Raw genomic sequence first — 115343 nt, 5'->3', positions numbered from 1 at the left:
TGACCGCGCGGCAGCAGCCAGGCGGTACGGCGCAGCGGCCCGTCGAGGCTCTGCCCGACGGTCAGCACGGCCAGCAGCAGTGAGCCCCCGCCGACCAGGGCGACCGCGCCTCGCCGGCTGACCGTGGGCGGTCCGGGCCGCACCGGCACCAGCCCGTCCGGGTCGGGCGGCTCGGGTCGGGTCGCGGCCCGGGGCGTCCGCAGCGCGTCGCGGCCGGGGCGCGGGCGCAGCGCGGTCACCATGCGGGGCAGCTTGAGCGCCACGTGCGCGACGAGGGCGGCCGTGAAGACCCAGGCCCCGAAGTAGTGGGCCGTGTAGAAGTCGAAACCGAAGACGTACGCGTACTGGATGTTCAGCAGGCCGGTGGCGATCTGGAAGAGGATCCCGCCGACGAGCAGCAGCAGGGAGAGCCGTTCGAGCACCTGCGCCACCGAGCGGGCCGGCGGCCAGTCGAACAGCTTCGGGATCACCGACCAGAGCTTGGCCAGCACCACCGGGACGATCACGATCCCGAGGCCCACGTGCAGTCCCTGGGTGAGGCGGAACAGCCACGACGGCCGGGTCGGCCAGTCGAAGTACGGCAGCCGCAGCCAGCTCACGTCGGTCGGGAACGCCTGCCCGAACCGGGGGGCGTACGCGGCGTAGTCCAGCAGCCCCGTGATGATGACCAGCGGCAGCGTGGCGAGCAGGACCGCGCCGAACACGGAGGTCAACCAGGGCCCCCGCAGCGGGCTGCGCCAGCCCCGGGTGACGGCGTCGGCGCCGGGCGGGCGGTGCCGGTCCAGGCCCTGCCACAGCCGCCGGGGAGTGCCGTAGCCGTCGGCCGCGCCGGCCCGGTCCTCGGCCGGCGGTGCGGGATCGCTCGCGGGCACCGTACCTCCTTCGCGCCGCTCGGGTGGCCGGCTCTCCTGGTCATGGTCGCCGACGACGGTGGCCCACGGCCCGCTTTGCGGCATTACCGAACGCTTACCGCGCCGTCCCCTCCGGCGGTCGCCGTCCGGGGGAGGGGGAACCTGTTGCGAACTCCTTACGGGTGCGGCGTACCGGCCCGCCGGCGGGTGCCGCTGACCTACGGTCACCGGATATGCGGGTACTGGTCACCGGCGCGGCCGGGTTCATCGGATCGCAGGTCGCGGACCTGCTCGCCGACGAGGGGCACGAGGTGGTGGCGCTGGACGCGCTGCTGCCGCAGGCGCACGGCGCGCAGCCGCCGGAGTGGGCGCACCGGCACGAGCTGATCCGGGGGGACGTACGCGACGACGACCTGCTGGACCGGCTCCTGCCCGGCGTCGACGCCGTCTGCCACCAGGCGGCCATGGTGGGGCACGGCCTCGACCCGTCCGACGCGCCGGCGTACGCGGGCCACAACGACCTGGGCACCGCCGTGCTGCTCGCCGCCATGTACCGCGCCGGGGTGACCCGCCTCGTGCTGGCCAGCTCCATGGTGGTCTACGGCGAGGGCCGCTACGTGTGCGCCGCGCACGGCACGGTGCGCCCGTCGCCGCGGCGGGCCGAGGACCTGGCCGCCGGCCGGTACGAGCCGACGTGCGCCCGCTGCGGTGAACCGCTGGGCTGGGCGTTCGTGCCCGAGGACGCGCCGCTGGAGCCGCAGAGCACGTACGCGGCCAGCAAACTCGCCCAGGAACACCTCGCCGCGGCGTGGGCCCGGCAGACCGGCGGCGGTGTGTGGGCGCTGCGGTACCACAACGTCTACGGCCCCCGGATGCCCCGTGACACCCCGTACGCCGGGGTGGCCTCGATCTTCCGCTCGGCGCTCGCCGCCGGGCGCCCGCCGCGCGTGCTGGAGGACGGCCGGCAGCACCGCGACTTCGTGCACGTCACCGACGTGGCCCGGGCCAACCTGCTCGCCCTCACCGCGCCGCCGCCCGTGGTGGGCCTCGTGCCGGTGAACGTCTGCTCCGGCGAGCCGCACACCGTCGGCGAGCTGGCCCGAACGCTCGCCGACGCGATGGGCGGGCCGTCGCCGCTGGTGGTCGGCGGCGCCCGGGCGGCCGACGTCCGGCACGTGGTGGCCGACCCGCGTCGCGCCACCGAGCTGCTCGGCTACACCGCCCGGATGGGCTTCGCCGAGGGTGTGGCCGGCTTCGCGACCGACCCGCTGCGGGAGCCGGCCGCGCTCCCGGCCTGACGGCCGGCGCCCAAGAGACCGGCGGCCTGACGGCCCGCGCTCAGCAGGCCGGCGGTCAGGAGACCGTCCAGAGCAGGTGGTTGACGGCCAGGGCGGTGACCGCCTGCCCGACCAGCCACCACCGGTGCGTCTCCGCCGGCAGTCGCACGGCCGCCACGAGCAGCCACACCGCGAACGGCAACCAGATCCGCTCCACCTCGGCCTTGCTCAGCCCCGACAGGTCCGCGCCGGCGACGGCCAGCGCGGCGGCCAGCGGCAGCAGGACGGTGGGGCCGGCCCCGCGTACCGCGCTGGTCAGCTCCGCCCGCCGCCACCCGGCGCGCGTCGCGGCGACGGCCGCCGCGACGGCCCGGCGAAGCGCCGGCCCGAGCGCCGGGCCGGCGCACAGCAGCAGCGCCGCCAGGTTGGCCCAGACCCAGTAGCCGTACGGGCGCTCGGCCGCCCAGCCCTGGTAGTAGCGCTCGACGACCAGCCGGTAGCCCTCCCACCACGGGAAGCCGGCCAGGGTGAACGCCAGGACCACGGCCCCGACACCGGCGCCGGCGGCGATCAGCGCGCGCAGCCGGGACGCCGGACGCAACGCCAGCACCACCAGCGCCAGCGCGCCGACCAGCACGAAGCCGTACGAGAGGTAGAGCGCGAAGCCGAGCAGCACCCCGCCGGCCGCCGCGACGCCCGGGCCGCGCACCGCGAGCAGCGCGAGCCCGGCGGCGACCACGGCGGCGAAGATCGCGTCGCCGGACGCGCCCACCCAGACCGCGCCGGGCAGCAGCACCAGGAACGGCACCACGGCCCGGGCCGCGTCGGGGGCGCCGAGCGCCCGCAGCGCCACCGGCACCGACACCGCCACCGTGGCCCCCACGAGCACGCAGGCCAGCCCCGCGACGGCGCCGCCGCCGAGGCCCACCCGGTCCAGCCAGACGAACAGCAGCAGCGCGCCGGGCGGGTGACCCGCCGTGTGGGTGGACCAGGAGTCCGGCTGGAAGTCGAGGATGCGGTCGGTGAACCCGGCCAGCGCCGCCGGGATGTCGGTGATCCCCGGCACCTCGTGCAGGTACTCCGCCTGCACCGTGAGCCGCCCGGCGAGCCCCGCCGACCAGCCGTCCACCAAGGCCAGCGACAGCGTCCAGGCGACCGACGCGAGCCAGCCGGCGGCCAGCAGCACACCCCACCGTGCGGTGCGGGCGAGGCGTACCCCCCACCACACGACCGCCACCGCCACCAGCAGCGCGGCCGGGGTGCCCCAGCCCACGTGGGGGCTCCAGGTGGCGTAGAGGGGGGCGGCGTCCGCGTACAACCCCGCGCCGCGGGCGTTGAGCGCGTACCCCACACCGGCCGCGGCGGCGACCAGCGCCGCCTCGACCGCGAGTACCACCAGGTCGGCCCGGCGCCGGCGGGCCGGGGGCCGTTCCGGTGCGGTGACGATCGCGGATGCGGAGGCCATGACCCCCGGACGGTACGGCGAACGGGCGGCGCGTGGTGGCGGAACGGCCGACCCGTCACCGTCCGGTAAGAATCGGCCGTGCGGTAAGCGTTCGGTAAGGAGGTTCCGGCCCCGGACGCGCTGGCAGCGTCCTAGCGTCGGCCGTATGCCGACCAGGACCGACCCCGTCCCCGCCATCGACGTGGTGCTGCCCTGCCTGGACGAGGCCGCCGCGCTGCCCGGCGTGTTGACCGCCCTGCCGCCCGGTTACCGGGCCATCGTGGTCGACAACGGCTCCCGCGACGGTTCGCCGGAGATCGCCGCCCGGCACGGCGCCCGGGTCGTCCACGAGCCGCGCCGGGGTTACGGCGCCGCCGTGCACACCGGACTGGAGGCCGCCGCCACCGAGCTGGTCTGCGTGCTCGACGCCGACGGCTCATTCGACCCGGGCGAGCTGCCCGCCCTCGTCGCCCCGGTGGCGGCCGGGACGGCGGACCTCGCGGTCGGGCGCCGCCGGCCGGTCGGCGCGGGCGCCTGGCCGTGGCACGCCCGCGCCGGCACGGCTCTGGTCGCCGCGCTGCTGCGCCGCCGGGGCGTACCGTTGCGCGATCTGAGCCCCATCCGCGTGGCGCGCCGGGAGGCGCTGCTCGCCCTCGGCGTCGCCGACCGTGCCTTCGGCTATCCCCTCGAACTGCTGATCCGGGCGGCCGCCGCCGGCTGGCGCATCCACGAACTCGACGTGCGGTATGCGCCCCGCGCCGCCGGCACCCGGTCGAAGGTCTCCGGGTCGGTGCGCGGCACGCTGCGGGCGACCCGCGACTTCGCCGGCGTGCTGCGCACCGTGGGCGGTGACCGGTGACCATCCTGCTCGTGATGGCGAAGGCGCCCGTGCCGGGTGCGGTCAAGACCCGCCTCTGCCCACCGGCCAGCCCGGTGCAGGCGGCCCGGATCGCCGCAGCGGCGCTGCGGGACACGCTGGACGCGGTCCGCGCCACCCCGGGAGTGACGCCGGTGCTCGCCTGCGCCGGACGGCTGACGGACGCGGAGGACGCCGCCGGGCTCGTCACCGGCCTGCACGGCTGGACCGTGCTGGCGCAGCGCGGCACCGGTCTCGGCGACCGGCTCGCCCACGCGCACGCCGAGGTGGCGGCCTCCTGGCCGGGCCGGCCGGTGCTCCAGATCGGCATGGACACGCCGCAGCTCACGCCGGCCGGGCTCGCCGCGGCGGCGCGGCGGCTCGCCGTCGCCGACGCGGTGCTCGGCGCGGCCGTCGACGGTGGCTGGTGGGCGCTGGGGCTACGCGATCCACGGCACGCGGCGCTTCTGCGTACGGTGCCGATGTCCACCGCGCGGACCGGCCGCCACACCTGGTCCGCCCTCGTGGAGCGGGGCCTGCGCTGCGCGCTGCTGCCCCTGCTGCGCGACGTCGACGAGTGGCCGGACGCCCTCGCGGTGGCCGCCGAGGCCCCGGACGGGCGGTTCGCCCGGCAGGTCGCCGCGGTCCGCCGGGCCCTGGTGCCCGGAGGCCGGGGGTGAGCGCCGACGCGTTCGCCACGGCCCTGCGCGACCGGGCGGCCGGCGGCGGCCACTGGTTGGTGCACGGCGACGGTGCGCGGCACCGGCTGCCGGTGCGCCGCTGGCAGGGCGGGGCCGAGCCGGCCACCACCGGGGTGGTGACCCGCTGCCCCGGGCCGACACTGGACCTGGGCTGCGGCCCGGGCCGGCTCACCGTGGCGCTGGCCCGGGCCGGGACCACGGCGGTCGGTGTGGACATCTGCGCGTACGCCGTCGCCGCCGCCCGCGCCCGCGGGGCCGTGGCGCTGCATCGCGACCTGTTCGACCCGCTGCCCGCCGAGGGCCGCTGGGCGCACGCCGTCCTGCTCGACGGGAACATCGGCATCGGCGGCGACCCGGTCGCCCTGCTGGCCCGCTGCCGATCGCTGCTCGACCCCGGCGGCACCGTCCTGGTCGAGCTGGAGCCGCCCGGCGCCGGGCTCTGGCAGGGGCACGCCCGGGTCGCCTCGCCACGCCGGTCGGGCCGGCCCGTCCTCGGGCCGGCGTTCCGCTGGGCGAGGCTGGACATCCGGGCGGTGCACCAGGTGGCGGCCCGCGCCGGGCTCGTGGTGCGGGACCTGTTCCGCGGCGGCGGGCGCTGGTTCGGCGAGCTGGGGGCGTCCGGCCGCTAGGCTGGCCGGGTGGATCAAGAGGACCGTATCGCCCTTTTCCTCGACTACGAGAACCTCGCGCTGGGGTTCCGCGACCACCACGGCGGGTCGCCCTTCGACTTCCGGCCGATCGCGGACGCCCTCGCCGAGCGGGGACGGGTGGTGGTGCGCCGGGCGTACGCGGACTGGTCGTACTTCGACGAGGACCGGCGGATGCTCACCCGCAACCACGTCGAACTCATCGAGATACCGCAGCGGATGGGCGCGTCCCGCAAGAACGCGGCCGACATCAAGATGGCCGTCGACGCCGTCGAGCTGGCCTTCGAGCGGGACTACATCTCGACGTTCGTGATCTGCACGGGCGACAGCGACTTCACCCCACTGGTCCACAAGCTGCGGGAACTGAACAAGCGCGTCATCGGCGTGGGCGTGGAGAAATCCACGTCGGCGCTGCTGCCGCCGGCCTGCGACGAGTTCCTCTACTACGACCGGCTGGAAGGCGTCGACGTGCCGCCGCCGCGGGCGCGCGGGGGTCGGCCGGCCCGGCCGGCGGAGCAGGTGGAGCGGGAACCCGAGCCGCGTCCGGAGGCCGAGGAGCCGGTACGGGACGTGGACGCCCTGGCCGCCGTCGTGGCGCAGACCGTGGCGGGCCTGCAGGGCAGCTCCGGCGGTGAGGTGACCGCCTCGCGGCTGAAGCGGACGCTGCTGCGCAAGGACCCGACGTTCAGCGAGTCCGACTACGGCTTCCGCACCTTCGGCGAGCTGCTGCGGCACCTCGCCGGGCACACCGTGATCGAGTTGGCCGAGGGGCCGGCGAAGGGCGACCCGGAGGTGTCCCTGCCGGAGCACGGTGACCGGGAGGTGGCGTTCGGGCTGCTCCGGTCGGTGGTGCTCGACCTGGGCGGCGGCGGAGCCGTGGCGCTGTCCGGCCTCAAGGACCAGCTCCGCCGGGCGCGGCCGGACTTCAGCGAGAAGAAACTGGGCTACCGCGGCTTCCTCCAGTTCTGCCGGGCCGCGGCCACCGCCGGTGCCGTCGACCTGCGTTGGAGCCCGGACGCCGAGGACTACCTGCTCACCCCGCAGGGGGCGTGACGCCCGTGCCGGCGGGGCCGGGTGCGGCGGCGGGGCCGGGTGCTGCGCCGGCGGTGTCGGGTGTGGCGCCGGCGGTGTCGGGTGTGGCGCCGGCCCGGCGGCTCAGCGACCTGGCAGGCCTCGTTCGACCAGGTCGGTGGGGATCAGCAGGCTGCGGGGCTCGGAGGGGTCGCCCGCGATCCGGCGGAACAGCAGCTCCGCGGCGGCACGCGCGAGCGCGCGGGTGTCGTACGCGACCACGGTGAACGGGTACGGCAGCAGGCGGGCCAGGTCGAAGTCGTCGAACCCGAGCAGGGCCGCGGTGCTGCCCCGGCGGTGCAGCTCCTCCACCGCGCCCAGCGAGATCCGGTTGTTGAGGCTGAAGAAGGCAGTGGGCGGGTCGGGCTGGTCGAGCAGCTCCCCGACGACCCGGGCCGCGGTGCCGGGGTCCCGGATACCGTCGCGGACGAGCCGGTCGTCGATCGCCGCGCCGGCCGCGGCGAGGGCCTCCCGGGCGCCGGCCAGCCGCTCGCGCATCGTGTAGACGCTGGTCGAGTCGAGGAGGATGCCGACCCGGCGGTGCCCGGCCTCGACGAGGGTCCGGACGCCGGCCCGGGCGCCGCCCCGGTTGTCGAGCAGGACGGTGTCGGCGCGCAGCTCGCCCGCCGGCCGGTCGAGGAACACCGCGGGGGTGCCGAGATCCACCTCGCTCTGCAGGAACGAGTGGTCCTCGCCGGCCGGCACGACGAGCAGGCCGTCGACCCGGCGGGCGCACAGGTCGCGCAGGAGCTGCTGCTCCCGTGCCGGGTCCTCCTCGGAGCTGGCGATGAGCAGCATCGTGTCGTGGTCCGAGGCGACCTCGGCCACCGCGCCCGCGATGGTGGCGTAGAACGGGTTGGCGATCTCCTCGATGAGCAGCCCGATCGTGGCGGTGGCCTGGCCGGACCGCAGCGAGCTGGCCAGGTGGTTGCGACGGAAGCCCAACTCGGCGACGGCGGCGAGGACGCGCTGCGCCAGCTCCGGTTGCACGTAGGGCGCGTTGTTGACCACGCGCGAGACAGTCTTCACGCTCACGCCGGCCCGCGCGGCGACATCCACCATGGTGGGTCGCCGCGTGCGGCTGGGCGTGCTGGTCACGCCGAAACCCTACCGGCACCGGATGACAGGTGGATCACGACGGAAACGGAGCCTTGACATCGCTTGTCCCCGATCGCGAGGATCTGACAACGTTGTCAGGCCCTGGGAGGCACGCATGTCCGAGCCGTCGCTGTCACGGCGATCCTTCCTGTCCACCGGCGCCACGCTGCTCGCCTCGGTCGGCGTGACCGCGCTCCTGCCGGACGCCGCGCACGCCGAACCCACCGCCCCGGCCGGACCCGCGACCACGCCCCCGGGCACCGACCTGGCCCGACACCGGCCGGTCACCGTCTCGTCGACCGACTACGCGCCGACGCCGGGCTCGTTCACCGTCGACGGGCTGCCACAGGTCGGGGTGCGTGGCAGCGGCTGGCGCGCCGCACCCGGCGACCCACAGTGGATCTGCGTCGACCTGCAGGCCCCGTGCCGCGTCGAGGCGGTCACGCTGGTCTTCGAGGCCACGCTCGCCGACGGCCCGTTCGACGGCAACTACACCGACACCGACGGCGACGAGATCCTCTCCAGCGTCGCCGTCGCGTACCGCATCGAGGTCTCCTCCGACGGGCGGACCTGGCGGACCGCGTACGAGACCACCGAAGGCCAGGGCGGCGTCCAAGCGCTCCGCCTGCCCGAGCCGGTGACCGCCCGGTGGGTCCGGATGACCGCCACCCGGCGCTCGAACAGCAACCCGGTGGGCCTCAACGGCTTCCAGGTCTACGGCAGCGCCCTGGCGGCGCAGCCCCGCGCCACCGGCTGGACGAGCTGGGAGGGCGGCAACACCCGCCCGGTGCCCGCGCTCACGGTGGCCGCCGACGGCACCGTGCCGCTGGAGTCCGGCTGGGCGCTCACGATGGACGACCTCGCCGGCGGGGCCGACGGCGCCGCGCTCTCGGCCCCGGGCGTCGACGTGCGGGACTGGCTGCCCGCCACCGTGCCGGGCACCGTGCTCGGCAGCCTCGTCGAGCGTGGCCACCTGCCCGATCCGGTCTCCGGATTCCACAACCTGCGCATCCCCGAGGCCCTGTCCCGCCACTCCTGGTGGTACCGGAGGGCGCTGCGGCTGCCGCGCGGCTTGGACACGTCACCCGGCCGGCGGATCTGGCTCGAGTTCGACGGCGTCAACCACGAGGCCACCACCTGGGTCAACGGCGTACAGGTCGGCAGCGTCAAGCACCCGTTCGCCCGGGCCGCCTTCGACGTCACCGCCGCCCTGGCCGGCCACACCGAGCACACGGTGGCCGTCCGCGTCACCCCGATGCCGCACCCCGGCACCCCCGGTGACAAGGGCCCCGACGGGCGGACGTTCCTCCAGTCCGCCCACCACTACCTCGACGCGCCCACCTACCTCGCCGTGTCGGGGTGGGACTGGATGCCCGCCGTCCGCGACCGTGCCGCCGGTATCTGGGACCACGTGCGGCTGCGCAGCACCGGCGCCGCCGTCCTCGGCGACCCGCACGTCACGACCACCCTGCCCGACCTGCCGGACACCGGCACCGCCGAGGTCACCATCGCCGTACCCGTGCGCAACGCCGCCGACACGGCCACCACGGTGACCGTCCGCGCCGAGTTCGACCGCGTCCGAGTCGAGACGACGGTGACCGTGCCCGCCGGCGGGAACACCACCGTCACGTTCACGCCGGAGCGCTTCCGCGCGCTGCGCCTGCGCGCCCCCCGGCTCTGGTGGCCCAACGGGTACGGCGAGCCCCACCTGTACGACCTCACGCTCACCGCCACCGTCGCCCGCAGGACCAGCGACCGGCGCGGCGTCCGGTTCGGCGTCCGGCAGTTCGGCTACGAGTGGCACCAGCCGATCCAGATCTCGCCCCCCGGCACGCCGCCGCTGGAGTTCGTGGGCGGCGCCGCCACCCAGACGGTCACCTTCGCCCGCCAGCACGCCCGGCACGTACGCATCCAGACCGGCCAGCGGGCGACCGGCTGGGGCGTCTCGATGTGGTCGCTGTCGGTGGCGGACGGCGACGGCGCCGACCTGGCCCGCGGCCGGCCCGCCACCGCCTCCTCGGTGGAGAACGACACGAACGTGGCCGCCAACGCGGTCGACGGCGACCCCGGCACGCGCTGGGCCTCGGCGTACGAGGACAACCAGTCGATCGAGGTCGACCTCGGCGCGGCCGTCGACTTCGACCGGGTGACGATCGTCTGGGAGCAGGCGTACGCCCTCGACTACCGCGTCCAGGTCTCCCAGGACGGCGACACGTGGACCGACGTCACGTCGGTGAGCAACGAGACCCCGCTCGGCAACCGCGCCACCCAGGTCGAGACCTTCCCCGCGCAGACCGCCCAGCACCTGCGCATCCAGGCCGGCGCCCGGGCCACCTCCTGGGGCGTGTCGATGTGGACGCTCGCCGTGCAGCGGCAGGCCGAACCGGACGTCGACCTGGCCCTGCACGCCCACGCCACCGCGTCGTCCTCCGACGGTGACTCGAACGGCCCCGAACGTGCCGTCGACGGCAATCCGCGTACCCGCTGGGCCTCGCAGTACTCCGATGGCCAGTGGATCCAGGTCGACCTGGGACAACCGGTCACCTTCGACCAGGTCACGATCGTCTGGGAGCAGGCGTACGCCCGCGACTTCGCCATCCAGGTCTCCGACGACGGGCAGCGGTGGACCGACGTGAAGGCGGTCAGCAACGCGGTGACCCAGCTCAAGATCACCGTCAACGGGGTGCCGGTGTTCGTCCGTGGCGGCAACTGGGGCTGGGACGAGCTGCTGCGCCGGGTGCTGCCCGACCGGCTGGCCGACACGGTCGAGATGCACCGCGACATGAACTTCACGATGATCCGCAACTGGCTGGGCAGCAGCAACCGGGAGGAGCTGTACCGGGCCTGCGACGAGCAGGGCATCCTGGTCTGGAACGACTTCTGGCAGGCCGGGCAGTTCCTGCCCAACCCACCCGGGTACGTCGACATCGCCGCCGACACGATCCGGCGGTACCGCCACCACCCGAGCATCGTGGTCTGGTGCGGCGCCAACGAGGGCGACCCGCCGCCGATCGTGGACGCCGGGCTCAAGCAGGCGGTCGCCACCGAGCACCCGGAGATCCTCTACATCCCCAACTCCGCCGGCGGCATCGTGAGCGGCCACGGGCCGTACCACTGGGTGGACCCCGCCACGTACAACAACCGCGACACGTACGACACGGGCGCCTTCGGCTTCCACACCGAGATCGGCATGCCGGTGATCCCGGTCGTCGAGAGCATGCGCAACCTCGTGGGCGACGAGCCGGAGTGGCCGCCGGGCGCGGTGTGGAACCACCACGACTGGTCGACCCTCGGCAACCAGCACGTCGACACCTACCAGGCCGCGATCGACGCGCGGCTCGGCGAGTCACGCTCCCTCGACGAGTTCGCCACCCGCGCGCAGTTCGTCAACTACGAGAACCACCGCGCGATGTTCGAGGCATGGAACGCGAACCTGTGGAAGGACGCCACCGGCCTGCTGCTGTGGATGTCGCATCCGGCGTGGCACAGCACCGTCTGGCAGACGTACGACTACGACCTGGACGTCAACGGCGCCTACTTCGGCGCCCGCAAGGGCTGCGAGCCGCTGCACGTCCAGGCCGACCCCGGCACCTGGCGGGTCCGGGCGGTCAACCACACCACGGCAGCGCTCGCCGGCGCCACCGTCACCGCACGCCGGTACGACCTGCGCGGCCGGGCGCTCGGCGCGCCGCAGAGCCAGCGGGTGGACGTCGCGCCCTCGTCCACGGCGGCCGCGTTCACGCTGGACGCCCCGGACGGCGCCGGGCTGCACCTCGTCCGCCTGGAACTGCGCGACGACCGTGGCCGGCTGCTGTCGGAGAACACCTACTGGCGGTACGGGCAGGCCGAGCAGATGCGGCCGCTCAACGACCTGCCGCCCGCCACGCTGTCGACGACCACCACCGGCGTCCGCACCGCGGGCGGCCGGTCGACGGTCACCGCGACGGTACGCAACCGCGGTGACGCGGTCGCCGTGCTCGTCCGGCTGGCCGCGCGCGACGCGCACGGCAACCGCGTCCTGCCCGCGAGGTACGGCGACAACTACCTGTGGCTGCTGCCGGGGGAGAGCCGAGAGGTGCCGGTGTCCTGGCCGGCGCGGCTCGACGTCCAGGGCCACGTACGGGTGTCCGCCACCGCGTACAACTCGGACGAGTAGGCGGTGCGCGTGGATCCCGGCGCGACCCGCGCCGGGATCCACGCGTCGCTCACCCGTCGGCCTCCACCGTGGCGGGCCGTGACACGGACGCCAGCGCCGACCAGCCCAGCACCACGGCCAGCAGGCCGGTCGCGGCCAGGGCGACCGCCGTGGCGGGGCCCCCCACCGCGCGGTCCTGCACGACGTCGACCGCCGCCGCGTGCGTGACCATCGGCACGGCGGCGACCAGGAGGCGGCTGTGGCTCACGAAGGCCGCGAGGAAGAACGTGCTCGCGTGGTACGCGACCCCGAGGGCCGCGGTGAGCGCGATCCGGCGGACCAGCACGCCGACGCCCACCCCGACCACGGCCCAGAGCGGGAAGCCGGCCAGCCCGACCAGCACGGCACGCCGGACACCGGCGTGCACCTCCGCCGGCGGCAGCGCGTACGGATAGCGCTCGGGGTGGGCCAGGACCGCGGCCTCCAGCGGCGCCGTGTCGATCGGCTCACCGGCCATGAGCACGGCGGTGACCGTCACGGCGGTCGCCGCGAGAGCGACCGAGACGAGCACCGCGGCGAGCATCCGCGCGACCAGGACCGTCCGCGGGGACGCGACCGTCCGGCCGCGGTCGCCACGCCGCCGGAACGCCTCGACGGCCAGGCCGGCGCCCACCACCAGCGCGAGGAGCTGACCGAGCGCGTGCCCGGACGTCCAGCGCTGCCCGGCGAGCACGCCCATCTGTTCCAGCACCTGGTCGTCGCCCTGCGCGTCGTAGTTGCCGAACACGTCGGCGGCCACCTCGTTCCACCGGAACGCGGCCACCGTCCACACGGCCAGCAGCGGCAGCGTCAGCCACCAGCGCCAGGCGCCGAGCGCCCGACGCACCTCGACCGCCACCGTCCCCGTCACGCCGACTCCCCACCGACCGGTCCACCGCTCACCCTGTCAGGAACCGCGCCGCCGGCCAACCCCCGGCGAGGACGGCTCAGGCGTTCGCGGCCGGCAGACGGACGAGGAACCGGCAGCCGCCGCCGACGTTCTGCACCTCCACCCGCCCGCCGTGCGCCTCGACCAGCCCCCGCACGATGGCCAGGCCCAGCCCGCCGGAACCGTGCCCGCTGCCGCCGGAGCGGGGCGTACGCGCCGGCTCGCCCCGGAACGCCACGTCGAACAGTCGCGGCAGGTCCCGCTCCGGGATGCCGCCGCAGGTGTCCGCCACGGCCAGCCACGCGTCGTCGCGGTCGCGGCCGCCGTCGACCTGCACCGTGCCGTCGTCGGGGGTGTAGCGCACCGCGTTGAGCAGCAGGTTGCCGACCACCCGGGCCAACTCGGGCTCGCTGGCCAGCACCGTGGGCCAGCCCGACTCGGCGGCCACGAGGCGGATCCGCCGCGCGGCGGCCAGCGGGGCGGCGCCGGCCAGGGCGTCGGACACCACCTCGCCGAGCGGCACCGCGGCGAGCGACAGCCGTAGCGCGCCCGCGTTGATCCGGGACAGCTCGAACAGGTCGTCCACCAGCCGGGTCATCTGGTCGGTCTGGATCCGGATCCGCTGGTGGTACTCGGCGATCGTCGCCGGGTCGTCCACCACCCGGTCCTCCAGCGCCTCCGCCATCGCCCGCAGTCCCGCGAGCGGCGTACGCAGGTCGTGGGAGACCCAGGCGACCAGGTCACGGCGGCCCTTCTCGATCCGGCGTTCCCGCTCGCGCGCCTGGTCGGCCCAGACGGCGGCGACCGCGAGGCGGCGGCCGAAGTACCAACCGACGGCGAGGCTGACGGCCGCCGCCGCTGCCACGGTGAGCAGCACCACCTGGAGGTCGTGCCGGGACAGGAACATCGCCCGGGCGACCACCACCACGCCGGCCACCACGGCCGCCACGGTGACCGCGAGCAGCACACAGACGTGCACGGTGATCGACCGGTGCCGCAGCAGCCGCAGCGCGACCGCGCCGGCCAGCCCGACGCAGACCGCCGCCGCGAGCGCCAGGGCGGCGATCAGCGCCAGGTCACGCATCGGCGGGCTGGTAGCGGTAGCCGACGCCCCAGACGGTCACGATGCGTCGCGGAGCGGCCGGGTCCGCCTCGATCTTCTCCCGCAACCGCCGGACGTGCACGGTCACCGTGGACTCGTCGCCGAAGCTCCAGCCCCACACCCGCTCCAGCAACTCGGCGCGACGGAACGCGCGCGCGGGATGGCGCATGAGATGGGCCAGCAGGTCGAACTCGCGCAGCGTCAGGGTCAGCTCCCGCCCATGCAGCCGGGCCACCCGGGGGCCCGTCGCCACCTCGAGGCCGGCGTCGACGAACACCTCCGCGGCCGGCGCCGGCGGCTCGCCGGCACGGCGCAGGACCGACGCGACCCGCAGCACCAGCTCACGCGGTGAGAACGGCTTGCCCAGGTAGTCGTCCGCGCCCAGTTGCAGGCCGAGCACCCGGTCCGCCTCGTCGCCGCGGGCGGTGAGCATGATGATGGGTACGCCGTCCGGCCGTTCCCGCAGCCGCCGGCACACCTGTAGCCCGTCCAGGCCGGGCAGCATGAGATCCAGCACCACCAGGTGCGGTGTTTGCTCCCGCACCGCGTCGAGGGCCGCGAGGCCGTCGCCGACGTGGTCGACCTCGTAGCCGGCGTGCTCCAGGTAGCGGCAGACCACGTCGCTGACCGTCCGGTCGTCGTCCACGACCAGCACCCGCTGCGCCACACGTACCTCCCGCGAGCCAGCCTAACCAGGCCGTCCGCCGGCCGACCGGATCGAGATGTTGCGAGATCCTTACGGCCCGGTCACCGGTGCGGTTTTGCTGGCGTCAAGGGCGGCCTGCTCCACTCGCTGGCGGTAGTCCAGCCACCACGGCTCGTCGGCGGCGGGCAGGTTGTCGTGCCTGGGCAGCAGCCCGGCCGCGCCGTCGATGAGTTCCCGCACGATGTCGGCGTGGCCGGCGTGCCGTTGTGTTTCCGCGATGACGTGGACCAAAACGTGGTGCAACGTGACCGTTGCGTCGCCCCACCATGGCACACGGCCGACCTCGTCCAGTGCAAGGGCTTCGATGGTGGTGTCGGCGTGGGCGATCGCGCGACGGTACAGTGCGAGGATCTCGTCGCGGGTCTCGTCCGCGGTCGCCCACATGTCGGCATTGGCCTCCGCCCCGTCGCCGACGTACGGCAGATCCTGCTCGAACGGCCGGCCGAACACGACGCCGAAGTAGAGCGCCTCGCAGACCGCCGAGTGTTTCACCAGACCGAGCAGGTTGGTGGCGGTCCGGGTCAGCGGGCGGCGAATGTCGTACTCGCCGAGCCCGTCGAGCTTCCACAGCAGCGCGTCGCGGCCGCCCTTCAGGTAGCTGTACAGGTCTGCCTTCATGGCGGGACTATGGCATCCGGTCGGGTTTCACGCTGCCCCGGACGACGCACAGAGCTCACGATCGGCAGGACACGCCCCAGGCAGGGCGACGGTGGCTGCGTACGATGCGGGGTCGGGCATCGTCGCGGCGGAGGTATCGGTAGATGGCAGGCCAGCACGAGGGCTTCGCCCTCGGCGTCGACCTCGGTACGTCCAACACGGTCGCCGTGTTGCGCTGGCCGGACGGGCGCACCCGACCGTTGCTCGTGGACGGTCAGCCGATCATGCCCTCCGGCGTGTACGTGGACGCCGACGGCGGTCTGCACGCCGGCCTCGACGCCCGGCGGCTCGCGCACGCCGATCCCGCCCGGTACGAGCCGAACCCGAAGCGCCGCGTCGACGAACCGGTCGTACGCCTCGGCGGCCGTGACCTCCTTCCCGCGGACCTGCTCGGCGCGGTGCTGCACGCGGTGGGGCGCGCCGCGGTCGAGTCCGTCGGCTTCCTGCCCCCGGCGGTGCTCACCTGCCCGGCGGCCTGGGACGACGCCCGGCGGCACGTGCTCGGTGACGCGTTGATGCGGGCCGGCTGGCCGCAGGCGGCCGAGCACACCCTGTCCGGCCCGACGCCGCCCGGCACCCGGCTGCTGCGCGAGCCGGTGGCCGCCGCCCGCTACTACACCGAGGTGCTGCGCCGCCCGGTGCCCGTCGGCGGGGCGATCGCGGTCTTCGACTTCGGCGGCGGCACTCTCGACGTGGCGGTGGTGCGCAACGAGGGCGCCGACCCGTGGGGCGACTCCGGCTTCGCCGTGATCTCCTGCGGTGGCCTGCCCGACCTCGGCGGTCTGGACGTCGACGCCGCCCTCGTCGGGCGGGTCGGCGAGCTGGTCGCCGGCCCGCACGCGCGGCGGTGGGCGCGGCTCACCGCGCCGGACGACACCATCGCCCGCCGCGAGAGCGTCCAGCTCTGGGAGGCCGTACGCGGTGCCAAGGAGCTGCTGTCGCGGGGCACGGTGGCGCCGGTCGCGGTGCCCGGGGTGGCCGATCCGGTGTCGTTGACCCGCGACGACGTGGAGCGGGCGGCCCGGCCCCTGCTGGAGCGGGCGGTCGCCGCCGCGCGCGAGGTGATCGGGGAGGCGGGCCTCACCCCGGACCAGCTCGGCGGGCTGTTCCTGGTCGGTGGTTCGTCGCGCATCCCGCTCGTGGCGCGGATGCTCCACGCCGACCTGGGTGTCGCGCCGACCGTCCTGGAGCAACCCGAGCTGCCGGTGGCCGAGGGCGCCCTCACCGACCTGCCGCTGCGGCGTGGCACGTCCCCGCCCCGGTACGCCGGCCCGCCCGCGCCCGCCGCCGCGGCCCCTGTTCCGCCGGCCGCGGCAGTGGCCGCCACGCGACCCGAGGATCCCGCCGCCGGCGCGCCGACGGCTGCGGCGCCCACGGTCCCCGACCAGCGTCCGAGTGTGACGGTGCCGGACGTGGACCAGCGCGTGACCGTGCCGGACGCGGGCGCGGGGGCGACCGTGCCGAACCCCGGCAGCCCGGTGCCCGCCCAGACCCTGGTGGCCACGCCGCCGGCCGGCGTCGCGCCCACCCTGCCGGACGCGCCCGGCTCCCCGGCCGCGCCACCGTTCGGCGGTTCGGTGTCCGCGCCGCCGTTCGGCCCCGGGGCGCGGCCACCCTCGGGCGGCCCGGCCGCGCCGCCCGGTACGGCACGGGGTGGCTGGCGGCGGGCGCGGTGGGTCGTCCTCGGTGCCGTGGTGGCCCTGGCCGGGGTGACCACGGCCGCGGTGCTCTACCTGACCCGGGACCGCTACCCGGGGCTGGACTTCCATCCTCTCGAAATGGTGGCGCAGCCGAAGGCCGGCGACGAGCGGCCGCCGGGCATGTGGACCACCGTGCTGGGGGACCGGGCCTACCTCGCGTACCGGCGGGCGGACCGCCAGCTGGAGGTGGTCGCGATCGACACCGGCAGCGGCGACGAGCTGTGGCGGAGCCAGACCGGGACGGCCGCCGACGCCTGGGAGCGCCTGCTCGCCGTACCGGGCGCGGTCGTGGCGTACGCCGACGCGCCCGGCACGAGCACCCCGCGCGAGATGGTGGTCCTCGACGCCGCCTCGGGGCAGCCGCGTTGGACCCGGTCGATCCGCGGCGACGACGACGTCTTCTTCACCGACCGGACGGCGGTGCTCGTCGACCGGACAGCGAACCAGCTCGTCGGCCTGGCCATGGGCGACGGGAAACCGCAGTGGGCGCGGGACAACCCCGTCTCCGAGTACCGCAATGCGCGGACCGTCGTGCTGCCCGTCGACACCGGCGAGGCGGCCGGTGGACCGGCGTACCTCGACGGCGGGCCGCGCGATCCGTGGCACGACGGCGGGCGCCGTCTCGTGCAGGTGGGGGCGGACCGGTCGGTGCGGGTGCTCGACATGGACAGCGGCTCGGTCGTGGCGGGCCGGGGCAACGTCGCCGACCTCGACGACCTGCTCGTCGCGCACGGTGACCGGCTCTACGTGGCCGCCGACGAGGGCGGTTACCAGCTGCTCGGCTACGACCTGGAGTCGCTGTCGGCGGAACCGGTCGTGCTCTACCGCGCCCCGGACGACCGGCGCCGGCCCAAGGCGCTGGTGGCCTGCGGCGAGCATCGGGCCTGCCTGCTGGAGGTGCCGGACGGCGAGGTGGCCCGCGCCGAGGTGGTGGCGGCAACCGAGGGGAAGAGCCCGGTGCACTGGGCGGCGCCGGGTGCCACCGCGCTGCTGCCCCTCGGCGAGCGCCTGCTGGTCCGCACCGGCGACTCGTCGCCGACGAGCACGCTGTTCGACGCCGCCGGCAAGCCACTGCTGCGGGACCGTCCCGGTGTGGGTGTCCGGCTCGACGCCGGCAACCTGCTGGTGTTCGCGAAGACCCCGAGCACGATCGAGGACGACCGCGGCCTCAGCGGGGTGCGGGCGGCCACCGGCGAGGTCGCGGAACTCGGCCAGCTCACCGGCGTACGCAGCGCCACCTGCTCCTGGAACACCCGGGTCATCGCCTGCGGTGCCGAGAAGGACTTCGTGGTCTACCGCTTCGCCCGCTGATCATGAAGTTGTTGCCCCGACACGCCGGTGTGCGGGGCAACAACTTCATGATCGACGCGGTGGGTGGGTGGGGCTCACTCCCGGTCCAGGACGATCAGGTCGGCGTCGTGGGTCGGGGTCCACCGCACCGGCAGCCCGACGGCCGTCAGGTGGCTGCCGGAGTAGCGCTGGTCGCCGTGCCGGTACGCCGCCTCCGGGGTGAGACCGCGCAGCGGCAGCCGTACGGGGCGCGACGGCAGCAGACCGGCGCCGTCCGACCGGCCGGTGTGCCAGGCCAGGACGACCACCCGCCGCCCGTCGGGGGAGGTGTACTGCACCGCGCAGCGCGCCTGGTCCGGCCCGCCGATCAGGTGCACCTCGCCCTGCGTGACGACCTCCCGGATCTCCTTGTAGCGGGCGATCCAGCCGGCCGCCTCGGCGCGCTCGGCCGGCGTCCATTGCCGGATGTCCGCGCCGACGCCCAGCACGCCGGCCATCGCCAGCACGAACCGGAACGCCAGCGAGCGCGGGCGCGGGTCGAAGATGCCGGGCGCGTCGGTCACCCAGGAGCTGAGCAGGTGCGGGGCGTTGGCGTGCAGGAAGCCGTACTGGATGGCGAGCCGGTCCAGCGGGCCCGTGTTGTCGCTGGGCCAGAAGATGTCCGCCCGCGCGGCCATCGCCAGGTCGGTCCGGGCCCCACCACCCGCGCAGGACTCGACGAGCACGCCCGGGTGGTCCCGGCGCAGCCGCTCGTAGATCCGGTGCAGGTTGGTCACGTGCGCGCCGTCGAGGTCGAGCGGCCCGTCCGCGCCGGCCCGGCCCGGTTCGGTCCGTGGCCGGTTGAAGTCCCACTTGAGGTACGAGATGTCGTACCGGCGCAGCAGGCCGTCCAGCGTGGAGTGGACGAACTCGGCCACCTCCGGCCGGCCCACGTCGAGCAGGTACTGGTTGCGGATCGGGGTGAGCGGCCGGCCGTCGAGGCGGTACACCCAGTCGGGGTGCTCGGCGTAGAGCCGCGAGCGGGGATTCACACACTCCGGCTCCACCCAGAGCCCGAACCGCAGGCCCAGCGCGCGCACGTCGGCGATGAACGCCTCGAAGCCGTCCGGGAAGGCGGCCGGGTCGGGCGTCCAGTCGCCGAGGCCGGCCGTGTCGTCGTCGCGGCCCACGAACCAGCCGTCGTCCACGACGAACGTCTCCACACCGACCTCGGCGGCGATCCGGGCCAGGTCGAGCTGGCTCTTCGCGTCGACGGCGAAGTACGTGGCCTCCCACGAGTTGTAGAGCACCGGCCGCGGGGCGAGCCGGTCGCCGGCCAGGTGCCGCTGGTAGCGGTGCCAGACCCGGGCCAGCCCGGTCAACCCCTCGACGCTGTACGCCCCGACCACCTCGGGCAACGTCAGCTCGCCGCCGGCCGGCAGCTCCAGCGGCCCGTCCGGCAGCCGGCGCCCGGCCCGGATCCGGGTCAGCCCGCCGGTGTCCCGTTCCGCGCTGATCTCCCACGAGCCGGTCCAGGCGACCGCCACGGCCCAGGCCGCCCCGTCCGGTTCGGCCCGGTCCCGTACGGCCAGCCACGGCACGTGCAGGTGCCCGGGTACGCCCTGACTGCTGCCGATCGTGAACGCCCCGTGGTCGAGGTCGACGTGCGCGAGCTGGAACTCCTGGGCCCACTGGCCCCACTGGTGACTGACCAGCGCGCCGTGCGGCGTCGGCACGCAGAACCCGGCCGACCCGGCGCGAGCCAGCACCAGCGGCTCGGCGCCGGTGTTGGTCAGCTCCACCCAGCGGCGTACGACGTCGGTGCCGGCGGGCACCGCGTAGCGCAGCACCGCGCGCAGCCCGGTGACCGGGTCGGCGAACGTGACGGCGAGCGTCCCGCCCGCCGGGTCGTGCGCGGCCTCGACGAAGCCGAAGCCCACCCGCCGGTGCCCGGTGGCCGTCTCGACCACCAGGTCGGCTCCGGTGAACGGCCGGTCGGCGTCGGTGGCGAACTCGACGGGCGCGGCGTCGCCGGCCGTGAGGAACGGCACCGGGCCGTCGTACGCCACGGGGGAGGGGCCGTCGCCGACCCCGTGCGGTCCCCACGCCGCCAGTTCCAGCCAACGCCCGTGCGCCGGCACCGTCACCGTGTACTCGGTGTGCGCGCCGCGCAGCGTCCAGCGCCGCGGCTCGGTGTCGCTCACTTGACCGCCCCGATCGCCAGTCCGGAGATGAAGTGCCGCTGGAAGCGCAGGAAGACCGCCACGGTCGGGACGGCGGCGATCACCGTGCCGGCGGCGATCACGCTCCACGAGGAGACGAACTGGCCCTGCAACGCGAGCAGTGCCGGGGTGACCGGCATCCGGTCGTCGGTGCGCAGCACGGTGATCGCCCACAGCAGGTCGTTGAAGATCCAGGTGAACGAGAGCGCTCCGAGTGCGGCCAGCGCCGGCCGCGTGAGCGGCAGCATCACCCGGGCGAAGATCTGCGCGGGACCGGCCCCGTCGATGGTGGCCGCCTCCTGGATCTCGCCGGGCAGGTCGCGCATGAACCCGTGCAGCACGAAGGTGTAGAACCCGAGCCCGAAGCCGACCTGCACGGCGATCAGCGCCAGCAGCGTGTCGTACAGGCCGGTCAGCTCGCTGAACTTCTGCACCGGGATGAGCAGGATCTGCGGCGGCAGCAGGTTGCCGGCGAGCATCAGCAGCAGGATGGTCCGCCGGCCGGGAATCCGGTAGCGGCTCAACGCGAACGCGGCGATCGCGGCGAGTCCCAGGCTCAGCAGCACCGACGGGACGGTGACCAGCAGGCTGTTGACCAGCGCCTGCAATTCGCCGCCGTCGGTCCACGCCTGCCGGTACGTGTCGAGCGTGAACGAGTGCGGCAGGCTGCCCACGCCGTTGGCCGCGATGTCGTCGAAGCTGCGGACGGACATCAGGATCACCCAGAGCACCGGGCCGAGCCAGAGCAGGGAGAGCAGGACCATTCCGGTGTGGAAGGTCCCGGTGCGGAGCTTGCGGATCACGCTTCCTCCCGGAACGCGCGGACGAGGTAGCCGAGGATGACGGCGAGGGCGAGCACGAAGATCACCACGGCGATCGCCGAGGCGTACCCCAGGCGCAGGCTCTGGAAGGCGGCCGAGTACATGTACGTGCTGAGCAGCTCGGACGAGTGGTACGGCCCGCCCCGGGTCAGCGACCACACGATGTCGAACGAGCGCAGCGAGTCGATCACGATGACCGACAGCACGACCGCGTTGACGCCCTTGAGCTGGGGGATGACCACGTACCACAGCCGCTGCCAGGCGTTCGCCCCGTCCATCCGGGCGGCCTCGTGCAGCGCCGGGTCGATCGCCTTGAGCCCGGCCAGGAAGAGCACCATCACGTAGCCGATCTGCCGCCACAGCGCCGGCAGGATCACCGCGTACAACGCGGTCTGCGGATCGGCGAGCCAGGGGCGGATCAGCTGCTCCAGACCGACCGCGCGCAGGATCGTGTCGGCCAGCCCGTCGGGCTGGTAGAACACCCGCCAGACCAGCGCGGTCACCACGAGGGAGAAGACCACCGGGGTGAACAGCGCGGCCCGGTAGAAGCCGACGCCACGCCGGTCCCGTTGCAGTAGCAGCGCCATCCCGAAGCCGCCCACGACGGAGAGCCCGCCGAAGAGGACCAGCCAGATGACCGTGTTGACCAGGGCGCCGCGGAAGGTGGCGTCACCGGCCAACTCGACGTAGTTGTCGACGCCGATGAACTCCGGTGGCGTCTGGCCGTCCCAGCGGGTCAGCGAGAACCAGAAGCCCTGCAGCGCGGGCCAGAACACCCAGATGCTCTCGATGGCGAACGGTACGAGCACGAACGCCGCGAGCAGCGGCGACAGTCGAGCCGACCGTCGCCGCCGTCGCGGTGTGCCGGCCACCGTGGACTTCGCCGTCCGGGGTGTCTCGGCAATGGTGGACACGTCTGTCACGTCAGCCCTTGAAGACCTTCTCGGCGGAGGCCTGCCACTCGCGCAGGATCGCGTCGATCTGGTCGGGCTTGTCGATGAACTTGGTGAGCGCGGTGTCCGCGGTGGGCTGGAGCGCGTCGGTGGAGTCGCGGTTGAAGAACTGGGTCAGCTCCGCCGCGCTGTCCAGCATGGCCTTGCCCTTGGCCACCAGCGGCGAGTCGGCCGCCTTGGCCTTCGGGTGCACCGGCAGCACGATGCCGGAGCTGGACTTCACGTACTCCTCCTGCGCCTCGACCGAGGCGAAGTAGCGCAGCAGATCCTTGGTGCCGGTGGCGTTGCGGGTCTTGGCGCTGGCGAAGAAGCCGTCGGTGGGGGCCTCCTCGGCCACCGGGACGGCCGGGTCGATGATCGGGAACCGGAAGAAGTCCAGGTCGCCGAGGGCGTCCTTCGGCGCCGCGTCGGCGAAGAAGGTGCCGATCAGGAACATGCCCGTCTTGCCGGCGAGCAGCGCGGTGGTGGCCTCCTGGAACGGGTAGGCCTTGCCCTTCGGGTCGAAGTACGGCAGCACCTCACGCCAGCGGGTGAAGACGGCCTTGACCTTCGGGTCGTCGAAGCGCTGCTTGCCGGCGAGCAGCTCGCGGTGGAACGGGGCGCCGTTGACGCGGATGTTGAGGTAGTCGAACCAGGCGGAGGCGACCCAGGGGGTGTCGCCGAGGCCGATGCCGATCGGCGGGACGCCCTTGCCCTTGAGGGTCTCGCAGAGCGCCAGGAACTCGGTCCAGGTCTTGGGCTCCTGCACGCCCCACTTGGCGAAGTTGCTCTTGCGGTAGAAGAAGCCCCACCAGTAGTTGGTCATGGGCACGAAGACCTGCTTGCCGCTGGCGTCGGTGGAGAGGGTCTTCACCGACTGCGGGTACTCGGTGAGCCCCTGCCAGACGTCCGAGACGTCGAGCAGCAGGCCCTTGCTGGCGTAGTCGTTGGCCACCGAGCCCGCGTACCAGGTGTAGAGGTCCGGCGGGTTGGCCGACGTCAGATAGGTGGGCAGCTGGGTACGGAAGGTCTCCGAGGCGATCGTGTTGACCGACGCGGTGCCCTTGCCCTGCTTGTTGAAGCTCTCGACGAGCTTCTCGATCGCCGTCTTGGCCTGCGGCGAGGACAGGTTGGACTGGATGGTGACGGCGCCGGAGGCGTCGCCCGTGGACGGCCCGCTCGCGGAGCTGGCGCAGGCGCTCAGCAACGAACCGGCGCCGATCGCGCCCAGGCCGGCGAGCCCGAGGTGGCCGAGGAATCGGCGGCGACCGGGATCGAAGTCGGTCACGAAGGGTCCCTTCCTCATCGACACGCTGCGTCACGTCGCTCGGTGTCGGTCTCGTTAACGGTGTGACCAGAAGGTTGCATCCGGGCCGCTCGGGCTGTCAAGATGTATTCGTAATTAATGGTTAAACGGCTTGCGCTGGGGTGGTCGATGGGTCCGGGAACGCGCCGGTTGGACGGTAGAACAGCAGTGGTCACCGGCGCGCACGGGGGGATCGGTGCGGCCACGGCACGCCGCCTCGCGGCCGAGGGCGCCCGCGTCGCCCTGCTCGACGTCCGCGACTGCGCCCCTCTCGCCGAGGAACTGACCGCCGCGGGCGCGCAGGCACTCTCCGTGAAGACCGACGTCTCCGAGGAGGCCGACTGGGCCACCGCGATCGAGACGGTGCGGGCCGGGCTCGGCCCCGTCGACATCCTGGTGAGCAACGCGTACGCGGTGGAGGTGGCACCCGCGCACCGCACCAGCCGCGCCTCCTGGGACCACCAGCTCGGCGTCAGCCTCACCGGCGCCTTCCTCGGCGTCCGGGCCTGCCTGGACGACCTGGTCGAGCGCGCCGGCGCCGTGGTGCTGGTCTCCTCGGTGCACGCGCTGGTCGGGCTGCCCGGCCGGCCGGCGTACGCCGCCGCCAAGGGTGCGCTGGTCGCGCTCGGCCGGCAGCTGGCCGTCGAGTACGGGCCACGCGTGCGGGTCAACAGCGTGCTGCCCGGCCCGATCCTCACCGGGGCCTGGGACGGCATCGGGGAGGAGGACCGCCGCCGCAGCGTCGCGGAGACGGTCGCCAAGCGGTTCGGCACACCGGACGAGGTGGCGGCCGCCGTGGCCTTCCTCGCCTCGCCCGACGCCGCGTACGTCACCGGCACGAGCCTGGTGGTGGACGGCGGCTGGACCGCGGTGAAAGCCTCGGCCTGAGAGATCGAGACCGACGAGCGAAGAAGGCGCGAAGAGCATTGGCACAGTACGCAGGCCGTGGCGTCCACGGGCAGACCGTCGAGGCGATCGCCCGGCGGATCCTCACCGGAGAGATCGCCGAGGGCGACACCCTCAACATCGCCGCCCTCCAGGAGGAACTGGACGTCAGCCTCACCGCGCTGCGTGAGGCGCTCAAGGTCCTCTCGGCCAAGGGCATCGTGGACGCCCGGCAGAAGCGCGGCACCTTCGTCCGCCCCCGCGACGACTGGAACCTGCTCGACGGCGACGTGATCCGCTGGCAGTTCGCCGACGGGGCCGATCCGCTCCTGCTCGACAAGTTGCAGGAGGTCCGCGCCATCATCGAGCCGGCCGCCGCGCGGCTGGCCGCGGCCCGTGCCACGGCGGAGGACCTGACCGCCCTCGACATCGCGCTGTCCGGCATGGCCGACGCGCACGGCGACCCGGCGGCCGCCGTCGAGGCCGACCTCGCGTTCCACCGCGCGCTGCTCGCCGCCACCCACAACGAGCTGTTGGTCCGGATGGAAGTGGTGATGAAGACCGGGCTGGCCGAGCGCGATCGGCTGGTGCACGGCCGCGACGCCGACGACGACCCGGTGCCCAGCCACCGCGCCGTGGTCGACGCGATCCGCGCGGGCGACGAGGGCGCGGCCGAGGCGGCGATGCGCGAGCTGCTCGCCAAGGCAATCCGGGACGTGGAGAAGGTCCGGAAGGTCAACCGGTGAAGATCGAGCGTATCGAGACCTTCCTCGTCCCGCCGCGGTGGCTGTTCTGCCGGGTGGAGACCGACGCCGGCCTGGTCGGGTGGGGCGAGCCGGTGGTGGAGGGGCGCGCCGAGGTGGTGCGGGCCGCGGTCGAGGTGCTCGCCGAGTACCTCGTGGGCGAGGACCCGCTCCGCGTCGAGCAGCACTGGCAGGTGCTCACCAAGGGCGGCTTCTACCGCGGCGGGCCCGTGCTGTCCAGCGCGGTGGCCGGCCTCGACCAGGCGCTCTGGGACATCACCGGGCAGGCGTACGGGGTTCCCGTGCACGCGCTGCTCGGCGGCCCGGTACGCGACCGGGTGCGGGTCTACTCCTGGATCGGCGGTGACGAGCCCGGCGAGATCGCCGACGCGGCGGCGGCGCAGGTCGCCGCCGGCTTCACCGGGTTGAAGATGAACGCCTGCGGCCAGCTCTCGCCGATCCCCACCTCGGCCGAGGTCGACGAGGTGCTCGCCCGGGTCGCCGCCGCCCGGGCGGTGCTCGGCGACGAGCGGGACATCGCGCTGGACTTCCACGGTCGCGCCGGGCTGGCCGCGGTGCGCCGCATCCTGCCCGAGCTGGCCCCGCTGCGGCCGTTCTTCGTCGAGGAGCCGCTGCTGCCGGACCAGGCTCACCACCTGCGCGACGTGGTCGCCTGTTCGCCCGTGCCGGTCGCCACCGGGGAGCGGCTCTACAGCCGTACGGAGTTCCTGGCGCCGCTGCAGGCCGGGGTCTCCGTGGTGCAGCCCGACCTCTCGCACGCCGGGGGGATCTCGGAGGTGCGCCGCATCGCCGCGCTCGCCGAGACGTACGGCGCCCTGCTCGCCCCGCACTGCCCGCTCGGCCCGATCGCGCTGGCGGCCAGCCTCCAGGTGGCCTTCGCGACACCGAACTTCCTGATCCAGGAGCAGAGCGTCGGCATCCACTACCACCAGGGCTCCGAGCTGCTGGACTACGTGCTCGACCCGGAGCCGTTCCGGTTCGTGGACGGGCACGTCCAGCGCTTCGAGGGCCCCGGTCTCGGCATCACCGTCGACGAGGCGGCGGTCCGCCGGGCCGCCCAGAGCCCGCACGGCTGGCGCAATCCCGTCTGGCGGCACCCCGACGGCTCGTTCGCCGAATGGTGAGCGCGGACGCGCCGCCACCCCATCGGCCGGTGCCGCTGCGGGTCGACGTCGACCTCGTCCTCGGCGGGCGCTGGACGAGCCTGCGCGGCGGCGGCCGGGAGTGGCTGTGGCGGGGCCCCGAGCCGGGCCGCGCGTCGGTCGGCCCGGGTGCGGCGTTCGTGGACGCCGGCGGGCTGGAGGAGTGCCTGCCCACCGTGCGGGGCCGTCCCGACCACGGTGACGTCTGGTCCCGCCCGTGGCGGGCCGCCGGCGCCGGGGCGGCCGTCGTCGAGTGCCCGGAGTTCACGCTCACCCGGTCGCTCGCCGACCGCTCCGGCGTCCTCGTGGCCGACTACCGGCTCGCGGCCGATCCCGGGTACCGCTTCCTGTGGGCCGCGCACGCCCTGCTCGACCTGTCCCCGGCGGCCCGGCTGGAGGTCCCCACCGGCACCGCGACCCGGCTGCACCCGGAGGCCGCCGCGCTGCTGCCGCCCGGGGCCTGGCCGGCCGGGCGGCCGTGGCTGACCGGCGACTGGCCGGCGCCCGCCGGCCTGGCCCTGGACGCGCTCGGCCCCGACGACGGCAGCGCGGTGGGCGCGGTGCTGGTGGAATGCCCGCGGGCCCGCGTCGTCGACGGCGCCGACCTGCTGGAGTTCGCGCTGGAGTGCGACGGCCAGCCGCGCGGCGTCGGGCTCTGGCGTAACCTGCGCGGCTGGCCGGAGACCGGTCCGTACCGCAGCATCGGCGTGGAGCCGATGCTCGGCGCCGCCTTCGACCTGGCCGACGCGGGGCCGGGCGACGCGGCGGTCGTCCCGCCCGCCGGGGAGGTCACCTGGCGGCTGACCGTCTCCGCCCACCGCCGCGACGCAACCCGATGAACGCCCACATCCGCCGACGCGAGGAGAAGACATGCCGCTGACCGAGCCGACCGCGTGGAGCGCCGATCGGCTGGAGCTGGGCGAGGGCGCCCGCTGGGTGGACGGCCGGCTGGTCCTGGTCGACCTGCTCGCCGGGCGACTGCTCACCACGGGCGGCGACGCGCCCGGCCCGCTCGACGAGCTGCGCCGGCTGGACGTGCCGCTCGGCGCGGTGGCGCCAGTGGCCGGGCGGCCGGGGGAGTGGCTGGCCGCGGCCGGCACGGGCGTCGTCCACCTTCCGGCCGCCGGCGCACCGCGACCGGTGGCCGACCTGGAGGGCGGCCGCCCCGAGCCGGCCCGGATGAACGACGCCGTGGCCGACCCGCACGGCCGGTTCTGGGCCGGCAGCATGACGTACGCGGGGGTGCCCGGCGGTGGGTCCCTCTACCGGATGGATCCGGGCGGCGCGCCGGTGCCGGTGGTGACCGGGCTGACCATCGCGAATGGCCCGGCCTTCGACGGCGCCGGCACCACGATGTACCTGGCCGACACCCCGCGCGGGCACGTCGACCGGTTCTCCGTGGACGCGGCCACCGGAGCGCTCGGCGCCCGGGAGCCGTTCCTGCGGCTCGACCCCGGCGAGGGCGCCCCGGACGGGATGACCGTGGACGCCGACGACCACCTCTGGGTGGCGCTGTGGGGCGGCTCGGCCGTACGCCGCTACCGCCCGGACGGCACGCTCGACCGGGAGGTCCGCGTGCCTGCGGCGCAGCCGACCAGCGTGTGCTTCGGCGGGCCGGGGCTGCGCCGGCTCTTCGTGACCACGGCCCGCTACGGTCTGGCCGACCCGGGGCCGTTCGACGGCGCGCTGCTCGCCGTGGACCTGCCGATCGCCGGGCGCCCGGCCGCGCCGGCCACGGCCGGCTGAGGAGGCCGCGCCCGCAAGCGCGGACGAGACACACAGGACGGTCGTGGGCCCTGCGACACCGCCGGGCCCACGACCGTTTCCGGCGAAGGGTTGCCATTACGTGATCTTCGACGGGTCGACAGCCGGCCGGCGATCCATGAGCATGGTCATCCGGGCGTCAGTTTCCACACTCACAGTGCGAAAACATGCCCGGACTCTACTCGGACACGGCGTGCCGCCGGCCCTGTGACCCAACCGGTGGCACGCCCTGTCGCCATGCAAAGGAGCACGCATGCGACATCGCCGTTCCACCCCGTACGGCGCGCTCGCCCTCGTCACCGCCGTCGCGCTGCTGGTCGGCGCAGGCGACCCGGCGTCGGCCGGCCCCACGCCGCCGGCGCCGGCCGCGCCACCGGCCGCGGCGCCGGCGCTGGTCGAGCCGGGCGGGCAGCCGACCCGCACCCTGACCCTGATCACCGGTGACCGCGTCGAATCCTCGGCCGGCCGGATCGCCGTCACCCCGCGGCACGGGGTCCAGTTCCTCCGCTACCGGCACGGCGACGACCAGTACGTCGTACCGTCCGACGCGCTGGCACTGCTGCGGGAGGACCGGCTCGACGAGCGGCTCTTCAACGTGAGCCAGCTTCTCGCCGACGGGTTCGACCGCCGCGCGGAACTGCCGCTCATCGCGTCCGACCTGACCGGCATGCGTGGGCTGAGCGCACAGCGGCACCTGGCGTCCGTCGACGGATTCGCCGCCGCGATCCCCGTCGCCGAGCTGCCAGGGCGCTGGCCGACGCTGCGGGACTCGCTGCGCGGCGGCAAGCTCTGGCTGGACGGCATCCGCAGGCCGGCCCTCGACGTCAGCGTGCCGGCCAGCGGCGCCCCGGCCGTCTGGGCGGCCGGTTACGACGGCTCCGGGGTGAAGGTGGCCGTGCTCGACAGCGGGGTCGACACCACCCACCCCGACTTCGCCGGCCGGGTGGCCGCCCGGCGTAACTTCGTCACCGACTATGAGACGACCGACGACGACCTCGCCGGACACGGCACGCACGTCGCCTCCATCCTCGCCGGCAGCGGAGCGGCCTCCGACGGGAGGTACCGCGGCATGGCTCCCGGGGCGAGCCTGCTGGTCGGCAAGGTCTGCTTCAGCTACCAGGGGCTCGGCGCCGCCTGCCCTGACTCGGCCATCCTCGAAGGGCTGCACTGGGCCGCCGAGTCCGGTGCCCGGGTGGTCAACCTGAGCCTCGGCGCGGACGACCAGCCCGGCGTCGACCCGATCGAGGCCGCCGTCAACGACCTCACCGCCCGGTACGGCACCCTCTTCGTGGCGGCCGCCGGCAACAGCGGCTGGGTGCCGCAGTCGGTCGGCTCCCCGGCGTCGGCCGACGCCGCCCTCGCGGTCGGCAACGTCGACAAGTACGGCGCCCGCAGCTGGGATTCCGGCCAGGGCCCCCGGCTCGGGGACTACGCCGTCAAGCCGGAGATCACCGCCCCCGGTACGGCCATCACCGCCGCCCGCTCGGCGACCGCCGACGTCGCCCCGCCCGGTGAGCGGTACGTCTCGTTCAGCGGTACGTCGATGGCGAGCCCGCACGTCGCGGGCGCGGCGGCACTGCTCGCCCAGGCGCACCCCGACTGGCGTTCCGACCAGCTCAAGTCGGCGCTGATGGGGGCCGCCCGGCCGAACCCCACGATCGACCTGTTCGGCCAGGGCGCCGGCCAGCTCGACGCGGCCCGGGCACTAGCCCAGCCGGTCACCGCCAACCCGCCGACGGTCACCTTCGGCTTTCGGGCGTACCCGCACGACGCGGAGGACGTGGTGACCCGTACGGTCACCTACCGCAACGACGGCCCCGCCCCGATCACCCTGCGGCTCGCCCTGAGCGGCACCGCGCCGGCCGGTGTGGTCACGTTGGACAGCGACACGGTCTCCGTACCGGCACACGGAACGGCGCCGGTCCGGATCACCGCCGACACCCGGGCCGGCGGCGACGCGTACGGGACCTTCGGCGGCCGGCTGGTCGCCACCGCCGACGGCGTGAGTGTGCAGACGCCGTTCAGCGTCTTCCGGGAACAGCCGTCGGCCGACGTCCACGTCCAGGTCACCGCCCGGACCGACGCGCCGCAGGAGGTGGTCACCCAGCTCGGCAACGTCGCCACCGGCGAGTTCGTTGTGAGCTACGACAGCGCGGACACGTTCCGGGTGCCGATGGGCGACTACGTCGTGCTCAGCATGGGCATCAGCGAGGACGGCACGGGCACCGTCCTGGCCAACGGCCGGCTGACCATCGACCGGGCGACGACCGTCGTGCTCGACGGTCGCCGGGCCCGGCCGGTGGACATCCGCCTGCCCGACCGGGACGCCAGGCCGATCGTCGGCGAGGTGGAGGTCCTGCACACCGGTGGGCCGCAACTGTTCGGCATGAGCCTCACCGGCGACCCGGCCTCCATCTACACCGCCGACCTGGGCCCGAGGAATGTCGCGGGTCTCGTCACCTCCGTGACGGCGGTCTTCGCCCGCCCCGACCAGACCGGTGACTTCACCGCCAGCCCGTACACCTACCAGACCGGCTGGTACCAGACGGGCTCGTTCATCACGGGCTTCACACGTCATCTCGGCCGGCGTGACGTCGCCCGGGTTCGGGTCAGCTACGCGTCGGCGGCGGTCGGCGGTGTGGGGACCCGGGTCGCCTTCCCGGTGATCCCCGGGGTCGACTACCCGGACGGCCTCGTCCTTCCCCGGACCCCGCTGCCGGCGGAGCGCACCGAGTACCACGCCGGCAACATCGGGTGGACGTCGACCTTCGAGGAGGGCGTCGGCGCGGGAGCGGACTACCGACGGCTCGCGCAGTTCGAGGCGCCGCGGTCGGACTACCGGGCCGGAAGGGACTACACCGAGGAGTGGAACGGGGCGGTCTTCAGCACGCCGATGACGCCGGCCTTCCCCGAGTACCCGGCGATCGAGCGGCGGGGCAACGAGTTCCTCCTGCGGCTCGACGGCTACGCCGACGCCGCCGGCCATCGCGGTTTCGCCGAGGCCGCGGGGCTGACCGGTGCGCTCGCCCTGTACCGCGACGGCACGTTGGTCGAGGAGCGGGCCGGGGCGTTCGCCGGGATCGACGTGGGTGCGCCGGAGCGGTCCCGCTACCGGCTGTCGTACGGCTTCACCCAGCCGGCGCCGGCACGGCTCTCCACCCGCGTCCAGACCGTCTGGGAGTTCGACTCGGCGTACACCGCCACCGGCACCGCGCTGCCGCTGACGGCCGTCGGCTTCGCGCCCCGGCTCGATGCCTCCAACGCGGCGAAGCGCCACGGCGTCACGGTGGTGCCGCTGACGTTCACGCGTCAGGCCGGCGCCCGCCCGGTCGCCCGGGTCGAGATGGAGGTCTCGTCCGACGACGGCGCGCACTGGAGCAGGGTGCCGGTGCTGCCGCTGCCGGGCGGTCACACCGCGCTCCTGCGGAACCCGGGCAGGGCCGGGTTCGTGTCGCTGCGCGCCCGCGTCGTCGACACGGCCGGCGCGGTCGTCACCACGACCGTGATCCGGGCGTACGAGATCCGCTGACGCGGTCACCGGTGGAGCCGTCCGAGGTCGGGCGGCTTCACCGGCGCGTCCGGCCGGTGACCGCGGTTACCGCGCGCCGGTCCGTCGGCCGGGCCCGCCCGGGCGGCCCGTACGATTCCGCGCGTGACTCTACGGGGCGAGATCCGGTCCGACGCGCCGCTGCTGGTGCTGGCCGTGCAGGAGGAGGCAGCGCACCTCGGCGGCGACCTGCCGGTGCTGCTCACCGGAATGGGCAAGGTCAACGCCGCGACCGCCGTGGCGGCGGCCCTGGCCACCGGGCCGAAGCCGAGCCTGGTGCTCAACCTCGGCACCGCCGGGGCGCTGCGCCCGGGTTGGGCCGGCGTCCACGAGATCGGCACGGTGCTCCAGCACGACCTCGACACCGAGCTGCTGCGCACCCTCACCGGGCAGATCTACGGCGCGCCGCTGACCCTCGGCACCCGGACCGCGGTGCTGGCCACCGGCGACACGTTCGTGGCCGAGGAGGCCGCGCGCGCCCGGCTGGCGCGCCAGGCGGACCTCGTCGACATGGAGGGCTACGCGGTGGCCTGGGCCGCGGCGCGGGCCGGCGTGCCGTGCCGGCTCGTGAAGCGGGTCAGCGACGAGGCGGGCGAGGGTGCCGACCGGGCCTGGCGGGACGCGGTCGACGACTGCGCCCGCGACCTCGCCGACTGGGTCCGGCGCGAGTTCGCCTGATCCGGCCCGGGTTACCCTACGGCGGACCGTCGCCCGGCCGGGGACGGGGAAGCGGGGGTGGGCCGTGCGGGCACGGAGGTCCGGCGGGCTCGCCGCACCGAGGCCCGGTGGGCGCCGGTGAGCGGCGGCCGGCTGCTCGCGGTCAGCGACCTGCACGTCCGGTACGCCGAGAACCGCGCGGTGGTCGACGGTCTGCGGCCCGGCTCCGACGACGACTGGCTGATCGTCGCCGGTGACGTGGCCGAGTACGCGGCCGACGTCCGGGCCACCCTGGCCCTGCTGCGCGACCGGTTCGCCACCGTGATCTGGGCGCCGGGCAACCACGAGCTGTGGACGCTGCGCGACGACCCGGTCCAGCTGCGCGGGGAGCCGCGCTACCGGGCGCTGGTCGAGATGTGCCGCGACCTGGGCGTGCTTACGCCCGAGGACGACTATCCGATGTGGTCCGGTCCCGGCGGCCCGGTGACCGTGGCGCCGCTGTTCCTGCTGTACGACTACTCGTTCCACGCTCCCGGGACGTCCACGATGGAGGAGTCGCTGCGCCGGGCGTACGAGGCCGGGGTGGTGTGCACCGACGAGATGCTGTTGCACCCGGACCCGTACCCGGGTCGGGACGCCTGGTGCGCGGCGCGGGTCGCGGAGACCGAACGGCGGTTGGCGGCCGTCGACCCGGGCCTGCCGACGGTGCTGGTCAACCACTTTCCGCTGGTCCGCGAGCCCACCCGGGTGCTGCGCCACCCCGAGTTCGCCCAGTGGTGCGGCACGACCCGCACCGCCGACTGGCACCTGCGGTTCCGGGCGGCGGCGGTGGTCTACGGCCACCTGCACATCCCGCGCACCACCTGGTACGACGGGGTGCGGTTCGAGGAGGTGTCGCTGGGCTACCCCCGGGAGTGGCGCCCGCGCGGCGTGCCCGCGCTGCCCCGGGTGGTGCTGCCGGCCCCGCATGCGGCCGGACCGGGCACCGGTGGGGCTTGAATGCCGGACGGTGCCGGCGGATGCTGGAGACGCATCGACAAAAGCCGATAGATTCGGAGGTCCGGATGCGCCGTCTCCCGCTCGTCGCCCTCGTCCTGGCCGCACTGCTGCTCGGTACCCCGGGCGCCGCTCACGCCCGCTCGGCCCCGACCGCCGAGACCCGCCCCGACGCCGCGGTCGCCGTGCTCGCGCAGGTGCGCACCGCCGGCACCGCCTGGGGCCTCGACCCGGCCACCGGCCGGATGGTCCTCACCGTCGACGACACCGTCACCGGGCGCGAGCTGGCCGCGCTGCGGGAGACCACGGCGCGCGCCGGTGCCCTGCTGCGTCACGAGCCCGGCCGGTTGCGCCCCCTGATCGCGGGCGGTCAGTCGATCTACGGCGGGGGTGGTCGCTGCTCGCTGGGCGCCAACGTCCGCAGCGGCACCACCTCGTACTTCGTCACCGCCGGGCACTGCACCAGCCTCGCCGGCACCTGGTACGCCGACAGCGGGCAGACCACCGTCCTGGGCACCCGCACCGGCAGTAGCTTCCCCGGCAACGACTACGGCGTGGTGCGCTACACGGGGACGATCGCCCACCCCAGCGCCGTGTACACCTACCCGGGCCTGCTCACGATCAACGGCACCGCCACCGCGTCCATCGGCCTCGCGGTCTGTCGCAGCGGCTCCACGACGGGCGTCCGCTGCGGGGTCGTCACGGGCCTCAACCAGACCGTGAACTACGCGACCGGCGTCGTGTACGGGCTGATCCGCACCAACATCTGCGCCGAGCCCGGCGACAGCGGCGGCCCGCTCTACGTCGCCGCCACGGGCCGGATCGTCGGCATCCTCTCCGGCGGCAGCGGCAACTGCACCAGCGGCGGCACCACCTACTACCAGCCGATCCAGGAGATCCTGGCCGCCTACGGGCTCACCATTCCCTGACCGCGGGCCACCGGCCGGCGGACCGCGGTCAGCGGCCGGCGGGCCGCTCGCCGTCGCTGGGCCGCTCTTCCTCGGCCGGCCGGTCGAGGAAGAGCAGCCGCGCCCGCTTCTCCGGCAGCTGGATCAGCGGCCCGAGCCGGAAGCCGGTACGCCGCAGCCGGGCTATGGCCCGCTCGTTGCGCGCGTCCGGCTCAGCCACGAGCCGTCGCCGGCCCGGATCGGCCCACAGGAAGTCGAGAAGAGCGCCGAGCAGGGCCCCCGTGAACCCCGGCTCGCTGCCCGCCGGCGGGCCGACGAGCAGGTGCAGGCCGAAGTCGCCGGGCTGGACGGGATAGCACTCGCCGACCGGGTCGGCGCCCGGCTCGTACGTCTGGAGCAGCGCCACCGGCCGCCCGTCCCGATGCACGAGGTACGCGTGGTGCGTGGCCAGCGCGTCCAGGTACGCGTAGATCTCCCGCACCCGCTCGCGGCTGGCGTCCCGCATGCCCCAGAACCGGGCCCGATCCTGGGTGACCCAGCCGTGCAGCAGCTCGGCGTCCCGGTCCGGGTCGACCGGCCGGACGACGACCCGGCCGAACCCGGGTACCGCCCGGTCGTACCGGTGCGGGTCGGTGTGGTGGCGCGTCGGGGTGCTCTGGTCAGTGGCCATCTCGCTCCTCCGTGAGCTGGTCCCAGTCGGTGGTCACGGGCAGGAGGTCCCCGGCCAGCCACACTGGCGTCTGGTCGTGGTGGTGCCGGTCGCCGGGCACCCCGGAGGCGCCGAACGGCACCACCCAGCTGCTGCGCGCCCGGTCGGCGAGGTCCCACACGTAGCGGGCCGCCGGCCCCCGGGCGCAGTCGTGGGTGACGCCGGGGACGCTGGACGTGGCGAGTACGCAGTCGTGGTCACCGGCGAGCCCCGGCACCGGGCCGGCGTCGGCCTCCGGTACGGCCCGCCACGGCGTGAGCCGGTGCAGCTCACCCCAGTGCGGGACCGCCGCGGCCGTGGCCACCTCCTCGACAGCGGCGCGCAGCAGCGCCTCGGGCCCGCCGTCACCCAGCAGCCCGCTGCCCAGCACCGCCTCCAGCGCGTACGCGATCCGCGGCGTGAGGGCCAGCCACGGATGGAACACCTCCGGGTAGGGCGGCGGGTCGGCGAGCGGGGCCAGCGCCGGGTGGACCGCGAGCCGCCGCACCAGCGCGGCCCGGACCAGCGCGTACGCCGACGCGTCGCGGCTGTCGGCGGCCATCCGGCGGTCCCAGCGCAGCAACCGGTCGCGCAGCGCGGCCGCGGCCGGAGCGAGCGGGCCGAGCCCGGCCAGCCGGGCCAGCAGGGGCTCCGCCGAGCCCAGGTGGGTGTCGGAGTGCACGGCGGCCATGGCACCGGCCGTCCAGTCCGCGCGGGCGGCGAGCAGCGCGTGGATCCGGTCGGCGCGGTACGGCGGAGCGAACTCGACGCCGAGCGGCGTGGCGACGCCGCGGGCGTTGGCCATCACCGCGCAACCGTCCACGCCGGCGCGCGGCATCGGCGCGTACCAGCCCCGCCAGGCGTGCGTCGCGTCCCAGGCGGGGACCACCCGCAGCCGGTTCGCCGGATGCCGCACGGGCACCGCCCCGGCCACCCGGTGCAGCAGCCCACCGCGCGTGTCGGCGGCCTGGAGCACGTTGACCGGCTCGATCCAGCGGTCGGACGCCGCGTCGACGTCGGCCACGGTGCGGGCGCGCAGCAGCGCCGGCAGCGCCGCGAAGCCGAGGTCCGCCCGCACCCGGGGCGGGTAGCGGAGGCTGACGGCCCGCCGCGCGTCCGGGCCGCCCACGACGACGGGCCCCCGGTCGGTCTCGACGACCTCCACCTCGACCGGGTCGTCGCCCGCCACCTCGATCGTCTCGGTGTGCGCGGCCGCGGGACGCCAGCCGTCCGGCCCGTACGCCTCGACCGCGCCGCCACGGCGTCGCAGCCGCTCCGCGTAGAGGTCCTGGTAGTCGGCCATCGCGTTGGTGATCGCCCAGGCCACCCCGCCGGTGTGGCCGAAGTGGGCGATGCCGGGGACGCCCGGCACGGCCAGGCCCACGACGTCGTACTCCGGGCAGGCCAACCGGATCTGCTGGTACACGCCGGGGTCCTCGATGAAGCGGTGCGGGTCGCCGGCCAGCAGGGCGGCGCCGCTCGCCGTGCGGTTACCGGCCACCAGCCAGCCGTTGCTGCCGGCGGTGGCCGGGGCGTCGGCGGCGAACAGGGTCATGGCCGGCTCGCCGAGGCGGTCGGCGACGTGCTCGCGCCACAGCTTCGTCGGGACGTTGGCGAAGAGGATGTGGTGGGACAGCCACACCGCGAGCGGCGTCCACGGCTCCCACCGGCCGGGCGTCAGCCCGACGGCGGCGAACTCGGGCGCCCGCGCGGCCCCCGCGGCCAGCCCGGCGTTGACCCCGTCGACGTAGCCACCCACCCAGGCGGCGGTGGCCGGGTCGAGGGCGGCGTGGCAGCGGCGGGCGGTGTCGGCCAGCCGGGCCTGCCGGGCGAACCGGTCCCAGCCCACCGCCTCGACGCCCAGGAAGGACGCACTGGTGCCCACGGCCCGGTGCCGCTCCACCTCCAGCTGCCAGGCCCGGTCGTACGCGGTCACCCGCCCCTGCGCCACCACGAGCGCGTGCGGGTCGTCGGCGCGCAGGTGGGGGACGCCCCACCGGTCGCGGTAGACCCGCGTCACGCCGGCTCCGGGGCGAGCCGACCGGCCCGGCGGCGGGCGGCCGGGACGACCAGCGGCGTGCCGCTCTCCGGGTCCTCGATCACCCGGCAGGGCAGCCCGAAGACCTCCGCCACCAGGTCGGCGGTGACCACCTGCCCGGGCTCGCCCGCGGCGACGACCCGCCCGTCGCGCATCGCGATCAGGTGCGTGGCGTACCGGGCCGCGTGGTTCAGGTCGTGCAGCACCGCGACCAGGGTGCGGCCCTGTTCCTCGTGCAGCCGGGCACACAGGTCCAGGATCTCGATCTGGTGGGCGATGTCCAGGTACGTGGTCGGTTCGTCGAGCAGCAGCAGCGGCGTCTGCTGGGCCAGCGCCATGGCGATCCACACCCGTTGGCGCTGCCCGCCGGACAGTTCGTCGACCGCCCGGTCGGCGAGGTCGGCCACGCCGGTGGCCGCCATGGACTCCTCCACCACCCGCTCGTCCTCGCGCGACCACTGCCGCAGGAGACCCTGGTGCGGGTACCGGCCGCGGGCCACCAGCTCCGCCACGCTGATGCCGTCCGGCGCGATCGAGGACTGGGGCAGCAGCCCGAGCGTACGGGCCACCTGACGCGCCGGCCGGCGGTGGATGTCCTCGCCGTCGAGCAGCACCGCGCCGGCGGCCGGCTTCAGCATCCGGGACAGCGCCCGCAGCAACGTCGACTTGCCGCACGCGTTGGGCCCGATGACGACCGTGAACGACCGGTCCGGCACGGCGACGCTCAACCCCTCGGCGATGGTGCGCCGGTCGTAGGCGAGGGTCATGTCGGTGCCGCTGAGCCGTGGGCTGCCGGCCTGCATCAGGTGGTGCTCCGTTCTCGTCGGGGTGGTGCCGTCCTCGGGGCTCCGCCGCCCGGTCCGCCCGCTCACAGCCGACCCGCCCTGCGTTCCATCGCGAGCAGCCACACCAGGTACGCGCCGCCGATCGCGCCGGTGACCGCGCCGGCCGGCAGTTGCTGCTCGGCGAACGCCCGTTGCGCCAGCAGGTCGGCGCCTACCAGCAGTGTCGCGCCCACACACATCGCGGGCAGCAGGTTCGGGCCGGGGGAGCGGGTCAGGCGACGGGCGAGGTGCGGCGCGGTCAGCGCCACGAACGACACCGGCCCGGCGGCCGCCGCCGCGAACGCGACCAGCAGCACCGCCGCGCCGAGCAGCACGAGGCGCAGCCCGCGCACCGGCACGCCCAGCGCGGCCGCCGTGTCGTCGCCCATCTCCAGCATCCGCAGCGCCGGCCCGCAGCCGAGCAGCACGAGCGGGGCGAGGACGCCCAGCACGCCCAGTAGCGGCAACGCCTCGGACCAGCCGCGCCCGTCGAGGCTGCCGGTGAGCCAGAGCACCGCCCGTGCGGCGTCCATGAGCGGCGCCCGGGTGAGCAGGTAGCCGTTGACGCCGGTGAGGATGGCCGTGACACCGATGCCGACGAGCACCAGCCGGTAGCCGTGGACGCCGTTGCGCCAGGTGAGGGCGTACACGAGCAGCCCGGTCGCGAGACCGCTGGCGACCGCCGCGCCGGAGAGCGCGAGGCTGCTGCCGCCGAGCACGACCACCACGAGCGCGCCGGTCGAGGCGCCCTGGGTGAAGCCCAGCAGGTCCGGGCTGCCGAGCGGGTTGCGCACCAGCGCCTGGAACACCGCGCCGGCCAGCCCCAGCGCGGCGCCGACCAGCAGGGCCGTGACGAGGCGGGGGAGTCGCAGCTCGTGGATGATGAAGGTCTCGGCAGGGGTGCCGCCGCCGGTGAGGGTGCGCAGCACGTCGGCCGGGGACATGGGGTAGTCGCCGCCCGCGACGGCCAGGACGCCGAGGCCCGCGGCGAGCAGGGCGCACGCCACGCCGACCAGCAGCGCGCGGGGGCGGAAACGCAGCGAGAGCCCGCCGGGGGTACGCAGCACGGTCACGGTCGGGCCACCCGCCCGCGCAGCACCAGCCAGAGGAAGAGCGGCCCGCCGAGCACCGCCGTCACCATGCCGACCTGGAGCTCACCGGGCCGGCCGAGCACCCGGCCGAGCACGTCGGCGCCGAGCAGCAGCACCGGCGACAGCATCGCGCAGTACGGCAGCAGCCACCGCAGGTCGGGCCCGGTGAGGGCGCGCACCAGGTGCGGCACGAGCAGCCCGACGAAGACGATCGGCCCGCACGCCGCGGTGGCCGCGCCGCAGAGCAGCGTGACCGCCACGATGACGGCGGCCCGGATCAGCGCGGGACGTGCGCCGAGCGCCCGGGCCGCGTCGTCGCCGAGGGCGAGCGCGTTGAGCGGGCGTGCGGTGGCCAGCGCCACGACCAGCCCGGCCGCGAGGAACGGCAGCACCCGGGTCACCGTCGCCGAGTCGGCGCTCGCCAGCGAACCGACGGTCCAGAACCGCAGGCGGTCCAGCGACGCGGCGGAGAGCAGCATCGCGGCGCTGACGTACGAGTAGAGGGTGGCGTTCAGCGCGGCGCCGGCGAGGGCGAGCCGGGCCGGGGTGGCACCACGCCCGCCGCCGACGGCGTACACGAGCGCGGTGACCGCCGCTGCGCCGAGCAGCGCGAACCAGACGTAGCCGTTCAGCGCGGTGACGCCGAGCAGGGCCGCGGTCGCCACCGCGGCGGACGCGCCGGCGTTGATGCCGAGGAGGCCCGGGTCGGCGAGCGGGTTTCGGGTGAGCGCCTGCATGACCGCGCCCGCCACGCCGAGCGCCGCGCCGGCGAGCAGGCCGAGCAGCGTACGCGGCAGCCGCATCCGGTGCACCACGGCGTACTCCGCCGAGTCGGGGTGGAGCAGGCCGGACCAGACGTCGGCGAGCGGGAGCTGTTTCGCGCCCACCGCGATGCTGAGCACGACCACGGCGGTGAGCAGCAGCGCGGCGGCGGCCAGGCCGGCGGCCCGGACGGTGCTGCGGCTGCGCCGGCTCGCGGGTGGGGACGTCGCCGCGAGGTCACCGTGCGGTGGGGAGTGGGTGACGGACAGTGTGAACTCCGGTGTGGGAAACGCCGTACATGACTTGACAGCGGATTAGGTTAGGTTAACCTAACCGCGCTGTCCATGGTCATCCCCGACCCTGATCGAAAGACAACACCATGCGTGATCCCGTCTCCGTCCGTCGTGTCACCCGCCGTGGTCTGCTGGCCGGCGGCGCCGCCACCTTCGCCCTTCTGATGACCGGTTGCGGCGCGGACGGTGACGCCGCCGAACCGGCCGCGAGCGGCAGCGGTGGCCCGTGGTCGTTCACCGACGACCGCAACGAGAAGCTGAGCGCCGACAGCCGGCCGACCAGGGTCGTGGCCTTCACCGGCGCCGCGGCGGCCCTGGTCGATTTCGGACTCGACAAGCAGGTCGTCGGCGTGTTCGGCGAGACGAAGCGTGCCGACGGCACGGCCGATCCGCAGGCCGGCGACCTGAACGTGGAGAGCGTGGAGATCCTCGGCAACGTGTGGGGCGAGTTCAGCGTCGAGAAATACGCGGCCCTGCGCCCCGAACTGCTCGTCACCCACATGTACGACCCGGGCGCCCTCTGGTACGTGCCGGACGAGAGCAAGAACAAGATCCTCCCGCTCGCGCCCAGTGTCGCGGTCACCACGGCGCGGGTGCCCATGACCAAGCCGATCGAGCGGTACGCCCAGCTCGCCGAGTCCCTCGGCGCGGACCTGTCGGCGAAGAAGGTCACCGACGCCAAGGCCCGCTTCGAGGCGGCCGCCGAGTCGGTCCGCCAGGCGGTGAAGGCGAACCCGGGCATCAAGGTGATGGCCGCGTCCGGCAGCCCGGACCTGTTCTACGTCTCCAACCCGAAGGTCAGCACCGACCTCATGTACTTCGCCGAACTCGGCGTCGACATCGTGGTGCCCACCAAGCTGGAGGCCGGCGACTACTTCGAGGCGCTCAGCTGGGAGAACACCGGGAAGTTCCCGGCCGACCTGATCCTGCTCGACAACCGCAGCACCGCCCTCCAGCCCAAGGACCTCGCCGCCAAGCCCACCTGGACCCAGCTGCCGGCCGTCAAGGCCAACCAGGTCACCCCGTGGGACGCGGTCCCGCGCTTCTCGTACGCCGGCGCGGCGCCGCTGCTGGAGAACCTGGCGACGGCGATCCGGAACGCGAAGAAGGTCAGTTGATGGGCACCGCCCTCGCCCTCCGGTACCGCTTCTACGCCGCGCAGGTCGCCGGAGTCCGGCGCGTCGGCGCCAGCACGATCCGGGTCACCTTCGGCGGGCAGGACCTGGCCGGGTTCGCGGGCGGCGGCCGGGACCAGAGCGTCTCCCTCTTCCTGCCGCACCCGGGGCAGCCCGCCCCGGTGCTCCCGGCCGCCGGGACCGACGACTGGTTCGGCGCGTACCGGGCGCTCGACCCGGCGGTCCGGGCGGTGATGCGCTCGTACACCATCCGGGAGCAGCGACCGGAACGCGCCGAGGTGGACATCGACTTCGTGAGCCACGGCGACGGCGGCCCGGCCTCCCGCTGGGCCAACCGGGCCGGCCCCGGCGACCGGGTGGTGCTGCTCGGCCCGGCGCTCCCCGAGAACCCCAGCGTCTGCTTCCGGCCGCCGGACGACACCGCGCTGATCCTGCTCGTCGCCGACGAGACCGCGCTGCCGGCGGTCGGCGGGATCCTCGACTGGCTCCCCGCCGGGGCCCACGTCCGGGCCTGGATCGAGGTGCCCGACCCCACCGACATCCAGCCGCTGCCCACCGAGGCCCACGCCGAGGTGACCTGGCTCGTCCGCGGCGCCACACCGCCCGGCAGCAGCCTGCTGGTCGACGCGGTCCGCGCGGCCCGCCTGCCCTCGGTCACCCCGTACGCGTGGGTCGCCGGCGAGTCCTCGATGGTGCGGGGCGTACGCCGGCACCTGGTCGGCGAGCGTGGCATCGACAAGGCGCGCGTCACCTTCACCGGATACTGGCGCCGCGGCGCCTCCGAGGACACGTTCCGCGCCGAGCGGTAGCGCCTCACCCCGTCGCGGCGCGCCGCCCGGTCGCCGTCCCACCCCGCCTCCCACCCCGCCGTCCTGCCGCCGTACCCCACGGCGGCGGGTTCCGGCTGCCCGAAACCCGTCCGCAACCGAGCGTGGAGGACCTGCCATGAGCCTGCCGGGACACACCGTCGAGACCCCCGCGGCCCCGCCCGACGCACGGACACACCTTCTCAACGGCGGATCGGTCGCGCGGTACCGTGCGACGCTCGCCGACGGCGTCGACCGAATCGCCAAGCGGGTCGCCGACGCCGACCGCCCGTTCACCGGCGTGACCCCCGCCGAGCTGGCTCCGCGGATCACCGGCGTCGACCTGGACCGGCCGCTCGGCGACGCCGGCGCCGCCCTCGACGAACTGGAGCAGGTCTACCTCCGCGACGCCGTCTGGTTCCACCACCCCCGCTACCTCGCCCACCTGAACTGTCCCGTCGTCATCCCGGCGCTGCTCGGCGAGGCGGTGCTCACCGCTGTCAACTCCTCACTGGACACCTGGGACCAGAGCGCCGGAGCCACCCTCGTCGAACGGCGGCTGATCGACTGGACGGCGGCACGCATCGGCCTCGGCCCGGCCGCCGACGGCGTCTTCACCAGCGGCGGCAGCCAGTCCAACCTCCAGGCGCTGCTGCTGGCCCGGGAGGAGGCGTGCCGGGACGCGACCGGTCCCGAGGCCCGTCGGGACCTGCTGCCCCGGCTGCGCGTCATCACCTCCGCGGCCGGCCACTTCAGCGTGCAGAAGTCGGCGAAGCTGCTCGGCCTCGCCCCGGACGCCGTGCTGACCGTGCCCACCGACGCGCAGCGGCGGATGATCCCGGCGGCGGTACGGCGGCAGATCGAGCGGTGCCGCCGCGAGGGGCTGGTCGTGATGGCCGTGGTGGCCACCGCGGGCACCACCGACTTCGGGTCGATCGACCCGCTCGCCGACATCGCCGCGCTCTGCGCCGCCGCCGGCGTGTGGCTGCACGTCGACGCCGCGTACGGCTGCGGTCTGCTCGTGTCGCCGACCCGCCGCCACCTGCTCGACGGCATCGAGCGGGCCGACTCGGTGACCGTCGACTACCACAAGTCGTTCTTCCAACCGGTCAGCTCCAGCGCCGTGCTGGTCCGCGACCGGCGGACGCTGCGGCACGCCACCTACCACGCCGACTACCTCAACCCCGCCCGGATGGTGGAGCAGCGCATCCCCAACCAGGTCGACAAGAGCCTCCAGACCACCCGCCGCTTCGACGCCCTCAAGCTCTGGCTCACCCTGCGGGTGATGGGCCCCGACGGGGTCGGCGCCCTCTTCGACGAGGTGATCGAGCGTGCCGCCGGCGCCTGGGAGCTGATCAGCGAGGACCCGCGGTTCGAGGTGGTCACCCGCTCGCCGTTGAGCACCGTGGTGTTCCGGTACCTGCCCACCGGGCCGAACCGGCACCACGCCGACGGAGCGAACCTGCACGCGCGGGAGGCGCTGGCCGCCTCCGGTGCCGCGCTGGTCGCCAGCACCACCGTGGACGGCCGCCACTTCCTGAAGTTCACCCTGCTCAACCCCGAGACCACCCTCGACGACGTCGGGCACGTGCTGGAACTCGTCGCGCAGTACGCGGGCCGGTACGTGCACGAGCGGACCACCGCCGACCTGGCCTGCCAGGTCAGCTGACCACCGTAGGTTTGCCGAACGCGCCCCGGGAGGGCCGGATGACCACGCACGACTTCATCGCCATCGGGCTCGGCCCGTACAACCTGGGCCTGGCCTGCCTGACCGCACCGATCCCCGACCTGGACGGGGTGTTCCTCGAGGCCCGGCCGGGTGTCGACTGGCACCCGGGCATGTTGCTGGAATCGGCGCGGTTGCAGACGCCGTTCCTGGCCGACCTGGTGACCCTCGCCGACCCGACCTCGCCGTTCTCCTTCCTCAGCTACCTCAAGGAGACCGGCCGCCTCTACCCGTTCTACATCCGGGAGAACGTCTACCCGCTGCGCAGCGAGTACAGCGCCTACTGCCGCTGGGCCGCCGCGAAGCTGCCGAACCTGCGCTTCGGGCACGAGGTCACCACTGTCGAGTACGACCCGGCCGCCGAGGAGTACGTGGTGCGGGCCCGGGTCGCCGACGGTGACACGGTCACCTACCGCGGCCGGCACCTCGTGCTCGGCACCGGCACCCCGCCGTACGTGCCGGACGCCTGCGCCGGGTTGGGCGGCGACGCCGTCCACACCTCCCGCTACCTGGAGCACCGTACGGCGCTGCGGGCCAAGCGGAGCATCACCGTGCTCGGCAGCGGGCAGAGCGCGGCCGAGATCTACCACGACCTGCTCACCGACATCGACGCGTACGGCTACCAGCTGAACTGGGTCACCCGCTCGCCCCGGTTCTTCCCGCTGGAGTACACGAAGCTCACGCTGGAGATGACCTCACCGGACTACGTGGACTACTTCCACGCGCTGCCCGAGCGGACCCGCTACCGGCTGGAGTCCGAGCAGGAGGGGCTGTTCAAGGGGATCAGCGCCGACCTGATCGACGGCATCTTCGACCTGCTCTACGAACGAAGCGTGCCCGGCCCCGTGAACACGCGGCTGCTCACCAACACCGAACTGGTCAGCGCCGCGTACGACGCGACCGCCGGGGCGTACACCCTGGGGCTGCGCCACGTCGAGCAGGAGCGCGACGTCACGCTCCGCACCGAGGGCCTGGTGCTCGCCACCGGCTACCGCTACCGGACCCCGGCGTTCCTGGAACCGGTGCGCGACCGGATCCGCTGGGACTCCCACGGCCGCTTCGACGTGGCCCGCAACTACAGCATCGACCACACCGGGCGGGGCATCTTCCTCCAGAACGCCGGCACCCACACCCACAGCATCACCTCGCCCGACCTCGGCATGGGCCCGTACCGCAACTCCTGGATCATCCGCGAGCTGCTCGGCCGGGAGCACTACCCGATCGAGAAGAGCATCACCTTCCAGGAGTTCGGGGCACCCGCGGGGATGACGTCGTGACCGCGTTCACGAGGACCGACCCGCGCCTCGGCGAGTTCACCCTGCGGCCGGTCGACCCGGACGCCGACGCCGCGCTGCTGCACCGCTGGGTGACCCACCCCAAGGCGGCGTTCTGGCTCATGCAGGACGCGGACGTGGTTCGCGTCGCCGAGGAGTACCGGCGCATCGCCGCCCACGCGCACCACGACGCCTACCTCGGGCACTGGCGGGGCCGTCCCGCCTTCCTGGCCGAACGCTACGACCCCGCGCACGTCGAGTTGGTGGGGCTGCACGACGCGCGCCCCGGCGACGTGGGCATGCACTTCCTGTGCGCGCCCACCGACACCCCCGTGCACGGATTCACCCGTGCCGTGATCACGACGGTCATGGCCTGGCTCTTCGCCGACCCGGTCACGCGCCGGGTGGTGGTCGAGCCCGACGTCCGCAACACCGCGGTCCACGCCCTCAACGCCGCCGTCGGCTTCGAGGTCGTCGGCACCGTCACCAAACCCGAGAAGGACGCCCTGTTGAGCATCTGCACCCGCGCCCGCTTCCACGCCGTCACCGGCGTGTCCGACCCGGACGGAGTTCCGGCGTGACCGCGTTCGACTTCGTGGCCCACCTCACCCCGGCGCACTGGGCCCGCGCCAACCGGCTGCTGGTCCGCAAGGCGCTCGCCGAGTTCGCCCACGAACGGCTGCTCGACCCGGTGCCGGCGGACGCGCCCGCCGGCGCCGACGCGCCCGCCGACGGCCTGTCCTGGTACGCCGTCACCAGCGACGACGCGGCGGTCACGTACCGGTTCGCGGCCCGGGTACGCACGCTGGCGCACTGGCAGATCGACGCCCGGAGCATCGTCCGGCACCGCGGCGACGACGAACTGCCCCTCGACGCCGTCGACCTGATCGTCGAGCTGCGCGACACGCTCGGGCTCTCCGACCGCGTCCTGCCCGTCTACCTGGAGGAGATCACCTCCACCCTGGCCGGCACCGCGTACAAGCTCGACCGGCCGCCTGTCACCGCCAAGGAACTGGCCGGCGCCGACTTCCAGACCATCGAGACCTCGATGACCGAGGGCCACCCATGCTTCGTGGCCAACAACGGCCGGCTCGGCTTCGGCATCGACGAATACCACCGGTACGCCCCGGAGGCCGCCCGCCCGGTCCGGCTGGTCTGGCTGGCCGCGCACCGCGACCACGCCGCGTTCAGCAGCGCCGCCGACATCGACTACGAGACCCTGGTCCACGGAGAACTCGGCGCGGAGACGCTGTCCCGCTTCGCGGACGTCATGGCCGGCCTCGGCCTCGACCTCGCCGACTACCTGCTGATCCCCGTCCATCCCTGGCAGTGGCGGCACAAGATCTCCGTCACCTTCGCCGGCGAGGTCGCCCAACGCCGGCTCGTCCACCTCGGCCCCGGCCCGGACGAGCACCTCGCCCAGCAGTCCATCCGGACGTTCTTCAACCTCACCGAGCCGGGCCGCCACTACGTCAAGACCGCGCTCTCGGTGCTCAACATGGGCTTCATGCGGGGCCTGTCGGCCGCGTACATGGCCGGCACCCCGGCCATCAACGACTGGCTCGCCGACCTGATCGCCGGGGACGAGGTCCTCGCCGCGACCGGGGTCACCGTCATCCGGGAACGGGCCGCGGTCGGCTACCGGCACCGGCAGTACGAGGCGGCCACCGACCGGTACTCCCCGTACCGGAAGATGCTCGCCGCGCTGTGGCGGGAGAGCCCGGTGCCGGGCCTGGCGCCCGGCCGCCGGCTGGCCACCATGGCCGCGCTGCTGCACGTCGACCGCGACGGCGGCTCCCTCGCGGCCGCGCTCGTCGACCGTTCCGGGCTGGCGCCGGAAGCGTGGCTGCGCCGCTACCTCGACGCCTACCTGACCCCGCTGCTGCACGCCTTCTACGCCCACGACCTGGCCTTCATGCCGCACGGCGAGAACGTGATCCTCGTGCTCGACGAGCGGGACACCGTCGAGCGGGTGATCCTCAAGGACATCGCCGAGGAGATCGTGGTGATGAGCGCCGACCGGCCGCTGCCACCGGAGGTCGAGCGGATCCGCGCCGACGTCCCCGAGGAGATGAAGTTGCTCTCCATCTTCACCGACGTGGTGGACTGCTTCCTGCGCCACCTCGGCGCCGTGCTCGCCGAGGCCGGCACCCTTCCCGAGGACGCCTTCTGGCGTACGGTGGCCGCCTGCGTCGCCGACTACCTGGCCGGCGTCCCGCACCTGGCCGAGCGGGCCCGGCGCTACGACCTGTTCGCCCCGGAGTTCGCCCTGTCCTGCCTCAACCGCCTCCAGCTGCGGGACAACCAGCAGATGGTCGACCTCGCCGACCCGTCGGCCGCGCTGCAACTCGTCGGCACGCTGCCCAACCCGCTCGCCCCGTACGCCCCGGGCCGGTGAGACGGACGCGTATGTGAGCGATGCGGCGGCGCATGGCCGGCCCGGCGCGTGCCCCGTTGAATGGGGCCATGAACGCACTGCGCACCCTGAGCCTGCTCGCCGCGACGGTGACCATGGGCCTGATGGCCGGCCTCTTCGCGGCCTTCGCCTACTCCGTCATGCCCGGCCTGTCCCGGGCCGACGACCGGACGCTCGTCGTGGCGATGCAGCGCATCAACGAGTCCATCCTGAACGGTTGGTTCTTCGTCTGCTTCTTCGGCGCGCTGCTCCTCACCGCGGTGGCGGCGGGCCTGCACCTGGGCGCCGGGTGGCGTGGCGCCCTGCCGTGGATCGTGGCGGCGCTGGTGCTCTACCTGGTCGTCCTCGTGGTGACGATGGCGGCCAACGTCCCGCTCAACGACGCGCTCGCGCGCGCCGGCGACCCGGACCGGCTCACCGAAATCGCGGCCGTCCGGGACCGGTTCGCGCCGGCCTGGATCCGGTGGAACCTGCTGCGCGCGGCCGCCTCGACGGCCGGGTTCGGGCTGCTCACCTGGGCCCTGGTGCTGCACGGCCGGGTCTCCGGCTGACCGGCCGCCCCGCCGCCGCCAGCCGCCGGCGGCGGGGTGCGGGTGGTCAGAACTCCTGGTACATGACGTGCAGGCCGACCCGGCCGAGGGCCGGGTGCCGGAACGCGCCGGGCACCGTACCGACCACGGCGAAGCCCTCCCGCCGGTACAGCTCGACGGCCGCCCGGTTCGTCTCGACCACCGCGTTGAACTGCATACCGGCGTAGCCGCGCCGGCGTGCCCAGCCCAGCGCATCCCGGCACAGGGCGGTGCCCACACCCCGGCCGCGCGCGTCCGCCGCCACCATGAAGCTCGCCGTGGCGACGTGCGATCCGGGCCCCGGCCGGTTGGTGCCCATCTTCGCCGTGCCCAGCACGCGGTCACCGTCGACGGCCACGACCGTCCGGCCGGGTGGCGCCTCCACCCACATGCCGTACGCGTCGTCGGCGCTCAGCGCCGGGTCGTACGGGAACGTCTCCTGCGCCCGGACCACGGCCTCGATGATCGGCCACACCTGCGCCCAGTCCTGCGACGCGAACTCGCGAATCTGCACGGCGAGGCACCCTAGGCGTCGCCGGGCGAGGTCGGCAACGCGTTTCCCGCCGGCCCGGGTCGGTGCGGTGACGGTGCCGCCTCAGTCCCGCGCGAGGTCGGCCAGTTCCCGCCGCAGCAGGTCGGCCAGCGCCGTGTGCCGTTGCGGGTGGCTGTCCGGCGTCATGCCCCGGCTGGGCCCCTCCACGTTCATGACCAGGTACAGGTGCATCCGGTAGAGGCCGAGCCGGCGGCGGGCCCCGTCGTCCAGGTCGAGCGGCCCGGCGACGTCGCGGTAGCCGCGCACCGTCGGGTGGTCCGGCTCGTCCTCGACCCGGCGGAACAGCAACGGGGAGGTCAGATCCAGCAGCGGGTCGCCGTAGAGGAACCGTTCCCCGTCGACCAGGCCCGCGAGCCGTAGCCGGCCGTCGGGGCCGGGCGCGGCGAGGACGTTGCCGTCCCAGCAGTCGAAGTGCAGCAGCGCGGGGTGGCGCACCACGCCCAGCGCCGGCGCGTGCCGCCGGACCAACGCGCGGATCCGCCCCGGCTCGGCCGGCAACTCCACCTCCCAGTCGGCGGCGTCGGCGAGCAGGTCGTCCACCATGGCGGCGAACGCCTCCGGCCACGTCGCCGCGCACGGCCGCTCGCCGTCGTCGTAGCCGAAGCACGGGCCGGTGATCCGGTGCAAGGTGGCGAGCGCACGCCCGGTCGCGAACCGGACCGGGCCGTCGTCGGCGTCCCCGTCGGCCGCCAGGTCGGCCAGCGACCGGCCGGGCAGCAGGCCGGTGACCAGCCACTCCCCGTACGCCGGGTCGCGGCCGTGGTGTAGCACGGGCGGCACGGGCACGTCCGGGGCGCGCGCGGCCACCAGCCGGAAGTAGCGGGCCTCCGCCGCGCAGAGACCCCGTTCGTAGCGCAGCAGCCGCGCGCCCTCCGGCGGCGCGACCTTCAGCACCACCTCGCGGCCGTCGTCGAGGCGTACCCACCAGACGGCGGCGAAGCCGCCACCGTGCAGCGGCCCGCAGTCGGCGACGCCGGCCCGCGGCCCGAACGAGGCGTGGACCAACCGGGAGACGTCGGTCTGCGTGAGCGGGCGCTGGGTCGGGCTGGGCGCGCTCACCCGACGCCGCCCGGCCGCGCCCGTACCGGTCCCGTCGAGATCCGCGACACGCCGGCCAGGCTAACCCGCCGACCGCCCGCCCGCGGCCCCGGTCGCGCTCCGCACGGCGCGCGCGGTCAGACCAGCGGCGCCTGCGCGGGCGGCTCCGTCGCGGCCCGGACGCCGTCGCGTGCCCCGGTCGCGCCCCGGATGGTCCGGCTCGGCATGATCGGCGCGTCCCGGCCCGTCCCCTGGCCAGGCCGCGCGGTCCGGCTCTGCTCGTGGTAGTCCTCCTCGACGTTCACCGACCACACGTCGTGGGCGGTTCCGTCGACGATGTTCTCGACCGTCAGCATGGCCGTCAGCATCGAGTGGTCCTGGTTGTTGTAGCGGTGCATGCCGTTGCGCCCCACGGGGTGCACGTTCGGCACCTCGCGGGCCAGCCAGCGACGGACCACCTCGACGTTGTGCTGGTACCGCTCGTCGTACACCGGGTAGGCCTTGGGCATCCGTACCACGTATCCCGCCTCGACCGCGCCAGGCCTTGCCAGGCCGAGCCGCTCCAGTTCGGCGGTCGCCAGCGACACCAGGTCGTCGTCCGTCCGGCGCCACATCTCGTCGCCCTCGAACACGAAGTACTCCAACCCGAGGCAGGTCCGCCCGTCCTTCACGAGGTACGGCGACCACGAGCCGAAGTTCTGGATCCGGCCCACCCGGACCGCCGGGTCGTGGATGTAGATCCAGTTGTCCGGGAAGGAGAACCGGGCCGGGAGCACGAGCGCCACCGTGAGGAAGTCGCGGTGGCGCAGGTCGGCGGCGCACTCCCGCACCTCGGGCGGGGCGACCGGACGCAGGGCGGCCACCAGCTCCGGCAGCGGCATGGAGGAGATCACGTGATCGGCGGGCACGGACCGCTCGCCGCTCACACCGTTGACCGTCACCGCCACGGCCCGCCGCCGCGCCGGGTCGCGGTGCACCGTCGTCACCCAGGTGCCCGTGTCGAGCTGACCGCCGCGGGCGCGCACCTCGTCCGCGCAGCGCTCCCACATCATCCCCGGGCCGTACTTCGGATACTGGAACTCCTCGATGAGACTCGTCACGTCGATGCGGTGGCGGCGGGGCAGCAACGCGTTGCGCACCGCCGTGGCCAGCGACAGGTTCTTGATCCGCTGCGCGGCCCAGTCGGCCCGGAGCTGGTCGGCGGGCATCCCCCAGACCTTCTCGGTGTACGTCTTGAAGAACATCGAGTACAGGCGCCAGCCGAACCGGGCCGACACCCAACCCTCGAAGTGCGACTGGTCCCTCGGCGGCCGCAGTCGGGCGCGGGCGTACGAGCCCACGCAGCGGGCCGCCTCCCACACGCCCAGGTTGCGCAGGGCGTTGCCCGCGCTGAGCGGGTAGCGGTACAGCGCACCCCGGTAGAAGATCCGGCTCATCCGGGGCCGCAGCAGGAAGTCCTCGGCCGGCAGGATCTCGTGCCAGAACGCCTCCACCCGGCGCACCTTCGTGAAGAACCGGTGCCCGCCGATGTCGAAGCGCCAACCGTCGCGCTCCACCGTCCGGCTGATCCCGCCGACCACCTCGTCGGCCTCGAACACCCGTACCGGCTCGCCCCGGCGCAGCAACTCGTACGCGGCCGTCAGCCCCGCCGGCCCCGCCCCGATGACCACCGTCCCGTGCTGCTCGCCCATCCGCCGCGCTCCCTGTCCGGGGCTGCCGTTGAGCGCGCCGCGTACCCCTTATCCGGCCGAACTCACCCGCTCACCCGGCGGATCCCGGGAACGCCGCCGCGAATCACCGGGTCGAGTGAGGTTCGGCGGTGCGGTGGCGGGCACACGCCACGCGTTCGCGGCCTCGGGGGTCGGCCGCGGGCCGCGGGAGCATCCGAGATGATCGACCAGTGGGGGAGCACCACCGGCGTACGGCGCCGCGTGGCGCGCCCGCGCACCCGGCTCGCGGCGGCCGGCGCGTGGATCGCCCGGCTCGGTCGGCGGGTGCCGGCGCCCTGGCCGTACGTCCTCGCGCTCTTCGTCGGATCGAAGCTGCTGCTCACCCTCGTCGCGTTGGTGGTGCTGCACGCCTGGGACGGCGTCCCCGGCATCCCGCCGGCCGAGGACGCGCTCATGTGGCAGCAGCAGCAGGACATCTCCGGGCACCGGTGGTACTCGTTCTGGTTCGCCTGGGACTCGATCATCTACCTGCGGCTCAGCGAACTGCCGTTGACGGGGCCGTGGCACGACTTCGGGTTCCCCTTGCTCTACCCGTTCCTGGCCCGCGCGCTCGGCGCCGTGCTCGGCGGGAACAACGCTCTCGCCCTGTTGCTGATCAGCAACGTCGCGTTCCTGCTGCTGCTGCGGTACGCGTACGGGCTGGGTCAGCGGCTGCTCGGCGACGACGCGGCCGCCCGGCGGTTCGTCCGGTACCTGGTGCTCATGCCGGCGGCCTTCCTGTTCCAGGCCGCGCTGACCGAGTCGCTCTTCCTCTGCCTGGTGCTCGCCGCCTTCCACTACGCCGAGCGGCGGCGGTGGCTGGTCGTCGGCGTCCTCGGGTTCCTCCTCGCGCTCAGCCGGTCCGTCGGCATGTTCGTGGCCATACCGCTCGCCGTGCTGCTCGTGCAGCAGCACGGCTGGCGGCTGCGCCCGCGCGCGTGGCCGCACTACGTGCGGACCGGGTGGCCGTTGCTGCTGCTTCCCGCCGGCTGGTTCACCTTCATGGCGTTCTGCCGCTGGCGGGGCGGCGACTGGTTCGCCTACCAGCACGCGCAGGAGACCGGCTGGGGAATCCGGGTGCAGAACCCGTTCGGGGTGCTGGTCGGCGGCCTGTTCGGGCCGGCCCTGGACGCCGCCCGGGCGTGGTTCACGCTCGCGGTGCTGGTGGTCCTCGTGGTGGGGCTGCGCCGCCGGAATCCGGCGTACCTCGTCTACGGCCTGCTCGTGGTGCTGGTGCCGCTGTCGATGGGCCCGCCGGTCTTCAAGAGCCTGCTGCGGTACCTCCTCGCCGCGTTCCCGGTGGGCCTCGTCCTGGCCCGGTGGACCCGCAACGCCACCGTCGACGTGTGGCTGACGGCCGTCCTCGCCCTGCTCCAGGGAGCCCTGTTCGTGCTCTGGCTGAGCTACTGGACGCACGTGGTGATCTGATCCCGCCGCGCGCCGCCCGCCCACCGCCGGTGATCAAGAGGTTTGCGTCAGGATCCGGCGCGCGGGCGACGCAAACCTCTTGATCACCGGGGCGGGGTGGGCCGGGGTGGGGTCAGGGTAGTGACCGGAGGAAGGGGCCGTGGTTGAGGCGGAACTCCCAGTTGTAGTACCGGTCCCAGTTGATCGACCAGGTCATGAGACCGCGGAACGCGGGGTTGGTCCCGCTGCGGGGAGTGTAGCTGCCGCAGCTCTGACCGCGGACGAGGCAGGTCACCGCCGCCTGCACACCGGCCGGGGCGAGGTAGCCGTTGCCGGCGCTGACCGAGGAGGGGGCGCCGAAGGCCACCTGGTCCTCGCGCAGCGGCGGGAAGACCGCGGACGCGTTGCCGGCCACGGGGAACCCGGCCAGGAGCATGTCGGTCATCGCGACGTGGAAGTCGGCGCCGCCCATCGTGTGGTACTGGTTGTCGAGCCCCATGATCGGTCCGGAGTTGTAGTCCTGCACGTGCAGCACCGTGAGGTCGTCCCGCAGCGCGTGGATCACCGGCAGGTACGACCCGGCGCGCGGGTCCTGCCCGCCCCACGGGCCGGACCCGTAGAACTGGTAGCCGAGCTGCACGAAGAATGTCTCGGGCGCCATGGTCAGGACGAAGCCCGCGCCGTAGCGCTGCTTGAGCGCACGGATCGCCGAGATCAGGTTCACGATGACCGGTGTGGTCGGGTTGCGGAAGTCGGTGTCGCCGGGGTTCAGGTAGAGCGAGTGCCCCTCGAAGTCGATGTCGAGCCCGTTCAGCCCGTACCGGTCGATGATCGCCGAGACCGAGCGGACGAACGTGTCGCGGGCGGCGGTCGTGGTGAGCTGCACCTGGCCGTTCTGCCCGCCGATGGAGAGCAGCACCTTCTTGCCCTGCTGCTGCTTGGCCCGGATCGCGGCGACGAACTCGGCCTCGGTCTCGACGCCGGGGCACTCGCTGGCCGGGCAGAGCTGGAAGCGGATGTCGCCGGACGTCACCGAGGTGGGTTCGCCGAACGCGAGGTTGACGATGTCCCAGTCGGCCGGCACGTCGGCCATCCGCAGGTAGCCCGAGCCGTTGGCGAAGCTCGCGTGCAGGTAGCCGATGAGAGCGTGCCGCGGGATCCCGCCGGCCGGCGGGGTGGTCGGCGGCGGAGTGGTGGGCGGGGGAGTGGTCGGCGGCGGCGTCGTGGGTGGGGGAGTCGTGGTGGGCGGCGTGGTGGGTGTGCCTCCGCCGCACGGCGCGCCGTTCAGGGTGCAGTCGGTGGGTGTGCCGGAACCCGTGGCCAGGAAGCCGAACGAGACCGACGCCCCGGGGGCGATGGTGCCGTTCCAGGACCGGTTCGTGAAGGTGTGCCGCTGCGCGGAACTGGTGAGTGTGGCGTCCCAGTAGGAGCCGAGGGTGGTGCCGGCCGGCAGGGTGAAGGCGACCTGCCACCCGGTGATCGTGCCCGCGCCGCCGTTGGTGATGGTGTACCTCCCCTCCCATCCGGTGCCCCAGTCGGAGGTCTTGGCGAAGGTGGCGGTCGGGCCGGCGGCCCGCGCCGGGACGGCGAGGACGAGGGTCGCGCCGGCGACGGTGGCGAGCGCGGCCAGGACGGCGAGCAGCGGGAAACGGGCATGACGACGCATCCGGACCTCCCGGTACGAGGGCCGTCGGATCGACGGATGCACAATTATTAGGATTGTTAACTGTAGATGTCCAGAGCCGTTTCTGTCGTACCCGGACGGCAGCATGCATCCATGGCTGTCCCCGCGCTGACCCCTCACCCCGAGCAGCCGCGCTCCCTGCCGCTGCGCGAGGTGCGCACCCGGCTCACGCAGCTCGTCGCCCTCGCCGAGCTGACCGACACCGTCACGGTGGTGACCCGCGACGGCGACCCGCGCCCGATCGCCGCGATCGTGCCGGCCGGCGCCGCCCGCACCCTCGCGCAGACCCGGGCCGACGCCGACCGGCTCGCCGCGGTCGCCACCGGATGGGCCCGCCGGCTCGACGAGCTGCGCGAGCAGAGCGGCCGACGGCATGCCGCCGAGCTGCGTGCCGTCCGCGTCGCCCTGGCCCAGGCGTGGGCCGAGCTCGACCGGCGGGCCGCACCGGGTGGCGATCCCACCCTGGCCCGGCTCCGCGCCGCCCACGCCGACCTCCTGGCCGACTGACCGGTGCGGTGACGGTCTCCGTCAGCAGTTGCGCAGCTCGGGCGATTGGTTCAGCAGCTGCCCGCGCGGCGAGACGAACTCGCGGTACGCGGCCGATTCGACCGCCGCCGGCCGGAACGCCGCGACCCGATGGCAGTTCTGGAAGGCCAGCCGCACCCCGAAGTGGCGCTCCAGCCCCGCGCGGATCGCGTCGCTGGCCAGTGCCCGCAGCAACTGGCCGCGTTCGGTCTCGGTCGGCGGCGGTACGAGGTTGTCGGCCCGCTCGGCGCCGCTGGCGTCGAGGTCGTCGACGACCCGGCTCACGGTCTCCCAGGCGTACGGCAGGGATTCGCGGACGCAGGCCAGGAACTCGGCGTCGGTGACGGGGCCCCGTTCGGCCGCCTCGAGCAGGGTCGGTGGGACGGTGAGGGACATGCTGATCCTCCTTTGATAACGACAATCGTTGTCATCAACGATCGTGGAGGGAGCAGATCACGGCCTCGTCGGCCGGTCAACAGTGAGCCGGCGCGCCACTACCGGACACGCCGTTTCCCCTCCGTCTGGCAGGGCCGGCCGAGGAGCCGCCCGGAAGCCGCCGGCCGACGGTGCGTCAGCCGCGCCGGGGGTGGCCCTTGAGGTGGCGGCCCATCTCGCGGGCGATCTCCCGGTTCGCGTCCCGCTCGGCGAGGGCCTGCCGCTTGTCGTAGGACCGACGGCCCCGGGCCAGCGCCAGCTCGACCTTGGCCCAGCCGTTCTCGAAGTACATCGACAGCGGCACGAGCGTGATGCCGCCCTCCCGGGTCCTGGCGAGGATCCGCTCGATCTCCACGCGGTGCAGCAGCAGCTTGCGGGTGCGCCGGGGCTGGTGGTTCGTCCAGCTGCCGAAGCCGTACTCGGCGATGTGCAGCCCGTACAGCATGATCTCGCCGTCGCGCTCCTGGGCGAACGCGTCCACCAGCGACGCCCGCCCCTCCCGCAGGGACTTGACCTCCGTGCCGACGAGCACGATCCCGGCCTCGTACGTCTTGAGCACGGTGTAGTCGTGCCGCGCCTTCTTGTTCGAGGCGATCAGAGTGCGGTCCGGCCGTCGGGAGGCGTTCACCGGCCGAGGATATCCGCGACCCGCCTTTCCCCCGCGATCTTGCACTTTCGGCCCCCGTTTTGCACCTTTCCACCCGGAACGCCGGGGCAGAAACTGCAAGATCGCGGGGAGGGTGGGGGCCCGGAGTCCGCGGCTAGAGGGTTTTGGCGATCGTCGTCAGGATGGGGAGGAGCTCGGTCACCGCGGGGGTGTGGTGGCGGTGGGCGACGGTCGCGGCGTACACCCGCCGGGCCGGCGCGTCGTCGGGGTGCAGCCGGAGCAGGGCGAGGTCGGCCGGGGTGGCGCGGACGGCCAGCGCGGGCACCAGGGCCACGCCGAGGCCGGCGGCCACGCAGCCCAGCTTGCCCGTCCAGTCCGCCGCCACGATGTCGACCCTAGGCCGGAACCCCGGCGGCATGGCGGCGCGCATGAACGGGTCCGCCCCGCCGGCAGACCCGGCGATGAAGCAGTCGCCGGCCAGCTCGGCCAGGCGTACGGTGCGGCGCCGGGCCAGCGGATGCCGCCGGGGCACGGCGACCAGGAGCCGCTCGTCGAGCAGGTGCCGCAGGGTGAAGCGCTCGGCGTCGAGGGGCTGGTCGGGTGGGGCGCTCACGACCGCGAGGTCGGCGTCGCCGGCCAGCAGCCGCTCCAGCAGGGCCGGCGTGCGCCCCTCGACCAGGGAAAGGGCCACCTCGGGGTGTGCGTCGCGGAACCCGGCCAGGGCGCGGGGCACCAACGCGGCCACCGCGGTGGGGAACGCGCCCACCCGCAGCCTGCCCCCACCCAGACCGCGCAGCGCGTCCAGCTCGCGGCGTGCGGTGGTGAGCCGGTCCAGCACCGCCTCGGCGTGGGGCAGCAGTCGGCGTCCCTCGTCGGTCAGCGCCACCCCGCGTGGCAGCCGGTCGAACAGCACCACGCCGAACTCCGCCTCGAGCGCGGCGATCTGCCGCGACACGGCCGACTGGGTGTAGCGCAGCTCCCGCGCCGCCGCCGTGATCGACCCGTGCCGGACGACCGTCCGCAGCACGTCCAGGGCCTCGATCTGCATCCGGGAACGGTAGCCGACACATGCGCCGTACGCATGGCAGCCATGAGAACCATTCGTTTGTCGCATCCCCAGCCGGCGCCTACGGTTGCCGACATGACCAAGATCGCCGTACTCGGCACCGGGCGAATGGGCGGGGCCATCGCCCAGCGCCTGCTCGCCGCCGGCCACCCCGTGACCGTCTGGAACCGCACCGTCTCCCGCACCGACCCGCTGCGCCGCGCCGGCGCCCGGGTGGCCGGGTCGCCCGCCGACGCGGTCACCGGAGCCGAGATCGTCGTGACCATGCTCGCCGACCCGGCGGCCGTCGACGACGTCCTGTTCGGGCCGGGGGGCGCCGCGGCGGCGCTCGTGCCGGGCGTCTGCCTCGTCGAGATGTCGACCATCGGGCCGGCCGCCGTGCGGTCGGTGGCGGATCGGCTGCCGGACGGCGTACACCTCGTGGACGCGCCGGTCGGTGGAAGCGTGCCCGCCGCGGTGGCCGGACAACTCCGGGTGCTCGTGGGCGGCGCGGACGCCGCCGTCGAACGGGTCGCTCCGGTGCTGGCGGCGCTCGGCACCGTACGCCATCTGGGCGGCACCGGCAGCGGAGCCGCCGCCAAACTCGTCCTCAACGCGGCCCTGCTCATCGGCGTCGGCGGTGTGGCCGACGCGCTCACCGTGGCCCGCGCCGTCGGCGTCGACCGGGACACCGCCCTCGACCTGCTCGGGGCCGGTCCGCTCGGCGCGGCCGTCGCGCGGGCCACCGCCACCGACGCGGACTTCCCGGTGGCGCTGGCTCACAAGGACCTCGGCCTCGTCCTCGACGGGCTGGCCGGCGCGGACGCCCCACTGGTCCGGGCCGTTCACGCAGCACTGGCCGCCGCCACCGACCCGACCGCCGACATCGCCACCCTCACCACCCGGGAGAAGCCGTGAAACTCACCCTCGACAACCCGTACGACGTCGCCGCGCCGTTCGGCGACCGGTTCGCGCACGTCGCCCGCCTCGACCTGGCCGGCGGCGCCCTGCTGATCCTCGCCGGGCAGGTCGGCGTCGACGACGACGGCCGTGTGGTCGCCCCGGGCGACATCGCGGCGCAGTCCGAGCGGATCTTCGAGATCGTCGCCGGGGTGCTCGCCGCGCACGGCGCCGGGCTGGCCGACGTGCTGCACATCCGCAGCTTCCTCACCGACCTGGACGACCTGCCCGGCTACGCGGCGGTGCGCCGGCGGCTCTTCACCGGCACCCCGCCTCCGGCCAGCACGACGGTCGAGGTGAGCCGCCTGTTCCTGCCCGGAGCGGTCATCGAGGTCGAGGTGACCGCGGCCGTGCCGGCCGGGCAGGGCGGCGGTCGCGCCTGACCGACTCCGTCCCGCCGGTGTGGCGGGGTGCCGACGAGGGGATCCGCCACCCCGGCGGACCGGTCAGGCCCTCCCCGTGCCAGCTGCGGCGGACCGATCAGCCGCGGCTGGCGCGGAGCCGGCCGACCAGCTCGCGCACGACGTCGGCGAAACGGTCGTCCGACTCGCACGGCAGGTGGCCGACGATCGGCGGCGGCACGCTGTCGCTCGGCGGAGGGAGCAGCCCGCGCGGGTCCAGCTGCCGCCGGTCCACCCCCATCGCCGGGTCGTCGGCGGGCACCGGCTCACCGGGCCGGTGCGGCGAGAAGATCCAGCCACCGATCTGGTCGGTGTCCCGCCAGATGTTGATCCACCGCCAGCCCACCCGCCGGCCCACCTCCCGGAGCGCCTCCTCGTTCACGTACGCCGGAAAGAGCCGGCCGTAGAGCCGGCGCAGCGGCGTGCCGGAGGTGAGCAGGGCGATCCGCCCGCACACCACGTCCGGCAGTTGGAGCAGGGTCGCCGCGAGCAGCACCGAACCGTGGCTGTGCCCGGACAGCAGCACCAGATCGCCTCGCTGGACGAGGTAGGTGATCCGGCGGGTCAGCTCCGGCACCGCCCGCTCGGCGTAGCACGGAGGGGCGAACGGGTGGGCCGAGCGGGGCCAGAACGTGCCCAGATCCCAGATCACGCCGACGTAGCGGCGGAACTCGGCGGTGCGGTACGCGAAGATCCCGCCGATCACGAGGCCCAGCAGGATGGCGGCGATCACCCAGCTGCCGACCATCAGGAAGAAGTTGACGAGTTCGCCCGGGATCCTGAGGAACCATTCGATGGTGTCCGGCGGGTACCGGCCCATCAGGCCGAGGAGGCTCATGGCCAGCCCGAGGCCCACGAGGCAGGCGTACACCACGGTGAGCGGCTCCAGCCGCTCGGTGAACCGGGCGCGGGCGATCGTGCGCTGGACCTGCCGCACCCGCGGCACCGCCTCGGGCGGCGGGTCGGGAAAGTCGCACGCGACGATCGCCGCGGCGGCGCGGTACCGGCCGCGGCTGGAGACCACGGTGACGAGGGCGCCGATCACCAGCGTGCCCATCACCGCCAGGAAGAACCCGAGGATCGCCCACTTGTACGCCAGTGGCGGGCTGATGGCGAGGCGCTCGGCGGTCGACTGGTTCCGGTTCAGGAAGTCCGCCACCCGGTAGACGAGTTCCGCGGAGAACGCCACGGCGAGCCCGGTGGCGACCGCTGCCACGGCCGGTGTGCCCGTACCCCGCAGTGCCGCGCCGTGCGGGGACCGCTGGCTCAGCACGACGAGCCCGATGGCGGCCAGCAGCGCGGTCTGGGCCACGAAGATCCACGCCATGGTGGCCCCGTACCGGGGCAGACCGGTCTCCCGGGGCCACGGCGCCGGGTCGATCAGGACGGCCGCCACCACCAGGATGGTCAGCCCGCAGGTGACCGTACGCAGGCTGCGGGTGAGCCGGTCCGCCGCGCCGCCGGCCTCCGCCATGTCGATCAGGGGGTGGCTGCAGACCAGCACGACGCAGGTCACCAGGACTGCCCCGACGATCACCGTGAGCACGACCGAGATGGCGGAGGCGCCCGGTCCGGCGCGGGCGGCGAGCAGGCTCGCGTCGAGGGTGGCGAAGGCCGTGGCGACGTGGATCGAGCGCAGCCGCCCGACGAGCGGGGCCGAGTCCCACCGGCCCACCTCGCTGAGTTCGTGCCCGCTCAGGGCGCCGGTCGCTGGTGTACGGAAGGCGCTGAACGGGCGGCCGGGGCGCGCGCCGAGCCACCACACGATGCCGATGGCTGCCGCCGGGACGAGCGACAGCACCGCGAGCCGCGCACCCTCAGGACGCTGACCCAACCAGGAGAGCCAGTCCCGGTCGCTCAGGCACCGGGGGCTGGACATGCACCGCCAGGCGATCAGATCCAGCGCCACGCCGACGATGGAGAGCACGTAGAGCGCGGTCAGGGTCAGCCCGAGCACCCGGCAGAGCGACTTCATCCCGGTGTGCGCGCCCACGGTCTTCGGGCGCATCCAGACGGCGACGTTGCACAGCATGAACGGCAGCAGGAACACCAGCGACAACGTGCGGACCGCCGTGCCGGAGGGCAGGTCGCTCCAGCGGTACGCCTCCAGCGTCACCCCGGCCGGACCCGTGCTGTCCGGGTAGCCGGGGCGCGGCCGGTAGAAGCCGCCGTTGGCATCGCCGGCCACCTGGTGCGCGTGCGGCCGGTCCAGCACCGTCTCGGCTGCCGCGCCGGACACCCCGTGCACCCGGAGCTCCACCACCTCGCCGGACGACGGCCCGGTCGACGACGCTGGCGTTCCGAACATCGGCCCCCCGAGGTGTCTGCGCAGCCCGGCCCGGGGCACCCGGCCCGGCCGACGCCCGGCCCCGGTTACCCGCCCGGACGCGCGCCAACCATCGGGGTCGTGGCACCGTCGGCCGGGTCCCAGCGGCGGGGACGGGTGTGACCACGGGCGACGGGAGGTGGTTTCATGGGCGCCATGGCGAACCCGGTGATCCTGACCGTCGACGACGACCCGGTGGTGTCCCGGGCGGTGGCCCGCGACCTGCGCCGGCGGTACGGCGAGCGCTACCGGGTGATCCGGGCCGGGTCGGGGCCGGAGGCGCTGGAGGCGCTGCGCGAGATCAAACTGCGCGGTGAGCAGGTGGCGTTGCTGCTTGCGGACCACCGGATGCCCGGGATGACCGGGATCGAGTTTCTCGAGGCGGCCATGGACCTCTTCCCCGCCGCCCGGCGGGTGCTGCTCACCGCGTACGCGGACACCGACGCCGCGATCGAGGCCATCAACGTGGTCGACCTGGACCACTACCTGCTCAAGCCCTGGCACCCGCCGGAGGAGAAGCTCTACCCGGTGGTGGACGGCCTGCTGGAGACGTGGGCGGCGACGCCCGACGCGGCGATGGCCGAGATCCGGGTCGTCGGCCACCGGTGGAGCGCTCCCTCGTTCAAGGTCCGCGACTTCCTGGCCCGCAACCTGATCCCGTACCGGTGGCTGCTCTCCGACGAGCCCGAGGGCGCCCGGCTGCTCGCCGCGGCGGGCGCCACCGAGGCGGACGTGCCGCTGGTCGTGACCGACGAGGGCAAGACGCTGATCTCTCCCACCCAGGCGGAGCTGGCCGGCGCCGTCGGTCTCACCGTCGAGCCGACCACCGACTTCTACGACCTCGTGGTGATCGGCGGCGGCCCGGCGGGCCTCGGCTCGGCCGTCTACGCCGCGTCGGAGGGCCTGCGGACGATCCTGGTGGAGCGCCGGGCCACCGGCGGGCAGGCCGGCCAGAGCAGCCGGATCGAGAACTACCTGGGCTTTCCCGACGGAGTGTCCGGCGCTCAGCTCACCGACCGGGCGCGGCGGCAGGCGCTGAAGTTCGGCGCCGAGCTGCTGAGCACCCGGGAGGTGGTGGGGCTGACCGAGGCCGGCGGGGCCCGCCTGCTGCGCTTCGACGACGGCGCGGAGATCGCCGCGCACACGGTGGTGCTGGCGACCGGCGTGTCGTACCGGGTGCTGGCCGCGCCCGGCGCGTCGGACTTCACCGGCCGGGGCGTCTTCTACGGCGCCGTCTCCACGGAGGCGCCGAGCTGCGTCGACCAGGAGGTCTACATCGTCGGCGGGGCGAACTCCGCCGGCCAGGCAGCGGTCTACTTCTCCCGGTACGCCGCGAAGGTCCACCTGCTGGTCCGCGGTCCCGATCTCACGGCCTCGATGTCGCGCTACCTCATCGACCAGATCGAGCGGAGCGACCGCGTCGTCGTGCACACGCACACCGAGGTGGTGGGCGCGGCCGGCGGCGACCACCTGGAGCAGCTCACCCTCTGCAACTCCCGCACCGGCGAGCGGCGCACCGTCGACACCTCCTGGCTGTTCGTCTTCATCGGCGCGGAGCCGCGTACGGACTGGCTGGACGGGGTGGTGACCCGCGACCCGCGCGGCTTCGTCGTGACCGGGCCCGACCTCGTCGTCGACGGGAAGCGACCGCCGGGCTGGTCGCTGTCACGCGACCCGTACCACCTGGAGACGAGCCTTCCCGGGGTCTTCGCTGCCGGCGACGTGCGGTCCCAGTCGGTGAAGCGGGTCGCCTCCGCCGTCGGCGAGGGGGCCATGGCCGTCTCGCTGGTCCACCGCTACCTGGAGGCGCAGTGACCACCCCCGACGACCGGCTCACACCGGACCAGCTGCGCACCCTCTTCCTGTTCGAGGCGCTCGACTCCGCCCAACTCGACTGGCTCGCCGAGTACGGCCGGGTGGAGCAGCGGGCCGGCGGCACCGTGGTCTTCGGCGAGGGGGAGCCGGCCACCTGCTTCTTCGTCCTGCTCTCCGGCACCGTGACGCTCAGCCGCCGGGTGCAGAACGACGAGGTGGAGATCAGCCGCACCTCCCAGCGCGGCGTGTACGGCGGGGCCACCCAGGCGTACATCGTGGGCGAGAAGGAGCAGGTCTACCGCAACACGATGCGCGCGGTGACGGACGCCGACTTCTTCGTGCTGCCCGCGACGGATTTCGCGCAGGCCGTCCGATCCTGGTTCCCGATGGCGATGCACCTGCTGGAGGGGCTGTTCATCGGGATGCGGAACAGCCAGACCATCGTCGGCGAGCGGGAGCGGCTGCTCGCCCTCGGCTCGCTGTCGGCGGGGCTGACCCACGAGCTGAACAACCCCGCGGCGGCGGCGGTCCGGGCGACCTCGCAGCTGCGGGACCGGGTGGCCGCCATGCGCAGCAAGCTCGCGATGATCGCCGACGGCCGGCTCGACGGCAGCGCCCTGCACCAGCTGGTCGAGCTGCAGGAGGAGGCGGTGGCGCGGGTGTCGACCGCGCCGAAGCTCAGCCCGATGGCCGCCAGCGACGCCGAGGACGCGCTCACCGACTGGCTGGACGACCACGACGTCCGCGGCGGATGGGACCTGGCGCCGATCCTGGTGGGCGGCGGCGCCGACACCGACTGGCTGGCGCGGGTGCAGGGCTCCGTCGGCCCGGCCGACCTGGAGACGGCCGTCCGGTGGCTCACCTACACCATCGAGACCGAGCTGCTCATGCGTGAGATCGGCGAGGCGGTCACCCGGATCTCCGGCCTGGTCGGCGCGGCCAAGCAGTACTCGCAGCTGGACCGCGCGCCGTTCCAGGTGGTCGACGTGCACGACCTCCTCGACGCCACGCTCGTCATGTTCAAGGCGAAGATCCCCGCCGGGGTCAAGCTCGTCAAGGAGTACGACCGCAACCTGCCGCCGGTTCCGGCGTACGCGGCGGAGCTGAACCAGGTCTGGACGAACCTCATCGACAACGCGCTCGCGGCGATGGGGGAGAAGGGGACGCTGACCGTCCGCACGGGGCGCTCGGACGACCTGCTCACCGTGGAGATCGCCGACACGGGTCCCGGCATCCCACGGGAGGTGCGCCCGCGCATCTTCGAGCCGTTCTTCACCACCAAGGCGGTGGGCAGCGGCACCGGGCTCGGGCTCGACATCTCGTACCGGATCGTGGTGCACAAGCACCACGGTGACATCCGGGTGGAGAGCGTGCCGGGCAGCACCACGTTCCGGGTGCTGCTGCCGCTGACCGCCGAGACGGCGTCCTGAGCTGTTGCGTTCCAGCGCACTCGAACTCCTAGCGTGAGGCGCACGCCCGCGGGTCGTCCGTCGGGCAGGCGATCGACAGCAGGGAGCAAGGCATGCGGTACCGGGTCCTCGGCGGCACAGGCATCGAGGTGAGCGTCCACGCGCTCGGCGCGATGATGTTCGGCGCGGTCGGCAACCCCGACCACGACGAGTGCGTCCGGATCATCCACGCCGCCCTCGACCGGGGGATCAACCTCGTCGACACCGCGGACATGTACTCCGCCGGCGAGTCCGAGGTCATCGTGGGCAAGGCGCTGCGGGGCCGCCGCGACGACGTGGTGCTCGCCACCAAGGTCCACTTCCCGATGGGGGAGGGCCGCAACCGGGGCGGCAACTCCCGGCGCTGGATCTTGCGCGCCGTCGAGGACAGCCTCCGGCGCCTGGGCACCGACTGGATCGACCTGTACCAGGTGCACCGGCCGGACCACACCACCGACGTCGAGGAGACCCTGGGCGTCCTCACCGACCTGGTCCGCGCCGGCACGATCCGCGCCTTCGGCTGTTCGACGTTCCCCGCCGAGGAGATCGTCGAGGCGCACCACGTCGCCGAGCGGCGGGCGCTCGGGCGGTTCCGCACCGAGCAGCCGCCGTACTCGCTGCTCGCCCGGGGCATCGAGGCCGACGTGCTTCCGGTCTGCGAGCGGTACGGAATGGGCGTGCTCACCTGGAGCCCGCTCGCCTCGGGATTCCTGTCCGGACGGTACCGCGACGGCCGGCCGGCCGACCTGACGAGCGGACGGGCCGCTCTCACGCCGGCCCGGTTCGACCCGGCCGCCCCGGGCAACGCGGAAAAGTACCGGGCGGTGGAGGAACTGGTGGCGCTGGCCGGGCAGCTCGGCCGGACGCTGCCGGAGCTGGCCGTCGCCTTCCCCGCCGCTCACCCGGCGGTCACGTCCGTGATCATCGGACCGCGCACGATGGAGCAGCTCGACGGGCTGCTGGGCGGTGCCGACCTCACCCTCGACGACGCCACACTGGACCGGATCGACGAGATCGTGCCGCCCGGCACCAACCGGTACGCCCCGGACGGCGCGTGGCGCCCGCCGGCGCTGACCGACCCGGCGCGCCGCCGCCGCCCCCTGCCCAACCGCTCCGCAGCCTGACCCCCACCCCGCCCGTCGATCATGCAGTTGTGGTGCCTGACAAAGGCCATGAAGCGCCAGGAAACGACCACCACAACTGCATGATCGACGCCGGTTGCCCGCCCGGGCGGCACCGGTCAGCCGGCGGTCCCTCCCGCCCGGGCGGTCCCGGCGAGGAAGTCGGCGAGCACCCGGGTGTGCGTGTCGAACGCCAGCTCGACCGGCTCGGTGAGCACCAGCCACTCCGTCGCCTCCTCGGTGGGCGCCGACGGCGGCAGCTCCTCGGCGCGCCGCTCGGGCAGCACGCCGAAGATCATCATGGTGCCGCCGGCGGGCGCGCTGTGCACCGCGAACAGCGTCGCGTCCTCGGGCGCCGCGACCAGGCCGGTCTCCTCCCGCAGCTCCCGGACCAGCGCCTCGTCCCACTCCTCGCCGTACTCGATGAAGCCGCCGGGCAGGGCGAGCAGCCCTCGGGCCGGTTCGATGTCACGCCGGACCACGACCACGCCGAGGCCGGCCGCCGTCCGCACCGGCAGTACGGCCACCGCCACCGGCAACGGGTTGCGCCACACGGTCTGCCCGCAGACGGGGCAGATCCGGGGCCAGCCGGCCGCCGGGTAGGCGGACCCGCAGTACGAGCAGTGGGAGTACGACGCACCGGTCATGCCGCAGCACGTTACCCGCGCGCCGGCCCGGCGCACTCGGCCAGATCACCTCCGTTTCGCCGATGTGGCGGTGTCACCGGGGCCGGAAAGCCGCCACATCGGCGAAACGGTGTCGATCATGGGTGGCCGGGACGCCGGGTCAGGCGGCCGGGACGCCCGTGTAGAAGGCGGTGACCCGCTCGGCGGCGGCGCGGGCGGCCTCGGGGTCGGTGCCCGCGGCGACGCTCGCCTCGCGCCAGCGCTCGCTGGCCAGCGTCATGAACGCCCGGCCCTCGTCGGAGGCGGACCAGGCCTCGGCGTCCTCCGGGCGTACGCCCGCGCCCGCCGCGCCGAAGTACGACGCGAGGCCGAGCAGGCCGAGGTCCCAGCCGATGCCGACCGCGCCCGGGCCGAACTGGGCCCACCGGTCGTCGTCGACGTGGGCGATGTGGTCGAGCTCGAACCGGGTACGGCCGTCGCCCTCCGAGGTCAGCCGGACCTCGATCCAGCTGACCTCGCCGCCGTACTCCCAGGTCGCGGCGAAGCTGGTCGGCGGGTCGCAGCGTTCGACGGTGCCGCCCGCGTTGCCCTCCAGTTGGTAGCGGCCACCGAGCCGCAGCTCGCCGGAGACCGGCAGGAACCACCGGGGGATGCGTTCGGCGCTCGTGCACGCGTCCCACACGTCCTCGACCGTGGCGTCGTACGTCTGGCTGATCGTGGTCACCCTCGCCTCGCCGGCCTCCAGCGTGCGGCTGCCCACCTGCCGCCGCACGGCGTTGATCTGCTCGGTCACGTCGATCATCGTTCTCTCCTGTCGTCAGAAGTGTCGTCGGAAGCGCCAGAACCCTCGCGCAGTCGCCGTGCGCGCTTGCCGCGGGCCAGCTCGGTGGCGAGCGCGTGCAGCGGCGGCGTCCAGAACCGCCGGAAGTGGTCGAGCCACTGGTCGACGTCGCGCAGTGGTCGCGGGTCGACCGCGTAGAGCCGCCGGGTGCCGTCCGGCCGGACCGTGGCGAAACCGTTGTCGCGCAGCACCTTGAGGTGTTGCGAGACGGCCGGTTGGGAGATGCCGAACTCGCTCTGGATCACGGCGCCGAGGGCGCCGGCCGTGGTCTCGCCCTCGGCGAGCAGTTCGAGGATCCGGCGCCGGACGGGGTCGCCCAGCACATCGAAGGCGTGCACCCGACAGTTATATCAGCGACGCCTTAATTAAGCCAACTCTGAAACGCCGAGCAGCTTGTCGAGGCGGATCGGCAGGTCGCGGACCCGTACACCGGTCGCGTGCCGCACGGCGCTCGCGATCGCGGCGGCCGTGCCCACGATGCCGATCTCGCCGAGGCCCTTCACGCCGGCCGGGTTCAGGTCGGGATCCTCCTCGGGCACCCAGTACGCCTCGATCCGCTCGACGTCCGCGCACGCCGTGATGTGGTACGTCGCGAGGTCGTGGTTCACCCAGTCGCCGTACCGCTCGTCGAGCACGCCCTCCTCGTGCAGCGCCATCGACAGCCCCATGGTCATGCCGCCGATGAGCTGGCTGCGCGCGGTCGTCGGGTTGACCACCTGGCCCACGGCGAAGACACCGAGCAGTCGGCTCACCCGCACCTCGCCGGTGTCGGCGTCCACCCGCACCTCGGCGAACTGCGCCCCGTACGCGTAGCGCGCCATCGGCCGCTGGGCCCGGATCTCGTCCGCGGTGTGCGCCTCGACCGTCAACCCGTCGGCGGGCAGCTCGCCGGTGTGGTGGCCGAGCCGGTCGCGCAGTTCCTGGCAGGCCCGCACCACGGCCCAGCTCCACGAGGAGGTGCCCATGGATCCGCCGGCCACGCCGGCCGGCGGCAGGTCGCTGTCGCCGATGTGGATCCGTACCCGCTCCGGCGGCACGTCCAGCGCGTCCGCGGCGACCTGCCACAGCGCGGTCCGGGCGCCCGTGCCGATGTCGGTGGCGTTGATCCGGACGACGAAACCGCCGTCGGGCAGGGCGGTGGCCGTGGCCGCGGCGGCCCGTGCCCGGGCGGGATAACTGGACCCGGCGACCCCGGTGCCGATCATCCACCGGCCCTCGCGGCGGGCGCAGGGGCGCGGGTTGCGGTCGGCCCAGCCGAAGCGGCGCGCGCCCTCGGTGAGGCAGGCGACGAGGTTGCGGCTGCTGAACGGGTGACCCTGGTCCGGGTCGACCGCCGGGTCGTTGCGGATCCGCAGCTCGACGGGGTCGATCCCGCAGGCGACGGCGAGTTCGTCCATCGCCGACTCCAGGGCGTACGCCCCGGGGCACTCGCCGGGCGCCCGCATCCAGAACGGCGTCGGCACGTCGAGGCGGGCCAGCCGGTGGGTGGTGCGCCGGTGCGGCCCGGCGTACATGCTGCGGGTGTAGACGGCCGTCTGTTCGGCGAACTCGGTGATCATCGACGTCTGGCTGATGGCGTCGTGGCAGATGGCGGCGATCCGTCCGTCGGCGTCGGAGCCGAGCCGGACCCGCTGGATCGTCGGGGTGCGGTAGCCGATCGGGCCGAAGAGCTGCTGGCGGGTCAGGGCGAGTCGCACCGGCCGGTCGACGTGCCGGGCGGCCAGTGCCGCGAGCACGACGGACGCCTTCGCGTAGCCCTTGCTGCCGAACCCGCCGCCCACGTGGGCGCTGATCACCCGGACCGACTCGCGCGGCATGCCGAAGAGTTCGGCCATCGCCGCCTGCACCGCCGTCGAGCCCTGGTTGGAGTCGTGCAGGAGCAACTGCCCGTCGCGCCACTGCGCCGTGGTGGCGTGCGGCTCCATCGGGTTGTTGTGGTACGCCGGTGTCCGGTACGTGGCGTCCACCTGTACCTCCGCCGCGGCGAACGCCGCGTCGAAGTCGCCCTCCGCGGTGTCCGTCGGGTAGCTGGGGTTGACCTTGTCCGGACGGTACAGCCCCGGATGGTCGGCGGTGAGCACGGTGCTGTGCGGCTGGGTGTCGTAGTCGATCCGGACGTGCCGCGCCCCCTCCCGGGCCGCCTCGATACTCTCCGCCACCACCACCGCGACGAACTGGCCCCGGTAGTGCACCGTCGGCTCCTGGAGCAGGTACAGCTCCGGGTCCACGTCGGGGGAGAGCCGGGGCGCGTTGCCGTGGTGCAGCACGGCGAGCACGCCGGGCAGCGCGAGCGCCGGCTCCGCGTCGATGCGGGTGATCCGGCCGCGCACCGCCGCCGCGGGAACGGCCCAGCCGTACGTCACGTCGTCGAGCGGGTACTCGACCGCGTACCGGGCGGTGCCGGTGACCTTCTCCCGGCCCTCCAGCCGGGGATGTGCCCGGCCCACGGCGCCAGCGCTCATGCCTCGACCCCCGCCAGCTCGGTGAGCGCGCGTACCGTGATGGCGCGGACGAGCGGCACCTTGAAGGCGTTGTGGCTCAACGGCCGGGCCGCCTCCAGCTCGGCGTCGGCGGCCCGCCCGGCCAGCTCCGGCGTGAACGGCCGGCCGCGCAGCTCGGCCTCGGCGCGGAGGGCCCGCCAGGGCCGGTGCGCGACCGCCCCGTAGGCCAGCCGGACGTCGCGGACCACGCCGGCGTCGAGGTCGAGCACCGCGGCCACCGAGCCGACCGCGAAGGCGAACGACGCCCGGTCCCGCACCTTGAGGTACGCCGAGCGCCGCGCGGCCGGCAGCGGCGGGAGCCGTACGGCGGTGATCAGCGCGCCGCGGGGCAGGGTGGTCTCGCGCTCAGGATGCTCGCCCGGTGAGCGGTAGAACTCGGCGACCGGGACGTCGCGCGTCCCGCCGGCCTCGGCCACCTCGACCACGGCGTCCAGCGCGGCCAGTGCCACCGCGAGGTCGGACGGGTGGGTCGCCACGCACTGCTCGGACCAGTCGAGGATGGCCAGGTCGCGGTTCTGCCCGTGCCGGGCCGCGCAGCCGGTGCCGGGCTCGCGCTTGTTGCACGCCTTCCCGGTGTCCTGGAAGTAGACGCACCGGGTGCGCTGCATGAGGTTCCCGCCGGTGGTCGCCATGTTGCGCAGTTGGCCGGAGGCCGCGGCGAGCAGCGCGCGGCTGAGCACCGGGTAGTCGCGGCGTACGACCGGGTGGGCCGCCAGCGAGCTGTTGCGGACGGTGGCGCCGATCCGCAGGCCGCCCCCGGGGAGCGGCTCGATGCCGCCCAGCGGCAGTCGGGTGACGTCGACCAGCAGGTCGGGCCGCTGCACACCGAGCTTCATGAGGTCGACCAGGTTCGTGCCGCCGGCCAGGTACGCGGCCTCAGGGTCCGCGCCGAGCAGCGCGACGGCCTCGGCGACGTCCGCGGGGCGGCGGTAGTGGAAGCTCCTCATCGGTCGCCCGCCGTCTCCCGGATCGCGTCGACGATGTGCGGGTACGCCGCGCAGCGGCACAGGTTGCCGCTCATCCGTTCGCGGATCTCGGCGTCGGTCAGCCGCACGGTGCCGGTGAGGTCGTCGGTGACCGCGCTGGGCCAGTTGTCCGCCACCTCGTCGAGCAGCCCACGCGCGGAGCAGATCTGCCCGGGCGTGCAGTAGCCGCACTGGAAGGCGTCGTGCGCGATGAACGCCTCCTGCAACGGGGAGAGGGAGTCGGGGCCGGCGAGGCCCTCCACGGTGACCACCTCGCACGTGTCGAGGCTCACCGCGAAGATCAGGCAGCTCTTCACCCGGCGGCCGTCGAGCAGGACGGTGCAGGAGCCACACTGCCCGTGGTCGCAGCCCTTTTTCGCGCCGACGAGGCCGAGGTGTTCGCGCAGCGCGTCGAGCAGCGTGGTCCGGTTGTCCAGCGTCATCTCGTGGGGGTCGCCGTTGACGGTGAGGGCCACCCGGGACGACCACTCGTCGCCGACCGTCGTGGCGCTGCCGGAGCCGTTTCGCACAGGTCGAGAGTAGCCATAACGGACCCAACCCGAAGAAATCCGACCTATCAGTCACCGATCCGGGGCCAGGGGTCCACCCCGTCGATCATGCACTTGTGGTGGGCGACAAAGGCCGCGTACCGGGGTAGCCCGGCACCACACCTGCATGATCGACGCGGGGGAGGGCGGCGGGGCAGGATGGGTTCATGAGCAGTGGACCGATCGACCTCACCGAGGCGCTGGCCTCGTTCGAGGCGCTGTGGAGCCCCCGCATCGTCACCCGGGTCAACGACTACGACGTACGTGTCGCCAAGGTGGCCGGCGAGCACGTCTGGCACCGCCACGACAACACCGACGAGTTCTTCCTCGTGCTCTCCGGGGAACTGCGCATCGCCCTGCGGGAGGAGCCGGACGGGCGGGAACGCACCGTGGTCCTGCCGCGCGGATCCGTGTTCGTGGTGCCCCGGGGCGCCGAGCACAAGCCGTTCTCCGCCGAGGGAGCCTCGATCCTGATGTTCGAGCCCACCGGCACGTCCTCCGTCGGCGACCGGCACGACGACGTGCCGGAGCACGTCGACGCCACCACGGGCCACGCCCTGGCCTGACCGCCGCGAACCGAGCCTGAGTACCGGACGCGAGGGGCCGCCACGGCGACAGCCGCGGCGGCCCCGGAGCGGGCGATGGTGTCAGCGGCGCCACTTCTGGTTCGCGCCGCCCGTGCAGTCCCAGATCTGCAGGCGGGTGCCGTCGGCCGAGCTGACCCCGGTCGCGTCGAGGCACTTGTTGGCCTGCGGGTTGACGATGTCCCCGGCGGCGGTGAAGGTCCAGCGTTGCGCGCCGCTGCCGTTGCAGTCCCAGAGTTGTACCTTCGTGCCGTTGGCGGTGCCGCCGCTGGTCACGTCCAGGCACTTGCCCAGCGCCCGCACCGAGCCGTCGCCGGCCCACGTCCAGCGCTGCGCGGCGGTGCCGTTGCAGGTCCAGAGCTGCACCGCGGTGCCGTTGGCGGTGCTCGCCCCGGCCACGTCCACGCACTTGTTGCCGTACCCGACGATCGGCGCCCCGCTGCCGCCGCCCCCGCCGGTGTCCCACGCCTGGACGCGGACGTAGTCGACGACCATCTGCTGCGGGAAGACCGTGCTGGCGTCCGGCGAGCCGGGCCAGTTGCCGCCGACCGCGACGTTCATGATCATGAAGAACGGGTGGTCGAAGACCCACCGGTTGCCGCCCAGGTCGGCCGGGGTCTTGCGGGAGTACTGCACGCCGTCGAGGTACCAGGTGACCGAGTCCGGCGCCCAGTCGACCGTGTAGGTGTGGAACGCGTCCGCGAGCGCCTGCCCGCCGGGCAGCGAGGTCTGGCCGGTGACCGCGTTGCCACCGGAGTAGCCGGGGCCGTGCAGGGTGCCGTGCACCGTGGACGGCTCGCGCCCGACGTTCTCCATGATGTCGATCTCGCCGGAGTTGGGCCACGGGTTGGTGGCGATGTCGTTGCCCAGCATCCAGAAGGCGGGCCACAGGCCCTGGCCCCGGGGGATCTTGATGCGCGCCTCGAACCGCCCGTACGCCTGGGCGAACGTGCCGGCGGTCAGGAGCCGCGCGGACGTGTACTGGCAGCTGCCGTACCAGCAGCCGTAGTTGGCCGGGTTCTCCCGGCGGGCGGTGATGACGAGGTTGCCGTTGCCGTCCAGCGCCGCGTTGCGGGTGCTGTTCGTGTAGTACTGCAACTCGCTGTTGCCCCAGCCGCCCCCGCCGATGTCGTACCGCCACTTGCTGGCGTCCGGCGGTGAGCCGGCGGGGCCGTTGAAGTCGTCGGACCAGGTCACCGCGCCGGGCGCCGCCGCGGCGGGGGCCTCGGTGGTCGCGGTGAGCGCGACGCTGAGGCCCACGCCGGCGAGGGCCAGCGCGGCGATGGCACGAATTCTGCGCACGGGAAGCCTCCCTGCGGTCGTGGACTGCCGGCCCCCGCCTATCCGGCGAACCGCCACCGGTCGGGTATCTACGAGGAAACCGGAAATAGATTGGTAACAATCTATTGAGTGGCTCGGACGCTGTCAAGAGAGCGCTCTCTGGCTTCCCGGACGACGCCGGCCAGGCCGCTGCCGTGCTGGTCAGGCTCGGGAACGGCGCGACAGGAACCGCAGCGGCCCGGCGCGCAGACCCTCACTGGTGATCGCGTGATAGACGATCATGACGATGATGAGGACCAGCCCCACCACCGGGTGGACGAACCAACCGAGCAGGCCGCTCAACCCGTAGAGGAGCAGGCCGGTGACCGGGCGGACGCGTTGGGCACGGACGTGCTCCGGGCTGACGTCGCCGGCCCGCAGCGCGGGGTGGCGGTGCAGGTAGCCGAAGAACGCCAGCCAGGGCGCGGACATCAGGGCCGCCGCGAGCGCGTACAGCGCCACCGCCACCCTGCGGTCGGCCGTGTCGCCCTCGGTGAACGCCGAGGCCAGCACCGCCGTCGGGAACGGGATGATCACGGCACCGAAGAGGATGGCGAGATTGATCCAGCTCAGGGCCAGCGTGGTCCCGCGGATCAGGCGCAGCAGCGCGTGGTGGTTGAGCCAGATCACCCCGATGTACCCGAACGACACGGCGAAGGCCAGATAGGACGGGCCCTCGTGGCCCAGCCCCTCCAGCAGCCCGCCCGCGTGGTAGTCCGGTACCCGAAGTTCGAGCACCAGCAGGGTGATGACGATCGCGAAGACGCCGTCGCTGAACGCCTTGATCCGATCGGTCTCCGACATCCGGAGCCCGCCGTCCGGCGGCCCGGGTTCCTCGGCTGGTGCGGCCATTGGGGAAGGTTATCGGCTCGGCCCGACGCGACGCGACCGATCCCCCGTCGCGACGGACGACCGCTTGCCACCGGCCTCCTCGGCCGCAGCCGGGACGGGTCGGGCCCTGGGTGCCGCCCGGCGCGACACCCAGGGAACCCGGGCCCCGTCGGCCCGCTCTCAGCCCACCGGCGTGGCGGTTCCCGCCGTGCCGGCGAGCCGCTGGTGGGCGCGGATCAGCTCGGCGTAGCGGTGCCCGCTCGCCTTCACCGTCCGCAGCTGGGTGGCGTAGTCCACGTGCACGAGGCCGAAGCGCTTGTCGTAGCCGTAGGCCCACTCGAAGTTGTCGAGCAGGGACCAGACGAAGTAGCCGGCCAGCGGCACGCCGCGCGCCACCGCGGACGCGCACGCCGCCAGGTGCTGTTCCAGGTGGTCGGTGCGCTCCTTGTCCTCCACGGTGCCCTCCGGGGTGACCTCGTCCACCCACGCCGAGCCGCTCTCCGTGACGATGATCTTCCCGGGCCGGTACTCCTCGCTCACCGCGACCAGCAGCTGTTCCAGGCCGGGCGCGTACATCTCCCAGCCCATCGCCGTCTCCACGGCGCCGGGCACCGGCACCTGCCGGGCGTACGGTGGCGGGCCGGCCGGGTCGTCCACCACCAGCTGCCGGAAGTAGTAGTTCACCCCGAGGAAGTCCGTGGGGGTGGCGATCACGTCCAGGTCGTCGCCGCGCACCGGCGGCTCGACGCCGTACGTGGCCACCATGTCGGCCGGGTAGCCCCGCCCGTGCACCGGGTCCAGCCACCAGCGGTTGACGTGCCCGTCCATGCGCCGGGCCGCCTCCACGTCCTCCGGCCGGTCGCTCGCGGCCTCGATCGGGCTGAGGTTGAGCACCAGCCCGACGGAGGCGGGCAGGGCGGCGTTGGCCCGTACCGCGCGGGTGGCGAGCCCGTGCCCGAGCAGCGTGTGGTGCGAGGTGTGGACGGCCCGCGTGAGGTCCCGCTCGCCCGGGGCCATCTTGCCCTCCAGGTGCCCGATCCAGGACACGCAGAGCGGCTCGTTGACCGTGCTCCAGTCGGACACCCGGTCGCCGAGGCGGGCGGCGACGACCGCCGCGTAGTCGGCGAACGCCTCGGCGGTGGACCGCTCCGGCCAGCCGCCCCGGTCGTGCAGGGCCTGCGGCAGGTCCCAGTGGTACAGGGTGACGAACGGCCGGATGCCCTCGGCGAGCAGCCGGTCGACCAGCCGGTCGTAGAAGTCGAGGCCCGCGCTGTTGACCTGCCCGACGCCCTCGGGCAGCACCCGCGGCCAGGCCACCGAGAACCGGTACGCGTCGACGCCGAGCTGGCGCATCAGCCCCACGTCCTCCGGCCAGCGGTGGTAGTGGTCGCAGGCGACCGCGCCGGTGTCGCCGTTGTCGACGTTGCCGGGGGTCGCCGAGAAGGTGTCCCAGATGGACGGGGCCCGGCCGTCGACGTCGACGGCGCCCTCGATCTGGTACGCCGCGGTGGCGACGCCCCAGAGGAAGTCGGGCGGCAGCTTGGACAGGTCCGGCACGGGATGGTTCTCCTCTGCGATGGTTGTGCTCACTTGACCGCGCCGGCGGTGAGGCCGGCCACGAAGTAGCGCTGGAGCGCCAGGAAGCCGGCGACGACGGGCACGCTGACCACGAGCGAGGCGGCCATCACCTGGTTCCAGTAGACGTTGAACTGGGTCGAGTAGCCCTGGAGGCCGACGGCCAGGGTGCGGCTGCCCTCGTCGGTCATGACCGAGGCGAAGAGCACCTCGCCCCAGGCGGTCATGAAGGCGTACACGGTGACCGCGACGACGCCCGGCACGGCCGCTGGCAGGATCACCCGGAACAGGGTGCGCAGCGGCCCGGCGCCGTCGACCTGGGCCGCCTCGTCGAGGCCGCGCGGGATCGAGTCGAAGTAGCCGACCAGCATCCAGATCGAGAACGGCAGCGAGAAGGTCAGGTACGTGATGACCAGGCCGAGACGGCTCGCGTACAGCTCGATGCCGGTGGCGTTGCCCAGGTTGACGTAGATGAGGAACAGCGGCAGCAGGAACAGGATGCCCGGGAACATCTGGGTGGACAGCACGGTCACCGAGAACACCCCGCGGCCACGGAACCGGTACCGGCTCACGGCGAACGCGGCGAAGATCGCCACCGCCACCGAGCAGACCGCGGCGATGCTCGACACGACCAGGCTGTTCACCAGGTAGCGGGCCAGCGGCACGGTGCTCCACATGTCGACGAACGGCTGCAGGGTCGGCCGGCTGGGCCACCAGGTGAAGCCGTTCTGCACGTCCTGCAACGGCTTGGCCGCCGAGGTGATCATCACGTAGAGCGGTATGACGACGAAGAGGGTGAGCAGGGTCAGCACGATCCGCCGGCCCCACCGCTCACCGGTGGTCTCACGCATGGTCCCTCCGGCGGTTGGTGATCAGCAGGTAGCCGGCCGAGACGACCAGCAGGAACAGCAGCAGCGCCACCGACATCGCCGAACCGGAACCGAAGTCCCAGGTCTTGAACGAGCTGCGGTAGATGTGGATGGAGATCAGGTCGGCCTGTTCGGGGGCGGAGCCGCCGAAGAGCACGAACGGCGTGTTGAAGTCGTTGAAGGTCCACAGGAAGAGCACCAGCAGCAGGACCAGGTTCACCGGCCGCAGCATGGGCAGGGTGACCGAGCGCAGCCGCCGCCAGAACCCGGCGCCGTCGATCGCCGCCGCCTCGTACATCTCCCCGGGGACGTTCTGCAGCCCGGCCATCAGGCAGAGGAACGCGAACGGCCAGTTCCGCCAGACCGACACCACCAGCAGCGACCAGAAGCTGTTGTCGCCGATCAGCCAGAACGGCCGCTGGTCCAACAGTCCGAGCTGGTCGACCAGGACGTGGTTGACCAGGCCGGTGTCGCGCTGGAGCAGGAAGCTCCAGGTGATCACGGCGGTGTAGACCGGCAGCGCGTACGGGGTGAGGAAGAGCGCCCGCAGGATCGCGCGGCCCCGGAACGGGCGTTGCAGCACGACGGCGCCGGCCATGCCGAGCAGCCAGGCCAGCCCCACCGAGAGCAGGGTGTAGACCAGGGTGACCCAGAACGAGTGCAGTAGTTCGCGGCCGGCCGCGCTGTTGAAGTCGAGGGTCGCCCGGTAGTTCTCCAGCCCGACGAAGGGCGCGGTGGACCAGTCCCGGATGTGGAACTGGGTCAGCTCCAGCAGGCTCATCCAGACCCCGACGACCATCGGGATCACGTGGATGGCCAGCTCCAGCACGATGGCCGGAACGAGCAGCAGGTACGGCAGGAGTGAGCGCCGCGGGCGGCGGGGCCGCCGGGCGGATCCCGACGCCGGTGATCCGGCTCCGGGGTCGCGCCGGTCGGGGCGGGCCGGGCCCGGCGCGGTGGTGCTGGTTGCCATCAGGGTCCTCTCGCCAGGTGGTGGCCGTGGCAGGGCGGTAGGGCGCCCTGCCACGGCCACCGGTGACGCCGGGGTCAGCGCATCTTCTGCTGCGCGTCGGTCAGCTTCTGCTTCACCGAGTCCTCGGTGACCGGCTTGCCGCTGGCCGCGTCGGCGAACAGCTCCTTGATGGCGGTGCCGACGAGGGTCTCGAAGGTGCTCTCGTCCGGCACCTGCGGCAGCGGGGCCGCGGTGGTGGACAGCGTCTCCTGGAGGACCTTCTGCTCCGGGGCGCTGAACGCCGGGTCGGAGCCGGCGGTCTTCACCGCGGGCAGCGAGCCGTACGTCTTGTTGAGGATGGTCTGCTCCTCGTCGCTGGTCATGAACTTCACGAAGCTCAGCGCGGCGTCCCGGTTCTTGGTGTGCTTGAAGACCGCCATGTTGATGCCGGCGACCATGCTGTTGACCTTCTTGCCACCGGCCGGCGGGGCGCCGAGGAACGGCACGGGGGCGATCCCGTACGCGTCGGCCGGCATGTTCTGGGTCTTCAGGTTCGAGCCGGCGGCCTGCCAGAGCAGCATCGCGGCCTTGCCGTTGGCGAAGTCGGAGACCGACTGGTTCTGCGCGTACTCGGCGTTGCTCGGGTTGGTGATCTTGTCGGTGGCCATGAAGTCGACGTACCGCTTGACCGCCGCGACGTTCTGCGGGGTGTCGAAGGTCGGCTTGCCGGACGAGTCGAACCACTCACCGCCGTACTGCTGGCTGAACGTGAAGGCGTGGTGGGCGTTCTCGGACGGGTTGGCGCCCTCGACGGCCAGCCCCCACTTGCCGCCGGTGCTGAGCTTCTTGCCGTACTCGGCGAGCTGCTCCCAGGTGGTCGGCGGGGCGGTGATGCCGGCGTCGGCGAACGCCTTCTTGTTGTAGTAGAGCGCGTACGCGAGGCTGTAGATCGGCACGGCGGCCGGCGGCTTGCCGGGCGCCCCGGCGGCGGCGAGCGCGGCGGGCACGAAGCGGTCCTTGCCGCCGACGGCCTGGAGCGTGGCGTCGTCGAACTCGACGAGCGCCCCGGTCGCCTGCAGCGACGCCGACCAGGTGTTGCCGATGTTCACCACGTCCGGGCCCTGGCCCGAGGTGGCCGCGGCGAGGAGCCGGTTGAGCAGGTCGGACCAGGGGACGACCTCGAGGTTGACCTTGATGCCGGTCTGCTTCTCGAACTTGTCCAGCTCCGGCTGGAGGATGGTCTTGTCGGCCTCCAGGCTGGCGCCCTGGTTACTGGCCCAGTAGGTGAGGGTCTTGCCCGACCCGCCGGAGTCGTCGCCGGAGCCGCCGCAGGCGGTCAGCGAGGCGGCCGCCAGGACGGCGGCGGCGAATATACCGAGGTGTCGTCTCGTCGACACGATCAGCCCTTCCGGTGCAGTGGTGGGGGCCCGGCCGGGTCGTCCGTCGTGCGCTGTGGGGGCGACGGGGACCGGCCGGTGCGGACGGGTTCCGGGTGGCGCCGGCGGGGAGCCGACGGCGTTTCCCGAGAGTTACATCACGGCTTAATTAATGTCGTCATTAAAGTGGTTGTGCAGTGGGTCGTCAAGCACGGGAGCCGTACAGTCGCTCCGGACGACCGACAGGATCGAGGTGACCAGTGGAGCTGGCGCGAGCCACCAACCGGAGCGTGCGGCTGCGCAACCGGGCCGCCCTGCTGACCAAGCTCTTCCTCGACGGTCCGCTGACCCGGCAGGACCTGGTCCGCAGCACCGGCCTGAGCCAGCCGGCGGTCAGCAACGTGGTGAGCGACCTGATCGAGGAGGGCCTCGTGGCCGAGGCCGGCGCCGCCGAGTCCGACGGCGGTCGGCCCAGCATGATGCTGCGGATCGCGCCCCGCTTCGCGTTCCTGGTCGGCGTCGACGTCGGCGAGACCCGGGTCCGGGTCGAGCTGTTCGACTTCGCGATGACCCTGCTCGCCAGCGTCGAGTACCCGCTCGACCCGGCCCGCACCGAGCCGGCCGAGGTCGCCGGGCACGTGCTCGCCGGGATCGACGCGGTGACCGGCGCGGCCGGGGTCGCGCCCGCCGACGTGCTCGGTGTCGGTATCGGTGTCTCCGGCGTGGTCTCGCAGGGCGAGCACGCCGTGGTGCACGCCCAGGCCCTCGGCTGGGACCGGGTGCCGCTGGAGCGCCTGATCGCCGCCGGCACCGACCTGCCCCTGCACATCGACAACGGCGCGAAGACGCTCGGCCAGGCCGAGATGTGGTTCGGCGCCGGTCGGGGCGCCCGGCACGCCGTCTTCGCCCTGGTCGGCTCCGGCGTCGGCGCGGCGGTGGTGACCGGCGGCGTCACCTACCGCGGGGCGTCCAGCAGCGCGGGGGAGTGGGGGCACACCACCCTGGTGTACGGGGGGCGGCCGTGCCGCTGCGGCGCCCTGGGCTGCCTCGAGGCGTACGTCGGCGCGGAGGCGATCATCGAACGCTACCGGGAGGCCCGTCGGGGTCGCCCGGTGCCCGGCGAGGACGAGGAGTCCCAGCTCAACGCCCTGATCGACGACGCGGCCACCTCCGCCACGGCCCGGCAGGTGCTCGACGACACGGCCGCCTACCTCGGCGCGGGGGTCGCGAACCTCATCAACCTGTTCAACCCCGAGCGGGTGGTGCTGGGCGGCTGGGCGGCGATGGCCCTCGCCGACCTGCTGCCGGCCGTGCGGGAGGCGGCCGGCCGGCAGGCGCTGCGCCAGCCGTACGAGCAGGCCTCGATCGAGCTGTGCCGCCTCGGCGTGGACGCCGTCGCGTTGGGTGCCGCCACGCTGCCGATCGCCCGGTTCCTGGCCGACGGCGGCGTACGCCGCTGACGCGCCCAGCGGTCCCGGCCGGGTCCGCCGCCCGGTTCGTCACGGCAAGGGCCGGGCGCGGCACGTGCCGTTATGCGGGCCGGGTTGTCCCGCGGCGCTGTCGAGCTGCCCCAGATGTGGGGCGGCCCGCACGCCGTCCGAGAGTGGCGGTGCTGCCATCCGCGCGGTCCCGGAAATGGGGCAGCTCGACAGGGGCGGCGGTCATCCTCCAACCGGCCGTCGGCGGGCACCGGCGGCGGTCGAGGCGGGGAACCCGTGGATGGGCAAAACGCCTAAAGCGCAGTTTCAGGATAAATAACAGTGTTATAGATCGATGTCTTGACGCCGCCGCAACCCCGCCGTAACACTCCATCGAGAGCGCTCTCCGCGCCGCGACGCCACCCGGCAGACCACCACCGGCGTCCGCGGTCGCGTCCGGAACCCTTCCCGTCGCCCGGTGTCCGCAGCCCCCTATCGACAGGCACAGTCATGACATCTCAGGCTTTATCCGTACCGCCACCGTCCCGGCGGCGCGCCGGCCGGCCCGTGCTCCTCGGTCTGGTCGTGGCCCTGGTCGCGGCGCTCGGCCCGGCCGGCCTCGCGCCGCCGGCACAGGCCGCACCCACCCTGCTGTCCCAGGGCCGCCCGGCCACCGCCTCGTCCACCGAGAACGCGGGCACGCCGGCCGCCGCGGCCGTCGACGGCAACACCGGCACCCGCTGGTCCAGCGCGTTCAGCGATCCCCAGTGGCTCCAGGTCGACCTCGGCGCCCGGGCCACCATCAGCCAGGTGACGCTCGTCTGGGAGGGCGCCTACGCCCGCGCGTTCCAGCTGCAGACCTCCGACGACGGCGCCACCTGGACGACCGTCCACAGCACCACGACCGGCACCGGCGGCACCCAGACCATCGCGGTGACCGGCGCCGGGCGCTACGTGCGGATGTACGGCACCGCCCGGGCCACCGCCTACGGCTACTCGCTCTGGGAGTTCCAGGTGTACGGCGAGACCGGCGGCGGCACACCGACCTGCGGCGGCACCAACGCGGCCCAGGGCCGGCCGGCCACCGCGTCCTCCACCGAGAGCGCGGGCCTGCCCGCGTCCGCGGCCGTCGACGGTGACGGCGGCACCCGCTGGGCCAGCGCCGCGAGCGACCCGCAGTGGCTGCGCGTCGACCTCGGCAGCACCCAGACGATCTGCCGCGTGGTGCTGACGTGGGAGGCCGCGTACGCCCGGGCCTTCCAGATCCAGACCTCGGCCGACGGTAACGCCTGGACCACCGTCTACAGCACCACGACCGGCACCGGCGGCACCCAGAGCCTGACCGTCGACGGCAGCGGCCGCTACGTGCGCATGTACGGCACCGCGCGTGGCACCGCCTACGGCTACTCGCTGTGGGAGTTCCAGGTCAACACCACGGGCGGGGGCGGCGACCCGTCCATCCCGCCGACCGACCCGCGCAACCCCAACTTCGGGCCGAACACCTTCGTCTTCGACCCGAGCACACCCACCAGCACCATCCAGAGCCGGTTGAACACCCTTTTCACCCAGCAGGAGACGAACCAGTTCGGCCCGCAGCGGTACGCCGTGCTGTTCAAGCCCGGCACGTACACGGCGGACGTCAACCTCGGCTTCTTCACCCAGGTGGCCGGCCTCGGCATGAGCCCCGACGATGTGAACCTCAACGGGCACGTCCGGGTCGAGGCGTTCTGGATGGGCGGCAACGCCACCCAGAACTTCTGGCGCTCGGCGGAGAACCTGTCGGTGACCCTGCCCGCCGGGGTGACCGTGGAACGCTGGGCCGTGTCCCAGGCCGCGCCGTACCGCCGGATGCACCTGCGCGGCGGTCAGAACCAGATCCAGCTCTGGAACGGCGGCGACGGCTGGTCCAGCGGCGGCCTGATGGCCGACACCCGGATCGACGGCCTCGTCGTCTCCGGCTCTCAGCAGCAGTGGTACTCGCGCAACAGCGAGTTCGGCAACGGCTGGACCGGTTCGGTGTGGAACATGGTCTTCCAGGGCGTCGTCGGCGCGCCGCCGCCGCACTTCCCGAACCCGTCGCACACCGTCGTGGCGCAGACCCCGGTCGTCCGGGAGAAGCCCTTCCTGTACGTCGACGGCACCGGCGAGTACCGGGTCTTCGTCCCGGCCCTGCGCACCAACTCGTCGGGCACCAGCTGGTACGGCAAGACCCCGGCCGGGTCGTCGATCTCGCTGTCGCAGTTCTTCGTCGTCCAGCCGGGCACCAGCGCGGCCACCATCAACGCGGCCCTCGCCCAGGGCAAGCACCTGCTCTTCACCCCGGGCGTGCACCACGTCACCGAGCCGATCCAGGTCAACCGCGCCGACACGGTGATCCTCGGCCTGGGCCTCGCGACCATCCAGGCCGACAACGGCACCGTGGCCATGCGGGTGGCCGACGTGGACGGTGTGAAGGTGGCCGGCATCATGTTCGAGGCCGGCACCACGAACTCGCCGGTGCTCATGGAGGTCGGCCCGGCCGGATCCTCGGCCAGCCACGCCGCGAACCCGACCTCGCTGCACGACGTGTTCTTCCGCATCGGCGGGCCCCACGTCGGCAAGGCCACCAACACGCTGACCGTCAACAGCGACAACGTGATCGGCGACCACATGTGGCTGTGGCGGGCCGACCACGCGGCCTCCGGTGTGCCCACCGGATGGACGCTGAACACCGCCGACACCGGTCTGACCGTCAACGGCGACAACGTCACCATGTACGGCCTCTTCGTCGAGCACTACCAGAAGTACCAGACCGTCTGGAACGGCAACGGCGGGCGGACGTACTTCTACCAGAACGAGATGCCGTACGACCCACCCAACCAGGCCGCCTGGATGAACGGGTCGACGCGGGGCTACGCCGCGTACAAGGTGGGCGACGGCGTGACCAGCCACCAGGCGTGGGGCACGGGCAGCTACTGCTACTTCAACGTGAACCCCGCGGTGGTCGCCGAGCGCGCCTTCGAGGTGCCGACCAACACGAACGTCCGGTTCACCAACATGGTGACCGTCTCGCTCGGTGGCGTCGGCACGATCAACCGGGTGATCAACAACTCCGGTGGAACCGCGAACGCGGCCACCCAGCAGGTGTACCTGACCACGTACCCGTGACGGTGGGCGGCCTCGCCGGGGCCGATGGTTGATCGACTCCGTTTCGCCGATGTGGCGGTGTCCGCGCGTCCGGGACACCGCCACATCGGCGATCTGGTGTGGACCATGCCGGTCGATCGGGTCAGCGTGACGCGCTGGCGCGTTGGCCGTGCGCGTTGCCGATGGCGTCGCGCCGACCCCACCGGCCGGGGATGTCCAGCAGCTCGATCCGGCCGAACCGGGCCGGCAACGACGGCATGATCACCAGGTTGTCCCCCAACGGCTGCAGGCCGAGCAGGACGCGCAGCAGCAGGAACGGCGCCGCGGTGGTCACCGCGTGGGGGCTGTTCGCGGTGGGATAGCTGACCGGAAAGCGGGTGACGTCGCGGTCGTAGCCGGCGAACGACTCCGGGAGCCGGCCGTCGAAGTAGTGCGCGGCGTCGAGCATCGCCTCGGCGAGTATGCCGGCCTCGCGGGCGTAGCCGTAGCGGCGCAGGCCCCAGGCGATGAGGGAGTTGTCGAACGGCCAGACGGTGCCCACGTGGTAACCGAGCGGGTTGTAGCGGCCCTCGCCCTTGGCCAGCGTGCGTACGCCCCAGCCGGAGAACAGCCGCGGGCCGAGCAGGTGGGCGACGATCCGGTCGGCGCGTGACTCGTCGACGATGCCGCTCCACAGCAGGTGGCCGATGTTCGAGCTCAGCGCGTCGACCTGCCGCCCGTCGGCCTCCAGGGCCAGCGCGAAGTACTCGCCGTCGTCTATCCAGAAGTCCCGGTTGAAGCGCTGTCTGAGGGCCGCGGCCTCCCGTTCGAGGCGGTCGGCGTAGGCGGGGTCGTTCCAGAACTCGCGGGCCAGGCGGGCCCCGCGGACCTTCGCGTCGTACGCGTAGCCCTGCAGCTCGCAGGTGGCACGGGGCAGCCCGGGCAGCGTGCCGTCGCGGTAGGAGATGGCGTCCGGAGAGTCCTTCCAGCCCTGGTTGACCAGGCCGGACGCTCCGTTGCGGCTCCGGTACCACAGGTAGCCGTCGCCCATGATGTCGCCGTACTCGTCGATCCACGCCAGCGCCGCCCGGGTCTGCTCCTCGAGCTCGGTCACCAGCGCTGCGTCACCCGTCCACCGCTCGTACTCGTCGAGCAGGATCACGAAGAGCGGAGTGGTGTCGGCGCTGCCGTAGTACGGCGACTCCGGCCGTTCCTCGAACGCGCTCAGCTCGCCGTACCGGAACTGTCGCAGGATCTTGCCCGGCTCCTCGTCCCGGAAGTCGTCGAGGTTGGCGCCCTGGCCGATGCCGAGCACCCGCAGGGTGGCGTGGGCGAGTTCCGGGGCGACGTGCAGCGCCTGGAGGCTGCACAGCAGGCTGTCCCGCCCGGTGACGGTCGCCGCCCACGGCAGACCGGCCGCGGGCATCGGGTCGTCCGGCAGGGCCAGCGGGGCGAACCGCAGCCCCGCGAGGTCGACAAGGCTCCGCCGGTAGGTGATCGCCAGCGCCTCCCAGTCGCACGTCAGCTGCGGCGCCCTGGCCAGCCACCGGTCCAGCTCGACGCGGAGCTGCCCGGCGGTGCGCGTGCGGTGGGGACTGATGTGCTCCCGTACGTCCTCGCCGTCCGGGCGGAGCACCAGCCCGTCGACCCGCAGCGTCGTCATCCACCGCTGGTGCGGCCCGATCCGGATGTCGTACGTGAGGCCGTACTCGTCGATCCGGGCCGGTTCGCTCGTCGCGATGACGGTCTCGCGCCGGAACTTCTCCCGGCGGTAGCCGAGCCGCAGGCGGCCCTCCTCCACACGCCGGTAGATCTGTCCCGGCCGCTCCATCGGTTTGGCGATGATCGAGTACACCGGGGAGAAGTCGCTGTCGGCGGCCAGCCGGACCGTGAAGTCGACCTCCCGGTCGGCGTGGTTGAGCACCGTCAACCGTTCCTCGAAGCCCGTGCCGGCGATGCACCGTTCGCGGATGACCGACACGGTGGCGTCGACGTAGTGGGTGGGCTTGCCCGGGACCAGGAAGAAGCGCATCTCGAAGTGGTGCGGGTCGTCGACCGCGAGCGCGTTCAGCCGCTCGCCGTTGACCGTGAGGCGCCACTGCGACAGGAACCGGGTGTCCATCTCGAAGAACCCGCACGCGCCGCGCGGTCCGGCGTCGATGTCGCCGTTGCCGTCGCTCAGCACGAAGTTGTTGCCGTCCAGGATCCGTACCAGCTCGTTCATGCCGGCTCCGCCGGGCCGGGGGTCAGCGACCGGGGATGCCGCGCGCCGACGGGTGGGGGGAAGAGCCGCCTGAGCAGGACGATGTACCGGAACTCGCCCTCGGTGGTGATGTCGTTGCGCAGCCAGGCCGACATCGGCGTGGCCTCACCACGCGCCAGCCGGCGGAAGAACGCGTCGTCGGTGCGCACGACGGTGTCGGCGTCCCGGTTCTCCCGCGACACCCGGATCTCGCCGTCGGTGATCGTGACCAGCCAGTGGTGGACGCCGTGGTCGCCCACCAGGTCGAACCGTATGGTGCCGCTGGTCCGTTTCTCGAGGCGTCCGCGACCGGAGCGGCCGAGGTCGTCGAAGAATCGCGCGATCGCGTCGGACATGCACCACCTCCTGCACCGGCCCCTGTGGCAGCATCCCCCGCAGGGGCGTGGTGGGGCATCACCCGGTCCGGGTGAAAAGCCGCCGCCGGGCCGTGCCGCAGTGGCGGCTACCGGCGCACCGCGTCGGCGTCCGGGTAGTCGTCGGTGACCCGTACGGCGCCGAAGCGCGGGAAGATTCGCTCGACGGTGAAGTCGTGCTCGTCGGCGGCGAAGGCCGACATCGCGTCGGCCACGAACTCCAGCTCGTACCCGTGGTCGCTGGCCGCCCGCGCGGTCGACTCGACGCCCATCGTGGTGACCAGCCCGGCGATCACCACGGTGTCGACCCCGCGCCGGCGCAACTGGTCGTGCAGGTCGGTCCCGTGGAACGCGCCCACCGTGCGCTTGACCACCACCACGTCACCGGCTTCGACCAGCCCGTCGGCGAAGTCGCTGCCGGGCGGCTGCTCGGCTACGCCGGGCCGCTCCACCCGCACCTGGACGACGGGCGCGCCGGCGGCCCGGAAGACGGCGGCGAGCCGCCGGCAACGGTCGAGGACCTCGGCGCCGCGGTGCGGGGCGAGGTCCAGGTCGATGATGCGGGGCATCAGGTCGATGAGGACGAGAGCGCGGGTCACACCATGATCGTAGTGAGTGCCGCGAGCGTCGGGCATACGACTGCTCGTGCGGTCCGGGCGATGATCGCGAGGCCGTGTCGCCGGCATCGACGGTCCTATACTGGGCGTGCCGGTCGGGGAATCCGTGAGCGGAGGCGGGCGTGCCACTCTTCTTCCTGAGCTACGCCCACGAGGACAACCGCAACGGTCAGGTTCAGGAGTTCTTCGGCGACCTCAGCGAGGCGGTGGCGGGGCTCGCCGGGGTCGGCTGGCACGAGGCCGGTTTCATCGACGGGCAGATGCTGCTGGGCACCACGTGGTCCCACGAGCTGGCCGACGCGCTCGCCACCAGCGCCTGCCTGATCGCGCTCACCTCGCCCCGCTACGTGGTCAGCGACTACTGTGGACGCGAGTTCCGGGTCTTCGCCGACCGGATCGACGAGCACGAACGGCAGTTCCAGGTGCGCCCGCCGGCGCTGGTGCCGGTCCGGTGGATCCCCTGCGACCGGGTGCCGGCCGCGGTCGGTCAGTTCCAGTACCGCAACTTCCCGACCGGCTCCGTCTACGCGCAGGACGGCCTGCTCACGCTCAAACAGCGCCGCCGCCACCACGACGAGTACCAGGACTTCGTCGACGCGCTCGCCAAACACATCGTCCACACCGCCCGGACGCCCCTGCACCGGCCGGCCGAACGCCCGGTGCTCACGAAGGTGACCAGCGCGTTCGGCGAGCCCGCGGTGACCCGCGCGGACGCGGGGCCGTCCGCGGGCGCCCGGGCGTCGCGGGCGACCAGCGCCCGGCACGTCTACTTCGTGCTCGCCGCCGGCAGCTCCGCCGAACTTGGCGGCAGCCGGCCCGGCGCCGAGGACCGGTACGGCGCGGTCGTCAGCGACTGGCGCCCGTACCAGCCGGAGCTCCCCGTGCCGATCGGCAGCTGGGCCGGCGCCATCGCCACCACCAAGAGCTACGGCTGGACGGTGGAGGACGCGGTCGACCTCGCTGCGGTGCGGGAGTGGGCCGGCGCGCACAACCAGATCGTCGTGCTGGTGGTCGACGTCTGGTCGGCCGACCTGCCGCGCTACCGGCTCAGCCTGGTCAGCTACGACCGCGACGTCGAGGCGTACGCCCCGGTGCTCGTGCCCTGGACGGCCGCCGACGGCGCCGCGGCCGGCGGGGACCGGCGGATGTGGGAGACGCTCGCCCGCGTGCTGCCGCACCACGTGGTGCGCAACGACCGTGACGTGTGGCGTCCGGAGATCCCGACGTCCACCCGGTTCCAGGAGGAGCTGGAGGACGTGCTCGTGGTGGCGCAGGGCCGCATCTCCCGCACGGGGACGGTCTATCAGGGGCCGGCCTCCGACGGCCCGGGGCAACGCCCGATCCTCGAAGGTCCCTAGGGGAGGCAGGCCATGGCGGGTTCCGAGGCGGCACGCGGGCAGATCGTCACGTTCTACTCGTACAAGGGCGGCACCGGGCGCACGATGGCGCTCGCGAACGTGGCCTGGATCCTCGCCAGCCAGGGTCTCCAGGTGCTGGTGGTGGACTGGGACCTGGAGTCGCCGGGCCTGCACCGCTACTTCCACCCGTTCCTGCGGGACAAGGAGCTGCGGGCCACCCCCGGCGTCATCGAGATGATCTGGGACTACTCGATCGCCACCCTCCAGCGCACCCGGGACGAGGACTCCCAGGAGCTGCTCGCCGGCCACGCCAAGATCCAACGCCGGGCCGTGTCGCTGCACTGGGACTTCCCCCACGGCGGGGTCATCGACTTCGTGGCCGCCGGCCAGCAGGACGCGGCGTACTCGCGGCTGGTCAGCACGTTCGACTGGGCGAACTTCTACGAACGGCAGGGCGGCGCCGCCTTCATCGACGCGGTCCGCGCCCAGATGCGGGCCGAGTACGACGTCGTCCTCGTCGACAGCCGCACCGGCCTGAGCGACGTCGCCGGCATCTGCACCGTGCAACTGCCCGACGTGGTGGTCAACTGCTTCACGATGTCCACCCAGAGCATCCGCGGGGCGGCGGCCGTGGCCCGCTCCATCCGCGCCCAGCGCCCGGACGACCCGCCGCTCGTGGTGCCGGTGCCCATGCGGGTGGAGGACGCCGAGCTGCGCAAGCTGGAGACCGGCCGGGACCTGGTCCGGGCCGAGTTCGCCCCGTTCCTCGACCACCTCTCCGAGGCGGCATCCACCCGCTACTGGAACACCATCGAGGTGCCCTACCGCACCTTCTACGCGTACGAGGAGATCCTCGCCGCCTTCGGCGACCGTCCCGAGCAGGCCGGGACGCTGCTCGCCGCGTACGAGCAGCTCACCTCCGTCATCACCGGCGGGCGGGTCACCCGGCTGGAGCCGATGGCGGAGGAGGACCGGCGGCGCTCGCTGGTCGAGTTCGAACGGTCCCGCCTGTCCGCCGAACAGACGGTGCTCGTCGCGTACGCCGCCGTGGACCGGCTCTGGGCGGAGTGGATCGGCGACCAGCTGGAGGAGGCCGGGCTGCGGGTCGACCGCCGCGCCGTGGACGTCCCGCTCGGCACCGGCGGCCGCGCCGAGTTCGACCGGGCCGTCACCGCCGCGAGCCGGGTGCTCGTGGTCCTCACCCGGCACTTCGCCCTCACCCCGCTCGCCGCCGACACCTGGAAGCTCGCCGCCAGCCGCGACCAGATCACCGGCGGCGGCGTGCTCGTGCCGCTGCGGGTGGACGAGTCCCGCCTCACCGTGCCCTACAGCGACCGCCTCGCGGTCGACGTCACCGACGTGGACCCGTCCACGGCCCGGGCCCGCCTGCTGGAGGCGGCCGGCGCGCCGGCCGCCGCCGGCGGCGGCCGCGCCGTCGGGCGCTTCCCCGGACCGTTCCCCACGGTCTGGAACGTCCGCCAGCACGGCACCCCGTTCGTCGGCCGCGCGGCCCAGCTGGAGGCGCTGCGGGACCGGCTCACCGCGTCGCCCGACGCGGGCATGCAGGTGGTCCACGGCCTGGGTGGGGTCGGCAAGACTCAGCTCGCCGCCGAGTACGCGCTGCGGTTCGCCCGCGACTACGACCTGGTCTGGTGGATCCCGGCGGACAACGAGGAACGCATCCGGGGCAGCCTCGCCGACCTGGCCGAGGCGATGGGTCTGGGCGCGGGCGGCGCGGGCGAGGCGGTCCGCCGCGTGCTCGACGTGCTGCGGCGCAGCGGCCCTGATCGGCGCTGGCTCATCGTGCTCGACAACGCCGACGAGCCCACGCGCGCCACCCAGGCGCTGATACCGCAGGGTCCGGGGCACGTGCTGCTCACCACCCGCGACCAGAGCTGGGCCGAGTACGCCACCGCCACCGAGCTGACCGTCTTCGACCGGGCCGAGAGCGTCCAGCTGCTGCGCGACCGGGTCCGCGGCCTCACCGACGCCGAGGCCGCCCAGGTGGCCGAGAAACTCGGCGACCTGCCCCTCGCCGTCGAGCAGGGCGCCGCGTACCTGCGAGCCACCGCGCTGCCGGTCGAGCGGTACCTCGCCTCGCTGGACACCCCCGGCCTGCTGCGCATCCTCGAGGGTCGGCAGTCGGCCGGCTACTCGAAGGCGCTGGCGGCCACCTGGCTGGTCACCCTCGGCCAGCTGCGCCGGGAGAAGCCGGCCGCCGCGCGCCTTCTCGAACTCTGCTCGTTCTACGCCCCCGAGCCGATCCCGGTCACCATGCTCACCGGCGAGCGGTTCGCGGCCTTCATGACGCCGTTCGACCCGACGCTCACCGACCCCATCCTCCAGGGCCTGGTCACCGCCGAGCTGGGCCGCTACGGCCTGGCGCAGGTGGACGCGGAGAACAACACCGTGCGGATCCACCGCCTCGTCCAACTGGTGATCCAGGACCAGCTCGACGACCCGGAGGACACCCGCCGCCAGGCGCAGCTGCTGCTCGCCGCGGCCAGCCCCCGTGACCCCGACAAGCCGGCGAACTGGGCCCGCTACGCGGAGCTGTGGCCGCACGTACGCCCCTCCGGCCTGCACCGCTCGACCGCCGACGAGGCGCGGCAGCTGGTCGTGGACACCGTCCGCTACCTCTACCGGCGCGGCGACTACGAGACCAGCCGGTCGCTCGCCGAGGACGCGCTGGCCCACTGGCGGGACACCGACGAGGACGACCCGACCACGCTGCGGATGCGCTTCCACCTGGCCAACGTGCTGCGCGCCCAGACCCACTTCGACCTCGCGTACGCCATCGACCAGGACGTCTACGAGCGGCAGCGGCGGATCTTCGGCGAGGAGCACCTCTACACCGTGATGACCGCCCGCAGCCTCGGCGCCGACCTGCGCGCCCAGGGCCGCTTCCACGAGGCGGAGGAACGCGACCGCCGCACGCTGGAGCTGAGCATCCGCACGTTCGGCGAGGACAGCGGCCGCACCCTCACCGCGGAGAACAACCTGGCCGTGTCGCTGCGACTGGTCGGCGACTTCCGCGGCGCGGCCCAGCTCGACCAGCACATCCACGAGCGGCGCCGGGACCGGTTCGGCGAGGAGGACCCGTCGACGCTCGCCTCCGCCAGCAACTACGGGCGCGGGCTGCGGGACACCGGCGAGCTGTGGCGCTCACACACCGTCCTGCACCGCACGTACGCCGCCCAGCAGAAGGTGGTCGGGCCCGACCACCCGGAGACGCTGCGGACGGCCAAGGAGCTGGCGCTCACGCTGCGCCAGCTGGGCCGGTTCCCCGACGCGCACCGGCTGCTCGAACGCACCGTGGTCCGCTACCAGCGCACGCTGGGCGGGGAGCACCCCGACACCCTCTCGGCGGAGATGGCCCTCGCCACGACCTGGTCGGCGGTGGGCGACAACGACACCGCAGTGCGCATGGCCCGCCGGCTCCGCGACGGCTACCGGGAGGTGCTGGGCGAGACGCACGCCATCACCCTGGCCTGCCTGAACAACCTCGGCGTCCTGCTCCGCAAGCAGCGCGACCACGTACCCGCCCGGGAACTCGCCGAGCAGGTCCGCGACCAGTTGCTGGCGACCCTCGGCGAGCGGCACCCGCACACCCTGCTCGCCACGCTCAACCTCGCCAACGACCTGTCCGCCCTCGGTGAACGCGACGCGGCGCTGCTGCTCGACACGACGGCGTACGTGGAGCTGACCCGGGTGCTGGGCGCCGAGCACCCGGACACCCTCGCCGCCTCGGTCAACCTGGCGCTGAGCCGGATGGCCAGCGAGAGCGAGGCGGACGCCGGCCGCGCCCTCTACGACGAGGCGTTCGGCGCCCTCGTGCAGCTGTTCGGCGGCGACAATCCGCGGGTCGTGCAGGCGCGGCAGCGGGAACGCGCCAACGCGTACATCGAGCCGGCCCTGCTGTGACCGGTCGCGCTCGGCGGAGCCCTGCCCCGGCCGGTCAGGTCATCGGGTCCGCGTCCGGGGCTTCGGCCAGCCAGGCGGCCACCGCGAGCGGATCGGCGCCGGCGAGCGCCCGGCAGAGCGCCCGCGCGAGGTCTGCGCGGCCCGTCAACGCCCCGGTCACGGCCGGCCGGCCGGTCCGGCGGGCGGCCAGGGCCAGCCCCACCCAGGCGTCGGTGTCGTCCGGGTCGGTGGCCAGTCGACGCCGGTAGCCGGCCAGCGCCCGTGCCGGATCACCCGCCGCGTACGCCAGGTCGTCCCGGTCCGGCCCGGACGGTCCCTCGCCGGCGTGCGGCTGGCCGCCGCGTCGCGGCGTCGTGCGCACCAGGCGGTCCCGTACCGCCGCCTCCGGGCCACGGTCGCCGGGAAGCGCCGGCCGGGCCGGGGCCGCCGCGACCGCCGCCGCCGGCTCACCCGCCGGCCGGGAGCGGCCCCGCCGCCACGCGCGGGCCAGCCGGTCCACCTCGTCGGGGTCCGGGCTCAGGTTGGCCAGCGCCCAGCGCACCGTGCCGCCGTCGGCCACGTCCCGCACGGCCGCCTCCACCCGCCCGTCCACCGGGGAGTCCGCCGGGTCCCGCCAGCGCCGCACGGTGGCGGCCATGCCCGCCACGAAGGCGCGTCCGGCAGCGGTCAGCTCGGGACTGCCGGCCAGCTGGACGACCGCCCGGTGCGTCTGCTCCCGCCAGTACGCGTACTCGAACTCGGCGGCCAGGCCCTCCCGCCGCCGGCAACGCCACACCTCGGCCACCCCGAGATGGGCGTACGCGCCCTGGAGCAGCGCGCCGACCGGCCGCGGGTCGAGCCGCCACGGCGCCCGGTAGCGGGCCGGCCCGCCGTCGCCGTGCAACGGCAGCAGGTCGAGCAGGGCACCGAGCTTGGTGTGCTGGAGTTCGTGCACCAGCAGCAGCGCCAGCGTCGGCGCGTCGGCCGGTACGGAGAGCGCGATGGCGCCCAGCGCGTCGCGGCTCGTGGCGCTCACCGGGTTGCCCGACACCGGCGCTCGCAGCGGCACCAGCGAGTGCAGCAGCACCCGCAGGCCGTCGGCGTGCGCCGGCAGGCGCGCGACGATCCACTCCCACGCCTGCGCGGTCAGCCACACCAGCCGCCCGGCGGTCGCCTCGTCGAGACGGGGGGCGGGCGGCCGGTGGTAGCGGTGCCGCCACGGGTCCTGGTCGTCGACGACCACCTCCCGCGTCCCGCCGGGCGTCGTGAGGGTGAGCGACCGCGCCGCCAGCCACCCGTGGCCGTCCGCAGTGGACGCGACGCCGTCCGCCGCCGGCACGGCCGCGCCGACTGCTGCCGACGGGTGACCCGCGGCGACCGAGATCGCCCCGGCGGCGGCGCGGACGGTCACGGCGCCGCCGGCCAGCCCGGAGGCGCCGCCGATCGTGGGCAGCACCAGGACGCCGTCCGGGCAGGGCAGCGTCAGTTCGAACGCCAGCCCGGCCCGGGTGGCCGCCGCCGCGGCGAGCGCCGCGAGGTAGCCGGTGTCCACGTGGCCGCCGAGGGCGGCCCGCGCCCATCCGGTGACCGGCGGGTGGGCGAGCACGCGCGCCACCGCGGCCGGGTCGGCCCGCTCGGCGTCGGTGAGCAGGGCCAGGCTCCGCCGTACCAGCGGATCGGTGCCCGCGGACCGGGCGGCGGCGACGGTCAGGAGCCGCCGCCGGCCCGACTGCCCGGCGTACAGCACGCCGAGCGCGGCCGGGTCGCCGTGCCCGCCGGCCAGCGAGGCCAGCGCGGCGGGGGAGAGGGGAGCGTTCACCGCTCCCCGGACCCGGTGGCCCGGCGGCGCAGCGCGTCGACGTCGGCGGCCACCACGGCCTGCACGTGCCGGACCAGCCGGAACAGGTCCGGGCAGTAGACCGACGGTTGGCGGAAACCGTGGCCGGCGCGCCAGCGGTGCGCGTACAGTCCACCGCCGCAGGCGCTGACCACCGGGCAGGCCCGGCAGGCGGGGGCGAGCGCGGCGGGGCCGGTCGGGCGCCCGGCCAGCGACGGGTGGCGCAGCGCCTCGTCGAGGGAGTGCCGGAACACGTCGTACCCGGTGCGCGTCGACTCCTCGCCCGTGATCTTCAGCGTGTCGGTGCCCTCGATGGTGCCGTCGGTCTCCACGGTCATGACGTCCGTCGCGCCGCCGCCGAGCGCCTGGGTGCGGCTGCGGCCGCCCAGCACCAGCGCGATCAGCGACTCGAACAGCCGGATCCCGGTGCGCCGCGGGGTCTGCCCGTACCACCGGTCGAAGACGGCCACCAACCAGTCCCCGTACGGGGTGTCGGTGCCGCCGGGACGCCGGCCGGGCGGCGGGTGCGACCAGTTGCCGTGCGGGAGCAGCAGGTCGAGGCGGGGCGGGGCGAACTCCAGGAGGCTGTCGTAGACCCGGACCGGGTCGTTGGCCAGGTCCACCGTGCAGAGCAGGCCGGCGTAGCGGGGGCGGTGCTCGGGACGGCCCAGCAACCGCAGCGCCCGGGCCACCTCGTCGTGGCTGCCCCGTCCGTCCGGGTGGCGGCGGTGCCGGTCGTTGGCCTCCCGGTCACCGTCGAGGCTCACCCCGACGTCGACGCGCTGCTCGTGGAAGAGCCTGAGGAACCGCTCGTCCAGCAGCACCCCGTTGGTCTGCACCGCCACGTCCAGCGTCGTGCCGGCGGGCATCGCGGCGCGCAGCGTCCGCACCGTACGGTCGATCGCCGCCACACCGGCGAGCAGCGGCTCCCCGCCGTGCAGCACCACCCGGATCCGTTCGGTGCGGTGCCGCGCCACGTGCGCGGCCAGCCGGTCGGCGACCTTCGCCACGGTGGCGGGCCCCATGACCCGGGGTCGCTGCCGCCACCCCTGGTCGGCGTGCCGGTAGACGTAGCAGTGGTCGCACGCGAGGTTGCAGCGGCCGTGCACCTTCAACACGAGCTGGCGTACCCGGGGCGCGGGCGCCTGCGCGGGGGCGGGGGGCCCGGCGGCCCCGGCCGGTGCGGTGCGCGGCCGGACAGGCTCGGGCCGGGCGGCCGACGGCGGAGCGCCGGCGGGCATGGTCAGAAACTCGACTCGAAGGCCGACAGGTCGCCCGGTCCGCCCGGGTCGTCGGTGGCGAGGGTGCCCAGCACGTGGGCGAGCACGCCGTCGCCGGCACCGGCCAGCAGGTCCGCCAGCGGTACGTCGCCGAGCTGCACCAGAGCGGCGCCGGGGCTCGCCGGCGCGGGCGGCTGGTCGTGGTCAGCCACCGTGGACCGTCCCGCGGTCGGAGATCCGCACGTGCGTCACCGCTGCGCTCACTCCGCCTTTCTACACCATCGTCGTGAGCCAGCCGGCGCGGCCGGAAACAAAGTGCCCCGGCCTGTCGATTCCAGCCGCCGGCGTTCGTGTGGAGGATGAGAGCCCGGCGAGGGACCGGCGCCCGCGAGGAGGACCGATGGCCCAGTACCTGCTCAGCATCTATCAGCCCACCGGCGAGGGGCTGCCCGAGCCCGAGTTCCTGGACCGGGTGATGCGCGACCTCGGCGCGATCCGGCGGGAGCTGGAGGCCGCCGGGTCGTGGGTCTTCGGCCAGGGCCTGCACGCACCGGACACGGCCACGGTGCTGCGCCCGGACCACGGTGAGGTGCTCGTCACCGACGGGCCGTTCGTCGAGGGCAAGGAGTACCTCGGCGGGTTCACCATCGTCGACGTGCCGGACCTGGACGCGGCGCTGGAGTGGGGCCGGCGGTACGCGCTGGCCACCACCCTGCCCATCGAGGTGCGCCCGTTCCAGGGCTGACGATGGCCGACCGTGAGCCGGCCGACGTGGCCGGCGTCTTCCGTGCCGAGTACGGCCGTGCGGTCGCCGTCCTGACCCGGCTCCTCGGCGACATCGACCTCGCCGAGGAGGCGGTGCAGGACGCGTTCACCGTGGCCGTACGGCGGTGGCCGGAGACCGGCCCGCCGCCCAGCCCGGCCGGCTGGATCATCACGACCGCCCGCAACCGGGCCATAGACCGGCTGCGCCGGGAGGCGTCCCGGGCCGACCGGCACGCCCAGGCGGCCCAGCTGTACGCCCCGGACGCGTCCCCCGAGGAGGGACCGGTGCAGGACGACCGGCTACGCCTGATGTTCACCTGTTGCCACCCCGCGCTCGCACCGGCGGCCCGGGTGGCCCTGACCCTGCGGCTGCTCGGCGGGCTGAGCACCGCCGAGATCGCCCGCGCGTTCCTCGTGCCCGAGCCGACCATGGCGCAGCGGCTCGTCCGCGCCAAGGCCAAGATCCGCGCGGCCCGGATCCCGTACCGGGTGCCCCGCGACGCCGACCTGCCCGAGCGGCTGCACGGCGTGCTCGCCGTGTTGTATCTGATCTTCACCGAGGGGCACACGGCCAGCTCGGGGGAGCGGCTGGTCCGCGACGACCTGTGCGCGGAGGCGATCCGCCTGGCCCGGCTGCTGGCCGCGTTGATGCCGGACGAGCCCGAGGCCGTGGGCCTGCTCGCGCTGATGCTGCTCACCGAGTCCCGGCGCGGCGCGCGCACCACCGCCGGCGGGGACCTGGTGCCGCTGCCCGAGCAGGACCGTGCCCAGTGGGACCGGGCGCTGATCGCCGAGGGCCACGCACTCGTGCGTCGCTGCCTGCGGCGTGACCGGCCCGGGCCGTACCAGATCCAGGCCGCGATCGCCGCGGTGCACGCCGACGCCGCGCACGTCGCGGACACCGACTGGGGACAGATCCTCCAGCTGTACGACCAGCTGATGGCGGTCGCCCCGGGGCCGGTGGTGGCGCTGCACCGGGCCGTGGCGCTGGCCGAGGTGGCCGGCCCGGCCGCGGCGCTGTCCGCCGTGGAGCCGCTGGACCTGGCCGGGTACCACGTCTTCCACGCGGTCCGGGCCGACCTGCTGGCCCGGCTCGGGCGGCGGGACGAGGCGGCCGCCGCGTACCGGCACGCGGCCGCCGGGACCCGGAACGCCGCCGAGCGGGCGTTCCTCACCGCCCGGGCCGATGGCCTGGGGTCGGGAGGCCCGCCGCGGGCATGATCCCGGCCCGGCCCGAGCGTGGCGGCGTTTGCCGGTGCGGGCGGAGGGAACGCCGCATGCGCCGGCAGCGCGGCGCCCGGCGCGCCGCCCGACGAAACGGACGCCGAACGCATGACGTACCGACCGACGGTCGCCACCGCGGTCCCCGACCTCACGACGCTGACGCTCGGCGTCGAGGAGGAGTACCTGCTGCTCGACCCGGAGACCGGGGAGAACCTGCCGGTCGCCCAGCGGGTGCTCACGGCGCTGCGCGGGCCGGCGCGCGACCAGAGCCGGCAGGAGTTCCGGCACAGCATGGTCGAGATGGTCACCCCGGTCACCGGGGACCTCGCCGACCTGCGCGCGCACCTGGTGGACCTGCGCCGCTCGGCGGCGGAGGCGGCCGCGGCGGCGGGGGCCCGGCTCGTCGCGGTCGGCGCCACGCCGATGCACGAGCCGCACCGGACCGTGCCGGACAAACCGCGCTACCACGCCATGTCCCGGCGGTACGGGCCGGTGGCGCACGATCCGGCGGTCTGCGGCTGCCACGTGCACGTCGGGGTGCCGGACCGCGAACTCGCCGTGCAGGTCTGCAACCACCTGCGCCCGTGGCTGCCGGTGGTGCACGCCATCGCCACGAACTCGCCGTTGCACGACGGACACGACACCGGGCACGCGAGCTGGCGGTCGATGCAGCTCGAACGCTGGCCGAGCCTCGGGCCCACCCCGTACTTCGCGTCGGCCGCCGACTATGACCGGACCGTCGAGGAACTGATCGACGCCGGCGTCATGCTCGACTCCGCGATGGTCTACTGGTACGCCCGGCCGTCGGCCAGCTACCCGACGGTGGAGATCCGGGTGGGTGACGTGTGCCCCACGGTGGACGACGCGGTGGTCATCGCCGCGCTGCTGCGGGCCCTGGTCGCCACGGTGGTCGACGAGGCGCGGGCCGCTGTGCCCGCCCCGCCGATCCGCGACTGCCTGGTCTCCGCCGCCCACTGGCGGGCGGCCCACGACGGCCTGGACGGTGAGCTGATCGACCTGCGCCGGGGCGGCGCCCGCCCGGCCTGGGCGCTCATCGACGAGCTGTTCGCGACCGTCACGCCGGCGCTGGTCCGGCACGGCGACCTGGCGTACGTCGTGGACCAGCTGGCCCGGCTGCGCCGGGAGGGCACCGGGGCGACCCGGCAACGGCGTGTCCTCGACCGCACCGGCGACCTCCGCGCCGTCCTCGACCACCTGACCGCCTGGACCATCGCCGTCTGACGGCTGTCCGGGATGGTCGCTCCCCGCAGGGCGCGCCGCTTCTTCCGGCCCACCGCGGCTCAGGTCACGCCGTGCGACTGGAGCCACAGCTCCAGCAGTCCGAGCTGCCACAGCTTGTTGCTGCCCGCCGCGGCCTCGGCCCGGTCGGGTTCGGCGAGCAGCGTCGCCACGTACTCGGTACGGAACAGGCCGCGCTCGCGGGCGGCGGGCGCCTGCAGCGCCTCGGCGACCAGCTCGCGCACCGGGCCGTCCACGTTGCGCAACGCCGGCACCGGGAAGTACCCCTTCGGCCGGTCGATCACCTCCGCGGGCAGCACCTCCCGGGCCACCGCCTTGAGCACCCCCTTGCCGCCCTCGGCCAGCTTGTGCTCGGGCGGGCAGTGCGCGGCCAGGGTGACCAGGTCCTGGTCGAGGAACGGCGTCCGCACCTCCAGCCCCCAGGCCATGCTCATGCTGTCGACGCGCTTGACCGGGTCGTCGGGAAGCATCAGGTGGGTGTCCAACCGCAGCACGGCGTCCAGCGCGGTCTGCGCCCCGGGCGCCGCCAGGTGCTCGTCGAGCAGGTCACGGCTCGCGTCGTGGTCCAGCGCGTACGCCGGGCCCACCACCCGGTTCAGCTCGGCGTGGTCCCGGTCGAAGAACGCGCCGGCGAACTCCTCGGCGGCACCCTCCCGTGGCACGTCGGCCATCGGCCGGTGGTAGCCGTACCCGGCGAACACCTCGTCCGCGCCCTGCCCGGACTGTGCCACCTTGACGTGCCGGGCGACCTGCTCGGAGAGCAGGTGGAACGCGACCACGTCGTGGCTGCCCATCGGCTCGGTCATGGCGAGCACGGTCCGGCGTACGGCCGGCACCAGGTCCTCGTCGGTGAGCCGGATGCGGACGTGGTCGGTGTCGAACGTCCGCGCCACCAGATCCGAGTAGTGGAACTCGTCGCCGGACTCCTCGCCCCGGCTGTCGAAGCCGATGCTGAACGTCCGCAGGTGCTGCTGGCCGGCCTCGGCGAGGAGCGCCACGATGAGGCTGGAGTCGAGGCCGCCGGAGAGCAGCACGCCGACCGGGACGTCGGCGACGAGCCGACGGCGTACGGCGGTGCGCAGCGCGTCCCCGACGGCGGCCTGCCAGTCGCGGGCGCCCATGCCGGCGTCGGCGGGTTCGCGGACGTAGTCCGGCCGCCAGTACACCTCGTCGCGGCTGCGCCCGTCGGCCTCCACGATCCGCAGCGTGGCCGGCGGAAGCTTGCGGACACCCCGCAGGACGGTCCGGGGCGCCGGCACGATCGAGTGCCAGGACAGATAGTGGTGCAGCGCCACGGGGTCGATGTCCGTGTCCACGTCCCCGGCCCGCAGCAGGGCCGGCAGGCTGGAGGCGAACCGTAGCCGGCCGGCGGTCTCGGCGAGGTAGAGCGGCTTGATGCCGAGGCGGTCGCGGGCCAGCACGAGCCGCCGCCGGGCCCGGTCCACCAGCCCGATCGCGAACATCCCGACGAGGTGGTCGACGAACCGTTCACCCCAGTGGGCGTACGCCACCAGGATCACCTCGGTGTCGCTGGTGGAGTGGAAGGCGTAGCCGGCGTTGTGCAGTTCCTCGCGCAGCTCGGGGTAGTTGTAGACGCAGCCGTTGAAGACCAGGGCGAGCCCCAGGTCCTCCCGGACCATGGGCTGGGCGCCGGCGTCCGAGAGGTCGATGATGGTCAGCCGGCGGTGCCCGAGGGTCACCCAGCCGTCGTTCCACAACCCCTCGCCGTCGGGGCCGCGCGAGCGCAGCGCCTCGGTCATCCGGGTCACGGCCTCGGCGTCGGGGCGCGACCCGTCGAACCGGGCCTCCCCGGCGATGCCGCACATCAGCGCCGACCCTCGGTCCCACGGCTTCGCAGGCGTGCCATGCGCCCCTCCCGTCACCGCGAACCGGTCCCGTCCATCGGACGGGCTCGGCTACCCGGCCGGGCCGCCACCAAACGCGGCAACCGGGCACGGTCCGTACGGCACGGGTCGCGCCGGTCAACCGCGCAGCGTACGCAGGATGCGGCCGAGTTCCGCCCGGTCCTGTGGGTCGAGGTCGGCGAAGAACCGGTCCGCCTCGGCCTGCCGCGCGGCCCGGATGGACGTGCCCGTGCGGACACCCTCGTCGGTGAGGGCCACCAGGGTGGCCCGCCGGTCGTGGGGGTCGGGCCGGCGCTCGACCAGCCCGCGCCGCTGCAGGTCGTCGACCACCTCGGTGGCCGACCGCGGAGCGATGCGCAGGTGCTCGGCGAGGGCGCCGGGGCGCAGGACGCCGTGCCGGGCCAGGACGCCCAGCGCTCGCGCCTGGCTCGGTGTCACGTCCCAGGGCGCCAGGGCCTCCCGGGTGCGGTGCCGCAGTCGGTGCGCCACCCGCCAGAACGCCTCGGCCAGGGTCTCGTCGTCGCCGTCCGGCTCGATCACGCGGAATACGGTAGCAGCATATATGGTTGTTCCCTCATGATGAGGTAACCTCAGCAAAGTTTCCCCCCGACGGAAGGCACCCCTTTTGGATCACACCCCCATCGGCCGCGACCGCGGCCCCCGTACCGTCAGCCCCGCCGAGAAGGAGCAGGCCCGGCAGGTGTCGCTGCGGCGCATCGCCGGCCTCTTCCGCCCCCACCGGGCCTCCCTGACCGTGGTCACCGCGATCATCGTGGCGTCGTCGGTCATCGCGATGGCCTCGCCGTTCCTGCTGCGCCACGTGATCGACGAGGCCCTGCCGGAGCGCGACCTCACGCTGCTGGTCTGGCTCGTCCTGGGCATGGTCGCCGTGGCGGCGGTCACCGCCGTACTCGGCGTCGTGCAGACCTGGATCTCTAGCCGCGTCGGCCAGGAGGTGATGCACCGGCTGCGCACCGACGTCTTCAGCCACCTCCAGCGCCAGTCGCTGGGGTTCTTCACCCGCACCCGCACCGGCGAGGTGCAGTCCCGCATCACCAACGACATCGGCGGGATGCAGTCGGTGGTCACCTCCACCGCCACCGCCGTGGCGTCCAACCTCACCACCGTGGTCGCCACCGCGGTGGCCATGGTCGCGCTCTCCTGGCGGCTCTCGCTCGTCTCCCTGCTCATCCTCCCGCCGGCCATCTGGCTGACCCGCCGGGTCGCCCGGCTGCGCCGGGAGGTCACCGCGCAGCGCCAGCGCGAGCTCGCCGACCTCAACGTCACCATCGAGGAGGGCCTGTCGGTCAGCGGCATCCAGCTCGCCAAGACGCTCGGCACCAGCGGCGCGTTGATCGACCGGTTCACCGCCTCCTCGACCCGCCTGGTCGACCTGGAGCTGCGCAGCGAGCTCGCGGGCCGCTGGCGGATGGCCTCGATGAGCATCCTCTTCGCCGCCATCCCGGCGGTCATCTACCTCAGCGCCGGCCTGCCCGGCGCCGCCGGCACGCTCAGCATCGGCACCCTCGTGGCCTTCACCACGCTCCAGAACAGCCTGTTCCGCCCGCTCATGGGGCTGCTCAACGTGGGCGTGTCGTTGACCTCGTCGCTGGCGCTCTTCGCCCGGATCTTCGAGTACCTCGACCTGCCGATCGAGGTCGCCGACCCGGCCGACCCCGTACGCGTCGACCCGCGGCACGTCCGCGGCCACCTGCGCCTGGAGGAGGTCACCTTCAGCTACCCGGGCAGCGACACGGCCGCCGTCGCCGGGGTCACCCTCGACGTGCCGGCCGGCACCGGCCTGGCGCTCGTCGGCGAGACCGGCTCCGGCAAGAGCACCCTCGCCGCGCTGGTCAGCCGCCTGCACGACCCGACCAGCGGCCGGGTCACGATCGACGGGATCGACCTGCGCGAGCTCAGCCTCGCCGACCTGGCCGGGATCGTCGGCGTGGTGAGCCAGGAGACCTACCTGTTGCACACCACCGTGCGGGAGAACCTGCGCTACGCCCGGCCGGACGCCACCGACGCCGAGATCGAGGCCGCGGCCCGCGCTGCCCAGATCCACGACCTGATCGCGGGCCTGCCCGACGGGTACGACACCGTCGTCGGCTCGCGCGGCCACCGTTTCTCCGGCGGCGAGAAGCAGCGGTTGGCCATCGCCCGCACCCTGCTGCGCGATCCACGCGTGCTGGTCCTCGATGAGGCGACCAGCGCTCTGGACACCGAGACCGAACGGGCCGTGCAGCGGGCCTTCGACGAGCTGTCGCGGGGGCGTACCACCATCACGATCGCCCACCGCCTCTCCACGGTGCGCGACGCCGACCAGATCGCGGTGCTCGACCACGGCCGGATCGTGGAGTGCGGCACCCACGAGAGCCTGCTCGACCGCGACGGCCGGTACGCGGCGCTGGCCGCGTGAGCGGCGCCGCGTGCACGGTGGTGACCGCGTGAGCGGCGCCGCTTATACGGCGGTGGCCGCGGGGATCGCCCGCGGCCACCGTCAGGAGGTGCGCCTGCTCACTTCTGGCGCAGGTGCGCCAGCGCGGTGCTCCAGGCCACGACCTGGTCGAGCATGGTGTGGAGCGCGGGCTCGTGGGCCGCGGCGTTCGGCTTGAAGACGCTGTAGTTCTCGAAGTCGCTGTGCAGCGACAGCGTCACCTGGGTCCGCACGTCGGCCATCATGAGCTCGCCGGAGATCAGGCGCAGCTGCTCGACGGCGCGGGCGCCGCCGACCGAGCCGTAGCTCACGAAGCCGACGGCCTTGTTGTTCCACTCGGCGAAGAGGAAGTCGATGGCGTTCTTGAGGGCGCCCGAGGTCGAGTGGTTGTACTCGGGGGTGACCATCACGAAACCGTCGTACGAGGCGATGGTCTCGGCCCAGCGCTTGGTGTGCGGCTGGCTGTACTGCCCCATCGACGGCGGGATCGCCTCGTCGAGGTGCGGCAGCGGGTGGTCGAGCAGGTCGATGAGCTCGAACTCCGCGTCGGAGCGCTGCTTGGCGAGCTCGAGGACCCAGCGGGCGACGGCCTCGCCGTTGCGCCCCGGCCGGGTGCTACCGAGGATGATGCCGATCCTGGTCATGCGTGTGGTGCCCTTCCAGAGGTCTTGCGGGACGACCACACGCTAGACAGTGTTTGCTTCGTCAAGCAAATATCGCCGCTATGGTTGCCGTCACATCGCGCCCGGCCATTGCTCGAGCAAGCAATTACTCTGGATGACATGTCCGGCACTCCGGCGGAAGCCCTGCGGCCCCTCGACCCCGACGAGGAGTCGCTGGTCCGTGCGCTGGGACGGGTGATGTACGTCCTGCCCCGGGCGATCGACGCCGACATGGCGGGGGAGCGGAAGCTGCCGCTCACCGAGTACACGGCCCTCATGCACCTCTCCGAGGCCCCCGACCGGCGGATGCGGATGAGCGACCTCGCGACCGCCTGCCACCTCTCGCTGAGCGGAATGACCCGCACCATCGTCCGGCTCGAGACGCAGGGCCTCGTGAAGCGGGTCCGCTGCGAGGAGGACGCCCGCGGGTGGAACGCCGTCCTCACCGACGAGGGCTTCGCCAGCCTGGAGGCGTCCTGGCCGAGCCACCTGGCCGCCGTACGCCGCCGGTTCCTCGACCACTTCCAGGGAATGGACCTGGCCGCCCTAGCTCGAGCCTTCGAGCGAGCCGGCACAACCGACTGAACACGGGGCCGTCCCCGCCCTCTCCCGTCGATCATGCAGTTGTGGTGCCCGGAGCGCGGGGGTTCACCCCCTATGCCTCCCACCACAAGTGCATGATCGACGGGCCGGGGGGCTTCGTCCTCGTCGCTGTGGTGAGGCGGCCCGCTGGCTGTGGGCCTCGAAGATCCATGCAACAGCAGGGAAGTAGCGGCCTCCGCGGTGAGCGGAGGGGACTACTTCCCTGAAGTTGTGCCCGATCGATGAACTGCAGCGCCACGCCGACCCGTCGGGGGCGATCAGTGGACACCGGGCGCCCACTGGTGGTTGCCGCTAGGCATACGGGCGAAACGTCGAAGAGTGGGCATGTCGTGGACCACGATGTGCCGGTATCCGGTTCGAAGTACGTCTGCCTCGCGGAGTTCACGGAGTGCCTTCTCCACGGTCGGCTCCGCCGCGGCGCACAGCGAGGCCAATTCCTGCTGCGTGAGTGTCACACCGACCGAGCGTCCAGTCTCGACCGGTTGCCCATGCGCGATGGCCAACTCGACCAGGATCCGCGCCACGCGGACCTTGGCGGGATACGACGTGAAGTCGAGCCGGCGCCGATTTGCCCAGCGGAAGCGAGCCGCAGTCGCGCGGGCCAGGGCAAGGGCTGCGCCCGGACGACGATTGAGGAACGGATACCAGTCGCGCCTGTATATGACGCTGACCGAACCGGTACTGCAACTGGTGACCGTCGCGCTTCGGAGCGTGCCGTTGAGCGCCGAGATCTCGCCGACCACGTCCCCCGACACTCGAATCGCCATCAGGGCCTGTCGCCCGTCCGCCACGCTCACGGTGACCTTCACCACCGCCTCTCGCAGGAGAACCATGTGGTCACCGGGTTCGCCCTCGCGCAGGATGTGGTCTCCGGGTCTGACGGGGATGGTCGTTCCCAGATCCAGGAAGTCGGCTCTGACCTCGGGTTCCAGGCAACTGAGCAGTGTTCCTGCGGGCCAGCGCCGATCTGTCAGGCGGAGAGGTTGGCTTCCCATCACGTTTCCCCGTTCGTCATGGTTGTTCCACCCAGGGCAAATGATTGCCGCTCCCGGTGCGGTGCATTGTTTCCGACGGCGGCCTGCGACAGAAGGTGCCGCGAGGAGCCTCGTCACTTGACGAGCACGGCAAGGGCGAGCCAGGCGGCGGTGCAGAGTGTCGCGGCGAACGTCCACGGCATCGTCGCCTTCACGCGCTGGTGCTTCTCGAACGCGATCCCCGCAAGGACGGCCACCAAGGTCCATGCCTCCGACCGCTCGCTGCGCCGGTCATAGTCGGCGCTGGCGATTCCCCTGCGATTCCTTGCCCGGAACCCGAACCTGTTAGGCGGCGTGGGCCCGAAAGTCCGCGGTCGAAAGCCCAGCGACAGGTGGTGGGCGGACACGACCACAGTGAGCACGAAGAGCGCGGCGATGCAGAGTGTCGCCAGATCCACGGCCGACGTCCAGTTGACCGAGAGCCGAGTGGCTGGCGCTGCGTTGACCACGAGCGCAACCATCGCGCCGTGAAGGCCTGCCAGGCGGGCGATCTTCGTGTCGGCATGCTGGATCGAGTCTTGGTGCAGACGCACGGTCGCCAAGGCTGTGTCCACACCCTCTCCGGTCAGCGGTACGTCTGCGGGTCGATGCGGCAGCCACGTTGTCATGAATTCAGTGAAGGGGCTCCTACGACATCGCAGGCCGTCGAAATACGAGATTGCGGCTTCCCGACCGGACCGGGAATCCAGTACCGGACAACCCGTACTTCGATGGATTTCCCGCCGCCGGTGATCGCTATAAGAGACATGTCCTCAACTTCTCGGTCTCAGGAGCGTGAGATGACGTTGATGTCGGAGCCGGACCGGCGGTTGATCATGGCCGTGGACATGGAGAGGTACAGCCGCCACGATGACGCGGGTCAGGCGCGCGCCCAGACGGACTTCCGTCAGCTCATGCAGAAGGCAGCGGAACGGTGCGGACTCGATCGTGCAGAGTGGGACATCCAACCCACCGGCGACGGGGAACTGTCGCTGTTTCCCGAAGCGGTCTCCGAGCCACGGATCATCGCGGAGCTTGTGCCGGCGATCGACACGATCCTGCGTGATCACAACCGGTACGCCGCATCGTGGGCCCAGGTTCGGCTACGCGTGGCGATCCATCAGGGCCTGGTCACGAGGACTGAGAACGGCTACGCGGGTTCGGCGGTGGTAACCGCGGCGCGTCTCGTCGATGCGACACCGTTGCGGGATGCCTTGAAGCGGTTTCCTCTGGCGTGCGTCGTGATGATCGTTTCCTCGACGATCTACCGCGACGTGGTCAGCCAGTCGTACAGCGGTATACGTGCCGACCGCTACCAGCGGGTGGCCGTCAGGATCAAGTCGTTCGCCGACGACGGATGGATCTTCGTGCCGGACGAGAACGTCAACTCGGCTGGGGAGCTGCCCGTAGGCCTCGCGAGCGCCCCTGTCTCCCCGACGAGCGTCTCGCCTGGGACGGCGCCGGAGGCACCGGCGATGACTGGCGGTAGCAGTTTCAGTTTTGGCACGGTGACGAACCGGGGACCGACCGTTTTCGGTGACCACGCTCGGATCGTGGGGCACACGGAGACGTCGGGTGGCGACGGGACCACATGGCGATGACTGACGGCCCGCAGGTGGAGGAGGGCAACACGTCGCCGGCCGGCTCTGCCGGCACTCCGGCAGCACAGTCTTCCGTGGAGAAGCAGGATTCTCCGTCGGTCGCGTCGAGTGGGCGGCAGGAAGAGCCGGCTGACGGCGCAGACCGGCCGCAGGTAGCAAAGGTGGGCGCCTCGCCTCGGGCGGATGACCATGACAATCCGGAGGACGACACCACCGAGCGCTCCGTCTATGACAATCCCACGCTGCTCTACCTGCTCCGGCATGTGCGGAGCCGTTACCGCATCGACGACCTGACCAACATCGGCCCGAGCGCGTTCGGTGAGAATGCGACGGTCATCGGCAACATCAATTTGGGCGATGGCGAGCGCAGGAAGGATCTCTTCTTCGATCCTGTGCTCGATATAGCGGCCAGGTGCCGGACTTTCGTCCCTCCGCCGTACTTCGCCAACCTGCAGGGGCGCTTGAGGCGTAACCGGATAGTCGGGCTGGCGGGCCCTCCACGAAGTGGGCGGATGACGGCGGCCTGCGTTGCGCTCTCGGAACATCGGTCCGTCGACCACGTTCGGAGGGTCTCGCCGCCGAACGAGGATGTCGTGCCGTACCTGCGACGGAACCCGGAGGCTCTTGAGAAGGGGCACTGCTACGTCATCAAGACCACCCGCGAGCAGATGCGCGAATTCTTCCGGATCCTGGAGCCGACCTTCGAGTCGCGAGACTGTAGCGCCATCCTTATTCGAGATCTGGCAAGTCAGGAGGAGGAACTTCATCGAGCCGAGTTCTTCCACGAACCTCCCGCCGCGTCGCTGGAGATCTTCCGTCGGCACCTGGAGCTGCACCTTGAAGGCAGGTGCGTGGCGGACTGCGGTGCGTGCGATGGCGGATGCCACGGGACCTACATCTCCGAGCTGCTGACCGAGGACGTCCGGCGATCGATCGATCTCTTCCGTTCTCCGGGAGAATGTGCCCTCTATGCCGAGAGGGTTGCACGAGAGCTGCCTCGGGGTCCCGCGATCACCTCCGTCCTTCCCTCAGAGGCGAGGCGCCGCCGGGAGCGGGCGCGGAGAATTTTGGTGTTGGCCGCGGAGAACGACCAGACCTACCAGAACCGGCCCTTGCAGCACCGGCGTGCACTCCGCATCGCCTATGCCGTCTTCGCGGGGCACACGATGACGAGCGTCTCCGAAGGCGCGGGGTTGCTGCTCGGCAAGCTTGACCGGCTCTTCACGGAGCCGGTCATCGGCAGACCCGCGCTCCTCAATGACCTTCCGGGGCTGTTGGGCCCGGACCTCAGTGCCGACTGGCACGAGCGTGCGACCGAGGACACGTCCTCCCAGGTGCCGACCAGGGTCGCACGGCTGGACGCGAAGCTGGTGACGGCGATACTCGACGTCGCCTGGAACGATTTCGACAACACCCGTCCGGCTCTGATCGAGTGGGTTGACGAGCTGGCTTCACACCCGGCGCCAGGGTTCAGCGCGTGCGCCGCCGTCGCTGCGGCCATCTTCGCCACCCACGACTTCGACCACGTCTATTCCCAGCTGATCCAACGCTGGGCCCATGATCGAAGGATGCGGGTACGGCGCACCGCCGCCGCTGCGATGGTGTCGGCGGCGAACCTCGATGGTGCCGGAGAACTGGAACGGGGGACCAACCGCCCCGTGCGGACCGACGTCACCGCGAGGGTCGAGGAACTGGCGCGTTCGGCGTCACCACTCGAACGGGACACTGCCGCCTTGGTATGGGGGATGGGTTTCGTCTCGCGCCACCCGAGTCAGGTCGTACGAGCGCTCACCGTCGTGGCGGCCAATACCACCTACCGCCACAGCCAGAATGTCTCGGGTGCCGTAGATAGCCTCTTCGGCGCGATCGGCGATTCGTGGACCATCGGCATGCTGGCCTGGTGGCTTGACAGCGACATTCCGGCCTTGCGAACGCAAGCCGGGCAGGCGTTTCTGAACTGGCTTGATCGCCTCGGGCCTGCCGCCCTCCACGACGAGTTGCGAGCCCTCCTGGACGGTTCTACGCACGTGGACCACGTCGCCGCGCTTTGGCGGACCGTTCTGCTCAACCACCGGTTCTCCCTCCCTGCGTGGCGTCACTTCGCCGACTGGTTGCGAAGCGGCCTCGGTGAGCCCAATCTCAGAGACCCTATCCGGCTCCTGGTCCGGCGCCTTGCCGCTGATCCGGCCATCCGTTCCCGGCTCGACCATTTGCTCTCACGTGCCACGCCGGCCGCCGCATCCGCAGCCTGAGGAGGTATGGATGACCACCGACAGTCCAGGGACGAGGGCTCCTCGGGGCGCACCCATTAGCCCACCACCGTTCGCCCGGTTCGCAGACCGCTTTCGTGTCGCCATCGAGCGTTGGTGGCGGCCGCCTACTCCAGATCTCACCCAGCGTCGCCGCCACCCGCGACCCATCGTGGTCGCCGCGCGCGGACACGTGTTCGCGTTTCACATCGATGTCATGTTTACCTGGTACTCGGAAGGGCTTCGGGAGGACCAACTCGGTGCCTGGTCGCTGCAGTTCGCCGATCTGGCCCGCCGCGACGTCGCACACCAGGCGGCCAACCTTGCCCGACACTTCCATCCGCACCAGGCGTGCGCACTCGAGATCCAGCTGAATCGCCTGCTGTCTGGTGCCCAACGCCGTTACGAGCGTCGCGGCGTCGTACTGCACTGCGAGCCAGAGGTACGCGTCCGGCTTGACGAAGACGTCAAGGCAGAACTCCGCCACGCTCACCTACAGCGCCTTCGAGAAGAGAGCGAGCACGAGCTGGCGTTGCGGCGGATACAACTGACAGACCAGCTGACGCGGCGCTGGATCGCGCTGATAGACAGGCTGCGACGCGATCCTCTGGCTCACGCCGCCTTGAGACTCAGCAACGAGAAACTCGCGGAGGTTCTCGATCGGTACGTCCTGAAAGAGGAGCGGTCGAGGATCGATCAGCTGGCGACGAAGCTGGAAGAGGCGCTGAGCCGCAGCGGTCGTGTCGGCGAGCCTCTCGAGGAGCACGAGGCCGCCGAGATAATCAACATGTTGAACGACATTCTCAAGGCCGAAGCAGAGGCGCCGCCGAAGGATGGATCGGCCCGAAATGGCCGATACGTCGCACCCTCTGCCGGCCCGTCCTGACGGCGCGGGCCGAACTTACTGCTGGCGGGGCGGGGTTCGCCCTGCGCCACCAATAGGATCGCTGGCATGCAGGAGGGCCGGTGGACGACGATCACGCCGTCGCAGTTCACGCACGAGCGGGAGGCGCTGGCGCACGTCCAGGCGCTGCTGCCGGACACGGAGCCGTACCGCGCCTGGTCGAACTTCACCTTCACCGCGCAGACCGGCCACCCCTACGAGGTCGACCTGCTGGTGGCGGGCCCGGGCGGGCTCTACCTCATCGAGATCAAGAGCCTGACGGGGCGGCTGGTCTCCAGCGGCTCCAACTGGGTTCTCTCCAACCCGAGCGGCACGAGGACCTTCGACAATCCCCTGCATCTTGCTGACGCCAAGGCCAAGAGGCTGAAGTCCCTGCTTCAGATCGCTGCCGACCAGCGGAGGGGACAGAAGATCAAGGTCCCGTTCGTCCAGGCGGCGGTGTTCCTGTCCAAGCCGGGCCTGCACGTCGCGCTCTCCGATCACCACCTGCACGGCGTCTACGGGCCCGAACCGGCGCCCGGGCACCAGCCCGGCCCGCTGCCCACCATCCGCTCGCTGCTGGAGCGCCCTCCACTGGATGAGCGCCACCGCGTTACGAAGGAGCTATCCGCGGCCCTGCCCGACCTGCTGCGCGCCATCGGTATCGCCCGCAGCCGGAGGCACTACCAGGTCGGCTCGTGGGAGTTGGAGCCACGACCCTTCGATCTCGGCCCGACCTGGCAGGACCACCACGCCCGCCACCGCGACCTCGAACGCGAGCACCGCCGCATCCGGATCTACCTGGTCGAGCGCAACGCCGTACAGACCGAGCGGGCGAGCATCGAGCGCGCCGCCAAGCGCGAGATGATGGTGCTGCACGGCATCAACCACCCGGGCATCGTCCGGGTCGACTCGATGGAGCCGCACGAGGCGGGGCCGGCGCTGATCTTCCGCCACGACCCGCGTGCCATACGGCTCGACCACTACATGGCCCAGTTCGGCGACAAACTCGACCCCTTGAGCCGCCTCGCGATGATTCGCCAGCTCGCGGAGGCCGTCGCGTACGCCCACGGGCGTCGCCTGCACCACCGGGCCCTCTCCGCCCGCAGCGTCCTGGTATCGCCGGGGCCGAAGCGGCGCGGCGGCAGCGAGGAGGAGGCCTGGCTGGTCCCGCAGTTGCAGATCAGCGACTGGCAGACCGCCACCCGCGCGGCCGACACGTCCGGTGGAGGTAGCGGCGACCCGATCACGCTCTCTTCCCACGCGACCGCGCACATCGAGCTGTCCGCCGAGGCGTATCTCGCACCGGAGCTGAGCGCGCCGCGGCCGGACCCGGTGGCGATGGACGTCTTCGGGCTGGGCGCGCTGGCGTACCTGATCCTCACCGGCCAGCCGCCGGCCGCGAAGCGTCAGGAGCTCCTGGCCCGGATCGCTCGCGACAACGGCTTGCGCCCCTCCTCGGTGGCCGACGGCATCACCGAGTTCGCCGACGAGCTGATCCAGGCCGCGACGGCCCCGGTGCCGGCCCAGCGCCTCACCACCGTCAGCGAGTTCGTCGAGATGCTCGAAGAGGTCGAGAACGAACTCACGGCCCCACCGCCGACCTCCGTGCATCCGGAGGAACCGGAGCCGGAGGAGACGGACCCCCTCGAAGCGCGCGGCGGTGACCTCGTCGCCGAATGGAAGATAAAGAAGCGGCTGGGCACGGGCTCGACCTGCCGGGCGTTCCTCGCCCACAACGAACGCACCGGCAAGGACGAGGTGCTGAAAGTCGGCCTCTCCGACGAGAAGGGCGCTCGGCTGGCCCACGAGGCCCGAGTGCTCCGGCCGCTCACCGACTCCCGGGTGATCCGGCTGGCCCGCCCGGAGCCGCTGCAGATCGCCAGCCGTACGGTGATCGTTCTCGAGCACGCCGGCGAGCTGACCCTGGCCCGCAAGCTGCGCGACGACGGCCGGCTCACCGTCGATGAGCTGGAGACCTACAGCGACTACCTGTTCGGCGCCCTCGACTACCTGGAGGGCGAGGGCGTCTACCACCGCGACATCAAGCCGGACAACATCGCCATCCGGGTACGCCCGAACCGCACCCGCCAGCTCGTGCTCTTCGACTTCTCGCTGGCCGGGGTCTCCGTCAAGGAGCTCTCCGCCGGCACCCCCCGCTACCTCGACCCGTTCCTCGGCACCGCCAGCCGCCAGGTCTACGACAAGCACGCCGAGTGGTACGCCCTCGCCGTCACCCTGCACGAGATGGCCTCCGGCGAACTGCCGATCTGGGGTGACGGCGGCACCGAGCCGCAGCTCACAGACGGCCCGCCGGTGTTGGCCATCGAGGCGTTCGACCCGGCGATCCGCGACGGCCTGGTGGAGTTCTTCCACCAGGCCCTGCACCGCGACCACCGCCGCCGGTTCCCCTCGCTGAAGGACATGCGCGACGCCTGGCAGCAGGTGTTCCGCCGCTCCGACGCGAGCACCCCGGTCGGCACCGACCACCCGGAGATCGAGGCCGACGAGCCAGACGAGAAGGCCGCGGCAAAGGCGCGTGACGAGGCGGCGGCCAAGGCCACCCGCGCCACGGCCCTGGAGGCCGCCGGGCTCACCCCCCGCGCGGTGTCCGCCGCCCACCGGCTCGACGCCACCACCGTCGGCGAGCTGCTCACCGTCGCCAACAAGCTCGCCCACCTACCCGGCCTCGGCGCCAAGACACGGCAGGAGCTGCAGCGCCGCGTCAAGGAGTGGCGCACCCGGCTGGGGGAGCGGGAGATTATCCCCACCTCGGCCGCCGCCCGTAAGGAGGCCACCGCCGAGGTGGCCACCGAGGCCACCGCCGCTGGTGGCGACACCGATCTGGTACGCGTCGGCCTCGACGCGATCGCCACGCTCCTCGTCCCGTCGAGTCGCAACGCGAAGGACGTGGAAGCGACGCGACTGCTGCTGCATCTACCCGACGAGTCCGGCGTCTTGCCGGACCTGCCGCTGTGGCCGCAGCACCCGCTCGTCGCCAAGCGCCTCGACGTTACCCCGGCGCGCATCGCGCAGATCCTCGGCAAGCAGCGCAAACGCTGGCATGGCCTGCCCGTGGTGGGCAGCGTGCGTACGCAGATCATCGAGCTGTTGCGCGACGGCGGTCGCGTGATGGGCGTCGCCGAGCTGGCCGCCGCGCTGCTCGTCAGTCGCGGGTCGGTGCGCACTGGCGACGAGCTGCGGCTCGCCGTCGCGGTCGCCGCAGTCCGGGCCGCCGTCGAGATCGACGCTCTGGAGGAGGAACCCCGGCTGCTCCTGCGTCGCCATGCCCGCGGCGACATCGACGGGAAACCGCACCCGCGCGGCGACCGCCTGCTCGTGGCCCTCGAAGCGGGGGAGGACGACGCCCCCGACACCCCGGCCGCACCGGCGCTGCTCGACTACGCCGACGCGCTCGGTAAGGCCGCCGACAAGCTCGCCGCCAGCGAGGTGTTGCCCAGCGCGGCGACGGTGCTGCGTACCCTCGCGGCGGTGACCGCGCCCGGCGGTGCGGCTGACGTGATCGACGAGCGGCGGCGGGTGCTGCTCGCGGCAGCGGCCTCCGAGCGGGCCGCCGCGACCGCGCGGCTGGAGCTGTACCCGCGCGACCTCGACCCGGTACGCGCGCTGCGGCTCGCCCAGGCCGGCGTGGTCCCGCCGGCGACGACTCCGGAGGGGAAGCGGGGCTTGACCCCGGAGCAGGTCCTCCAGCGGGTGGAGGCGCGGTTCCCGGAGCTGGCGCCGCTGCCACCACGCCCGAAGCTGGACCGGCTGCTCGCCGAGGCCGGCTTCGAACTGCGCTGGGACCGCGATCGCTACGTGCCGCCGCCCCGCAACGCCTCGTCGTCGATGTCGATCATCCAGCGCCGCCCGTCGGCGACGAGCGCGCCGAGCCGCTGGGCCGCCGAGTCGCCGGAGCTGGCGGCCGCGATGCGTGCGGAGGAGCGGCTGACCGGTGCCAGGTCGGCGGGCGGGTTCCGGGCGCTGACGGTACGCCTCAACCGGTACGCGCTGGCGCGTGAGGAGCTGGCCCGGCGCTTCGGCGCCCGGCCGGTCAACGTGGCGGCGATCTTCCTGCGTGAGCTGCGGGGCCTGGTCGATGCTCGCCCGAAGCCCACGTGGGAGACGGTGCTGGGTGCGGACGTCGCCGAGCCGGGCTCCCGGGGCGCCATCAAGCTGGGCGAGTACGTCGAGCAGGCGTGGGACCTCGCGGTTCCCGCACTGCGGGCATCGCTGTCGACTGGGGAAGGTCCCGTGCTCCTGCACGACGCGGCGGTGCTGGCCCGCTACCGAGCGATCGAGCGGCTCTACGAGCTGGCCGACGCGGCGCGCGGGGGAGCAGGGGACGTGTGGCTACTCTGCCCGATGGAGGACCCGGGAGTGTTGCCCAAGCTGGATGGCGCGGTGGTCCGGGTGGGCGACAACGAGTGGATCGCGCTGCCGGACGCCTGGGTCGTCAACGCCCACCGCAGTTCGGTCTCCGCATGAACGCCGACCAGGCGCGTGTCAGGCGAGACTCAACGCCCTGTCCGCGCCGTCCAATAGCTGCTTGTACGTGATCACCTCAATCCGGCCGAGGTGGCTGCTGTAGGTCCGCAGGACCTCGTTCATGTCGGCCTCTTCGACGGCTGGTTGGAAGCGAGGGTGACCGATGACCACCGCTGCGGTGGCCCTTCGCACGTCCACCCTGTGACGATCGAGGATGCGGGCGCGGTTCTCGTCGAGGGCCAGCAGGTAGTTCATCACCTGTCCCACGGCACGATGTACCTCGGCGTTGGGGATGAGCCCTCGGCGCTGGCGGGTCAGGATCCCCACATTCGCCTTCTTCAGCTCTACGACGTGCAGCGAGCCGTCCGGTCGTAGCAGCGGGAGGTCCAGCTCGTCACCGGCGACGAGTCGACGCCGACCCAGGCTCGGCAGGTAAGACCCCCCGAAAATCCAGAGATTACTCTCGAGGGCCCTCTGTAGGTCGTGCTCCGAACTGTGTGGATTGTGCACGGCGCACGTCAGCGCCTGCAGGCCGGCGGCCCGGGCTCTGATCTGCGCGAGCCTCACAAGCTCGCCGACGCTGAGCTGGCCGACCTCGTCCGGGTCAGGAGCGGCCGCCTGGCTGTCTGGCGCCGCCGCCCACTCGATGGCCAGCCGGTTAGTCAGCACCTCACGCAGCCAGGCTGACGTCTCTCTCCCGCCGCGCAGGATTCGATAGTGCCCGGCCTGCTCCTCGTCTTCCGACATGGCCGCTGCGGACTCGAAAAACTCCGCGAGATGGGCCTGAATGTCGGCGACGGAGGCGGTGGGGTTGTCGTTCAGGAGTTGGCGAACGGACAAGAGGAGGAACTTGCCCAACTGGTCGAAGGTGCTGCGAAGGAACCGGAGCGTGCTCTGCCTCGATCCGGGGAAGAGCTGATACTTGATCTCTATGTCGGGTCGCAGCATGGTGTTCATGACGTAGGCCAGCGCGTCCTCGATGCGCTCGCTCGTGAGGACGTCCTGTTCCTCGCGGGCGGCGGCCTCCGCATAGCGGAGTAGCGACACCAGCTCTTGTCCTCCCCGATACGGGCTCCGTTCGCCCATGTGACGCAAAACGTCCTGCAGGAAGCCACCGACGTGATCGGAGACTCCGAGTTCGATGATCTTCTCGACCAGGACACGAAGTGTGTAGTCAGACCTTGTTCGCATCGCACCCCGCGTCTCACGCTCTCGCCGGCTTCCGGCCGCCGATCATCCGGCACGCCTCCGACAGTTCCGGCCGATGCGCTACCGGGCAGCCGTCCGAGCATCCCGTATCGGCCGGTGGCTAACCGGGGCCCGGTCCGCGGGTGGGTTCCGCGCGGTGGGGCGGCTGACCAGTTGGCCGACTCGGCGCGCCGGTGGGGGTGCCATATGGCTGCTCTGCGCGACGGAGAACCCGGGACACTGCCCAAGCTCGACGGCGCGGTGGTGCGGTGGGCGACAACGAGTGGATTGCGCTGCTCGACGCCGTGGGTCGTCGACGCCCACCGCAGGCGCGGTGGTGGCCTCCTGAAGCCGCGCCGTCAACTGAGGGGTCGTGGGTCGACGGCCAGATCAGTCAGCCGCGCCGGAAGGCAGCACCCAGGCGGTTGGCTGGCCGGTGATCGCCGTGATCATGTCGAAGTCGCCGTCATAGTGCAGCACCGTGGCGCCGTGACGTTCGGTGGTGGCGGCGATCAGCAGGTCTGCCATCGACAGGGCCCGGTGGTTGCCCTTATGGAGCGCCTGGACCTGGACGTCGATCGCCCGGTCCCAGATCTCGTCATGGCCAGCCAGCGGAAGCCGCCGAGCAGCCAACGGACGCGCGGCGCCACTTTGGCTGTAAGGGCGCTGTGGATCATTTCGATCTCGACCGCGCCGCACACTGCCAGCAGCCCTCAGTCGGACAACTCATCGAGCACGGGTGCGACGGCGGGCCTGGGCCACCGAGGCGAGCGCCGGCTTGTCGAGGAGGCAGAACTCCCGGCTCACGCCGCGTCCGGCTTGGCCGTGCCCGCTCCACCGGTCAAGTCAGGAAGACCGCCGGTCTTGAGCCAGTCGGCGAACTCACCCCGCTTGTTCCGGTTGACCACGGCCTCGAGAGCCGCGGTGATCGTCGCCTTTTTCGTCGTGGTACCGAGGATC

General features: G+C 73.2%; 94 protein-coding genes (2 of these 94 running past the window's edge). 44 read left to right on the top strand and 50 right to left on the bottom strand.

Annotated elements, in window-relative coordinates:
- Positions 1 to 872 carry the 5' portion of a molybdopterin-dependent oxidoreductase gene (locus D7193_RS23090; RefSeq protein WP_241563317.1) on the bottom strand. 487 nt of this gene lie to the left of the window's left edge, so the window shows 872 of its 1359 coding nt (coding positions 1-872); its start codon is at positions 870 to 872; its stop codon lies beyond the left edge, outside the window.
- Positions 873 to 1084: 212 nt separating this feature from the next.
- On the opposite strand from D7193_RS23090, the gene D7193_RS23085 reads away from it, so the two are divergent.
- The gene (locus tag D7193_RS23085) at positions 1085 to 2149 is read left to right on the top strand and encodes an NAD-dependent epimerase/dehydratase family protein (protein ID WP_120781639.1); all 1065 of its coding nucleotides are present in this window, start codon (positions 1085 to 1087) and stop codon (positions 2147 to 2149) included.
- 55 nt (positions 2150 to 2204) lie between these two features.
- On the opposite strand, the gene D7193_RS23080 is transcribed toward D7193_RS23085, so the two are convergent.
- Positions 2205 to 3593: a hypothetical protein gene (locus D7193_RS23080; RefSeq protein WP_120781638.1), complete on the bottom strand. Its 1389-nt coding sequence runs from the start codon at positions 3591 to 3593 to the stop codon at positions 2205 to 2207.
- Positions 3594 to 3738: 145 nt separating this feature from the next.
- Between D7193_RS23080 and D7193_RS23075 the strand changes: the two genes are divergently transcribed.
- The 4 genes from D7193_RS23075 to D7193_RS23060 are packed head-to-tail and all read left to right on the top strand — an operon-like array spanning position 3739 to position 6829.
- Complete coding sequence (locus tag D7193_RS23075) at positions 3739 to 4431, top strand: glycosyltransferase family 2 protein (protein ID WP_120781637.1); 693 nt, start codon at positions 3739 to 3741, stop codon at positions 4429 to 4431.
- On the top strand, positions 4428 to 5108 hold the full coding sequence (locus D7193_RS23070; RefSeq protein WP_120781636.1) for a TIGR04282 family arsenosugar biosynthesis glycosyltransferase: 681 nt from the start codon (positions 4428 to 4430) through the stop codon (positions 5106 to 5108). The genes D7193_RS23075 and D7193_RS23070 overlap by 4 nt, the downstream gene beginning before the upstream one ends.
- Positions 5105 to 5758, top strand: a complete 654-nt coding sequence (locus D7193_RS23065; protein WP_120781635.1) for a class I SAM-dependent methyltransferase — start codon at positions 5105 to 5107, stop codon at positions 5756 to 5758. Before D7193_RS23070 ends, D7193_RS23065 begins: the two co-directional genes overlap by 4 nt.
- A gap of 9 nt (positions 5759 to 5767) precedes the next feature.
- Positions 5768 to 6829, top strand: coding sequence for an NYN domain-containing protein (locus D7193_RS23060; RefSeq protein ID WP_120781634.1), 1062 nt, complete (start codon positions 5768 to 5770; stop codon positions 6827 to 6829).
- 102 nt (positions 6830 to 6931) lie between these two features.
- Here D7193_RS23060 and D7193_RS23055 read toward each other — a convergent pair whose 3' ends face one another.
- Positions 6932 to 7909 (bottom strand): LacI family DNA-binding transcriptional regulator, encoded by a 978-nt coding sequence (locus tag D7193_RS23055; protein ID WP_120781633.1) that lies wholly within the window; start codon positions 7907 to 7909, stop codon positions 6932 to 6934.
- A gap of 151 nt (positions 7910 to 8060) precedes the next feature.
- On the opposite strand from D7193_RS23055, the gene D7193_RS23050 reads away from it, so the two are divergent.
- Positions 8061 to 12101, top strand: a complete 4041-nt coding sequence (locus tag D7193_RS23050; protein WP_120781632.1) for a discoidin domain-containing protein — start codon at positions 8061 to 8063, stop codon at positions 12099 to 12101.
- 49 nt (positions 12102 to 12150) lie between these two features.
- Here D7193_RS23050 and D7193_RS23045 read toward each other — a convergent pair whose 3' ends face one another.
- From D7193_RS23045 to D7193_RS23030, 4 genes are all read right to left on the bottom strand, one after another.
- Complete coding sequence (locus tag D7193_RS23045; protein WP_120781631.1) at positions 12151 to 12990, bottom strand: hypothetical protein; 840 nt, start codon at positions 12988 to 12990, stop codon at positions 12151 to 12153.
- Between the two features lie 76 nt (positions 12991 to 13066).
- Positions 13067 to 14092: a sensor histidine kinase gene (locus D7193_RS23040; RefSeq protein ID WP_120781630.1), complete on the bottom strand. Its 1026-nt coding sequence runs from the start codon at positions 14090 to 14092 to the stop codon at positions 13067 to 13069.
- Complete coding sequence (locus D7193_RS23035; protein WP_120781629.1) at positions 14085 to 14777, bottom strand: response regulator transcription factor; 693 nt, start codon at positions 14775 to 14777, stop codon at positions 14085 to 14087. Before D7193_RS23035 ends, D7193_RS23040 begins: the two co-directional genes overlap by 8 nt.
- Positions 14778 to 14846: 69 nt before the next feature.
- Positions 14847 to 15434, bottom strand: a complete 588-nt coding sequence (locus D7193_RS23030) for a DinB family protein (RefSeq protein WP_120781628.1) — start codon at positions 15432 to 15434, stop codon at positions 14847 to 14849.
- A 143-nt stretch (positions 15435 to 15577) separates the two neighbouring features.
- On the opposite strand from D7193_RS23030, the gene D7193_RS23025 reads away from it, so the two are divergent.
- Complete coding sequence (locus D7193_RS23025; RefSeq protein WP_120781627.1) at positions 15578 to 18484, top strand: Hsp70 family protein; 2907 nt, start codon at positions 15578 to 15580, stop codon at positions 18482 to 18484.
- Between the two features lie 74 nt (positions 18485 to 18558).
- Here D7193_RS23025 and D7193_RS23020 read toward each other — a convergent pair whose 3' ends face one another.
- The 4 genes from D7193_RS23020 to D7193_RS23005 are packed head-to-tail and all read right to left on the bottom strand — an operon-like array spanning position 18559 to position 23705.
- Positions 18559 to 20646 carry an alpha-galactosidase gene (locus D7193_RS23020; RefSeq protein WP_120781626.1) on the bottom strand — a complete coding sequence of 696 codons (2088 nt, stop codon included), beginning with the start codon at positions 20644 to 20646 and terminating at the stop codon, positions 18559 to 18561.
- A complete protein-coding gene (locus tag D7193_RS23015) occupies positions 20643 to 21467 on the bottom strand; it encodes a carbohydrate ABC transporter permease (protein WP_241563316.1) in 825 nt (274 codons plus the stop codon). Before D7193_RS23015 ends, D7193_RS23020 begins: the two co-directional genes overlap by 4 nt.
- Positions 21464 to 22399, bottom strand: a complete 936-nt coding sequence (locus tag D7193_RS23010; RefSeq protein ID WP_241563314.1) for a carbohydrate ABC transporter permease — start codon at positions 22397 to 22399, stop codon at positions 21464 to 21466. The genes D7193_RS23015 and D7193_RS23010 overlap by 4 nt, the downstream gene beginning before the upstream one ends.
- A 10-nt stretch (positions 22400 to 22409) precedes the next feature.
- Positions 22410 to 23705, bottom strand: coding sequence for an ABC transporter substrate-binding protein (locus D7193_RS23005; protein WP_120781625.1), 1296 nt, complete (start codon positions 23703 to 23705; stop codon positions 22410 to 22412).
- A 147-nt stretch (positions 23706 to 23852) separates the two neighbouring features.
- Between D7193_RS23005 and D7193_RS23000 the strand changes: the two genes are divergently transcribed.
- The 9 genes from D7193_RS23000 to D7193_RS22960 all read left to right on the top strand — a co-directional run bounded on the left by D7193_RS23000 (position 23853) and on the right by D7193_RS22960 (position 34407).
- Positions 23853 to 24611, top strand: coding sequence for an SDR family NAD(P)-dependent oxidoreductase (locus tag D7193_RS23000; protein WP_206611946.1), 759 nt, complete (start codon positions 23853 to 23855; stop codon positions 24609 to 24611).
- A 38-nt stretch (positions 24612 to 24649) separates the two neighbouring features.
- Positions 24650 to 25354: a FadR/GntR family transcriptional regulator gene (locus D7193_RS22995; RefSeq protein ID WP_120781623.1), complete on the top strand. Its 705-nt coding sequence runs from the start codon at positions 24650 to 24652 to the stop codon at positions 25352 to 25354.
- On the top strand, positions 25351 to 26496 hold the full coding sequence (dgoD, locus tag D7193_RS22990; RefSeq protein ID WP_120781622.1) for a galactonate dehydratase: 1146 nt from the start codon (positions 25351 to 25353) through the stop codon (positions 26494 to 26496). Before D7193_RS22995 ends, dgoD begins: the two co-directional genes overlap by 4 nt.
- A 29-nt stretch (positions 26497 to 26525) precedes the next feature.
- Entirely contained in the window at positions 26526 to 27353 is an 828-nt protein-coding gene (locus tag D7193_RS22985; protein WP_241563312.1) for a hypothetical protein, read from the top strand.
- A gap of 31 nt (positions 27354 to 27384) precedes the next feature.
- Positions 27385 to 28260 carry an SMP-30/gluconolactonase/LRE family protein gene (locus D7193_RS22980; protein WP_120781621.1) on the top strand — a complete coding sequence of 292 codons (876 nt, stop codon included), beginning with the start codon at positions 27385 to 27387 and terminating at the stop codon, positions 28258 to 28260.
- A gap of 271 nt (positions 28261 to 28531) precedes the next feature.
- The gene (locus D7193_RS22975) at positions 28532 to 31807 is read left to right on the top strand and encodes a S8 family serine peptidase (RefSeq protein WP_120781620.1); all 3276 of its coding nucleotides are present in this window, start codon (positions 28532 to 28534) and stop codon (positions 31805 to 31807) included.
- A gap of 123 nt (positions 31808 to 31930) precedes the next feature.
- Positions 31931 to 32503 (top strand): nucleosidase, encoded by a 573-nt coding sequence (locus tag D7193_RS22970; protein ID WP_206611944.1) that lies wholly within the window; start codon positions 31931 to 31933, stop codon positions 32501 to 32503.
- 117 nt (positions 32504 to 32620) lie between these two features.
- The gene (locus tag D7193_RS22965; protein WP_120782154.1) at positions 32621 to 33481 is read left to right on the top strand and encodes a metallophosphoesterase family protein; all 861 of its coding nucleotides are present in this window, start codon (positions 32621 to 32623) and stop codon (positions 33479 to 33481) included.
- Positions 33482 to 33546: 65 nt separating this feature from the next.
- Positions 33547 to 34407 carry a S1 family peptidase gene (locus D7193_RS22960; protein ID WP_120781618.1) on the top strand — a complete coding sequence of 287 codons (861 nt, stop codon included), beginning with the start codon at positions 33547 to 33549 and terminating at the stop codon, positions 34405 to 34407.
- A gap of 28 nt (positions 34408 to 34435) precedes the next feature.
- On the opposite strand, the gene D7193_RS22955 is transcribed toward D7193_RS22960, so the two are convergent.
- The 5 genes from D7193_RS22955 to D7193_RS22935 all read right to left on the bottom strand — a co-directional run bounded on the left by D7193_RS22955 (position 34436) and on the right by D7193_RS22935 (position 40058).
- Positions 34436 to 35056 (bottom strand): GNAT family N-acetyltransferase, encoded by a 621-nt coding sequence (locus D7193_RS22955; protein WP_120781617.1) that lies wholly within the window; start codon positions 35054 to 35056, stop codon positions 34436 to 34438.
- Positions 35046 to 37094, bottom strand: a complete 2049-nt coding sequence (locus D7193_RS22950; protein WP_120781616.1) for a penicillin acylase family protein — start codon at positions 37092 to 37094, stop codon at positions 35046 to 35048. The genes D7193_RS22955 and D7193_RS22950 overlap by 11 nt, the downstream gene beginning before the upstream one ends.
- Complete coding sequence (locus tag D7193_RS22945) at positions 37091 to 37879, bottom strand: ABC transporter ATP-binding protein (protein WP_174242731.1); 789 nt, start codon at positions 37877 to 37879, stop codon at positions 37091 to 37093. The genes D7193_RS22950 and D7193_RS22945 overlap by 4 nt, the downstream gene beginning before the upstream one ends.
- A 101-nt stretch (positions 37880 to 37980) precedes the next feature.
- The gene (locus D7193_RS22940) at positions 37981 to 39009 is read right to left on the bottom strand and encodes a FecCD family ABC transporter permease (RefSeq protein ID WP_120781614.1); all 1029 of its coding nucleotides are present in this window, start codon (positions 39007 to 39009) and stop codon (positions 37981 to 37983) included.
- Positions 39006 to 40058, bottom strand: a complete 1053-nt coding sequence (locus D7193_RS22935) for a FecCD family ABC transporter permease (protein WP_120781613.1) — start codon at positions 40056 to 40058, stop codon at positions 39006 to 39008. Before D7193_RS22935 ends, D7193_RS22940 begins: the two co-directional genes overlap by 4 nt.
- A gap of 110 nt (positions 40059 to 40168) precedes the next feature.
- Between D7193_RS22935 and D7193_RS22930 the strand changes: the two genes are divergently transcribed.
- The 7 genes from D7193_RS22930 (at position 40169) to D7193_RS22900 (ending at position 47991) form a co-directional block, all read left to right on the top strand.
- A complete protein-coding gene (locus tag D7193_RS22930) occupies positions 40169 to 41200 on the top strand; it encodes an ABC transporter substrate-binding protein (RefSeq protein ID WP_120781612.1) in 1032 nt (343 codons plus the stop codon).
- The gene (locus D7193_RS22925; protein ID WP_120781611.1) at positions 41200 to 42027 is read left to right on the top strand and encodes a siderophore-interacting protein; all 828 of its coding nucleotides are present in this window, start codon (positions 41200 to 41202) and stop codon (positions 42025 to 42027) included. The genes D7193_RS22930 and D7193_RS22925 overlap by 1 nt, the downstream gene beginning before the upstream one ends.
- A gap of 136 nt (positions 42028 to 42163) precedes the next feature.
- Positions 42164 to 43693, top strand: a complete 1530-nt coding sequence (locus tag D7193_RS22920; RefSeq protein WP_120781610.1) for a pyridoxal phosphate-dependent decarboxylase family protein — start codon at positions 42164 to 42166, stop codon at positions 43691 to 43693.
- Between the two features lie 38 nt (positions 43694 to 43731).
- On the top strand, positions 43732 to 45027 hold the full coding sequence (locus D7193_RS22915) for a lysine N(6)-hydroxylase/L-ornithine N(5)-oxygenase family protein (protein WP_120781609.1): 1296 nt from the start codon (positions 43732 to 43734) through the stop codon (positions 45025 to 45027).
- Positions 45024 to 45605, top strand: coding sequence for a GNAT family N-acetyltransferase (locus D7193_RS22910; protein WP_120781608.1), 582 nt, complete (start codon positions 45024 to 45026; stop codon positions 45603 to 45605). Before D7193_RS22915 ends, D7193_RS22910 begins: the two co-directional genes overlap by 4 nt.
- Complete coding sequence (locus D7193_RS22905; protein ID WP_120781607.1) at positions 45602 to 47422, top strand: IucA/IucC family protein; 1821 nt, start codon at positions 45602 to 45604, stop codon at positions 47420 to 47422. The genes D7193_RS22910 and D7193_RS22905 overlap by 4 nt, the downstream gene beginning before the upstream one ends.
- A 68-nt stretch (positions 47423 to 47490) precedes the next feature.
- Positions 47491 to 47991: an anthrone oxygenase family protein gene (locus D7193_RS22900; RefSeq protein ID WP_120781606.1), complete on the top strand. Its 501-nt coding sequence runs from the start codon at positions 47491 to 47493 to the stop codon at positions 47989 to 47991.
- Between the two features lie 46 nt (positions 47992 to 48037).
- Here D7193_RS22900 and D7193_RS22895 read toward each other — a convergent pair whose 3' ends face one another.
- The 3 genes from D7193_RS22895 to D7193_RS22885 form a co-directional block, all read right to left on the bottom strand.
- Positions 48038 to 48523 carry a GNAT family N-acetyltransferase gene (locus D7193_RS22895; RefSeq protein WP_120781605.1) on the bottom strand — a complete coding sequence of 162 codons (486 nt, stop codon included), beginning with the start codon at positions 48521 to 48523 and terminating at the stop codon, positions 48038 to 48040.
- Between the two features lie 81 nt (positions 48524 to 48604).
- A complete protein-coding gene (locus D7193_RS22890; RefSeq protein ID WP_120781604.1) occupies positions 48605 to 49621 on the bottom strand; it encodes a phosphotransferase family protein in 1017 nt (338 codons plus the stop codon).
- 116 nt (positions 49622 to 49737) lie between these two features.
- Positions 49738 to 51291 carry an NAD(P)/FAD-dependent oxidoreductase gene (locus D7193_RS22885; protein ID WP_120781603.1) on the bottom strand — a complete coding sequence of 518 codons (1554 nt, stop codon included), beginning with the start codon at positions 51289 to 51291 and terminating at the stop codon, positions 49738 to 49740.
- A 198-nt stretch (positions 51292 to 51489) separates the two neighbouring features.
- On the opposite strand from D7193_RS22885, the gene D7193_RS22880 reads away from it, so the two are divergent.
- Positions 51490 to 52737 (top strand): glycosyltransferase family 39 protein, encoded by a 1248-nt coding sequence (locus D7193_RS22880; protein WP_241563310.1) that lies wholly within the window; start codon positions 51490 to 51492, stop codon positions 52735 to 52737.
- A 112-nt stretch (positions 52738 to 52849) separates the two neighbouring features.
- On the opposite strand, the gene D7193_RS22875 is transcribed toward D7193_RS22880, so the two are convergent.
- Positions 52850 to 54382 carry a chitinase gene (locus D7193_RS22875; protein WP_120781602.1) on the bottom strand — a complete coding sequence of 511 codons (1533 nt, stop codon included), beginning with the start codon at positions 54380 to 54382 and terminating at the stop codon, positions 52850 to 52852.
- 111 nt (positions 54383 to 54493) lie between these two features.
- Between D7193_RS22875 and D7193_RS22870 the strand changes: the two genes are divergently transcribed.
- The gene (locus D7193_RS22870) at positions 54494 to 54907 is read left to right on the top strand and encodes a type II toxin-antitoxin system Phd/YefM family antitoxin (protein WP_120781601.1); all 414 of its coding nucleotides are present in this window, start codon (positions 54494 to 54496) and stop codon (positions 54905 to 54907) included.
- 21 nt (positions 54908 to 54928) lie between these two features.
- On the opposite strand, the gene D7193_RS22865 is transcribed toward D7193_RS22870, so the two are convergent.
- The 3 genes from D7193_RS22865 to D7193_RS22855 all read right to left on the bottom strand — a co-directional run bounded on the left by D7193_RS22865 (position 54929) and on the right by D7193_RS22855 (position 57015).
- Positions 54929 to 55321 carry an SCO5389 family protein gene (locus D7193_RS22865; protein ID WP_120781600.1) on the bottom strand — a complete coding sequence of 131 codons (393 nt, stop codon included), beginning with the start codon at positions 55319 to 55321 and terminating at the stop codon, positions 54929 to 54931.
- A 175-nt stretch (positions 55322 to 55496) separates the two neighbouring features.
- Positions 55497 to 55988: an SsrA-binding protein SmpB gene (gene smpB, locus D7193_RS22860; protein ID WP_120781599.1), complete on the bottom strand. Its 492-nt coding sequence runs from the start codon at positions 55986 to 55988 to the stop codon at positions 55497 to 55499.
- A gap of 133 nt (positions 55989 to 56121) precedes the next feature.
- Positions 56122 to 57015 carry a LysR family transcriptional regulator gene (locus D7193_RS22855; protein WP_120781598.1) on the bottom strand — a complete coding sequence of 298 codons (894 nt, stop codon included), beginning with the start codon at positions 57013 to 57015 and terminating at the stop codon, positions 56122 to 56124.
- A gap of 93 nt (positions 57016 to 57108) precedes the next feature.
- Here D7193_RS22855 and D7193_RS22850 point away from each other — a divergent pair, with 93 nt between their 5' ends.
- Both D7193_RS22850 and D7193_RS22845 read left to right on the top strand, forming a co-directional pair.
- Entirely contained in the window at positions 57109 to 57930 is an 822-nt protein-coding gene (locus D7193_RS22850; RefSeq protein ID WP_120781597.1) for an NAD(P)-dependent oxidoreductase, read from the top strand.
- Entirely contained in the window at positions 57927 to 58355 is a 429-nt protein-coding gene (locus tag D7193_RS22845) for a RidA family protein (protein ID WP_120781596.1), read from the top strand. Before D7193_RS22850 ends, D7193_RS22845 begins: the two co-directional genes overlap by 4 nt.
- Positions 58356 to 58452: 97 nt before the next feature.
- Here D7193_RS22845 and D7193_RS22840 read toward each other — a convergent pair whose 3' ends face one another.
- Positions 58453 to 60681, bottom strand: a complete 2229-nt coding sequence (locus D7193_RS22840; RefSeq protein ID WP_120781595.1) for a hypothetical protein — start codon at positions 60679 to 60681, stop codon at positions 58453 to 58455.
- Positions 60682 to 60846: 165 nt separating this feature from the next.
- Between D7193_RS22840 and D7193_RS22835 the strand changes: the two genes are divergently transcribed.
- From D7193_RS22835 to D7193_RS22825, 3 genes are all read left to right on the top strand, one after another.
- Positions 60847 to 62514 carry an NAD(P)/FAD-dependent oxidoreductase gene (locus D7193_RS22835; RefSeq protein ID WP_241563308.1) on the top strand — a complete coding sequence of 556 codons (1668 nt, stop codon included), beginning with the start codon at positions 60847 to 60849 and terminating at the stop codon, positions 62512 to 62514.
- Positions 62511 to 63944: an ATP-binding protein gene (locus D7193_RS22830; protein WP_120781594.1), complete on the top strand. Its 1434-nt coding sequence runs from the start codon at positions 62511 to 62513 to the stop codon at positions 63942 to 63944. The genes D7193_RS22835 and D7193_RS22830 overlap by 4 nt, the downstream gene beginning before the upstream one ends.
- 92 nt (positions 63945 to 64036) lie before the next feature.
- Complete coding sequence (locus D7193_RS22825; RefSeq protein WP_120781593.1) at positions 64037 to 65086, top strand: aldo/keto reductase; 1050 nt, start codon at positions 64037 to 64039, stop codon at positions 65084 to 65086.
- A gap of 116 nt (positions 65087 to 65202) precedes the next feature.
- On the opposite strand, the gene D7193_RS22820 is transcribed toward D7193_RS22825, so the two are convergent.
- From D7193_RS22820 to D7193_RS22795, 6 genes are all read right to left on the bottom strand, one after another.
- Positions 65203 to 65730: an NUDIX domain-containing protein gene (locus tag D7193_RS22820; protein ID WP_120781592.1), complete on the bottom strand. Its 528-nt coding sequence runs from the start codon at positions 65728 to 65730 to the stop codon at positions 65203 to 65205.
- Positions 65731 to 65869: 139 nt separating this feature from the next.
- Entirely contained in the window at positions 65870 to 66511 is a 642-nt protein-coding gene (locus D7193_RS22815; RefSeq protein ID WP_120781591.1) for an SRPBCC family protein, read from the bottom strand.
- Positions 66508 to 66888: an ArsR/SmtB family transcription factor gene (locus D7193_RS22810; protein WP_120781590.1), complete on the bottom strand. Its 381-nt coding sequence runs from the start codon at positions 66886 to 66888 to the stop codon at positions 66508 to 66510. Before D7193_RS22810 ends, D7193_RS22815 begins: the two co-directional genes overlap by 4 nt.
- 27 nt (positions 66889 to 66915) lie before the next feature.
- Positions 66916 to 69012 carry a xanthine dehydrogenase family protein molybdopterin-binding subunit gene (locus tag D7193_RS22805; protein ID WP_120781589.1) on the bottom strand — a complete coding sequence of 699 codons (2097 nt, stop codon included), beginning with the start codon at positions 69010 to 69012 and terminating at the stop codon, positions 66916 to 66918.
- Complete coding sequence (locus tag D7193_RS22800; RefSeq protein WP_120781588.1) at positions 69009 to 69998, bottom strand: FAD binding domain-containing protein; 990 nt, start codon at positions 69996 to 69998, stop codon at positions 69009 to 69011. Before D7193_RS22800 ends, D7193_RS22805 begins: the two co-directional genes overlap by 4 nt.
- Complete coding sequence (locus D7193_RS22795) at positions 69995 to 70459, bottom strand: 2Fe-2S iron-sulfur cluster-binding protein (protein ID WP_120782151.1); 465 nt, start codon at positions 70457 to 70459, stop codon at positions 69995 to 69997. The genes D7193_RS22800 and D7193_RS22795 overlap by 4 nt, the downstream gene beginning before the upstream one ends.
- Positions 70460 to 70731: 272 nt before the next feature.
- Here D7193_RS22795 and D7193_RS22790 point away from each other — a divergent pair, with 272 nt between their 5' ends.
- On the top strand, positions 70732 to 71130 hold the full coding sequence (locus D7193_RS22790; protein WP_120781587.1) for a cupin domain-containing protein: 399 nt from the start codon (positions 70732 to 70734) through the stop codon (positions 71128 to 71130).
- Positions 71131 to 71211: 81 nt separating this feature from the next.
- Here the strand turns inward: D7193_RS22790 and D7193_RS22785 are convergent, their stop codons facing one another.
- The 6 genes from D7193_RS22785 to D7193_RS22760 all read right to left on the bottom strand — a co-directional run bounded on the left by D7193_RS22785 (position 71212) and on the right by D7193_RS22760 (position 78092).
- Entirely contained in the window at positions 71212 to 72450 is a 1239-nt protein-coding gene (locus tag D7193_RS22785; RefSeq protein WP_120781586.1) for a glycoside hydrolase family 16 protein, read from the bottom strand.
- 180 nt (positions 72451 to 72630) lie between these two features.
- Positions 72631 to 73320: a TMEM175 family protein gene (locus D7193_RS22780; protein WP_120781585.1), complete on the bottom strand. Its 690-nt coding sequence runs from the start codon at positions 73318 to 73320 to the stop codon at positions 72631 to 72633.
- Between the two features lie 159 nt (positions 73321 to 73479).
- Positions 73480 to 74856 (bottom strand): GH1 family beta-glucosidase, encoded by a 1377-nt coding sequence (locus D7193_RS22775; protein ID WP_120781584.1) that lies wholly within the window; start codon positions 74854 to 74856, stop codon positions 73480 to 73482.
- A 29-nt stretch (positions 74857 to 74885) separates the two neighbouring features.
- Positions 74886 to 75725, bottom strand: a complete 840-nt coding sequence (locus tag D7193_RS22770) for a carbohydrate ABC transporter permease (protein ID WP_120781583.1) — start codon at positions 75723 to 75725, stop codon at positions 74886 to 74888.
- Entirely contained in the window at positions 75718 to 76716 is a 999-nt protein-coding gene (locus D7193_RS22765; protein WP_120781582.1) for a carbohydrate ABC transporter permease, read from the bottom strand. The genes D7193_RS22770 and D7193_RS22765 overlap by 8 nt, the downstream gene beginning before the upstream one ends.
- A 74-nt stretch (positions 76717 to 76790) precedes the next feature.
- Positions 76791 to 78092 carry an ABC transporter substrate-binding protein gene (locus D7193_RS22760; RefSeq protein WP_120781581.1) on the bottom strand — a complete coding sequence of 434 codons (1302 nt, stop codon included), beginning with the start codon at positions 78090 to 78092 and terminating at the stop codon, positions 76791 to 76793.
- Positions 78093 to 78331: 239 nt separating this feature from the next.
- Between D7193_RS22760 and D7193_RS22755 the strand changes: the two genes are divergently transcribed.
- Together D7193_RS22755 and D7193_RS22750 are read left to right on the top strand one after the other, a co-directional pair.
- Entirely contained in the window at positions 78332 to 79531 is a 1200-nt protein-coding gene (locus tag D7193_RS22755) for an ROK family transcriptional regulator (RefSeq protein WP_120781580.1), read from the top strand.
- A gap of 468 nt (positions 79532 to 79999) precedes the next feature.
- Positions 80000 to 82636, top strand: a complete 2637-nt coding sequence (locus D7193_RS22750; protein ID WP_120781579.1) for a discoidin domain-containing protein — start codon at positions 80000 to 80002, stop codon at positions 82634 to 82636.
- 121 nt (positions 82637 to 82757) lie between these two features.
- On the opposite strand, the gene D7193_RS22745 is transcribed toward D7193_RS22750, so the two are convergent.
- From D7193_RS22745 to D7193_RS22735, 3 genes are all read right to left on the bottom strand, one after another.
- A complete protein-coding gene (locus tag D7193_RS22745; RefSeq protein ID WP_120781578.1) occupies positions 82758 to 84818 on the bottom strand; it encodes an amylo-alpha-1,6-glucosidase in 2061 nt (686 codons plus the stop codon).
- Positions 84815 to 85192, bottom strand: a complete 378-nt coding sequence (locus D7193_RS22740; protein ID WP_120781577.1) for an SCP2 sterol-binding domain-containing protein — start codon at positions 85190 to 85192, stop codon at positions 84815 to 84817. The genes D7193_RS22745 and D7193_RS22740 overlap by 4 nt, the downstream gene beginning before the upstream one ends.
- A gap of 107 nt (positions 85193 to 85299) precedes the next feature.
- On the bottom strand, positions 85300 to 85809 hold the full coding sequence (locus D7193_RS22735) for an isochorismatase family protein (RefSeq protein WP_241563306.1): 510 nt from the start codon (positions 85807 to 85809) through the stop codon (positions 85300 to 85302).
- 140 nt (positions 85810 to 85949) lie between these two features.
- On the opposite strand from D7193_RS22735, the gene D7193_RS22730 reads away from it, so the two are divergent.
- Together D7193_RS22730 and fxsT are read left to right on the top strand one after the other, a co-directional pair.
- Positions 85950 to 87185 carry a TIR-like protein FxsC gene (locus tag D7193_RS22730; protein WP_120781575.1) on the top strand — a complete coding sequence of 412 codons (1236 nt, stop codon included), beginning with the start codon at positions 85950 to 85952 and terminating at the stop codon, positions 87183 to 87185.
- 12 nt (positions 87186 to 87197) lie between these two features.
- A complete protein-coding gene (gene fxsT / locus D7193_RS22725; protein ID WP_120781574.1) occupies positions 87198 to 91109 on the top strand; it encodes an FxSxx-COOH system tetratricopeptide repeat protein in 3912 nt (1303 codons plus the stop codon).
- 34 nt (positions 91110 to 91143) lie between these two features.
- On the opposite strand, the gene D7193_RS33285 is transcribed toward fxsT, so the two are convergent.
- From D7193_RS33285 to fxsA, 3 genes are read right to left on the bottom strand one after another with little or no spacing between them, the layout of a single operon-like run.
- Positions 91144 to 92907 (bottom strand): aKG-HExxH-type peptide beta-hydroxylase, encoded by a 1764-nt coding sequence (locus D7193_RS33285; protein ID WP_158674840.1) that lies wholly within the window; start codon positions 92905 to 92907, stop codon positions 91144 to 91146.
- Positions 92904 to 94166, bottom strand: a complete 1263-nt coding sequence (locus D7193_RS22715) for an FxsB family cyclophane-forming radical SAM/SPASM peptide maturase (protein WP_120781573.1) — start codon at positions 94164 to 94166, stop codon at positions 92904 to 92906. Before D7193_RS22715 ends, D7193_RS33285 begins: the two co-directional genes overlap by 4 nt.
- Before the next feature lie 2 nt (positions 94167 to 94168).
- Positions 94169 to 94357 (bottom strand): FxSxx-COOH cyclophane-containing RiPP peptide, encoded by a 189-nt coding sequence (gene fxsA / locus D7193_RS22710; protein WP_120781572.1) that lies wholly within the window; start codon positions 94355 to 94357, stop codon positions 94169 to 94171.
- A gap of 188 nt (positions 94358 to 94545) precedes the next feature.
- Here fxsA and D7193_RS22705 point away from each other — a divergent pair, with 188 nt between their 5' ends.
- The 3 genes from D7193_RS22705 to D7193_RS22695 all read left to right on the top strand — a co-directional run bounded on the left by D7193_RS22705 (position 94546) and on the right by D7193_RS22695 (position 97376).
- Positions 94546 to 94890, top strand: a complete 345-nt coding sequence (locus tag D7193_RS22705; RefSeq protein WP_120781571.1) for a YciI family protein — start codon at positions 94546 to 94548, stop codon at positions 94888 to 94890.
- A 2-nt stretch (positions 94891 to 94892) separates the two neighbouring features.
- Entirely contained in the window at positions 94893 to 96131 is a 1239-nt protein-coding gene (locus tag D7193_RS22700; RefSeq protein ID WP_120781570.1) for an RNA polymerase sigma factor, read from the top strand.
- 111 nt (positions 96132 to 96242) lie between these two features.
- Positions 96243 to 97376 carry a carboxylate-amine ligase gene (locus D7193_RS22695; RefSeq protein ID WP_120781569.1) on the top strand — a complete coding sequence of 378 codons (1134 nt, stop codon included), beginning with the start codon at positions 96243 to 96245 and terminating at the stop codon, positions 97374 to 97376.
- Between the two features lie 59 nt (positions 97377 to 97435).
- Here the strand turns inward: D7193_RS22695 and D7193_RS22690 are convergent, their stop codons facing one another.
- Together D7193_RS22690 and D7193_RS22685 are read right to left on the bottom strand one after the other, a co-directional pair.
- A complete protein-coding gene (locus D7193_RS22690) occupies positions 97436 to 99220 on the bottom strand; it encodes an N-acetylglutaminylglutamine amidotransferase (protein WP_120781568.1) in 1785 nt (594 codons plus the stop codon).
- Between the two features lie 156 nt (positions 99221 to 99376).
- Positions 99377 to 99799 (bottom strand): MarR family winged helix-turn-helix transcriptional regulator, encoded by a 423-nt coding sequence (locus D7193_RS22685; RefSeq protein WP_241563304.1) that lies wholly within the window; start codon positions 99797 to 99799, stop codon positions 99377 to 99379.
- Between the two features lie 100 nt (positions 99800 to 99899).
- On the opposite strand from D7193_RS22685, the gene D7193_RS22680 reads away from it, so the two are divergent.
- Positions 99900 to 101678: an ABC transporter ATP-binding protein gene (locus D7193_RS22680; protein WP_377456365.1), complete on the top strand. Its 1779-nt coding sequence runs from the start codon at positions 99900 to 99902 to the stop codon at positions 101676 to 101678.
- A 98-nt stretch (positions 101679 to 101776) separates the two neighbouring features.
- Here D7193_RS22680 and D7193_RS22675 read toward each other — a convergent pair whose 3' ends face one another.
- Complete coding sequence (locus D7193_RS22675; protein WP_120782149.1) at positions 101777 to 102340, bottom strand: NADPH-dependent FMN reductase; 564 nt, start codon at positions 102338 to 102340, stop codon at positions 101777 to 101779.
- A gap of 138 nt (positions 102341 to 102478) precedes the next feature.
- Between D7193_RS22675 and D7193_RS22670 the strand changes: the two genes are divergently transcribed.
- Positions 102479 to 102943: a MarR family winged helix-turn-helix transcriptional regulator gene (locus D7193_RS22670; RefSeq protein WP_120781566.1), complete on the top strand. Its 465-nt coding sequence runs from the start codon at positions 102479 to 102481 to the stop codon at positions 102941 to 102943.
- A gap of 275 nt (positions 102944 to 103218) precedes the next feature.
- Here the strand turns inward: D7193_RS22670 and D7193_RS22665 are convergent, their stop codons facing one another.
- Together D7193_RS22665 and D7193_RS22660 are read right to left on the bottom strand one after the other, a co-directional pair.
- Positions 103219 to 103956 carry a Crp/Fnr family transcriptional regulator gene (locus D7193_RS22665; protein WP_120781565.1) on the bottom strand — a complete coding sequence of 246 codons (738 nt, stop codon included), beginning with the start codon at positions 103954 to 103956 and terminating at the stop codon, positions 103219 to 103221.
- 113 nt (positions 103957 to 104069) lie between these two features.
- On the bottom strand, positions 104070 to 104603 hold the full coding sequence (locus D7193_RS22660; protein ID WP_147434434.1) for a Pycsar system effector family protein: 534 nt from the start codon (positions 104601 to 104603) through the stop codon (positions 104070 to 104072).
- 171 nt (positions 104604 to 104774) lie between these two features.
- Here D7193_RS22660 and D7193_RS22655 point away from each other — a divergent pair, with 171 nt between their 5' ends.
- The 4 genes from D7193_RS22655 to pglW all read left to right on the top strand — a co-directional run bounded on the left by D7193_RS22655 (position 104775) and on the right by pglW (position 113195).
- Positions 104775 to 105575 carry an adenylate/guanylate cyclase domain-containing protein gene (locus D7193_RS22655; RefSeq protein WP_120781563.1) on the top strand — a complete coding sequence of 267 codons (801 nt, stop codon included), beginning with the start codon at positions 104775 to 104777 and terminating at the stop codon, positions 105573 to 105575.
- The gene (locus tag D7193_RS22650) at positions 105566 to 107827 is read left to right on the top strand and encodes a hypothetical protein (protein ID WP_120781562.1); all 2262 of its coding nucleotides are present in this window, start codon (positions 105566 to 105568) and stop codon (positions 107825 to 107827) included. The genes D7193_RS22655 and D7193_RS22650 overlap by 10 nt, the downstream gene beginning before the upstream one ends.
- Positions 107828 to 108041: 214 nt before the next feature.
- The gene (locus tag D7193_RS22645) at positions 108042 to 108710 is read left to right on the top strand and encodes a hypothetical protein (RefSeq protein WP_147434433.1); all 669 of its coding nucleotides are present in this window, start codon (positions 108042 to 108044) and stop codon (positions 108708 to 108710) included.
- A gap of 66 nt (positions 108711 to 108776) precedes the next feature.
- Complete coding sequence (gene pglW, locus D7193_RS22640) at positions 108777 to 113195, top strand: BREX system serine/threonine kinase PglW (protein WP_120781560.1); 4419 nt, start codon at positions 108777 to 108779, stop codon at positions 113193 to 113195.
- 18 nt (positions 113196 to 113213) lie between these two features.
- Here pglW and D7193_RS22635 read toward each other — a convergent pair whose 3' ends face one another.
- The 3 genes from D7193_RS22635 to D7193_RS22625 all read right to left on the bottom strand — a co-directional run.
- Complete coding sequence (locus tag D7193_RS22635) at positions 113214 to 114386, bottom strand: Shedu anti-phage system protein SduA domain-containing protein (protein WP_120781559.1); 1173 nt, start codon at positions 114384 to 114386, stop codon at positions 113214 to 113216.
- 387 nt (positions 114387 to 114773) lie between these two features.
- Positions 114774 to 115082, bottom strand: coding sequence for a PIN domain-containing protein (locus D7193_RS34305; RefSeq protein WP_338324102.1), 309 nt, complete (start codon positions 115080 to 115082; stop codon positions 114774 to 114776).
- Between the two features lie 104 nt (positions 115083 to 115186).
- Positions 115187 to 115343, bottom strand: the 3' portion of a protein-coding gene (locus D7193_RS22625; protein ID WP_120781558.1) for a type II toxin-antitoxin system VapB family antitoxin. Its footprint extends 53 nt past the window's final position; the window shows 157 of its 210 coding nt (coding positions 54-210); its start codon lies off the right edge, out of view; the stop codon is at positions 115187 to 115189.

The organism is Micromonospora costi (assembly GCF_003626655.1).
Classification (GTDB): domain Bacteria; phylum Actinomycetota; class Actinomycetes; order Mycobacteriales; family Micromonosporaceae; genus Micromonospora; species Micromonospora costi.
Note: the sequence above shows the minus strand (reverse complement) of the source record. Positions and strands in the feature narration are given on the sequence as shown.

Excerpts from the sequence above, each read along its gene's own strand:
- D7193_RS22920 (WP_120781610.1), top strand. The coding sequence starts at position 42,164 with ATGAGCCTGCCGGGACACACCGTCGAGACCCCCGCGGCCCCGCCCGAC.
- D7193_RS23050 (WP_120781632.1), top strand. The coding sequence starts at position 8,061 with ATGTCCGAGCCGTCGCTGTCACGGCGATCCTTCCTGTCCACCGGCGCC.
- D7193_RS22745 (WP_120781578.1), bottom strand. The coding sequence starts at position 84,818 with ATGAACGAGCTGGTACGGATCCTGGACGGCAACAACTTCGTGCTGAGC.
- D7193_RS22740 (WP_120781577.1), bottom strand. The coding sequence starts at position 85,192 with ATGTCCGACGCGATCGCGCGATTCTTCGACGACCTCGGCCGCTCCGGT.
- D7193_RS23055 (WP_120781633.1), bottom strand. The coding sequence starts at position 7,909 with ATGGTGGATGTCGCCGCGCGGGCCGGCGTGAGCGTGAAGACTGTCTCG.
- D7193_RS22840 (WP_120781595.1), bottom strand. The coding sequence starts at position 60,681 with ATGTTCGGAACGCCAGCGTCGTCGACCGGGCCGTCGTCCGGCGAGGTG.
- D7193_RS22670 (WP_120781566.1), top strand. The coding sequence starts at position 102,479 with ATGTCCGGCACTCCGGCGGAAGCCCTGCGGCCCCTCGACCCCGACGAG.
- D7193_RS22835 (WP_241563308.1), top strand. The coding sequence starts at position 60,847 with ATGGGCGCCATGGCGAACCCGGTGATCCTGACCGTCGACGACGACCCG.
- D7193_RS23030 (WP_120781628.1), bottom strand. The coding sequence starts at position 15,434 with ATGAAGGCAGACCTGTACAGCTACCTGAAGGGCGGCCGCGACGCGCTG.
- D7193_RS23000 (WP_206611946.1), top strand. The coding sequence starts at position 23,853 with ATGGGTCCGGGAACGCGCCGGTTGGACGGTAGAACAGCAGTGGTCACC.
- D7193_RS22815 (WP_120781591.1), bottom strand. The coding sequence starts at position 66,511 with ATGATCGACGTGACCGAGCAGATCAACGCCGTGCGGCGGCAGGTGGGC.
- D7193_RS22870 (WP_120781601.1), top strand. The coding sequence starts at position 54,494 with ATGGCTGTCCCCGCGCTGACCCCTCACCCCGAGCAGCCGCGCTCCCTG.
- D7193_RS22805 (WP_120781589.1), bottom strand. The coding sequence starts at position 69,012 with ATGAGCGCTGGCGCCGTGGGCCGGGCACATCCCCGGCTGGAGGGCCGG.
- D7193_RS23075 (WP_120781637.1), top strand. The coding sequence starts at position 3,739 with ATGCCGACCAGGACCGACCCCGTCCCCGCCATCGACGTGGTGCTGCCC.
- D7193_RS22795 (WP_120782151.1), bottom strand. The coding sequence starts at position 70,459 with ATGACGCTGGACAACCGGACCACGCTGCTCGACGCGCTGCGCGAACAC.
- D7193_RS22705 (WP_120781571.1), top strand. The coding sequence starts at position 94,546 with ATGGCCCAGTACCTGCTCAGCATCTATCAGCCCACCGGCGAGGGGCTG.
- D7193_RS22650 (WP_120781562.1), top strand. The coding sequence starts at position 105,566 with ATGGCGATGACTGACGGCCCGCAGGTGGAGGAGGGCAACACGTCGCCG.
- D7193_RS22660 (WP_147434434.1), bottom strand. The coding sequence starts at position 104,603 with ATGACAACGTGGCTGCCGCATCGACCCGCAGACGTACCGCTGACCGGA.
- D7193_RS22825 (WP_120781593.1), top strand. The coding sequence starts at position 64,037 with ATGCGGTACCGGGTCCTCGGCGGCACAGGCATCGAGGTGAGCGTCCAC.
- D7193_RS22695 (WP_120781569.1), top strand. The coding sequence starts at position 96,243 with ATGACGTACCGACCGACGGTCGCCACCGCGGTCCCCGACCTCACGACG.
- D7193_RS22665 (WP_120781565.1), bottom strand. The coding sequence starts at position 103,956 with ATGGGAAGCCAACCTCTCCGCCTGACAGATCGGCGCTGGCCCGCAGGA.
- D7193_RS22875 (WP_120781602.1), bottom strand. The coding sequence starts at position 54,382 with ATGCGTCGTCATGCCCGTTTCCCGCTGCTCGCCGTCCTGGCCGCGCTC.
- D7193_RS22975 (WP_120781620.1), top strand. The coding sequence starts at position 28,532 with ATGCGACATCGCCGTTCCACCCCGTACGGCGCGCTCGCCCTCGTCACC.
- D7193_RS22820 (WP_120781592.1), bottom strand. The coding sequence starts at position 65,730 with ATGACCGGTGCGTCGTACTCCCACTGCTCGTACTGCGGGTCCGCCTAC.
- D7193_RS22930 (WP_120781612.1), top strand. The coding sequence starts at position 40,169 with ATGCGTGATCCCGTCTCCGTCCGTCGTGTCACCCGCCGTGGTCTGCTG.
- D7193_RS22690 (WP_120781568.1), bottom strand. The coding sequence starts at position 99,220 with ATGTGCGGCATCGCCGGGGAGGCCCGGTTCGACGGGTCGCGCCCCGAC.
- D7193_RS22655 (WP_120781563.1), top strand. The coding sequence starts at position 104,775 with ATGACGTTGATGTCGGAGCCGGACCGGCGGTTGATCATGGCCGTGGAC.
- D7193_RS22900 (WP_120781606.1), top strand. The coding sequence starts at position 47,491 with ATGAACGCACTGCGCACCCTGAGCCTGCTCGCCGCGACGGTGACCATG.
- D7193_RS22960 (WP_120781618.1), top strand. The coding sequence starts at position 33,547 with ATGCGCCGTCTCCCGCTCGTCGCCCTCGTCCTGGCCGCACTGCTGCTC.
- D7193_RS22865 (WP_120781600.1), bottom strand. The coding sequence starts at position 55,321 with ATGTCCCTCACCGTCCCACCGACCCTGCTCGAGGCGGCCGAACGGGGC.
- D7193_RS22880 (WP_241563310.1), top strand. The coding sequence starts at position 51,490 with ATGATCGACCAGTGGGGGAGCACCACCGGCGTACGGCGCCGCGTGGCG.
- D7193_RS22790 (WP_120781587.1), top strand. The coding sequence starts at position 70,732 with ATGAGCAGTGGACCGATCGACCTCACCGAGGCGCTGGCCTCGTTCGAG.
- D7193_RS22980 (WP_120781621.1), top strand. The coding sequence starts at position 27,385 with ATGCCGCTGACCGAGCCGACCGCGTGGAGCGCCGATCGGCTGGAGCTG.
- D7193_RS22635 (WP_120781559.1), bottom strand. The coding sequence starts at position 114,386 with ATGCGAACAAGGTCTGACTACACACTTCGTGTCCTGGTCGAGAAGATC.
- D7193_RS22885 (WP_120781603.1), bottom strand. The coding sequence starts at position 51,291 with ATGGGCGAGCAGCACGGGACGGTGGTCATCGGGGCGGGGCCGGCGGGG.
- D7193_RS22700 (WP_120781570.1), top strand. The coding sequence starts at position 94,893 with ATGGCCGACCGTGAGCCGGCCGACGTGGCCGGCGTCTTCCGTGCCGAG.
- D7193_RS23080 (WP_120781638.1), bottom strand. The coding sequence starts at position 3,593 with ATGGCCTCCGCATCCGCGATCGTCACCGCACCGGAACGGCCCCCGGCC.
- D7193_RS22645 (WP_147434433.1), top strand. The coding sequence starts at position 108,042 with ATGTTTACCTGGTACTCGGAAGGGCTTCGGGAGGACCAACTCGGTGCC.
- D7193_RS22955 (WP_120781617.1), bottom strand. The coding sequence starts at position 35,056 with ATGGCCACTGACCAGAGCACCCCGACGCGCCACCACACCGACCCGCAC.
- D7193_RS22855 (WP_120781598.1), bottom strand. The coding sequence starts at position 57,015 with ATGCAGATCGAGGCCCTGGACGTGCTGCGGACGGTCGTCCGGCACGGG.
- D7193_RS22800 (WP_120781588.1), bottom strand. The coding sequence starts at position 69,998 with ATGAGGAGCTTCCACTACCGCCGCCCCGCGGACGTCGCCGAGGCCGTC.
- D7193_RS23025 (WP_120781627.1), top strand. The coding sequence starts at position 15,578 with ATGGCAGGCCAGCACGAGGGCTTCGCCCTCGGCGTCGACCTCGGTACG.
- D7193_RS22675 (WP_120782149.1), bottom strand. The coding sequence starts at position 102,340 with ATGACCAGGATCGGCATCATCCTCGGTAGCACCCGGCCGGGGCGCAAC.
- D7193_RS22925 (WP_120781611.1), top strand. The coding sequence starts at position 41,200 with ATGGGCACCGCCCTCGCCCTCCGGTACCGCTTCTACGCCGCGCAGGTC.
- D7193_RS22770 (WP_120781583.1), bottom strand. The coding sequence starts at position 75,725 with ATGCGTGAGACCACCGGTGAGCGGTGGGGCCGGCGGATCGTGCTGACC.
- D7193_RS22715 (WP_120781573.1), bottom strand. The coding sequence starts at position 94,166 with ATGCCCGCCGGCGCTCCGCCGTCGGCCGCCCGGCCCGAGCCTGTCCGG.
- pglW (WP_120781560.1), top strand. The coding sequence starts at position 108,777 with ATGCAGGAGGGCCGGTGGACGACGATCACGCCGTCGCAGTTCACGCAC.
- D7193_RS22945 (WP_174242731.1), bottom strand. The coding sequence starts at position 37,879 with ATGACCCTCGCCTACGACCGGCGCACCATCGCCGAGGGGTTGAGCGTC.
- D7193_RS22780 (WP_120781585.1), bottom strand. The coding sequence starts at position 73,320 with ATGGCCGCACCAGCCGAGGAACCCGGGCCGCCGGACGGCGGGCTCCGG.
- D7193_RS23040 (WP_120781630.1), bottom strand. The coding sequence starts at position 14,092 with ATGCGTGACCTGGCGCTGATCGCCGCCCTGGCGCTCGCGGCGGCGGTC.
- D7193_RS22850 (WP_120781597.1), top strand. The coding sequence starts at position 57,109 with ATGACCAAGATCGCCGTACTCGGCACCGGGCGAATGGGCGGGGCCATC.
- fxsT (WP_120781574.1), top strand. The coding sequence starts at position 87,198 with ATGGCGGGTTCCGAGGCGGCACGCGGGCAGATCGTCACGTTCTACTCG.
- D7193_RS23085 (WP_120781639.1), top strand. The coding sequence starts at position 1,085 with ATGCGGGTACTGGTCACCGGCGCGGCCGGGTTCATCGGATCGCAGGTC.
- D7193_RS22765 (WP_120781582.1), bottom strand. The coding sequence starts at position 76,716 with ATGGCAACCAGCACCACCGCGCCGGGCCCGGCCCGCCCCGACCGGCGC.
- D7193_RS22915 (WP_120781609.1), top strand. The coding sequence starts at position 43,732 with ATGACCACGCACGACTTCATCGCCATCGGGCTCGGCCCGTACAACCTG.
- D7193_RS22750 (WP_120781579.1), top strand. The coding sequence starts at position 80,000 with ATGACATCTCAGGCTTTATCCGTACCGCCACCGTCCCGGCGGCGCGCC.